Origin of the sequence: Pseudomonas sp. NFPP07, assembly GCF_900115645.1 — a bacterium.
In the GTDB taxonomy this organism is placed as follows: Bacteria; Pseudomonadota; Gammaproteobacteria; order Pseudomonadales; family Pseudomonadaceae; genus Aquipseudomonas; species Aquipseudomonas chlororaphis.
In genome coordinates this window covers 395,560-493,532 of sequence record NZ_FOXG01000007.1, presented here as the reverse complement: position 1 = coordinate 493,532, position 97,973 = coordinate 395,560, and the positions used below count along the sequence as shown (strand labels likewise).

Here is a 97,973-nt window from a genome sequence, read left to right as displayed (position 1 = left end):
CAATCGTTGGTTACATCTTTGATTTCTCGCGGAGTAACTTGTGATGCTGATAATCTTTCTGACTATCAGTCTGACTCCACAAGCACCCACACGAATTGCTTGATTCAGTTGTTAAAGAGCGGTTGGTTAAGTCTTTCGTCTCAACCGAGGCGCGCATTCTACAGCAGCCTCTGTATCTGTCAAGCGGTTATTTTAAGAAGTTTTCAAAGTTTCCTTTGCAACTTCAACCACTTGCGCTTCCGATCTCTCGTCAGCGGGAGGCGAATTCTACAGCGTTACACGCTGCTGTCAACACCTCTTTTTCTCCGCTTTCGACCGAGAAGATCGAATCGTTAATCCGGCGAAAACATACTGCCGAACCAACTCCTTCGGGCTTCGATGAACTGAAGCGTAGCCGCTGTCGAAAACCGTATAACTCATTGAATATCAAGGAGTTTTCCGTTTCGACTGCGCCGGAAGTGGGGCGAATTATAGAGAGATATAATTCGCCGTCAACACCTATTTTCAGTTTTATTCGGATTTAAGCGTAATACGTGCAAAAGCCTTCTTTCCGGCCTGGCAAACATGAGTCGAACCGACAGCCCATATAAAGGAACGCTCAACAACCTCACCATCTATACGCACACCACCCGAACCGAGCAGGTCACGCGCCATTGCCGAGTTCTTTACCAAGCCTGCCTTATTAAGGACAGCCGCGATCGGCATGTCTTCAGCAGCAGCCAGCTCGATCTCAGGCAGATCATCCGGCAGCTCACCATCCTTCATGCGGTTGCCCGCAGCACGATGAGCATTCGCTGCAGCCTCCTCACCATGGAAACGCGCAACGATTTCTTCAGCCAGCTTGATCTTGATATCCCGCGGATTCGCACCCGCCTCGACATCAGCCTTAAAGGAAAGAATCTCATCCATGGAGCGGAAGCTCAGCAGCTCGAAGTAACGCCACATCAACGCATCCGGAATGGAGACCAGCTTGCTATACATGACACCCGGTGCTTCCTGGATACCTACATAGTTACCCAGCGACTTGGACATCTTCTTGACGCCGTCCAACCCCTCGAGCAACGGCATCGTCAGAATGCACTGGGCCTCCTGACCATAACCGCGCTGCAGCTCACGCCCCATCAACAGATTGAACTTCTGATCGGTACCGCCCAACTCCACATCGGCACGCAGCGCCACCGAGTCATAACCCTGAACCAGCGGATAGAGGAACTCATGAATGGCAATGGGTTGATTGGTGGAATAGCGCTTGTCGAAGTCGTCACGCTCGAGCATGCGAGCAACGGTGTACTGGGAAGTCAGGCGAATGAAGTCCGCAGGTCCCATCTCGTCCATCCAGGTGGAGTTGAAGGCCACCTCGGTTTTCGCCGGATCAAGAATCTTGAACACCTGGCTCTTGTAGGTCTCGGCATTTTCGAGGACTTGCTCGCGAGTCAGCGGCGGACGGGTTGCACTCTTGCCACTCGGATCACCGATCATCCCAGTGAAGTCGCCGATCAGGAAGATCACCTGATGACCCAGATCCTGGAACTGGCGCAGCTTATTAATAAGCACGGTATGACCCAGGTGCAAATCCGGCGCCGTTGGGTCGAAGCCAGCCTTAATACGCAGCGGCTGACCGCGCTTGAGCTTTTCGATCAGCTCGGACTCGACCAACAACTCTTCTGCACCACGTTTGATCAGCGCTAGCTGCTCTTCAACCGACTTCATAACAGACCCGCAAGGCTCAGATTCAAAGGGAACCAACCATACAAGATCAGCGCCCAATTACAAGTTTTGCCCGGCGTACGGATAGCTTTCCACGAACAGGACGTCCGCAGGCTTGCTTAACAGATGATTTGGTTATATTTTATACAGTTATTTCATCTTCATCATGTCATTCATCTTTTCCAATTCATCTTTTCCAAAGTCAAAATTACTTATGATCACAGAACCGCCTAAAGCCCCGCCGCTTTATCCGAAGACCCACCTGCTCGCCGCAAGTGGTATCGCCGCCCTCCTCAGCCTGGCGCTCCTGGTATTCCCTTCCAGCGATGTAGAAGCCAAAAGAACAACTCTGAGCCTCGACCTGGAAAGCCCGGCCGAGCAACTGACACAAGATCAAGACGCCGCAGACGCCGTACAAGCCACAAATGAAGCCGTAGCGTCCCCGTTCGCACAAATCGAAAACAGCCCCGAAGACACTGCGAAAACCACTGAAACCGCTCAAGAACAGCCTGCTCCGGCCGTGGCGGAAGAAAAGAAGGCAGCGAATCACAGGGAAGTCATTGTTGCCAAGGGCGACACCCTTTCCACACTATTCGAGAAGGTCGGCCTACCTGCCACTTCGGTGCATGACGTGTTGGCCAGCGACAAGCAAGCCAAGCAGTTCACCCAGTTGAAGCGCGGCCAGAAACTTGAGTTCGAACTGGGTCCGGACGGCCAGCTGAACAATCTGCACAGCAAGGTCAATGACCTGGAAAGCATCACCCTGACCAAAGGGCCAAAAGGCTTCGCCTTCAGCCGTATCACCGCCAAGCCCATGGTGCGCACGGCCTACGTTCATGGCGTGATCAACAGCTCGCTGTCGCAATCCGCAGCACGTGCCGGCCTCTCTCACAGTCTGACGATGGACATGGCCAACGTCTTTGGCTACGACATCGACTTCGCTCAGGATATTCGCCCAGGCGACGAGTTCGACGTGATCTACGAACAGACCGTCGTCAATGGTAAAGCCGTGGGTACCCGCAACATTCTCTCTGCGCGCTTCACCAATCGTGGCAAGACCTACACCGCGGTGCGCTACACCAACAAACAAGGCATGAGCAGTTATTACACCGCTGATGGCAATAGCATGCGCAAGGCCTTTATTCGTACTCCGGTGGACTTCGCACGTATCAGTTCGCGCTTCTCCATGGGCCGCAAACACCCGATCCTGAACAAGATCCGCGCTCACAAAGGCGTCGACTACGCAGCCCCTCGCGGTACGCCAATCAAGGCAGCCGGCGATGGCAAGGTGCTCCTGGCCGGGCGTCGTGGCGGATACGGCAACACCGTGATCATCCAGCACGGCAATGCTTACCGCACGCTGTACGGCCATATGCAAGGCTTCGCCAAAGGCGTCAAGACCGGCGGAACCGTCAAGCAGGGCCAGGTGATCGGCTACATCGGCACCACCGGGCTTTCCACGGGCCCGCATTTGCATTACGAGTTCCAGGTCAACGGCGTTCACGTCGATCCACTGGGCCAGAAGCTGCCAATGGCCGATCCGATCGCCAAAGCGGAACGCGCACGCTTCCTGCAACAAAGCCAGCCGCTGATGGCGCGGATGGATCAGGAAAAAGCCACCCTGCTCGCTTCGAACAAGCGTTAAGCATGGCGCTCTATATAGGTGTGATGTCCGGAACCAGTCTTGATGGCCTGGATATCGCACTCATCGAGCAAACACCGGCGATCAGGCTGATCGCCACGCATTACATTCCCATGCCTGAATCCCTGCGCGCCGAGCTGCTTGGCTTGTGCGCCAGCGGTCCCGATGAAATCGCCCGCTCCGCCATCGCCCAGCAAAACTGGGTAAAACTGGTCGCCCAGGGTATTCATAGCCTGCTTGCCCAACAGAAACTGAAACCCGCAGACATCCGCGCCATTGGCAGTCATGGCCAGACCATCCGCCACGAGCCCACCCGCGGCTTCACGGTCCAGATCGGCAACCCGGCATTACTGACAGAGCTGACCGGAATCACGGTTGTCAGCGACTTCCGCAGCCGCGACGTCGCCGCCGGCGGCCAGGGCGCTCCACTGGTACCGGCCTTTCATGAAGCGCTCTTTGATCAAAGCTGCGGCAAGCGCGCGGTCCTCAATGTTGGCGGCTTCAGCAACCTGAGCCTGATCGAGAGCGACAAGCCGGTTGCCGGCTTCGACTGCGGCCCGGGTAACGTCCTGCTGGATGCCTGGATCAATGCCCAGCGTGGAGAAAACTACGATCGCGATGGCCAATGGGCTGCCAGCGGTCAGGTTGAGCCGCTGCTGCTGAACGCGCTGCTCAGCGACCCATTCTTTGCCACTCAAGGCCCGAAGAGTACGGGTCGCGAGGTATTCAACCTGGAGTGGCTACAGGAACATCTGGCTCGCCTGCCAGCCTTGCCCCCAGAAAACGTACAGGCAACGCTCCTGGAGCTGACCGCGCTGACCATCGTCAAGTCGCTGCAAGCCGCGCAGACCGATACCCAGGAGCTGCTGGTCTGCGGTGGCGGCGCTCACAACTCGGCCTTGATGAATCGCCTGTCAAGCCTGCTGCCTAACACCGCGGTCAGCAGTACCGCCACCCATGGCGTCGATCCGGACTGGGTTGAAGCCATGGCATTCGCCTGGCTGGCCCACTGCTGCCTGGAAGGCATAGCCGCCAACCGCCCAAGTGTCACCGGCGCCCGCGGCTTGCGCATCCTGGGCGCGATCTACCCCGCCTGATCGCCAGACAGCAAAACGCCGCAGACCCCGAAAGCCCTGCGGCGCTTGGTAAAACCTTATTCAGCGATCAGATCGAGAACGAAGACCCGCAACCGCAAGTGGTCGTAGCATTCGGATTCTTGATCACGAAACGCGAACCTTCCAGACCTTCCTGATAATCCACCTCGGCACCCGCCAGGTACTGGAAGCTCATCGGATCGACCACCAGGCTGACGCCTTCGCGCTCGACGATGGTGTCGTCATCCGCGACTTCTTCATCGAAAGTGAAGCCGTACTGAAACCCTGAACAACCGCCGCCCGTAACGAATACGCGCAGCTTCAAGCGATCATTACCCTCTTCATCGACCAGGCTCTTCACCTTGTGCGCGGCACCGTGGGTAAATTGCAAAGCCGTGGGGGTGAAGGATTCGACGCTCATGCTGACTATCTCCCGGCGTTACGCCGCCATAATGCGTGATGACGCGCATTATCCGCTTCTCCCAGAAAAGCGGTCAACTATTGTTACGGTATATCAATAAGCCCAGGGCTCACCGCAAAATGCAAAAAGGCCCATAACGGGCCTTTTGCTGAAGCAGGCAGACGCCTTAAGGCAGCATGCCGGCGTGGGACAGGCCCAGACGCTCGTCCAGACCGAACAGGATGTTCAGGTTCTGTACGGCCTGGCCCGACGCGCCTTTGACCAGGTTGTCGATCACCGACAACACGACCACCAGATCGCCATCCTGCGGACGGTGCACGGCAATCCGGCATACGTTGGCGCCCCGCACGCTGCGGGTTTCCGGATGGCTGCCCGCCGGCATCACATCCACGAACGGCTCGTTGGCATAACGTTTCTCGAACAGCGCCTGCAGGTCCACCGACTTGTCCACGACAGTGGAATAGAGCGTCGAGTGAATGCCACGGATCATCGGCGTCAGGTGCGGCACGAACGTCAGGCCGACATCCTTGCCCGCCGCACGACGCAGGCCCTGGCGAATCTCCGGCAGGTGACGATGACCTTTGACCGCATAGGCCTTCATGCTCTCCGAAGTCTCGGAGTACAAGGAGCCGACGCTGACACCCCGACCCGCCCCGCTGACACCCGACTTGCAGTCGGCGATCAGCCGCGAAGTGTCAGCCAGCCCAGCTTCCAGCAATGGCAGGAAGCCGAGTTGGGTAGCGGTCGGGTAGCAACCCGGAACAGCGATCAGGCGTGCCGTCTTGATCTGCTCGCGATTGACTTCCGGCAGGCCATAGACGGCTTCGTCGAGCAACTCAGGGGCCCCATGGGGTTGGCCGTACCACTTGGCCCACTCATCGGCGTCCTGCAGACGGAAATCCGCCGACAGGTCGATGACCTTGGTACCGGCAGCCAGCAGCTCACCCGCCAGGGCATGGGCAACGCCGTGCGGAGTCGCGAAGAACACCACATCGCAGGCACCAAGGGTCTTGATGTCCGGAACGCTGAATGCCAGGCCGTCATAGTGGCCTCGCAGGTTCGGGTACATATCGGCAACGGCAAGGTCTGCCTCGGATCGGGAAGTGATGACCACCACTTCTGCTTGCGGATGCTGTGCCAACAGACGCAGCAGTTCGACCCCGGTGTAACCCGTGCCGCCGACGATACCGACCTTGACCATAAACCTGCCCTCAACGAACCCACTGGAAAGCCGTCGATAATAGGGGCCGCGCGCCCCTGCGACAACCGTCAAGGTGACGTGCGGACGCTCCTGCCACTACTATCTTCGCTACCGTGAACCTGGGAATAACCGAAATGCTCTATCTGTGGCTCAAAGCCTTTCACATCGTCAGTCTGGTCTGCTGGTTTGCCGGTCTGTTCTACCTGCCGCGCCTGTTCGTTTATCACGCTCAAAGCGAAGACACGATCAGCAAGGAACGCTTCAGCATCATGGAGCGCAAGCTGTACCGCGGAATCATGGGCCCAGCGATGATTGCCACGCTGATTTTCGGTATCTGGCTGCTGAGCCTGAACCCCAGCGCCTACTTCGGCCAGGGCGGCTGGATGCATGCCAAGCTGACCCTGGTGGTCATCCTGATTGGCTACCACCATATGTGCGGCGCCCAGGTAAAACGTTTTGCCCGTGGCGAAAACACCCGCAGCCATGTCTTTTACCGCTGGTTCAATGAAGTGCCAGTTCTGGTATTGCTGGCTATCGTAATTCTGGTCGTCGTCCGGCCGTTCTAACTTCTACTAGCCGTCATTATTCGGGGTACTTCCAATGTCGCTGCCCGCTCTGCTCGAACAACGCTTGCGCCTGCCTGTCGTGGCTGCGCCGATGTTCCTGATTTCCAACCCACAACTGGTTCTGGCGTGCTGCCGCAATGGGGTGGTCGGCAGTTTCCCTGCCCTCAACCAGCGTGAAAGCAGTGGCTTCAAGGCCTGGCTGGAAGAAATCGAAGCAGGCCTTGCGACCCTGGAAAACCCCGCGCCCTATGCCGTCAACCTGATCGTGCATCACAGCAACCCACGCTTGAATGCCGACCTGGCGATCTGTATCGAACACAAGGTGCCTATCGTCATCACCAGCCTGGGAGCGGTGAAGGAACTGGTCGATGCAGTGCATGCCTATGGAGGCCTGGTCTTCCATGACGTCACCACCCGGCGCCACGCGGAAAAAGCCGCCGACGCCGGGGTCGATGGCCTGATCGCCGTAGCCGCCGGCGCCGGTGGCCACGCCGGGACCTGGAGCCCGTTCTCCCTGATCGCCGAAATCCGCCAGTTCTTCGACAAGACGCTGCTGCTGGCTGGCTGCCTGAACCACGGCCACGAGATCCTCGCCGCACAGTTGCTCGGCGCCGACCTCACCTACTTCGGCACGCGTTTTATCGGCACCACGGAAAGCCATGCGCCGGAGGCCTACAAGGAGATGCTGCTGAGCGCCAAGGCCGCCGACATTGTGCATACCGCGGCAGTCTCCGGGGTTCCGGCAAGCTTCATGCGCCAAAGCCTGGAAAACGCCGGCTTCGACCTTGCCGCCCTGCAGGGCAAAGGCGAAGTCAACTTCGGCTCGAAACTCAAGCCGCTCAGCGATGAAGCCAAAGCCTGGAAAACCGTGTGGTCCGCCGGACAAGGCGTCGGTGAAATCGATGACTTGCCGAGCGTCGATCAACTGATCGCCCGCCTGGACGCCGAATACCGTGCCGCGCAGGAACTGGCCGCCCGGCTACCGCAACGCTGGCCGCGCTGAATCGCTGATGTTTTTTGGCCAGCAACGGACGGCTGGCCTTAAACTGTCGCCCTGCGAAAGCCCTCTCTATATAGCCATATAGCCGACAAGGAAGCCCTGCATGAGCGAAGACCGTTTCAAGATCGTATTTGACGGGGCTCTGCTTCCGGGTGTCGACATCGAACATGCCAAGCAGAAAATCGCCAAACTGTTCAAAAGCGATATCGCCGCGATCGAGCCTCTGTTCAAGGGGCAAAACATCACCCTCAAGCGCGACCTCTCCCAGCAGGACGCGGACATTTATCTCGCCGCGCTGAACCAGGCCGGGATCGCCCCACGCGTCGAACCGGATCTTGCCCCAGGCGCCAGCCAACCGGCACCTCAGCCTGCCCCCCCAGCGCCAGCGCCTTCGGTGGACTTGCCCCAGGCAGAACCCACCGCAACAAGTGACTGGCAACGCCCGGTCCCTACGCCGACGCCAGAACCCATGGCCGGCGCGGGTACTTCGCCCTACACCCCGCCTCAAGCCACAGTGGGCGATCCCCTTCCCGAGTTTGGCGAACTGAAGTTCTACACCGTTGAAGGACGCATCGGGCGCCTGCGTTATCTCGCCTGGACCCTGGTGCTGATCCTTCTGACCACCCTGGCCGGCGGCTTCCTGACCGCGGCTCTGGTCGGCAACGGCCTGCAGGTGACGGGAATGATCTTCCTCGGCGTCGTAGCACTGGCCTTCGCCTATCTGAACATCACCATTTCCGTTCAGCGCCTGCATGACCTGGGCTGGTCGGGCTGGCTCTGGCTGTTGAACTTGCTGCCATTTGTGTACGCGGTGTTTCCGCTGCTGCTGGCGATCCTGCCGGGCAACACCGGCGCCAATCGTTACGGCGCGCCGCCTCCGCCAAACAGTGGAGCTGTCAAGGGGCTTGCCGCGCTGTGGATAATCGTCTTGCTGCTGTCCTTCATCGGTGGCCTCAGCTCGGTCTAGGGCGCCCAGAAACAGGAACAGCGAAAGCAGCGAGCCCGCCCCGGCCCCCTGTAGACTATCGAATTGAATTAACGCGCCGCTGCCTGGGACTTTTCCCTACAGGCAACCGGCCGTTGCAATGGAGAACCGCATGACCCGTTACGCTCTGATCACCGGCGCCTCCAGCGGCATAGGCCTGGCCCTGGCCGAAGCGCTGGCCCGGCGCGGCCGCAGCCTGATCCTGGTGGCCCGTCAGCGTGATCAGCTGGAAAGCATCGCCATCGAGTTGACCCAACGCTTTGGTGTGGAGGTGCTGTTCCGTGCCTGCGACCTGTCCGAGCCTTTGCGGCTTTCGGGTTTCCTGCTGGAGCTGGAGGAAGGCGACCGGCAGATCGATCTATTGGTGAACTGCGCCGGCATCGGCACCTGCGGCCCCTTCCTCGCCCAGGACTGGATGACCGAGCAGGACCTGATCGAAGTGAACATTCTGGCCCTCACCCGGCTGTGCCATGCCCTGGGCAACAGCATGGCCTTGCAGGGCGGCGGGCAAATTCTCAACGTCGCTTCGATCGCCGGCTTCTATCCCGGCCCCTGGATGAGCACCTACTACGCCAGCAAGGCCTATGTACTGCACTTCTCTGAAGGCCTGCGCGAAGAGCTGAAAAACAATGCTGTGAAGGTTTCCGTGCTCTGCCCTGGCCCGACCCGCACCGGTTTCTTTGATACCGCCCAGCTGAACACCAGCAAGCTTAACGACAGCAAACTGCTGATGAGCCCGGAAGAAGTCGCGCTGTACACCGTGCGCGCCCTGGACAAGAATCGCGCCATTATCATCCCCGGCCGCCGCAACCGCTGGTTTGCGTTCAGCCCGCGCCTGGGTTCGCGCTGGCTGACCCGCAAGATTTCCGGCGCCGTCAACAAAGCCTATTGCCCGCGCTGACCTGGCAACCATCTAAGGCTGGGCGCACTCGGCTTGCCTGAGTACACTCAGCCCGGACCAACACAACGGAGAAACAGCTGTGGATACTCTGTTCACCAAGATCATCAACCGGGAAATACCGGCGAAGATCATCTATGAGGACGACCAGGTTCTGGCCTTCCACGATATCGCCCCACAGGCCCCCGTGCATTTCCTGGTAGTTCCGAAAAAGCCGGTACGCACCCTCAATGACCTGACCGAAGACGACAAGCTGCTGGCCGGACATATCCTGTTCACCGCCCAGCGTCTGGCCAGGGAGCTGGGCTGCGAAGAAGGCTTCCGGGTCGTCATGAACTGCAATGAACTCGGTGGCCAGACCGTGTATCACATTCACATGCACGTTCTGGGTCAGCGCCAGATGCACTGGCCGCCGGGCTGATCCCCATCCAAGGTGCGCGACAGCACATTCCTCGCCCGCTTTTGCCGAGAGTGTGCTGATCCAGCGCAGGCCTCTGCCCATCGATTGGGGTAAACTGGCCGCCGTGATTCTTCCCGGAGGTAAGCATGACTACCCAACGTCACTACTCGCCGATTGACCGTCTACTGCTGCAGGCAGATGCGGCAATGCGGACCTTGCTGCCCTTCAGCGGCCAGCCTTATCGCCCTTCCCCTGCCATCGTGCAGCCGGACGTGCAGATGAGCGAAGAGGACACCAAGCATGTCGCCGGCCTGATGCGCATCAATCATACCGGCGAAGTCTGCGCCCAGGCGCTGTACCAGGGCCAGGCACTGACCGCCAAGCTGCCGCAAGTGCGCGCCGCCATGGAGCATGCCGCGGAAGAAGAAATCGATCACCTGGTCTGGTGCGAGCAACGCATTCACCAACTGGGTAGCCACACCAGCGTGCTCAACCCACTGTTTTATGGCATGTCGTTCGGCATCGGCGCAGTGGCCGGGCTGATCAGCGACAAGGTCAGCCTGGGCTTCGTGGCCGCCACCGAAGATCAGGTGTGCAAACACCTCAACGAACACCTTGAGCAATTGCCGGCCGAGGACGAAAAATCCCGGGCGATCCTCGAGCAGATGCGTATCGACGAAGAACAACACGCCGAAAGCGCCCTGGACGCGGGCGGATTCCGCTTCCCGGCACCGGTAAAATTCGGCATGAGCCTACTGGCCAAGGTCATGACCAAAAGCACTTACCGGATCTGAGCGATATAAATCGCAGGCAAAAAAAGGGCGCTTTTTCAGCGCCCTTTCTTTTGCCGCGAATTCGGGAGGGTTGAATGGCGACTCAACCGAGCTCGACGATTTCGTAATCGTGAGTGATGGCAACCCCGGCCGCACCGAGCATGATCGATGCCGAGCAGTATTTTTCCGCCGACAGCTCGATGGCGCGCTTGACCTGGGCTTCTTTCAACCCGCGGCCCTTGACCACAAAGTGCATGTGGATCTTGGTGAAGACCTTGGGATCCTCTGTCGCACGCTCGGCGTCGAGGAAGGCTTCGCAACTTTCGACAGCCTGGCGGGATTTCTTCAGGATGCTGACCACATCGAAGTTGCTGCAACCGCCTACGCCGAGCAGGAGCATTTCCATCGGGCGCACGCCCAAGTTACGACCACCGGCTTCCGGCGGGCCATCCATTACCACCACATGACCGCTGCCCGATTCCCCGAGGAACATGGCTTCGCCAGCCCATTGGATGCGTGCCTTCATCGCCAAGACTCCACTGCTAAAAAAGGGTCGCCAGCTTAGCACAGGGGCCCGGGATGGCAGCGCTTTGCCTGTTCGGGTGCCACACTCAGTTCTGATAGGAAAATTCTTAATTACCCAAAGGAAGCGTCTGTTAAGCTGGCGCCAAATCACTGGCGCATTGCCAGCTATCGGCGATCAGCTTGACCGCCCCATAAAAAAACCAAATCACACCGTGCTGTCTTTTCGGGATACAACCATGGTTGCTCTTGCCCCTACACCCAAGATCAAGAACCTCGACAAGCTGTTGATGCATTGCCAGCGCCGCCGCTATCAGGCCAAGAGCAACATCATCTGCGCCGGCGATCAGTCGGACACGCTGTTCTTCATCGTCAAAGGCTCGGTCACCATCCTGATCGAAGATGACGACGGTCGGGAAATGATCATCGCCTATCTCAATGCCGGAGATTTTTTCGGCGAGCTGGGCCTGTTCGAACAGGCCGGGCATGAGCAGCAACGCAGCGCCTGGGTACGGGCCAAGGTCGAATGTGAAGTCGCGGAGATCAGCTATGCAAAATTCCGTGAGCTGCCCCAACAGGACCCGGACATTCTGTACGTGCTCAGCGGCCAGATCGCCCAGCGCCTGCGCAACACCACCCGAAAGGTCGGCGACCTGGCGTTCTTCGATGTCACCGGGCGCGTGGCCCGCTGCCTGCTCGAACTGTGCAAGCAGCCAGATGCCATGACCCATCCGGATGGAATGCAGATCAAGGTGACCCGCCAGGAAATCGGGCGGATCGTCGGCTGCTCAAGGGAGATGGTTGGCCGGGTGCTCAAGGACCTCGAAGAACGCAACCTGGTCCATGTCAAAGGCAAGACCATGGTGGTGTTCGGCACCCGTTAGAGCGGCAGGAACTGCGCCAGCATCTGCCGGTACAGGGTATCCAGGCGCTCGATGGCATTCGGCGCGGCGAATGCCTCATGCAAGGCGATATGGCTCTCGGCGCGGCAACGCTGCTCCAGGCCACAGGCCTGATTGAAACGATTGACCGCCGCCACCATGGTTTCCCGCTCGTCATCCAGCAACAGCGCGCCATGCACCAACCCAACCGGACGCGTCCCACCCTTGCTCTGGCGCCAACGCTGGGCGGTGCCAACCATCTTGCGTCCGTTGAGATTGACGTTGAACCGGCCATCGCAGAAAGCGCCCTCGACTTCACCCAGAGAGGGCTCGCCTCCCAGCTCGGAAAGCAGGTCGCAGATCGGCTGGCACAAACGGCGATAACCGGTTTCGATCCGATTCTGATCACCCTCGCTGCGAGGCGGCGCATAAACCAGCGCGATATTGACCGTCGCCGCCGATTGCGGCACCGGCTCCCCACCGGTTTCTCGCAGCAACACCGGCCAGCCACTGGCGGCCAGCGCGTCGCAGGCCTGCTCGAACCCCGGCAAACGGCTCAAGCGTCGCGGCATCACCAGCGCTCTGTCGCTCGGCTGCCAGAACAACAGGCCGTACTCCTGGTCACCGCTGCATACCTGGGCGAGCAGATCCTGTTCGGCCTGCAGGCCGGCTTCGACGGTCAGGGAAAGGGGCTGGATCATGGCAGTAAAGGTCCTTTGCGATAGGTATAAAAAAGCCGGCGGCGCCGGCTTCTTCATCAACTCAGGTTCAGTCCAGGGTCGAACCGCTCACCGGCACGCCACGTTCCGGGAAGAACAGGCGTTGCAGTTCCAGGCCTGGGCTCTCGGCCCGCATAAAGGCCTCGCCCACCAGGAAGGAGTAAACGTCGCTGATTTCCATCAGCTCGACATCGGCCCGGTTGAGGATACCGCTCTCGGTGATCACCAGACGATCGCGCGGAATCTGCGGCAACAGATCGAGGGTGGTCTCCAGATTGACCTCGAAGGTGTGCAGGTTACGGTTGTTGATGCCCACCAGCGGCGTGTCGAGGGTTTTCAGGGCACGCTCCAGCTCGTCGCCATCATGCACTTCGACCAGCACATCGAGACCCACGCCTTTGGCCACGGCAGCCAGTTCAGCCATCCTGGCATCATCCAGCGCGGCCACGATCAACAGCACGCAGTCGGCCCCCAATGCGCGGGCTTCGACGATCTGGTACGGATCGATCATGAAGTCCTTGCGAATCACCGGCAACGAACAGGCGGCACGCGCCTGTTGCAGATAGGCATCGGCGCCCTGGAAATAATCGATATCGGTGAGTACCGACAGGCAGGTCGCGCCGCCCTTCTCATAGCTCTTGGCGATCTCTGCCGGCACGAAATGCTCGCGAATCACGCCTTTGCTCGGCGAGGCTTTCTTGATTTCGGCGATCACCGCCGGCTGCTTGAGCTTGGCCTGGTCGAGCAGCGCCTTGGCAAAGCCGCGCGGCGCATCCGCGGCACGGGCCTGGCCTTCAAGTTCGGCCAGGCTTACCCGTGCGCTACGCTCAGCCACTTCCTCGACCTTGCGGGCGAGGATTTTTTCCAGAACCGTCGGCACACTCATCCTTCATTCTCCTGCTTGAATACCGCGGTAAAGGCACCCAACTCCTCAAGCTTCTCGCGAGCCAGCCCAGTGTGCAAAGCGTCATGGGCCAGGGCCACGCCCTCTTTCAGGCTGCTGGCATGGTCCGCCGCATAGAGCGCGGCACCGGCATTGAGCACGATCATCTCCGCCGCCTTCTGCCCGTGCTCGGTCTTGCGCCGCCCCAGGGCATCACGAATCAACTCGAGCGATGCCGCCGGGCTTTCGACCACCAGGCCGAACAAGCTCTGGCTCTTTATGCCGAGGTCTTCGGGCTGAACCCAATATTCAGTGATCTGGTCGTCCTTCAGCTCGGCGACGAAGGTCGGCGCGGCGAGGCTGAATTCATCCAGGCCATCCTGAGAGTGCACCACCAGCACGTGCTTGCTGCCCAGGCGTTGCAAAACCTCGGCCAACGGCCGGCACAACGCCTGAGTGAACACACCCACCACCTGATGTTTCACGCCGGCCGGATTCGTAAGCGGGCCGAGCATGTTGAACAGGGTGCGCAGGCCGAGATCGCGACGCGGGCCAGCGGCGTACTTCATGGCACCGTGATGGGACTGGGCGAACATGAAGCCGATGCCGACGTTGTCGATACAGCGGGCGACCTGTACCGGCGTCAGGTTCAGGTAGATACCGGCGGATTCGAGCAGGTCGGCACTGCCGCTTTTCCCGGACACCGCGCGGTTGCCGTGCTTGGCCACCGTGCAACCGGCTGCGGCGACTACAAAGGAAGAAGCCGTGGACACGTTGAAAATGTTCGCACCATCACCGCCGGTGCCGACCACATCGACCACACCGTCGAGGGTTTTCAGCTCGACCTTGTCCGCCAGCTCGCGCATGACCGAAACAGCGCCGACGATTTCGTCGATGCTTTCGCTTTTCATGCGCATGGCCATCATGAAGGCGCCAATTTGTGCATCGGTGCACTGGCCGGTCATGATTTCACGCATGACCTGGCGCATTTCATCGGTGCTCAGATCGAGATGGCCGACGATACGGCTCAGGGCAGTCTTGATATCCATGGAAAGTCCTTAGCGCGTGCCGCCGCTCTGTTTGAGGAAGTTGGCGAACAGCTCGTGGCCCTGCTCGGTGAGAATAGACTCGGGATGAAACTGCACACCCTCGATGTTCAGCGTCTTGTGGCGCAGCCCCATGATCTCGTCGACGGAGCCGTCTTCCAGTTGGGTCCAGGCGGTCAGTTCGAGGCAGTCCGGCAACGTATCGTGCTTGACCACCAGGGAATGGTAACGGGTCACGGTCAGCGGATGGTTCAGACCGGCGAATACGCCCTTGTCCTGGTGAAATACCGGGCTAGTCTTACCGTGCATCACCTGCCGCGCGCGCACCACGTCGCCGCCAAAAGCCTGGCCAATCGACTGGTGGCCCAGGCAGACGCCCAGGATCGGCAGCTTGCCGGCGAAATGCTTGATCGCTTCGATGGACACACCGGCTTCGGTCGGCGTGCAAGGACCGGGCGACACGACGATCCGCTCAGGGTTGAGCGCTTCGATTTCAGCCACGGTCAGTTCGTCGTTGCGCACCACCTTGACCTCGGCACCCAGCTCGCCAAGGTATTGCACAACGTTATAGGTAAAGGAGTCGTAGTTATCGATCATCAGCAACATGGGGATTACAACCTCTTGAATTCACTGACTTTTAATACAGCCTTCAGTGGATTGCCCGCTGGCAGGCCCGCCGGAGGTTGCAATCACTCAACCAGCACAAGCGGAGTCGAACAGGGATAAAGAAGGCAAAACGGTACAGGTCCGGCCGGGCCGGCAGAGAAAAGTTAGGCGCGCCAACGCCAACGGGCGTGTGCCTTAACAACTCGCATCAAGAGTTTGCTGACGATCAACACGGGGAAGGTCTCATTCATACGTTCAGGCACAGTAACTTAGCTGAGCAGAGGGTGCAATATGGCGGGGCCCGCGCCCGGATAAACAAGCGATATGGCTTATCGCCATAGCTGAAACGCAAAAGTTTTTGGTACTGTCGTTTCGTTCTCTACAACAATAAATAAAACGGACTTGCTCATGATCAAAAAGACGTTGTTCGTACCACTCGCCGGCAGTCTTTTGTCCCTGGCCTGCGCTCAAGCGATCGCAGCCCCTTCCCCCTATTCCAGCTTTATCGTGTTCGGCGACAGCCTCAGCGATGCCGGGCAATTCGCCGATCCCGGCGGTCCCGCGGGCGCGACCCAGCGCTTTACCAACCGTACCGGGCCGGTTTACCTGGATGGTAGCGGGGAAGTCCGCTCCGCCAACTCGACGCAACTGCTGGGGGCCAAACTGGGCTTCTCGGACGCCCAGCTCGCCGCGTCGACCTCGGCCGCCCGCGCCAGGGAAGGCCTGCCTGATGGCAACAACTGGGCAGTCGGCGGTTATCGCACCGACCAGATCCTCGATTCGATTACCACCACCTCGACCGCCGGCAGCCGTAGCCGCCCCGGCTATCTGCTGGCCAACGATTTCCGCGCCGACCCGAATGCCCTCTATTACCTGTCAGGGGGCGGCAACGACTTCCTCCAGGGCCGCGTCACCAGCCTTGACCAGGCCAACGCCGCGGCCGGCCGCCTGGTCGACAGCGTGCAAACCCTGCAACAGGCCGGCGCCCGCTACATCATGATCTGGCTGCTGCCGGACATCGGCCTGACCCCGGCAATCAACGGCAGCCCGTTGCAAGGGTTCACTTCCCAGCTCAGTGCCCAATTCAATACCGAACTGGTCCGACAGCTGCAGACGGTCGATGCCGAAGTCATTCCCCTCAATATTCCCGTGCTGTTGAAGGAAAGCTTCGCCAACCCGGCACAGTTCGGCCTGGCCACCGACCAGAACCTCACCGCCACCTGCTTCAGTGGCAATGGCTGCACGGAAAACGCTCGCTATGGCATTCACAGCGCCACGCCGGACCCAAGCAAGCTGATCTACAACGACGCGGTCCACCCCACCGAAGCCGGCCAGCGGCTGATCGCCGATTACGCTTACTCATTGCTGGCGGCGCCCTGGGAAATAACCCTGCTCCCGGAAATGGCCCAGGGCACCCTGCGCGCGCACCAGGATGAACTGCGCAACCAATGGCAGGCCGACTGGGAAAACTGGCAGGGCGTGGGGCAATGGCGGGCGATTGTCGCCGCGGGCGGCCAGCACCAGGACTTCGACAGCCAGCGCAGCGGCGCCAGTGCCGACGGTAACGGTTTGAACCTGAACATCGGCGGCAGCTACCGGCTCGATGAGGCCTGGCGAGTGGGTGTGCTGGCCGGCGCCTATCGGCAGAAGCTCGAGGCCGGCAGCAACGACTCGGACTACAAACTCAACACCTACCTGGGCACCGCCTTCGTCCAGTACCAGCAAAACCGCTGGTGGGCCGACGCGGCAGCCACCGCCGGGCACCTGGACTACGACAACCTCAAGCGCAAATTCGCCCTGGGGCCCAACGAGCGCGGGGAAAAAGGCGACACCAGCGGCGACGTCCTGGCCTTCAGCGCTCGCCTGGGCTACGACATCGCGCAGCAGGCCAGCAGCCCGTGGCACCTGTCGCCGTTCATCAGCGCCGACTACGCGCGGGTCAAGGTCGACGGTTACTCCGAGGACGGCAACGACTCCACCGCACTGACCTTCGACGACCAGAAACGCACCTCGCGGCGCCTGGGCATCGGCCTGCAGGGCAAGTACCAGATCACCCGGCAAACCCAGGTGTTCGGCGAAGTCGCCCACGAAAAGGAATACGAGGACGATACCCAGAAGCTGACCATGGCCCTCAACAGCCTGCCGGATAACCGCTACACCCTCGAAGGCTATACCCCGCAGACCAACCTGAATCGCCTGAACCTCGGGGTCAGCCACAAGCTCACCCAGGACCTGGCCCTGCGCGCCAGCTACAACATCCGCAAGGACGATGACTTCACCCAACAGGGCATCAACGTTGGCGTCAGCCTCGACTTCTAGTAGAGAGCAGGCAATAAAAAACGCTGCCCCCCGCAAGGAGGCAGCGTTTTTTATAGCTCGTTGTCCGACTCAGCTATCGGGCGTCTGTTCAGCCAAGGCCACCGCGCGGAACATCGCGCGACGCTTGTTCAGGGTTTCTTCCCATTCCAGCGCAGGCACCGAGTCGGCGACGATACCGCCACCGGCCTGCACATGCAGCTCGCCGTCCTTGATCACCGCCGTACGAATGGCGATGGCGGTGTCCATGTTGCCGTTCCAGGCGAAATAACCTACCGCCCCGCCATACACACCACGCTTGACCGGCTCCAGCTCGTCGATGATTTCCATCGCGCGAATCTTCGGCGCACCGGACAAGGTACCCGCCGGCAGAATCGCCCGCAGCGCGTCCATCGCGGTCAGTCCGGCCTTCAACTGGCCAGTGACGTTGGAAACGATGTGCATCACGTTGGAATAACGCTCGATCACCATCTTCTCGGTGAGCTTCACCGAACCGATCTCGGAAACCCGCCCGGTGTCGTTGCGCCCCAGGTCGATCAGCATCAGGTGTTCGGCGATTTCCTTGTCGTCGGACAACAGGTCCTTCTCCAGCGCCAGATCCGCCTCTTCGTTGGCGCCGCGTGGGCGGGTGCCGGCGATCGGGCGAACGGTGATCAGGTTGTCTTCGACCCGCACCAGCACTTCCGGCGAACTGCCGACCACATGGAAGTCGCCGAAGTTGAAGAAGTACATGTAAGGCGTCGGATTGAAGCAACGCAGGGCGCGATACAGGTCGATCGGCGCCGCCTTGAAATCGATGGACATGCGCTGCGACGGCACCACCTGCATGCAGTCGCCCGCCAGGATGTACTCCTTGATGGTATCGACGGCACGCTCGTAGTCACCCTGGGTGAAGCTGGAGCGGAACACCAGGTCGGCCGCCTGCTGCTTGCTGAAGTCCAGGCCAGGACGCGGGGTCATGGGCTGGCGCAGCTTCTCCAGCAACGCTTGCAGGCGTGCCTGGCCTTGCTCGAAGGCATCGTCCCGGGACGGGTCGGCGAGGACGATGGCGTGCATCTTGCCGGCGAGGTTATCGAACACCACCACGGCGTCGGAGACCATCAACAGAATGTCCGGCACACCGATCGGATCCGGGTTCGGACATTTGCCCAGGCGTTTCTCCACATAACGCACACAGTCGTAACCGAAGTAGCCGACCAGGCCACCATTGAAGCGCGGCAGGCCAGCGATGGTCGGCACCTGGTAGCGCGCCTTGAACTCTTCGACGAACGCCAGCGGGTCGGCCACGTCATGGCTTTCGGTCTCGACGCCATCGACGGTGATGCTGACATGGTGGTCATGCACCCGCAGCACGGTGCGGCAGGGCAAGCCGATGATCGAATAACGGCCCCATTTCTCGCCGCCCTGCACCGACTCCAGCAGGTAGGAGTTGGGCTGGTCGGCCAGTTTCAGGTAGATCGACAGCGGCGTGTCGAAGTCGGCCAGGGTTTCGCAGGCAAGCGGGATGCGGTTGTAGCCGGCAGCGGCCAAACGCAGGAATTCTTCGCGGATCATGGGGTGCCTCGTGGCTTGAGGTTCTAACAGTCAGGTATGCAAACGCGCCGGAAGACCGGCCAGGAACAAGTCAGGCGCGCCAACGCCAACGGGCCAGGGCCTTGATGACTTTCATCCAGAGTTTGCGAGTGACCACCACGATGGCGTTTCCAGGAGGGGATTGAACAGCGTCGGGCAACGTTATCTCAGCGGCCGGATCCAGGCAACCGGGAATTAACTGGCGCAGATCGTCGATCACCAGGGCTGGCATTTCCTCGGCAATCGGCCGTCCGTGGTTGTAGCCATAGCTCAATGCCACGCACTTTACGCCCGCGGCTTTTGCTGCCTGCACATCGCTGCGAGAGTCACCGACGAACAACGATTGCGAGGCCGGGATACTGGCCATTTTCATGACGAAGAACAGCGCTGCCGGGTCGGGTTTCTTCTGCGGCAGGGTATCGCCACCGATGATCCAGCGGAAATAACGGCCGATCTTCATCTGATCCAGCAAGGGCGCGACGAAACGCTCCGGCTTGTTGGTGATCAGCGCCATTTCCACGCCCTGCTTGTGCAGCCATTTGAGGGTGTCGCGCACACCGGGGTAGACCACAGTCAGTTCGTGGCCATCCTCATAGGCATTGTTGAACAGCTCCAGCCCGCGCTCAGCCTCGACATCGTCGACGCCCTGCGCCGCGATGTCGTTGGCCAGGGCCCGGCGCACCAGCATCTGCACGCCGTTGCCGACCCACTCGCGCACCGCCTCGATACCGGCGGGCGGACGCCCCAGTTTGAGCAGCATGTCGTCCACGGCCGCCGCGAGGTCGGGAACCGAATCGACCAGGGTGCCATCCAGGTCGAACATCACCAGCCGCGGCAGACGCCCCGGGAACAGCTGCTCGAAACCGCTCATGGACGGGCCAGCGCCAGTTCGGCGCGCATCTTCTCGATCACGTCCCGGTAGTTCGGCGCATTGAAGATCGCCGAGCCCGCGACGAAAGTATCGGCGCCCGCGGCAGCGATTTCGCGAATGTTGTGCACATTCACCCCGCCGTCGATTTCCAGGCGGATATCGCGACCGGAAGCATCGATCAGGGCACGGGCCTCACGCAGCTTGTCGAGGGTGCCCGGAATGAACTTCTGGCCGCCGAAACCCGGGTTGACGCTCATCAGCAGGACCATGTCGACCTTGTCCATGACGTACTTGAGCACGTCCAGCGGGGTGGCCGGGTTGAACACCAGGCCAGCCTTGCAGCCGCCTTCGCGGATCATCTGCAGGGAACGGTCGACGTGCAGCGTGGCTTCCGGGTGAAAGGTGATGTAAGTCGCACCGGCCTCGATGAAGTCGCCGATGATGCGATCCACCGGGCTCACCATCAGGTGGGCGTCGATCGGCGCGGTGATGCCGTACTTACGCAGGGCAGCGCAGACCATCGGACCGATGGTCAGGTTGGGCACGTAATGGTTGTCCATGACATCGAAGTGCACGATATCGGCGCCAGCGGCGAGAACATTGTCCACTTCCTCGCCCAGGCGGGCGAAATCGGCGGAGAGGATCGACGGAGCAATTGCGAAGGGCTGCATGACGCACCTTTTTGAGCAGAATCACGGTGGCGCGCATTGTATACCTCATGCTTTGGCGCGCGCACCGTGACCGCGATGATCAGTAAGCCGCGCGATAGATCTTCTCTATATCGCCCGGGCTCAGTTTGCGCGGGTTGTTGCGCATCAGGCGCTCGATCCCCGCGGCCTCCACCGCCATGGACGGAATGGCCTCCTCCGGCACCCCGAAGCTGCGCAGCCCCGAGGGAATCTCCACCGCGGCGCAGAGCTGGGTCATGGCCTCGACGGCCTTGTCGGCCGCCTCGGCCGCACTCAGATGAGCGGTCTTCACCCCCATGGCCTCGGCGATATCCTGCATGCGCTCGACACAGGCCATCTTGTTCCAGGTCATGACGTACGGCAGCAGCAAGGCATTGCTGACGCCATGGGCGATATTGAAGCGCCCGCCCAGTGGATAAGCCAGCGCGTGCACCGCGCCGACCCCGGCGTTGCCGAAGGCCATGCCGGCCATCAGGCTGGCGGTGGCCATGTCTTCGCGGGCCTGCAGGTGGGCAGGATTGGCGTACGCCTTGGGCAGCGCCTGGGCGATCAGCTTGATGGCGCCAAGGGCCAGGGAGTCGGTGATGGGCGAGGCGTTGAGCGACAGGTAGGACTCGATGGCATGCACCAGGGCATCGACACCGCTGGCGGCAGTCACACTGCGCGGGCAGGTCAGGGTCATCTGCGGGCTGACCAGCGCCACATCCGGCAACAGGTAATCGCTGACAATGCCCTTTTTCAGCTGTGCGACCTTGTCCGAGAGAATCGCCACATTGGTGACTTCGGAGCCGGTGCCCGCCGTGGTGGGAATGGCAATCAGCGGCGGCCCCTTGCGCGGCACCTGGTCGATCCCGAACAGATCCTCCAGCGCCCCGTGATAACCGGCGTAGGCCGCAACGCTTTTGGCGATATCGATGGCGCTGCCACCGCCCAGGCCGATCAGCCCGTCGTGCCCGCCCTCGCGGTAAACCTGCATGCAGTCTTCGACGATGGCGATTTCCGGGTCGGGCAGCACCCGGTCGAAAATCTCGTAGTCCCGCCCCCCCAGTTGCGCCAGCGCCAGCGCCACGGTACCGGACTTGACCAGCGCGGCATCAGTGACGATCAGCGGGTTATCGACATCCAGGCGGCTCAGTTCGGTGGACAGTTGCTCGATCGCGGCGGAGCCGGTGAGCAGTTTGTGGGCGATTTTGAAAGAGGAAAGACTCATGTGCGCGGCCTCTTATATAGGGGGGAGCTGGCACAAGAGTAGCTGGGGATTCGGTGTTGTCTGCTATTTGCGCGGTGAATGCCGCAACAGAGCGCTCCCACGGCCGGCACGGGAGCGATCTGTCAGTGGCGATCAGACCGATGCGGTACGCAGTTTTTCGCTGCGGCCACGCAGCCACTCCAGGGTCAGCAGCAGAATCACCGAGAAGGCGATCAGCAGCGTCGCCGCGGCGGCGATGGTCGGGCTGAGGTTTTCGCGGATACCGCTGAACATCTGCCGGGGCAAGGTGGCTTGCTCGGGGCCGGCGAGGAACAGCGTGACCACCACTTCATCGAACGAGGTAGCAAAGGCGAACAGCGCGCCGCTGATCACCCCCGGCGCGATCAACGGCAGGGTCACCCGGCGGAACGCCGTCAGCGGCGAAGCGCCAAGGCTGGCCGCGGCCCGCACCAGGTTCTGGTTGAAGCCCTGCAAGGTGGCCGAGACCGTGATGATCACGAACGGCACGCCCAGCACGGCATGGACGATGATCAGCGAGAAGAAGCTGTTACCCATGCCCAGGGGCGCGAAGAACAGGTAGCTGGCCACGCCGATGATCACCACCGGCACCACCATCGGCGAAATCACCAGCGCCATCACCAGTGCCTTGCCGGGGAAGTCGCCGCGGGTCAGGCCGATGGCCGCCAGCGTGCCGAAGACCATCGCCAGCACCGTGGCCGCCGGGGCGACGATGATGCTGTTCTTCAGGGCGCGCATCCATTCCGCCGAGCCAAAGAAGTCGTGATACCACTGCAGCGAGAAGCCTTGCAGCGGGTACACCAGGAAGCTGCCCGAGTTGAACGACAGCGGAATGATCACCAGCACCGGCAGGATCAGGAACAACAGGATCACGCCGCAGAGAATCCGCAAGCTGTAGAACCAGACCCGCTCGACGGGCGACATGTAAGGGCTCAGCATTTCGATTCTCTCCTTAGCTCAGGCGCAGGCGACTGGCGCCCACCAGCCAGCTGTAAATCAGATACAGCACGATGGTCGCCAACAGCAACAGGCCGCCCAGCGCGGTCGCCATGCCCCAGTTGATGCTGGTGTTGGTGTAGAAGGCGACGAAATAGCTGACCATCTGGTCGTTCGGGCTGCCCAGCAACGCCGGGGTGATGTAGTAGCCGATGGCGAGGATGAACACCAGCAGGCAACCGGCGCCGACGCCGGCATAGGTCTGCGGGAAATACACCCGCCAGAAGCTGGCGAACGGATGGCAGCCGAGGGAAATCGCCGCGCGCATATAGGTCGGCGAGATGCCTTTCATCACGCTGTAGATCGGCAGGATCATGAACGGCAGCAGGATGTGCACCATGGAGATGTAGACCCCGGTGCGGTTGAACACCAGCTCCAGCGGCTTGTCGATCACGCCCATGGCCATCAGCGCGCTGTTGATCAGGCCGCCCGATTGCAGCAGCACGATCCACGCCGCCACACGCACCAGGATCGAAGTCCAGAACGGCAGCAGCACCAGAATCATCAGCAGGTTGCTCTGGCGCGCCGGCAGGTTGGCCAGCAGATAAGCCAGGGGATAGGCCAGCACCAGGCAGATGCCGGTAATCACCAGGCCCATCCAGAAAGTCCGGGCGAAGATATCCAGGTAGATGGCCTGGTCAGGGGTCGCCGGGGCGATCTCCCCCAGGTCGTCGATCCGATGGTCGACGGCGGCCAGCAGGTAGAACGGCGTCAGGCTGCTGGTGTTGCGGCGTACCGCCTGCCAGTAGGCCGGGTCGCCCCAACGCTCGTCGATGGCCTCCAGCGCTTCTTTATAGGAAGCCGGTTCCTCCTTGAACGGCAGGGCCCGGGCGGTTTTGGTCAGCAGGCTGCGATAGCCGGCCAACTCCATGTTCAGTCGCTTGGACAGATCGCCCAAGGTTTGCTGCTTGCGCGCTTCGGCCAGGTCCTCGCTCAGCGCCTTGTACACCGGCTCGGCCGGCAGGCCGCGTCCGTCCCAACCGGCCACGGCGACCACGGTGCGCGGCATGCCTTCGACCACTTCCGGGTTACCGACGCTCTTGTACAGCAGCGCGGCGATAGGCACGAGAAACACCAGCAGCAGGAACAGCACCAGCGGCGCGATCAACGCTTGCGCTTTCCAGCGGTTGACCCGCTCGGCACGCGCCAGGCGCTGCTTGAGGCTGGGGCTGGTGACCTCGTTCAGGGGAACGCTAATGGCCATGACGAACTCCGCAAATCTTTAAACGGTAACGGCGTCACCCGCGGGTGACGCCGCCCATGCATGACGCCTTACTTGGCCGCCCACGAGTTGAAACGCTGTTCCAGTTGCTCACCGTTGTCAGCCCAGAAGCTGACGTCGATCTGCACCTGGTTGGCGATGTTTTCCGGGGTGGTCGGCATGTCTTTCAGGATGTCCTTGGCCAGCAGCGGTACCGCCTGGGTGTTGGCCGGACCGTAGGCGATGTTTTCCGAGTAGGTCTTCTGCTGCTGCGGCTGCACCGAGAAGGCGATGAATTTCTTCGCCGCTTCGGCGCGGGTCTTGTCCAGGCCCTTCGGAATGGCCCAGGCGTCGAAGTCGTAGATACCGCCGTTCCATACGACTTTCAGGTTGCTTTCCTTCTGTACCGCGGCGATCCGGCCGTTGTAGGCCGAGCTCATGACCACGTCACCGGAAGCCAGGTACTGAGGCGGCTGGGCGCCGGCTTCCCACCACTGGATGCTCGGCTTGAGTTCATCGAGCTTCTTGAAGGCACGATCCTGGCCGTCCTTGCCGGCCAGCACCTTGTACACATCCTTGGGCGCGACGCCGTCGGCCATCAGGGCGAATTCCAGGGTGTACTTGGCGCCCTTGCGCAGGCCGCGCTTGCCCGGGAATTTCTGGGTGTCCCAGAAATCCGCCCAGCTGGTCGGCGCGGTCTTCAGCTTGTCGGCGTTATAGGCCAGGACGGTCGACCAGACGAAGAAACCCACGCCACAAGGCTGGATCGCGCCCTTGACGTAGTCCTCGGGCTTGCCGAACAGCTCGGGGTCGAGCTGCTCGAACATGTCTTCGTCGCAACCGCGGGACAGCTCCGGCGACTCGACTTCCACCAGGTCCCAGGACACGCTCTTGGTGTCGACCATGGCTTTGACCTTGGCCATCTCACCGTTGTATTCGCCAGCGACGATCTTGCCGTTGCCCGCGGCTTCCCACGGGGCATAGAAGGCCTTGACCTGGGCCGCCTTGTTCGCCCCGCCAAAGGACACCACGGTCAGGTCCGGGCCCGCCGCCATCGCGTGCGATGCGCCCATCAGGCCCAATGTCAAAGCGGTGAATTTCAGGGATCTCAACATTTATTGTTCTCTCCACGTGCAGGGTTGGTGAAGCAAGGGGGGCGATCAATGCGCCTCTAGAAGTGGGTCGAGCGCGCGAACGTGCTCGACCTGCCAGCCAAGCGGAACCACATCGCCCACCGCCAGCTCCGGATCGAGCTCGGCAATCGGCTGTTTCACGAAGAAGTCGGTCTTGCCACAGACTTCCAGGCGAACCCGGACGTGGTCGCCCAGATAGATGAATTCCGCCACCCTCCCTGAGAAGCGGTTGACACAGCTTTCGCTGGAGCCGTTGAGGCTCACGCGCTCCGGACGAATCGACAGGGTCACCGGCTCGCCGGCCTTGCCGACGTTGACCGCCAGCGCCTCGACCTTCTCGCCGCGCCCCAGCTCGACCACGCAGCGGTCACCGCTGTGGCTGTGCAGGCGGCCGTTGAGGCGGTTGTTCTCGCCGATGAAGTTGGCGACGAAGGTGTTCTTCGGCTCTTCGTAAAGGGTCCGAGGCGGGGCGATCTGCTGGATTTCGCCCTGGTGGAACACCGCGACCCGGTCGGACATGGTCAGGGCTTCGCCCTGGTCGTGGGTCACGTAGACCACGGTCACGCCGAGGCGCTGGTGCAGGTGCTTGATTTCCATCTGCATGTGTTCGCGCAGCTGTTTGTCCAGCGCGCCGAGGGGTTCGTCCATCAGTACCAGCTGCGGCTCGAACACCAGCGCCCGGGCCAGAGCCACCCGCTGCTGCTGGCCACCGGACAGTTGCGCCGGATAACGCTGGGCGAAGGACTCGAGCTGGACCATGCTCAGCACGCGTTTGACCCGCTCGCTGATATCGGTCTTGCTCAGGCCACGCACCGACAGCGGGAACGCCAGGTTCTCGGCCACGGTCATGTGCGGGAACAGCGCATAGTTCTGGAACACCATGCCGATATCGCGCTTGTGCGGCGGCACGTTGTTGATCGCCCGCCCGGCCAGCTGGATCTCCCCGGAGGTCGGGGTCTCGAAGCCGGCCAGCATCATCAGGCTGGTGGTCTTGCCGGAGCCGGATGGCCCGAGCAGGGTAAGGAACTCGCCTTTGCGAATGTCCAGGTTGAGGTCTTTGACGATCAGGTTTTCGCCGTCGTAGCTCTTTTGCACACCACGGAAACTGACCAGTACATCACTCGTCCCAGCGCTTGAATCGACCTCGCTCATACCCACACCTTTTGTTTTTTGACGGCTGTGGACTAAGCCTAGTGGAGGCCACAAGCCGCGCAAATCGGGGGGTATGAGAGATTGGCCTCAGCCGGATGGAAGGTTCCTTGTAGGAATCCCCCTACAAGAATGGCGCGATTGGACAAGTTCCGGCGCACGCCCGGCGCAGATCATGGCCAGAAGCCTGTTTGCATGTCGCAAATGGGTACGTGTAGCCGCTGCCGCAGGCTGCAATCGAGGGCGAAGCACTCGTGATCCAGGCACCGCGATTAAGCTGAAAATCCCCTGGGCCAGGCTTAGCGACAGCTGCGCTGTCGATCGCAGCCTGGGGCAGCGGCTACAGATCCACTCAGAGCAGCTTGTGCTCCATCGCGTACTTCACCAGCTCGGCCAGGGAGGTGATGTTGAGTTTCTGCATCAATCGCGCCTTGTGGGTGCTGATGGTCTTGCTGCTCAAGGCCAGCTGTTGGGCGATATCGTTGACGTTGGCGCCCTGAGCCAGCCGTTCGAACACGGAAAACTCGCGCTCCGACAGCAGGGAATGCAGGGGCCGGGTGTCCGTCAGGCCGACTTCGAAGACCATCCGGTCGGCCAGTTCCGGGTCGATGTAACGCCCGCCCGCCGCCACCTTGCGGATCGCCGTCAGCAGCAGCGCCGGGTCGCTGTCCTTGGTGGCATAACCGGCCGCCCCCACCTTCAGCGCCCGGGCCGCCATCTGCGCCTCGTCGTGCATCGACAGCACCAGGATCGCCGGCGGATTGTTCAGCGCGCGGATCCGCGGGATCGCCTCCAGGCCGTTGACGCCAGGCATGGAAATATCCAACAGCACCACCTCGCAAGGCACATGGCGCAGGGCTTCCAATAGCTGCTCGCCATTGCTCGCCTCCCCCACCACCGTCAGGTCCTTGGCCAGGCCAATCAACTGCTTGATGCCTTCGCGAACGATGGTGTGGTCTTCGGCTACCAGTACACGGATCACAGCTCGTACCTCTTCTTATTAGTGATGATTTCTGCAGCGGCGAGCTTGCTCGCGCCTACAAGTCCAACGGCACAGTCACGCTCAGGGTGGTGCCTTCGCCCAGCTGACTGTCCAGGCTCAGGCTGCCGCCCATGATCAGTACCCGCTCGCGCATGCCCACCAGACCGAAGGACGTCGGCCGCCCGGCCTCGACCACGAAACCCTGGCCGTCATCGCTGATGGTCATGCACAGTTGGTTCTGCTCGAGGCTCAGGGTCAGTTCGACAGTATGCGCCTGTGCATGGCGCATCACGTTGGTCAGCGCCTCCTGGAGGATACGGAACAGACCGATGGCCTTGGCATCGCTGAGCACCGGCAGATTGTCGGGCACCTGCACCAGGCAAGGAATCTGTGTGCGCGCCTCGAAACGCCGCGCCTGCCACTCGATGGCCGACGCGATGCCGGCATCGAGAATCGGCGGGCGCAGGGCCGTGGCCACATCGCGTACCAACTGGAACAGCTGGGCGATCAGGCGCTTCATGCTGTTCAAGCGTTCGTGCAGCCCCGGATCGAGCTGCGCGTAGGCCAGCTCGCACATCGAGGTCTCCAGCTTGAGCACCGTGAGCATCTGCCCCAACTCGTCATGCACTTCCCGGGCGATACGGGCCTTTTCCTCTTCGCGCACGCTTTCCAGGTGCGCCGACAGCTCGCGCAGTTGCTCCCGCGAGCTGGCCAGCTCCAGTTCGATGCGCTTGCTTTCGCTGATGTCCCAGACGATGCCGTCCCAGACATAGGCGCCGTCCTCGAGCTGGCGGGTGATGGCCTTGATTTCCGCCCAGCGCTGTTCGCCCTGGCGGGTCAGGATCCGTCCCTGCCAGGACCAGTCGCTGTCGGTGTCCAGGGCATGGTCCTGGGTCTGGTGATAGCTGGCCCGGTCCCCAGGGTGCACCAGGCTGCGCAGCCCTATGTCGCGGTGGCTGAGGGTCGCCGGGGAATAACCCACCAGGCTCTCGCTGCCTTCGCTGATGTAGGCGAAATCGATCTGCCCGGTCACCGGTGCCCGTTCCAGGCGGAACACCAGCCCCGGCACATTGGCGGCGATCCCCTGCAACCGCGCCTCGCTTTCCTGCAGGGCGGCCAGGGCGCGACGACGCTCGGTGACGTCTGTGAGGTAAACCACCAGGTACTCGCCATCGCGAAAGCGCAGAAAGCTCAGCGACACATCGGCCGGCAGGATGCTGCCGTCGGCGCGGACACATTGGGTCTCGAAGCTGGGCGGCGCGTCCTCGCTGGCCCGGGCGCGCTTCCACAGGCCAAGCCAGCGGTCCATGTGCAGGTTGGGTTCGAAGTCGCTCAACGGCCGGTCGACCACCGCCCCCGACGCATAGCCCAGCATGCTTTCGGCCGCGCGATTGGCGTAGCGCACATGGCTGTCCCAGTTGACCCACAGAATGCCCACCGTGCTCTGGTCGATGGAGAACTGGGTCAGGCGCAAGGCTTCTTCACTGGCCTCGCGCCGGGCCAGGTCCTCGCGGGTGGTCAGCAGCCGCTGCTCGAGCGTCTGTTGCTGGCGGCGCTGCCAGATAACGATGGCCATGCTCGCCAACAGCAGCACGGCCAGCAGCAGGCTGAGGTTCTGCCAGAAACCGCGGGACTCGCTCAGCCGCGGATACTTGGGTTGCAGCCAGCGATTGTGCAACTGCTCCAGGTCCTTGGCGGCGATACCGTGCAAGGCGCGTTGCACGATGTCCGCCAGCTCGGGCCAGTCGCGCCGGGTAGCCACCCGCAGCAGTTGCGGCAATCCGATATCGCCTACCACCGCCAGGCCGGCGAACTCCGGTTCCGCCGACAAGCGACTGAGCTGTGCTTCATCGATCACCGCATAACGCGCCTGTTGGCTGAGCAGCAATTGCAGGGCCTGGCGCTCCAGGGGCACGCCCTGCAGATTGAGGTTGGAATAGGTCGCCCGCAGGTAGTCCGCCACCGCGCTGGGCATGCGCACCGCCACGCGGGTCTGGCTGTCGAGCTTTTCCAGCTCCACCGCGCCGGCGCCCTTCTGCTCGCCGACCACCAGTTGCGGCACGCGCATATAGGGATCGGAAAACTGCCAGAGCCGCAGGCCGGCCGGGGTCTGGCTCAGGCCCGGGGCCATATCCACTTCACCGGCGCGCACCGCCGCTTCCAGCTGCGCCTGATCGGCAAAGTTGCGCCAGCTCAGCTCGACCTTCATCGCCTGGGCCAGCCACTGCATCAGTTCGATATTGGCGCCGGACAAGCGTTGCAGCCGTCGGTCGTACTGGGCGTAGGGGGCCTGGAGCACCACGCCAACCCGCAATTCCCGATGCTGCTCCAACCACTGCTGTTGTGCGGGGCTCCACTGCGCCTGGGCGATATGTGGCGCAGGCACCGCCCGGGCCATCAAGGGAAGGCAGATACAGCCGATAACCAACAGGCAGCGAAAACGCATCATCTGAAGTCTCACACACTGACAAATACTGACCAACCCATTAGGCTGCCGGGATTACTTCTGGCCTGGAATAACCGATGTCCCTTGTCCACCGCACGGCACTGCCCGCATTGTGCCTGTCGCTGATCCTGCCTTGTGCCTTTTCGGTCGAGGCCGCCGATCCTCAACCCGCCCCGGCAGAACAGGCTGCCGCGGAAAAACCGGCCGAACGCCAGCCGCTCCTTGAGCGTAGCCAGGAAGATGCCGCAGCCCTCGAACGGGTCCTGCCATCCAGCGAACAACAGTCACTGCAAGCCGGCAGCGAGAGCTTTCTGGCCCTATGGAAACCAGCCAACACCAGCGACCCCAAGGGCGCGGTGATTATCATCCCGGGCGCTGGCGAAACCGCTGACTGGCCTCAGGCAATCGGCCCTTTGCGCAACAGATTGCCGGATGCCGACTGGAGCAGCCTGAGTCTGACCCTGCCCGACCTGCAGAGCGATGCGGCGCAACCCCGCATCGTCGAGGCCGAACCTGCGCCCGCGACCGCCGACACTAGCAGCAAAGATGCCGCCACGGCAGCGCCCAAGCCAATCGAACAGGCCGCCGGTGGCGAAGCCGAGATGGCCGATCGCGCGGTGGTGGAGAGTAGCGAAGAACAGGCCAAGGCCGACGCCGAGCGGATTTTTGCCCGTATCGACGCCGCGGTGACCTACGCCCAGCAGCAGAACGCCCGCAGCATTGTGTTGCTGGGTCATGGCAGCGGCGCCTACTGGGCCACGCGCTACCTGAGCGAAAAACAGCCGCCGGAGATTCAAAAACTGGTGCTGGTGGCTGCCCAGACCCCGTCCATCGGCAAACCCGGACTGGCGGAACTGACACCGACCCTGAAGCTGGCGACCGCCGATTTTTTCTACAAGGACAACGCGCAGGCTCGCAAGAACGCCCTGGAACGCCTGCAGGCGAGCAAGCGCCTGAAGAACGCCAACTTCACCCAGGTCTCGCTCAACGCCCTGCCGGGCAACAGCACGGCTGAAAACGAGCAGCTGTTCAGACGCGTACGCGGCTGGCTGAGCCCACAACCCGTGCAAGACTGAATCCCGCCGCGCCCGGCCCCGCTCCTGTTTTTGGCAAGGTGCGGGGCCGGGCGCGGGGGCATTTCCCTCTAACGAGTCTCTCTAACGAAAGTCTCGACGCTCGCGGATCAGTGCGTAAGCGCTGTGCAGCTCGCGGGTTTTCTCCGTGGCTTCACGCACCTGCAGGGGGGTTGCGCCGCTGCCGGCAATCTTGTCCGGGTGATGGCGACTGAGCAGACGCCGGTAGGCGCGCTTGATCTGCGACGGCTCGCTGGTCGCCGAGACACCCAGCAGGCGCAACGCGTCCTGATAGGTGCCACTGCTGTTGGCCAACGGTTTTTTACCCGGCTCGTAGTCCGCCGCCAACGCCTGCACCTGCTGCACAGTCCAGCCCAGCCACTTGCCCCAGAGCTGGATCAGCTCGCGCTCGGCGACGCTGGCCCGGCCATCGGCCCAGACCATCCGCCAGCAAGCGCGCAACACACCCTCGGCGGCATGAGGCTGCGTCGCCAGGCGCCGCAGGTAGCCTCGTAGCTGATCGTTACCCGACTTGCCCCGATTGAACGCGGCAATGGCGCGGCGCTGCGCGGCTTCGCTCATATCCAGCGAACGCATTTCCAGACGCGCCTGCTGGATATGCCCATCGACCACCCGGCCATCGCTTTTCGCCAACCGCCCCAAGAGCACGAACAGCAGTTCATCGTTGCGCAGCGCCGGTCGACCGCCCAGACGCTCACGCACCTGGGCCCAGCTATGCAATTGCAAACGCCGGTCCAGCGCCTGTCCCAGCAACGCTCCCAGCATGGCCCCCGGGATACTGGCTATGGCAAAGCCAGCCCCGGCTCCGATCAGAGTCCCTGGCCACAACATATCAACGACTCGCTTCTAACAAGGTTTCGACTTCCGCCAGGCGCTCATGGGTGCCGACATCGACCCAGTGTCCCTGCAAACGCTCGCCGCTGACCTGTCCATCGGCCATGGCCTTGCGCAACAGGGGCGCCAGTTTGAACGCACCCGGCGTGCAGCCCTGGAACAGGTCCGGGTGCAACACCGCGATACCGCTGTAGGTCAGGGTCTGCGCACCCGGCTCGGCGTCCCGCACCCGGGCATCGCTGAGGATGAAATCCCCGGCGGTGTGGTGAGCCGGGTTATCCACCAGCACCAGATGCGCCAACGCATCCAGCGGACGGTTCAACGAGCGGAAATCGTAATCGGTCCAGACATCGCCATTGACCACCACAAAGGGTTCGTCACCCAGCAAGGGCAAGGCGCGGAAAATACCGCCGCCGGTCTCCAGCGGCTCGCCCTCCGGCGAATAGCGGATGCTCAAGCCAAAGCGCGAGCCATCGCCCAGATGATCTTCGATCTGCTGCCCCAGCCAGGCGTGGTTGATGACGATTTCGGTAAAGCCCGCCCGGGCCAGTGCCCGCAGGTGGTACTCGATCAGCGGCACACCGGCGGCGCGGATCAATGGCTTGGGCGTGGTCAGGGTCAAGGGGCGCATCCGTTCGCCCTTGCCTGCGGCCAGAATCATTGCCTTCATACACAGGCTCCGACCGGTTGACGCAGGCTGGCCAACAGCTCACCCAACTCCGCCAGCTCCGGCCGACGGGCCAAGACGGCCTCTATATAAGCGAAGAACCGCGGCACGTCGCCCAGGTAACGGGGCTTGCCGTCGCGGTGGCAGATCCGCGCGAAGATCCCGATCACCTTGAGATGGCGCTGTACGCCCATCAGGTCGCTGGCGCGCAGGAAATCCTCGAAGTCGGGCTGTACCGCGATCCCGAGCCGGGACGCTTGCTGCCAGTAGTCTTCCAGCCAGCCGCGCACCCGTGCTTCGGGCCAGCTGAGAAAGGCATCCTTGAACAGGCAGGTGACGTCATAGGTCACCGGGCCATAGACCGCGTCCTGGAAATCCAGCACGCCCGGATTGGGTTCGCTGAGCATCAGGTTGCGCGGCATATAGTCACGATGCACCAGCACCTTGGGCTGGGCCAGGGCGCTTTCGATCAACAGCTCGCTGACCCGCTGCCATTGGCCACGCTGGCGCTCATTCAGCTCGACGCCCAGCTCGCGCCCCACGTACCACTCGGGGAACAGTTCCAGTTCACGGCGCAGCAAAGCGACGTCATAACTGGGCAACGGCGCATCCATCGGCAACTGCTGGAAAGCCAGCAAGGTTTGCAGCGCATCCTTGAACAGGGCGTCGGCATTTTCGCTGTCGATCACGTCCAGATAGGTTTTGTTGCCCAGGTCATTGAGCAAAAGAAAGCCGCGCGGCAAATCTTCTGCATAAATTTTCGGCACATTGGTTGCGGATTTTGCCAACAGATGGGCGATATCCACGAAGGGTTTGCAGTTTTCCTGGGGCGGTGGAGCATCCATCACGACAAAGCTGCGGCCTTCGCCTTCCCAGCGGAAATACCGCCGGAAACTCGCGTCGCTGCTGGCCGCGGTCAATGTGGCCGGGGGCACGGCCCCCCAACCGTTGGAAGCATAAACAATCGACAACTGCTCATCGAGCCAAACTTTCAGGTGTTGCAAGCGTACATCTTGGTCAGGCATTGCAAGGGTCTCCGACGGCGCTAGCCGTCAAGCGGGTCATGCTTTATTATCCAGCATCTTTTTCAGACCATCGAGAGGCGTGCGGCCCACACCGCGGGCAGATGGCACGCAGGAAGCCCGGACTAATAAGATGGCATTGAAATCCCCCGCGTTTCGTAAAAAATTTCCGTTGTTGGTTACTGGCAGTCTGCTGGCCCTGCAACCCCTAGCCACTTCGTTCGTGGTCGCCGCAGAACAGTATGACTGCTCAGTCTCTGCTTCGGGTGGCTGGGACTGCGCGCCGAAAACCAGCGCCGCTCAACTGCCTCCGCGCCCCGTGCATGACGCGAGTGCGGTCAGCTCGAGCACCGCTGCATCGGCCGAAGGCGGCGAAACCAGCGAAGACACCGGCGCCAAGCCGATGCTGGTTACCGAGTCCAAGGGCCGCGGCCTGAAGTCCCGCAGCGAAGACTACAGTCACCTCGACTGGGTTCCGCGCGAGAAGCTCACCGCCGCCCAGTTGGCCGAGACCGGTCCTTACTGTGCTGGTGCTTATATCGAACCGATTCGTCCTGGCATGAATGACAAGACGAATAAAAGTGACGCCCCGACCTTTATCGGCGCCAAGGCTTCGCGTTATCAGCAGGAGCAGCAGATCGCCACCCTGGCCGGTGATGTGGTCATGCGCCAAGGCAGCATGCAGGTCGAGGCCGACGAGGCCAACCTGTACCAGGCCGAGAACCGTGGCGAGCTGAGCGGCAACGTCCGCCTGCGCGACAACGGCGCCCTGCTGGTCGGCGATCACGCCGACGTGCAGCTGGACACCGGCGAGGCCAAGGTCGACAACGCCGAATACGTGATGCACAAATCGCGCATCCGCGGTAACGCGCTGTACGCCAAGCGTGCCGAGAACGCGATCATCCGCCTCAAGGATGGTACCTACACCACGTGCGAACCGAGCAGCAACGCCTGGCAGCTCAAGGGCAACAACATCACCCTGAACCCGGCGACCGGCTTCGGCACCGCGACCAACGTGACGTTGCGCGTCAAGGACATTCCGGTCCTGTACACGCCGTACATCTATTTCCCGATCGACGACCGTCGCCAGTCCGGCTTCCTGCCGCCGACCATCGGCAGCGGCAGCGATACCGGCTTCATGCTGGTCACCCCGTACTACTTCAACCTGGCGCCGAACTACGACGCCACGTTGTACCCGCGCTACATGAGCAAGCGTGGCCTGTTGATGGAAGGCGAATTCCGCTACCTGACCAAGTCCAGCGAAGGTCAGTTCGGCGCGGCGTACCTCAACGACGACAACGACGACCGCAAGCTGCAGACGGACTACGAAAAGACCCGCTACATGTACAACTGGCAGCACAAGGGCGGACTCGATTCGCGGGTAATGACCGAGGTCGACTACACCAAGATCAGCGATCCGTACTACTTCCAGGATCTGCAGAGCGACCAGATCGGTGTGGAAAGCCGTGACTTCGTGAACCAGCAAGGTGCAGTGAGTTATCGCGGTGATACCTATACCGCGCGGCTCAATGCTCAGGCCTACCAATTGGCCACGGTTTCCAATGTCACGCCTTACAACCGTCTACCGCAGATCACCTTGAATGGCTTCCTGCCACAGCATCCGGGCGGGTTGGACTTCACTTACAACACCGAAATTGTTCGGTTTGAGCGTGACCTGAGAACGGGCGACTTTACCGACGAAAACGGTGTTTCTTCACCATTTCTGGATACGTATACCCGAGGCCTGACACGCGCTAATGGTAATCGCCTCAATCTCGCACCATCCGTAAGCCTTCCGCTCAACTGGACTTATGGTTTCATCAAACCAACCCTCAAGTATCAATACACCCAGTACGACCTTGATCTTGATGGCACTGGCAAAGATCAAATCATCGCTGACAAAAGGGCGGCAGCCATCAATGGCACGGATTACGTCGGAGGCGACTTCAGCAGTTCGCAAAGCCGTGGTGTACCGATAGCAAGCATTGATAGCGGCCTGTACTTCGACCGCAACACCCAATGGTTCGGTAAGAACTATCGTCAGACTCTGGAACCGCGCTTGTACTATCTCTATGTTCCGGAGAAAAATCAGGAAGACATTCCGGTATTCGATACTGGCGAATCCACCTTCAACTACTCGTCGCTGTTCCGCGATAACCGGTTCTCCGGCTCCGATCGCGTAGGCGATGAAAACAAACTGTCGCTCGGCGTGACCAACCGCTGGATCGAAGAAAACGGCTTCGAACGTCAACGCATCAGTATCGGCCAGGCTTTCTACTTCAAGGATCGCGAAGTCCAGCTGCCAGGCATCGATGCCAAGACCCGCGACGACGCGCACTCCAACGTTTCGCCTTATGCGCTGGAATACGAATACCGCTGGAACCGCGACTGGCGTACCACTGCCGACTACAACTGGGACCCGGACAGCCGTAGCCCACGCTCCGGCAGCGCGATGTTCCACTACCAGCCGGAAGACAACCCGAACAAGGTCATCAACGCCGGTTATCGCTATCGCAACGACCAAGTGATCTACAACCAGAACACTGGTAAATGGCAGTTTGGCGGTGATTATGGCACCCCTGGCAGTGCGAACTATGTGAAGGACTACTACAAGATCCAGCAGCACGACTTCTCTGTTATCTGGCCGATCGTGCCGCAATTGAATCTGATCAGCCGCTGGCAGTACGACTACAACCGCAACCGTACCCTCGATGCCTTCGGTGGTTTCGAATACGACAACTGCTGCTGGAAACTGCGCCTGATCAACCGTTACTGGGTCAAGTATGACGAGTTCAGCCAGGACGCCCCTTCGAACGAGAAAGGCGACCATGGCATCTTCCTCCAAATTGTTCTGAAGGGACTCGGCGGCCTCACCGGCTCCAAGGTAGAGAGCTTCCTCGACAAAGGCATTCAAGGTTACCGTGAACGTGAAGACCAAGCTTTCTGATTGTCTGCGCCCGCTGATGCTGGGCGCGCTGTTCCTGGGTACCGCGGCGAGCGCCGCGGTACAACCCATCGACAAAGTGGTGGCCATCGTCGATAACGACGTGGTCATGCAGAGCCAGCTGGACCAACGGGTTCACGAAGTTCAGCAAACCATCGCCAAGCGCGGCGGCGGCATGCCTCCCGCCGAGGTCCTGAACCAGCAGGTACTGGAACGCCTGATCGTCGAAAACCTGCAACTGCAGATCGGCGAACGCTCCGGCATCCGCATTACCGATGAAGAGCTGAACCAGGCCGTCGGCACCATCGCCCAACGCAACAACATGACGCCCGATCAGTTCCGCGCCGCCCTGGCTCGTGATGGCCTGTCCTATCAGGACGCCCGTGAGCAGATTCGCCGCGAGATGATCATCAGCCGCGTGCGCCAGCGCCGTGTTGCCGAACGCATTCAGGTCTCCGAGCAGGAAGTGAAAAACTTCCTCGCCTCCGACCTGGGCAAGATGCAATTGTCCGAAGAGCTGCACCTGGCCAATATCCTGATTCCAACCCCGGAAAGCGCCAACTCCGAAGCGATTCAGAGCGCCGCGCGCCAGGCCATGGACATCTACCAGCAGCTCAAGCAAGGCGCCGACTTCGCTCAGCTGGCCATCGCCCGTTCCGGCAGCGACAACGCCCTGGAAGGTGGTGACATGGGCTGGCGTAAAGCCGCTCAACTGCCCCCTCCGTTCGACCGCGAACTGAGCGCCATGGCAGTGGGCGATATCACGCAGCCAGCTCGTACTCCAGGCGGCTTCATCATCCTGAAGCTGTTGGAAAAACGCGGCGGCAGCAATCAGATGCGGGACGAAGTGCATGTCCGTCATATCCTGATCAAGCCAAGTGAAATTCGCAGCGAAGAAGAAACCAAGCGCCTGGCCCAGAAGCTCTACGAGCGCATCGAAGCCGGCGAAGACTTTGCCGAACTGGCGAAAAGCTACTCGGAAGACCCGGGTTCCGCCCTCAATGGCGGCGACCTCAGCTGGATCGACCCGAACGCCCTGGTTCCCGAGTTCCGCGACGTGATGGCCAAGACCCCGCAAGGTCAGCTGTCCAAGCCGTTCCAGAGCCCATATGGCTGGCACGTATTGGAAGTCCTTGGCCGCCGCGCCACTGACAGCACCAGCCAGGCCCGCGAACAGCAAGCGATGACCGTGCTGCGCAACCGTAAATACGACGAAGAGCTGCAAACCTGGCTGCGCCAGATTCGCGATGAAGCCTACGTCGAGATCAAACTTCCTGGCGCTGACCAGGCGGCACAGTGAAACCCAAGCGTTTCGCGCTTACCCCCGGCGAGCCAGCCGGCATAGGTCCCGACCTGTGCCTGTTGCTCGCTTCGCAACAACAGCCATACCCCCTGATCGCCATTACCAGCTGCGACCTGCTTACCGAGCGGGCCGCGCAGCTGGGTGTGGCCGTCAGCCTGATTGCGGTCGGTCCCGACAATTGGCCAAACCAGCCGGCCGCCGCCGGTAGCCTCTATGTCTGGGATACCCCGCTGTCGGCCAAGGTCGTTACTGGTCAGCTCGACAAGGCCAACGCCGCGTTCGTTCTGGAAACCCTGACCCGGGCCGGCCAAGGCTGCCTGGACGGACATTTCGACGGCATGATTACCGCCCCGGTCCACAAGGGTGTGATCAACGAAGCCGGCATTGCCTTTTCCGGCCATACCGAGTTTCTCGCCGACCTGACGCACACCGAACAAGTGGTGATGATGCTGGCCACCCATGGCCTGCGCGTGGCACTGGTGACCACTCACCTGCCACTACGGGACATCGCCGACGCCATTACCCCGGAGCGCCTGGAGCGGGTTACGCGCATTCTGCATGCGGACCTGCACAACAAATTCGGCATCGCCCAGCCACGCATCCTGGTCTGCGGGCTCAACCCGCATGCCGGCGAAGGCGGACATCTGGGCCATGAAGAAATCGATATCATCGAACCCACCCTGGAGCGTCTGCGCAACGAAGGCATGGACCTGCGTGGCCCCCTGCCCGCCGACACTCTGTTTACCCCAAAATATCTGGAGCACTGCGACGCAGTGCTAGCGATGTACCACGACCAGGGGCTGCCCGTGCTGAAATACAAAGGCTTCGGCGCCGCGGTCAACGTGACGTTGGGCTTGCCGATCATCCGCACCTCGGTCGACCACGGCACTGCCCTGGATCTGGCCGGAAGCGGCAAGATCGATACCGGCAGCCTGAAAGTCGCCCTGGAAACCGCCTACCAGATGGCCGAGACCCGTTTATGACCGAGCAATACCAACACCGGGCGCGCAAGCGCTTCGGCCAGAACTTCCTGCATGACGCCGGCGTGATCGACCGCATCCTGCGCTCCATCAATGCCAAATCCGGCGACCGCATGCTGGAAATCGGCCCGGGCCAGGGCGCCTTGACCGAGGGCCTGCTCAACAGCGGCGCCCAGCTGGATGTGGTCGAACTGGACAAAGACCTGGTGCCGATCCTCAACCAGCAGTTTGCTGGCCGGGATAATTTCAGCCTGCACCAGGGCGATGCCCTGAAGTTCGACTTCAACAGCCTGAATGCCGCGCCCGGCAGCCTGCGGGTGGTTGGCAACCTGCCCTACAACATCTCCACCCCACTGATCTTTCACCTGCTGCAGAACGCCGGACTGATCCGCGACATGCACTTCATGCTGCAGAAAGAAGTGGTCGAGCGCCTCGCCGCGGGCCCGGGCGGTGGTGACTGGGGTCGCCTGTCGATCATGGTCCAGTACCACTGCCGCGTGGAGCATCTGTTCAACGTCGGCCCTGGCGCGTTCAATCCGCCACCAAAAGTCGACTCGGCAATCGTCCGCCTGGTGCCACACGCCGTGCTGCCGCATCCGGCCAAGGATCATCGCCTGTTGGAGCGCATCGTCCGCGAAGCCTTCAACCAGCGTCGCAAGACCCTGCGCAATACCCTCAAGGCCCTGCTCACAAGCGCCGAGATCGAAGCCGCCGGCGTCGATGGCAGCCTGCGTCCGGAGCAACTGGACCTGGCAGCCTTCGTTCGCCTGGCCGACAAGCTCAGCGAACAAGCCGCGGATACCGCCAGCGCCAGCTGACACGCCACGAGCGTTATCGGGTAAGACGCCAGGCTCCATGTCTGGTTTACTACCCGATACTTGGCCTAGACTGACCTCCATCAGCTTTGTCCCGCGTCCCGCTTCGTTTTAAGGCCCCTTGCATGTCCGATCCCCGCTATCAGATCGACGTCAGCGTCGTCACCCGCTTTCTCGCAGAACAGTCGCAACCCGAGCAGAACCGCTTTGCCTTCGCCTACACCATCACCGTACAGAACAATGGCCTGCTGCCTGCCAAACTGCTCTCGCGGCACTGGGTGATCACCGATGGCGACGGGCACGTCGAGGAAGTTCGCGGCGCCGGCGTCGTCGGCCAGCAACCGCTGATCGCCGTGGGCAAAAGCCACACCTACAGCAGTGGCACGGTCATGACCACACGCGTCGGCAATATGCAGGGCAGCTATCAGATGCTCGCCGAAGACGGCAAACACTTCGACGCCATCATCGCCCCCTTCCGCCTGGCCGTGCCCGGAGCCCTGCACTGATGACGACTTACGCCGTCGGTGACCTGCAAGGCTGCCTGAGGCCTTTGCAGTGCCTGCTTGAAAAGGTCGCTTTCGACCCGACCAAGGATCGCCTGTGGCTGGTCGGCGACCTGATCAACCGCGGCCCGCAGTCGCTGGAAACCCTGCGCTTTCTTTATGCCATGCGCGACTCCCTGGTCTGCGTGCTGGGCAATCACGACCTGCACCTGCTGGCCGTCTGGCGCAATATCGAGCGTCTGAAGAAAGCCGACACCCTGCGCGAGATCCTCAACGCGCCGGATTGCGAGGAGTTGCTCCAGTGGCTGCGCCAGCAAAAGCTGATGCACTATGACGAACAGCGCAACGTCGCCCTGGTGCACGCGGGGATACCGCCACAGTGGTCGCTGAAAAAAGCCCTCAAGTGCGCCACCGAAGTCGAAGAGGCGCTGCGGGACGACAACCGCTTCGAGCCCTATCTGGACGGTATGTACGGCAACGACCCGACAAAATGGGACAGCGAACTCAAAGGCGTGACCCGTCTGCGGGTGATCACCAACTATTTCACCCGCATGCGTTTCTGCACCAGCGATGGCAAGCTCGACCTCAAGGGCAAGGAAGGGCCGGACACCGCCCCACCGGGGTACGCGCCGTGGTTCGAGCACAAGGAACGCAAGACCCGGGACGTGAAAATCATCTTCGGTCACTGGGCCGCCCTCGAAGGCAATTGCAACCAGCCCGGCGTTGTCGCCCTGGACACCGGCTGCGTCTGGGGCGGAGCCCTGACCTTGCTGAACGTCGATACCGGCCAACGCCTCGAGTGTGAGTGCGACGCCCACGGCCACATCAAGCCCCAGGCCAATCAACCCTCCCCTGAACCCACACCAATCACCGCCAAGCGCTAGACGGCGCTTGCCACCAGGCCCAGGAGCCCGCCATGAGCGAATTCAAACGCATCCCCCCAGAACAGGCCCAGGCACTGCGCGAGCAAGGCGCCGTGGTGGTCGATATCCGCGACCCGCAGACCTTTGCCCTGAACCACATCAGCGGCTCCCTGCACCTGGATAACCATTCCATCTCCGACTTCATCCGCAACGCCGATCTCGACGCCCCGCTGGTGGTCGTCTGCTATCACGGCAACTCCAGCCAAAGCGCAGCGGCCTACCTGATCAGCCAGGGCTTCTCCGACGTCTACAGCCTGGACGGTGGTTTCGAATTGTGGCGGACCACCTACCCTGCGGAAATTGCTCAGGGCAGCGCCGAATAATTTTTCTGCGCGCCAGCCCGCGTCATTCGCGGGCTGGCGCCATGACCGACGAACGGTCACTTGAACAAATTGCGTATTCCACCTTTACCTCCCCGATTCCGAACTATCCTTAGCCTCAGGCCATCCAATCAGGGGAGAGCCGGTACACCGGCGTGCGGGTCATCGGTACTAGCTTTCAAGGTCGATAGCTTTGAAAGTGTTCTGGGGGGTAAACATCAGCCGGATTCCCGGCTGCATGCCAGCACTTGACTGACTGATCCGGCGTCGGCTCCACGTATCGAGCGAGGTGACGTCATGAGTATTTTTAGCCACTTCCAACAACGCTTCGAATCCACACGCCAGGAAGAGTTCTCGCTACAGGAGTACCTGGAGCTCTGCAAAAAGGACCGTAGCGCCTACGCGTCGGCCGCTGAACGCCTGCTTCTGGCTATCGGCGAACCGGAGCTGCTGGACACGTCGACCAATTCGAGACTGTCACGGATCTTCTCCAACAAAGTGATCCGTCGCTATCCGGCCTTTGAAGACTTCCATGGAATGGAAGAATGCATCGACCAGATCGTCTCCTACTTCCGCCATGCCGCCCAGGGCCTGGAAGAGAAGAAACAGATCCTTTACCTCCTCGGCCCCGTCGGTGGCGGTAAATCATCCCTGGCCGAAAAACTCAAACAACTGATCGAAAAGGTGCCCTTCTACGCCATCAAGGGCTCTCCGGTATTCGAGTCGCCTCTTGGGTTGTTCAACGCCACGGAAGATGGCGCGATCCTCGAAGAAGACTTCGGTATCCCACGGCGCTACCTGAACACCATCATGTCGCCCTGGGCCACCAAGCGCCTGTCCGAGTTCGGTGGCGACATCAGCCAGTTCCGGGTGGTCAAGCTCTATCCTTCGATCCTCAACCAGATCGCCGTCGCCAAGACTGAACCTGGAGACGAGAACAACCAGGACATTTCCGCACTGGTGGGCAAGGTCGATATTCGCAAGCTGGAGGAATTCCCGCAGAACGACGCCGACGCCTACAGCTATTCGGGCGCACTGTGCCGGGCCAACCAGGGCCTGATGGAGTTCGTCGAAATGTTCAAGGCACCGATCAAGGTGCTGCACCCATTGCTGACGGCCACCCAGGAAGGCAACTACAACAGTACCGAGGGGCTGGGCGCGATCCCCTTCACCGGCATTCTGCTGGCCCACTCCAACGAATCGGAATGGCACACCTTCCGTAACAACAAGAACAACGAAGCCTTCATCGACCGGATCTATATCGTCAAAGTCCCGTACTGCCTGCGGGTCAGCGACGAAGTCAAAATCTACGACAAGCTGCTGTTCAACAGCTCCCTGTCCAAGGCGCATTGCGCTCCCGACACCCTGAAAATGCTCGCTCAGTTCACCGTGCTCTCGCGTCTCAAGGAGCCGGAGAACTCGAACATCTACTCGAAAATGCGCGTCTACGACGGCGAGAACCTCAAGGACACCGATCCGAAAGCCAAGTCGATCCAGGAATACCGCGACGCCGCCGGCGTGGATGAAGGCATGAACGGTCTGTCGACCCGCTTCGCCTTCAAGATTCTGTCGAAAGTCTTCAACTTCGATCCCCACGAGATCGCGGCGAACCCGGTGCACCTGCTTTATGTGCTCGAACAACAGATCGAACAGGAACAGTTCCAGGCGGAAACCCGCGAACGCTACCTGCGCTTCCTGAAGGAATACCTGGCTCCGCGGTATATCGAGTTCATCGGCAAGGAAATCCAGACGGCGTACCTGGAGTCCTACAGCGAATACGGCCAGAACATCTTCGACCGCTATGTGCTGTATGCGGACTTCTGGATTCAGGATCAGGAATACCGCGATCCGGAAACCGGCGAGATCCTCAATCGGGTCGCGCTCAACGAAGAGCTGGAAAAAATCGAGAAACCGGCCGGCATCAGCAATCCGAAGGATTTCCGCAACGAAATCGTCAATTTCGTATTGCGGGCCCGAGCCAACAACAACGGCAAGAACCCGACCTGGCTCAGCTACGAAAAACTGCGGGTGGTCATCGAGAAGAAAATGTTCTCCAACACCGAGGACCTGCTCCCGGTCATCAGCTTCAATGCCAAGGCCAGCAAAGAGGATCAACAGAAACACAACGACTTTGTTACCCGAATGGTCGAGCGCGGCTACACCGACAAACAGGTACGACTGCTGTCCGAGTGGTATCTGCGGGTCAGAAAATCGCAGTAACCCGCCGGATGCACCGGTTGTCGTTAGCCAGGAGCCTGTCTTAGCGATTTCTGCTACACAGGCTTCAGGAAGCGCGTTTGAACGTTCGCAGCGAGGCTCGGGCAGAGGACCGGCGGCAAAAAGACACCTTGCCGCCCCCTCCCCCCGTCCGGGCCGCTTGCGAGCTTCAAGACCGCTTCTAAGGAGCAGTCATGAGTTATGTGATCGACCGACGTCTCAATGGCAAGAACAAAAGCACGGTAAACCGTCAGCGGTTTCTGCGGCGTTATCGTGACCACATCAAGAAGGCCGTCGAAGAGGCGGTCAGCCGCCGTTCCATCACTGACATGGAGCATGGCGAACAAATCAGCATTCCAGGCCGGGATATCGATGAACCGGTGCTCCATCATGGGCGCGGCGGTAAACAGACCGTGGTGCACCCGGGAAACAAGGAGTTCACGGCCGGCGAGCACATCGCACGCCCTCAAGGCGGTGGTGGCGGAGGTGGCCGGGGCAAGGCTGGCAATTCCGGCGAAGGCATGGACGAGTTCGTTTTCCAGATTACCCAGGAAGAATTCCTCGAGTTCATGTTCGAGGACCTGGAACTGCCGAACCTGGTCAAACGCAACCTGAGCGGGACCGACACCTTCAAGACCGTCCGGGCCGGGATCAGCAACGAAGGCAATCCCTCGCGCATCAACATCATTCGAACCCTGCGCTCGGCCCATGCCCGGCGCATCGCCCTGTCCGGCAGCAGCCGGGCAAAACTGCGCGAAGTCAAAGAGGAACTTGAACGCCTGAAACGCGAAGAACCGGACAACTTCGGCGATATTCAGGAAATGGAAGCGGAAATCGAGCGTCTCAGCGCCCGTATCCATCGGGTGCCGTTCCTCGACACCTTCGACCTCAAGTACAACCTGCTGGTCAAACAGCCCAACCCCAGCTCCAAGGCCGTGATGTTTTGCCTGATGGACGTTTCCGGCTCCATGACCCAGGCCACCAAGGACATCGCCAAGCGCTTCTTCATCCTTCTGTACCTGTTTCTCAAGCGTAACTACGACAAGATCGACGTAGTGTTCATTCGCCATCACACCAGTGCGCGTGAAGTGGACGAGGAGGAGTTCTTCTACTCCCGGGAAACCGGCGGCACCATCGTCTCCAGCGCCTTGAAACTGATGCAGGAGATCATGGCCGAGCGTTATCCGAGCAACGAGTGGAACATCTACGCCGCCCAGGCTTCCGACGGCGACAACTGGAACGACGACTCGCCGATCTGCCGCGACATCCTGATCAACCAGATCATGCCTTTCGTGCAGTACTACACTTACGTGGAGATTACCCCGCGCGAACATCAGGCCCTGTGGTTCGAATACGAGCGCATCGCCGAAGCCTTTTCCGATACTTTCGCCCAGCAACAACTGGTCTCGGCCGGAGATATCTATCCGGTCTTCCGTGAACTCTTCCAGCGCAGGTTAGTGACATGACCGCCAGAGAGCAGAAACGCCAGCCTATCTCCACCGGTTCGGAATGGACGTTCGAGCTGATCCAGGCCTACGACCGCGAAATCAGCCGTATCGCGGCGCGCTACGCCCTGGATACCTATCCCAACCAGATCGAAGTGATCACCGCCGAACAGATGATGGACGCCTACGCCTCTGTCGGCATGCCCCTGGGTTATCACCACTGGTCCTATGGCAAACACTTCCTTAGCACCGAAAAGTCCTACAGCCGCGGCCAGATGGGGCTGGCCTACGAGATCGTGATCAACTCGGACCCATGCATTGCCTACCTGATGGAAGAAAACACCATCTGTATGCAGGCACTGGTGGTGGCTCATGCCTGCTATGGCCATAACAGCTTCTTCAAGGGCAACTATCTGTTCCGCACCTGGACGGATGCCAGTTCGATCATCGATTACCTGGTGTTCGCCAAGCAGTACATCATGCAGTGCGAAGAGCGCCACGGCATCGATGCCGTGGAGGACCTGCTGGACTCCTGCCATGCCCTGATGAACTACGGGGTGGACCGCTACAAACGTCCTTATCCGATTTCCGCGGAAGAAGAGCGACGTCGGCAAAAGGACCGGGAAGAACACCTGCAGAAACAGATCAACGACCTGTGGCGCACCATTCCCAAAGGCACGGACAAGTTCAGCGACAAGGACAACGCGCGCTTCCCCGCCGAGCCGCAGGAAAACATCCTGTACTTCATCGAGAAACACGCGCCGCTGCTGGAACCGTGGCAGCGGGAAATCGTGCGGATCGTGCGCAAGATCGCCCAGTACTTCTACCCGCAACGCCAGACCCAGGTGATGAACGAAGGCTGGGCAACGTTCTGGCACTACACCCTGATGAACGACCTGTATGACGAAGGCCTGGTGACCGACGGCTTCATGATGGAGTTCCTCGCCTCCCACACCAGCGTGGTCTTCCAGCCTGGCTTCGACAGCCCTTACTACAACGGCATCAACCCCTACACCCTCGGTTTCGCCATGTACCGCGATATCCGGCGCATCTGCGAAGAACCGACCGAGGAAGACCGTCGCTGGTTCCCGGAACTGGCCGGGACCGACTGGCTTTCCAGCATCAAGTTCGCCATGAGCAGCTTCAAGGACGAGAGTTTCATCCTGCAGTACCTGTCGCCCAAGGTGATCCGCGATCTCAAGCTGTTCAGCATCCTGGACGATGACCAGAAAGACGACTTGCTGGTACCGGCCATTCATGACGAAAGCGGCTATCGAGTCATCCGCGAAACCCTTGCGGCCCAGTACAACCTGGGTAACCGCGAGCCCAACGTGCAGATCTGGAGCATCGATAGACGGGGCGACCGCTCGCTGACCCTGCGCCACCAACAGCACGACCGCAAACCATTGGGTGACTCCACCGACGAAGTCCTCAAGCACCTGCACCGGCTATGGGGATTCGACATCCATCTGGAAACCCTGCAGGGCGACCAGGTGATGAAAACCCATCACGTACCGCCAAGAAGCGATCACAACGAAGGGGACTATGGCCGCCTGGACCTGGCTGTCATCCACCTCTGAGCGCATGACAAACCTCCGAAAGCTCGGCGCAAGGGTTATTCTGTCGGGCTAACGGAGGTTTTTTATGCAGATTTACAAGGTCGGCGGTGCGGTACGCGATCGCCTGCTGGGCAAACCGGTAACCGACATCGACTGGGTGGTAGTCGGTGCCACGGCCGAAGAAATGCTCGCCAACGGCTTTCGGCCGGTAGGCTCGGACTTTCCGGTCTTTCTTCACCCCAAGAGCGGCGAGGAATACGCCCTGGCCCGCACCGAACGCAAAAGCGGTCGTGGTTATGGCGGTTTCACCTTTCACGCCAGCCCCGAGGTCACCCTCGAAGAAGACCTGATTCGCCGCGACCTGACAATCAACGCCATGGCGGAAGACGACCATGGCGTGCTGACGGATCCATATCACGGCCAGCAGGATCTGGAAAACCGCCTGCTTCGCCACGTTTCCCCCGCATTCGCCGAAGATCCGCTGCGTGTCCTGCGCGTTGCCCGCTTTGCTGCTCGCTACGCTGGGCTCGGCTTCCGGGTGGCGCCTGACACCCTCGAATTGATGCGCCAGCTCAGCGAATCAGGCGAACTGGAAGCCCTGACGCCGGAGCGCAGCTGGAAGGAAATCTCCCGCGCACTGATGGAAGATCACCCCCAAGTGTTCATCCGGGTGCTGCGCGACTGTGGAGCGCTCAAGGTCCTGCTGCCCGAAGTGGAGGCGCTGTTTGGCGTTCCGCAACCCGCCGCCCATCACCCGGAGATCGACAGCGGTGTGCACACACTGAGCGTTCTCGAGCAGGCGGCACTGCACAAGCAGCCATTGAGTGTGCGCTGGGCGTGCCTGTTGCACGACCTGGGCAAGGGCCTGACACCGCAAAGTGAATGGCCACAGCACATCGCACACGAGCACAAGGGCCTGAAGCTGATCAAGTGCGTCAACGAACGCTTCAAGGCGCCGCGCGACTGCCAGGAACTGGCGCTGCTGGTGGGTCAGTACCACACCCATGGCCATCGCGCCCTCGAACTGAAACCTTCGACATTGGCGCAGCTGCTGCAAAGCTTTGACGTGTACCGTCGGCCGCAGCGTTTCGAGGAGTTTATCGCCGCCTGTGAAATGGATGCTCGCGGTCGTCTCGGACTGGAGGAGCGCGCCTATCCCCAGGCGGACTATTTGCGCGGCGCGGCCACCGCAGCACGAACGGTAGCGGTGCAGCCGCTGCTGGAGCAGGGATTCAAGGGGCCGGAGTTGGGAGAGGCGCTGAAACGGGAGCGACTGAAGGCGCTGAAGGCCTACAAGGAACAGCACCCGCGGTAAGAAACATCACGAGCTAGCTCCACTGTAGGAGCTAGCTTGCTCGCAAGCCGATAGCAATCAGCCAGAGCTATCCCAGCTCCGGTGGCGTCAGCTGCCTGCCCCGCCACTCAAAGGCCACGGGCGCCAGCACCTGGTCGATTTGGGCTTCGCGCCAGAGGGTGGCGAAGTCCTGTCCGGCCAGCGGATGAACCCTTTTGGGTGCCATCAGCGACAAAGGCCAGAGCACAAAGGCATTCTTCAGAATCTCGGCGCGCGGCAGGATCAAACCGTCGAAGTTGCCCACCAGATCGCCGTACAGCAGCACATCGATATCCAGCGGCAGGCCCTTGCGGTCCGGGGCATAACGACCGTTGTCCGCTTCGATGAACTTCAACCGACGATCCAGTTCCATCAGTGGCAGATCGGTAAAGGCCGAAACCACCAGATTGAAAAAAGGCCCGCTCTTGATCCCGACCGGCTGGCTTTCGAACACTGCCGAGCAGCGCATGTCCTGCAGGAAGCCCGCCAGGGCATCGAGCCCGGCCAGCAGATGGGTTTCGCGCTCGATATTGCTGCCGAGCCCAAGAAATACCTGAGTTAGCGACATCCGCGCTCGATCTCCACGCCCACACCTTTGGCGGCCGCAACAGCACCGGGTTTGGTCAGCTTGAGGTGCAACCAGGGAATATGGAACTCGCTCATCAGGACTTCAGCCAGACGCTCGGCAAACGTTTCCACCAGCTGGAATTGCGCCTGTTCAGCAAACGCCTGGATCCGCGAAGACACGCTGGCGTAGTCGAGCGCCAGGGTCAGGTCGTCACCAGCCGCGGCCGGGCGGTTGTCCCAGGCGAAGCTCAGGTCAAGGCGCAGGCACTGTCGGATGCCTCGCTCCCAGTCGTAGGCACCGATCACCGTGTCGACTTCCAGACCCTCGATAAACACTCTGTCCAAGCACTCTTCTCCGCAGCACGACAAGGGCGCAATGCGCCGTTAGAATCAGGGCGTCCTCGCCCGGAATAGTTAGCATGTTTTGGTTACTGGCGATCTTCGCCTACCTGCTCGGCTCGCTGTCCTTCGCTATCTTGCTCAGCCGCCTGACCGGTAAACCCGATCCGCGAATGAGTGGCTCGGGCAATGCCGGCGCCACCAACATGTTGCGCCTGGCCGGCAAGAAACTTGCGGTACTGACCTTGCTCGGCGATCTGCTCAAAGGGCTGTTGCCCGTGCTGATCGCCAGTCTCGCAGGCCTTTCGCTCCAACAACAGGCCTGGATCGGGCTCTACGCCGTACTGGGCCATCTGTTCCCGGTGTACTTTCGCTTTCGCGGCGGCAAGGGTGTCGCCACCGCCGCCGGGATGCTGCTGGGGCTTTATCCGCCAGCGGCGCTCCTGGCCATTGCCGCCTGGCTCCTGACCTTCTACCTGACCCGCACCAGCTCGCTGGCGGCCTTGATCGCCACGCCCCTGACCCTGCCATTGCTGGCCTGGCAGGCGCCGGCGGCGCTACTGCCGATGAGCGTGCTCACACTGCTCATCGTCTGGCGCCACCGCGGCAATCTACGCGACCTGTTTGCCGGGCGCGAACGGCATTTCTGAATCCTGAAGATGAACCGGGCTCAGGTCGGGAAATTACCGACTCACAACGGCGACAACTGCTCCATCGGCCAACGCGCCTGCACACTGATCGCCAGGCTCTCCTGCTGACCGGCCTGCAAACGCTGGCAACCGGCAAACGCGATCATCGCGCCGTTATCGGTACAGAACTCAGGACGGGCGTAAAACACATTTCCCTTCATCTCGCCGAGCATTTTTTCCAGCGACGCGCGCAGAGCCTTGTTGGCGCTCACGCCACCAGCAATGACCAGACGCTTGAGTCCGGCCTGCTTCAAGGCTCGCTTGCATTTGATGGTCAGAGTTTCCACCACCGCCTGCTGGAAGGCGAGCGAGATGTCGCAACGGGTTTGTTCGCCGTCGTCTCCAGCGCTGACACATTGCTGCCAGGTATTCAGGGCAAAGGTTTTCAAGCCACTGAAGCTGAAATCCAGCCCTGGACGATCGGTCATCGGCCGCGGGAAAACAAAGCGCCCGGCCACGCCTTGTGCGGCCAGGCGAGCGATTTCCGGACCGCCCGGATAATTCAGGCCGATCATCTTCGCCGTCTTGTCGAAGGCTTCACCGGCAGCATCATCCAGGGTTTCGCCCATCAGCTCGTATTGGCCGATGCCATCGACCCGCACCAGCTGCGTATGTCCACCGGAAACCAACAAAGCGACGAACGGAAATTCCGGCGGTTGTTCTTCCAGCATCGGGGCCAGCAGGTGGCCTTCCATATGGTGCACACCCAGTGCCGGGATACCCCAGGCGAAGGCCAGCGCCTGCGCACAGGAGGCGCCCACCAGAAGGGCTCCGACCAGACCCGGGCCAGCGGTATAGGCAATGGCGTCGATTTCGGTCGGCACACAGTCCGCCTCGGCCAGAACTTGGCGAATCAGCGGTAGCATGCGCTTGACATGGTCGCGAGAGGCCAGCTCCGGCACCACGCCACCATAGGCCCGATGCAGGTCGATCTGACTGAACAGCGCATCGGCCAGCAGGCCCCGCTCGCTGTCGTAAAGCGCGACGCCGGTTTCGTCGCAGGAAGTTTCTAATCCCAGTACTAGCATGGGTTTGCGCCTTGTAGAGGCTAAATTCGAAGGCGCGCATAATAGTCGCCACTCCCTCAGCCGACCAGCGGTTTTCGATCAGAGGCTTTGCATTCCGAGCGATGAAGGGTTAACATCCGCAACCCTTAAAAACCGACGACCTCAGCCGCGATTTTTGCGACGAGAACGTTGACCCCGGTAATGAATGAAGGTAGCTCTGGATGCCAGCCGTCAAAGTTAAAGAGAACGAACCCTTCGACGTAGCTCTGCGTCGTTTCAAGCGCTCCTGCGAAAAAGCCGGTGTTCTGGCTGAAGTTCGTAGCCGCGAATTTTACGAGAAGCCGACTTCCGAGCGTAAGCGCAAAGCAGCTGCTGCTGTTAAGCGTCACGCCAAGAAAGTTCAGCGCGAACAGCGCCGCGCCGTACGTCTGTACTAATACACAGACGTTCGCTGCAAGCTTCTGCCAAGCCCGGCCCTCAGCCGGGCTAATGGCATTTGCGGACAACGCTTGATGCTTCACCGTCAACGCCGCGCATGCGACCGAGACGATCCGCTTCACCACGTCAGACCTGGCTTCCTGCCAGCGGTGCACGTCTCTTCTGACGAGCCTTCCAAGGCTACTGACGAGCACATTTTTATTCTGATTCCTCAACAGACTCAGCCCAAGGCGCCCTTCTCCAGCGCCCGCTTATGAGCCATCCGAGACCTGTCGGACTCAGAGCAATATCTTCAAATAGTCGAAGACTGATTGAAACTAACGTCAGTGGACTTTCGGCAGATACACTTCCCGATAGCGATCAAGCCGACGACAGATGGTCGAACGCGCAGCCGTTGCGTCTCGAGCAGCCCACTTTCGAAGCCTTCGCATTGGTCCAATTCTTTCGCGCAGTGATGACGAGAACGCCATGGCCGGGCTGATTCCCCAGAGCTTTATTGACGACCTTCTGAACCGCACCGACATCGTCGATGTTGTCAGCTCGCGCCTGCAGATGAAAAAGGCCGGCAAGAACTACACCGCCTGCTGCCCGTTCCACAAGGAAAAGACCCCCTCCTTCAGTGTCAGCCCCGACAAGCAGTTCTACTACTGCTTCGGCTGTGGCGCGGGCGGCAACGCCCTCGGCTTCATCATGGACCACGACAACCTGGACTTCCCCCAGGCAGTCGAGGAACTGGCCAAAGCCGCCGGCATGGAGATCCCGCGCGAGGAAAGCGGTCGCTCGCACAAGCCCCGGCAGCCGACCGACTCGCCGCTCTATCCGCTGCTGACCGCCGCCGCCGATTACTATCGCCAGGCCCTGAAAAGCCATCCGGCCCGCAAGGCCGCGGTCGATTACCTCAAGGGGCGCGGCCTGACCGGCGAGATCGCCCGCGACTTCGGCCTCGGTTTTGCACCGCCCGGCTGGGACAACCTGTTCAAGCACCTGAGCAGCGATACCCTGCAGCAAAAAGCCATGATCGACGCCGGCCTGCTGATCGAAAATGCCGAAACCGGCAAACGCTACGATCGCTTTCGCGACCGGGTGATGTTTCCGATCCGCGACAGCCGCGGCCGGATCATCGCCTTTGGTGGCCGGGTACTGGGCGACGACAAACCGAAGTACCTGAACTCGCCGGAAACGCCGGTTTTTCACAAGGGCCAGGAGCTTTACGGCCTGTTCGAAGCCCGCAAGAACAACCGCAACCTCGACGAAATCATTGTCGTCGAAGGCTACATGGACGTGATTGCCCTCGCCCAACAAGGCCTGCGTAACGCCGTTGCGACCCTGGGTACCGCCACCAGCGAAGAACATCTCAAGCGCCTGTTCCGTATCGTGCCCAGCGTCCTGTTCTGTTTCGACGGCGACCAGGCCGGGCGCAAGGCCGCCTGGCGCGCGCTGGAGGCGACCCTGTCCAGCCTGCAGGACGGTCGCCGGGCGCGTTTTCTGTTTCTTCCCGAAGGGGAAGATCCGGATACCCTGGTCCGCTCCGAAGGCACCGACGCCTTTCGCGCACGCATCAATCAACACGCTCAACCGCTGGCCGATTACTTCTTCCAGCAACTGACGGACGAAGCCGATCCACGTTCGCTCGAGGGCAAGGCCCACCTGGCCACTCTGGCTGCACCGTTGATCGACAAGGTCCCCGGAGCCAACCTGCGGACCCTGATGCGCCAGCGCCTCAGTGAAATTACCGGGCTCAACAACGAGACCGTCAACCAGTTGGTGCACAGCACCCCACAAGAAGCGCCACCGGCGTACGACGCCGGCATCGATTACGACGCCATGCCGGACTATGCCGACTACCACGAGCCGCAAGAGGCCTATGTGCCGCAGCAGGAGTGGACGCCGAAGAAAAGCGGTGCCGGCGGCAAGAAGTGGGAGAACAAGCCTTGGGACAAAAAGGGCAAGCGTAATGGCGATCGTGATCAACCACGTGCCCCGCGCGTTCCGGCCGCCGTCGAACCTCCTACACTGTCAGCCCTTCGAACATTGCTGCATCACCCGCAACTGGCCGAGAAAGTTGAAGACGCCGGGCATTTCGCCGCCGACGACAACACCAATACCCAGTTGCTGGTCGCCCTGATCGAAGCCGTGCAGAAAAATCCTAAGCTACGCTCTATTCATCAACTGATGGCGCGTTGGCACGGCACGGAGCAGGGCCGCCTGATCAAGGCGTTGGCAGAAAAGGAATGGTTGATTGAGGGCGATAACCTTGAACAACAGTTTTTCGACACCATTAAAAGCTTGTCCGCTCGCCAAAGTGAGCGTGCTTTGGAACAACTTCTCAGGAAATCGCGTCAAAGCGAATTGAGTGGCGAAGAAAAAATTCAGCTACTTGAGCTTTTAAAACGCAATGTTCCCGCATCAAACCCGACCTCAACTGGCGCGTGAGGTCATAGCTCGGGTATAATCCTCGGCTTGTTTTTTGCCCGCCAAGACCTTCAGTGGATAGGGTGTTATGTCCGGAAAAGCGCAACAGCAGTCTCGCCTCAAAGAGTTGATCAGCCGTGGTCGTGAGCAGGGTTACCTGACTTACGCGGAGGTCAACGACCACCTGCCGGAGGATATTTCAGATCCGGAACAGGTGGAAGACATCATCCGCATGATCAACGACATGGGGATCAACGTATTCGAGAGTGCTCCGGATGCGGATGCCCTTTTGTTGGCCGAAGCCGATACCGACGAAGCAGCAGCTGAAGAAGCCGCCGCAGCGTTGGCGGCTGTGGAAACCGACATTGGTCGCACTACCGACCCAGTGCGTATGTACATGCGCGAAATGGGTACGGTAGAGCTGCTCACACGTGAAGGCGAAATCGAAATCGCCAAGCGTATCGAAGAGGGCATCCGTGAAGTGATGGGCGCGATCGCGCACTTCCCTGGCACGGTTGAGCACATCCTCTCCGAATACACTCGCGTCACCACCGAAGGTGGTCGCCTGTCCGACGTCCTGAGCGGTTACATCGACCCGGACGACGGCATCGCGCCGCCTGCCGCCGAAGTACCACCGCCTGTCGATGCCAAGGCCGCGAAAGCGGACGACGACACCGACGACGATGACGCCGAAGCCAGTGACGATGAAGAAGAAGCCGAAAGCGGTCCGGATCCGGTCATCGCAGCCCAGCGCTTTGGCGCCGTTGCCGACCAGATGGAAATCACCCGCAAGGCGCTGAAAAAGCACGGTCGTGAACACAAGCAAGCCCTGGCTGAAATGCTGGCCCTGGCTGAACTGTTCATGCCGATCAAACTGGTTCCGAAGCAATTCGAAGGCCTGGTTGAACGCGTTCGTAGCGCCCTGGATCGCCTGCGTCAGCAAGAGCGCGCGATCATGCAACTCTGTGTTCGTGATGCTCGCATGCCACGCGCCGACTTCCTGCGCCAGTTCCCTGGCAATGAAGTGGACGAAAGCTGGTCCGACGCACTGGCCAAAGGCAAGGCCAAGTACGCCGAAGCCATCGGTCGCCTGCAACCGGACATCATCCGTTGCCAGCAGAAGCTGACCGCGCTCGAGACCGAGACCGGCCTGACGATCGCCGAGATCAAGGACATCAACCGTCGCATGTCGATCGGCGAGGCCAAGGCCCGTCGCGCTAAGAAAGAGATGGTCGAAGCCAACTTGCGTCTGGTGATCTCCATCGCCAAGAAGTACACCAACCGTGGCCTGCAATTCCTGGACCTGATCCAGGAAGGCAACATCGGCTTGATGAAAGCGGTAGACAAGTTCGAATACCGTCGCGGCTACAAGTTCTCGACTTATGCCACCTGGTGGATCCGTCAGGCGATCACTCGCTCGATCGCCGACCAGGCCCGCACCATCCGTATTCCGGTGCACATGATCGAGACGATCAACAAGCTCAACCGTATTTCCCGGCAGATGCTGCAGGAAATGGGTCGCGAACCGACCCCGGAAGAGCTGGGCGAACGCATGGAAATGCCTGAGGACAAGATCCGCAAGGTATTGAAGATCGCTAAAGAGCCGATCTCCATGGAAACCCCGATCGGTGATGACGAAGACTCCCATCTGGGCGACTTTATCGAAGACTCGACCATGCAGTCGCCAATCGATGTCGCCACCGTTGAGAGCCTCAAGGAAGCGACTCGCGAAGTACTCTCCGGCCTCACTGCCCGTGAAGCCAAGGTGCTGCGCATGCGCTTCGGCATCGACATGAATACCGACCACACCCTCGAGGAAGTCGGTAAGCAGTTCGACGTTACCCGTGAGCGGATTCGCCAGATCGAAGCCAAGGCACTGCGCAAGCTGCGCCACCCGACGAGAAGCGAGCACCTGCGCTCCTTCCTCGACGAGTAATACCAAGACCCCCAGCCCTGCTGGGGGTCTTGTTTTGTGCAGTTTAAAACTCCCCGCGCCTCACTCCCTCCGGATTGCCCGTCTACACTCGAAACATTCCCCCGTGTCATAACGAGACCGTTATGCCCAGACTGCCGACCGTGCTGGTGCTGTCGCTGCTCGCCTGGACCGCAACGGCCGGCGCGCTGACACTCACCGATGAAGAACGTGGCTGGCTTTCCGCCCATCCGGAATTGCGCCTGGGCGTCGACGCTTCGTGGCCGCCCTTCGAATATCGCGATGAGGAAGGGCGCTACCAGGGCCTTGCGGCGGACTATATCCATCTGATCCAGGATCGCCTGGCGATCACGCTCAAGCCGATAGAACCCGCCAGCTGGAGCGAAGTGCTCGAAGCCGCGAAAAAGGGCAAGCTGGACCTGCTGCCGGGCATCATGTCGACCCCAGAACGGCAAAACTATCTGGCTTTCACCCGCCCGTACCTCGATTTCCCCATTGTGATCCTGGCCCATAAAGGCGGCGCGCAACCTCGCAAGCTCCAGGACCTGTACGGCCTGAAGATCGCCGTCGTGGAGAATTACGCCCCCCATGAACTGCTGCGCACCCACCATCCCGACCTGAACCTGGTCGCCCTGCCCAATGTGAGTTCGGCCTTGCAGGCACTGGCCCTCAATCAGGTCGATGCCGTGGTCGGCGACCTGGCTTCCAGTGTCTGGAGCTTGCGGCAGTTGAAGCTCGACGGGCTCTATGTCAGTGGCGAGACGCCCTACCGCTATCAGCTGGCCATGGGCGTCCCCCGTGACAGCAAGATACTGGTAAGCATTCTCGACAAGGTGCTGGCTGACATAAGCCCGGCGGAGGTCAACGAGATCCAGCAGCGCTGGGTGGGCAATGTGCTCGACCACCGTTCGTTCTGGTCGGACCTGCTGTTCTATGGCCTGCCAGGGCTGCTCCTGCTGTTTGCCATTCTGGCGGCAGTGATCCGCATCAATCGCCGGCTGAGCTCCGAGATCGCAAGGCGCGTGGCCCTGGAACAGGAACTGCGCAGCAGCGAATACCATTACCGCGGCCTGGTCGAAAGCCTGTCGGCGATCGCCTGGGAAGCGCGCATCAGCGACTTCACCTACAGCTACGTGTCGCCCCATGCCGAGCAATTGCTGGGCTATCCCCTTTCGCACTGGCTGATTCCCGGGTTCTGGAGAAACATCATCCACCCCGCCGACCTGACGCGCGCCCAGCACTTTTGCGACCACGAAGTCCTGGCCGGGCGCGATCACAGCCTGGACTACCGAGTAATCACCGCCGATGGCCGCTGCCTGTGGGTTCGCGACATCGTCAGCCTGATCGAGCATGGGCATGAACCGATCATGCGCGGCCTGATGATCGACATCAGCGAGACAAAACGCACTGAAGAGGCCCTGCAGCTCTCGGAACAGAAATTCGCCTCGGTCTTCCAACAGTGCCCGGACATCCTGGTCATTGCCCGCCTGTCGGATGGCTGCCTGCTGGAGGTCAACGAGGCGTTCGAAGAACAGATCGGCCTGAGTGCCTCGCAAGTCGTGGGCCAGACGGCCACCGAGCTGAATATCTGGGGTATTCAGGGCGTCGGCCCCGGGCTGCTGCAACGCTTGCAGGCCGGCAGTATCCGTAACCTGGAAATGCCCTTTCGGCGCAGCAACGGCCAGCTGTTCACCGGGCTGATCTCCGCCGAACCCTTCGACCTCGACACTACGCCCGCCCTGGTCGTGGTGGTTCGCGACATCAGCCAGTTGAAGGAAACCCAACAGCAGCTGCAAACCTCAGAAGAGAAGTTCGCCAAGGCTTTTCACGCCTCGCCGGACGGCCTGCTGCTAAGCCGCCAGCGCGACGGCTTGCTGATAGAGGTCAACGAAGGTTTCAGTCGTATCACCGGCTTCAATAGCGCCATGTCCGTCGACCGTTCCACGCTGGAGCTGGGCATCTGGGTCAACCTCAACGAGCGCCGGCAGATGCTCGACCTGATGCAGCGGGATGGCTTCGTACGCGACTTCAGCTGCCATATTCGCCGCAATGACGGTCAGATCCGCCTCTGCGAGCTCTCGAGCCGGCCGCTACCGATCGGCGACGAAGACTGCATGCTGACCATCGCCCGCGACATCACCGAGCGCCATCTGATGCAGGAGAAGCTGCAACAGGCCGCCACCGTGTTCGAGAGCACCGCTGAAGGCGTACTGATCACCGATACCCAGCAGCACATCAGCGCGGTCAATCGGGCGTTCACCGAAATCACCGGCTACAGCGAAACCGAAGCCCTGGGCCACACCCCTCGCCTGTTGGCTTCCGGCCTGCATGACAGCGCCTTTTACGCCGCCATGTGGCACCAACTGACCGCCGAAGGTCATTGGCAAGGGGAAATCTGCAATCGACGCAAAAATGGCGAGCTGTATCCCAGCTGGCTGACCATCAGCGCGGTGCGCAACAAAGACCGGTTCATCACCCACTTCGTCGCGGTATTCGCCGATATTTCCAGCCTCAAGCACGCCCAGGCCAAGCTCGATTACCAGGCGCACCATGATCCGCTGACCGGCCTGCCGAACCGCACCCTGTTCGAAAACCGCCTGCTGACCGCCCTCAACAACCAGCAGGAGAACGGTGGCCAGGGCGCCGTGCTGTTTCTCGACCTGGACCGCTTCAAGCACATCAATGACAGCCTCGGCCACCCGGTCGGCGACCTGCTGCTCAAGGGCATTGCCGTGCGCCTGAAAGAACAACTGCGGGATATCGACACCGTGGCCCGCCTGGGTGGCGACGAGTTCATCATCCTGCTACCCGGGCTGCAGCAGCCCAGCGATGCCGACCACATCGCCAACAAGCTGCTGAACTGCTTCACCGCGCCGTTCCAGGCCGGCGAGCACGAGTTTTTCATCAGCGCCAGCATCGGTACCAGCCTCTATCCCAAGGACGGTTGCGACGTGGCCACCCTGGTCAAGAACGCCGACGCCGCCATGTACCGCTCCAAGGCCAAAGGCCGCAACCGGGTCGAAAGCTACACCCGCGACCTGACCGCCCAGGCCAGCGAGCGCGTGGCCCTGGAATATGAACTGCGGCGAGCCATCGAGCGCAACGAGCTGTATCTCTACTACCAACCCAAGATCAGGCTGGGCGACCACGAGCTGGTAGGCGCCGAAGCCCTGATCCGCTGGCATCACCCGACCTTTGGCGATGTCCCGCCCGAACACTTCATCCCCCTGGCCGAAGAGAACGGCATGATCCTGCAGATCGGCGACTGGGTGCTGGAACACGCCTGCCAACAGTTGCGCAAGTGGAACGAGTGCTACGACAGCTTCGGCCCGCTTTCGGTCAATCTCGCCGGCGCCCAGTTGCGCCAGCCGAACCTGCTGGGGCGGATTGAACAGCTGCTGAAAGACAACCGCCTCAAACCCGGATTCCTGCAGCTGGAAATCACCGAGAACTTCATCATGAGCCAGGCCGAGGAAGCCCTGGAGGTCCTGCACCAGCTCAAGCGCCTGGGCGTTCAGCTGGCCATCGACGATTTCGGTACCGGCTACTCGTCCCTGAGCTACCTCAAGCGCCTACCGCTGGATTTCCTGAAAATCGATCAATCCTTCGTCCGCGGCCTGCCCGACGACCCCCATGATGTGGCTATCGTGCGGGCCATCATCGCCCTGGGCCGCAGCATGCAATTCACCGTGATCGCCGAAGGCGTGGAAACCCATGACCAGCAGGTATTCCTCGGGAACGAAGGCTGCGAACAGATCCAGGGCTACATCATCAGCCTGCCGCTGAGCGCCGACGAATTCGCCGCGACCTTTCTGCGCCTTCCCGTTTCGGATTTTTCGGATAGCACAGCCGAGAAACCGTCGCTATAATCCGCGGCCTACTGAGGGCCTATAGCTCAGTCGGTTAGAGCAGAGGACTCATAATCCTTTGGTCCACGGTTCGAGTCCGTGTGGGCCCACCACCTTGAAAGCCGCGCATTGCGCGGCTTTTGCGTATCTTCCGAGTGGTTTTACGTGGTTCTGATTACTTTCAAAACTGCAAAAACGCCCACAGAGTGTCCACTTCAAAACGCCGCCAACTTGAAACTGCCACTCCAGTCATAGTTTTCCCGACTCAGCCGCCAGGCCGGCAAAACGCCCGATCGTTTTTTCCAAGAAATCAGCCCTACCGCACAACTATTAAAAACCGCGACGGTCATAACCGTTCGGAAGTCGTGCATGGCCTTCGTTTGGTCCTAAACTGCACTTCTATGAATGGGGGAGAGCCTGTCCTTTCCCCGACGCGATGCACCACTTAAGCCACCCCATAATAATCAGAGTGGCCTGATGATTCGGACACAACACATGGAAGTAGTATCTACGGCGCCTTCGCCTGGCCGGGCAACGGGTTTTGCACGTTGCCGAAATATTCAGCAAGGCCCTGTTTTCATCATTGCATCCGGTAGTTCGGCAAAGGACTTCCCTATCGAAGCCTTCTCGAACATCCCGATGATCACCATGAACGGGGCCATCTCGATGTTCCGTGGCACCGGCATACAGCCCTTTTTTTATGTCTGCACCGACACCAGCTTCTCCCTCCAGCAACCCGAGCTCTTCACCCAGGCAATGGCTGTCAGTCAGCGTGTGGCGCTCTGGGAAGAACATGCCCGCACTGTTCCAATCCAGCCTCGCGGCGAGCTGTTTCTGCTGAAGAAGGCGCCACGACAGACCTGGACGCAGCGATTGCTCAGGAGCAACCGCGACCTGGTTCGCCCTCCCCTGTTCTGGGGCAACAGGAGCCGGACCATCGGCTTCAGCAAGAATCTCGAACTGGGTTTCTTCGACGCCCGCACGGTGGCTTATCTGGCACTGCAACTCGCCTATCACGCCGGCTTCAATACGGCGATCCTGGTGGGCGTCGACCTGAATCCTGCCCAGGGGCGTTTTTATGAAACGCCAGATACCTTCAAGTCGCCCTGCGGCCTGGACCAGCACCTGCAATCGCGGATCCTGCCGTCCTTGAAGCTGATGTCGGACAAGGTCATGGGCAAGGATTTTTCGGTCTACAACCTGTCCCCCACGTCGAGCATCCCTACTTCGATCATTCCCAAGATCAGTCTCGACGAACTCGACAAGCTGGTTAATCGCTGAGCATTCCATGCTCGGACGGATTGTATTCGCCCACAAAAAAACCGCGCCTTGCGCGGTTTTTCTGTAAGGCCAGGGTCAGCCGTTATTCGGGCAATGCATAAGCAATCACATAGTCCCCACGGTCCGGCGACTGACGCGCGCCGCCCGCGGTCAGCAGGATGTACTGCCGGCCGGTCTTGGGCGAAACATAGGTCATCGGCCCCGACTGGCTGCCCACCGGCAGGCGGGCTTTCCAGATTTCGTTGCCGTTGCCGGTATCGAAGGCGCGCAGGTAGAAGTCCTGGGTGCCGGCGAAGAACAACAGGCCGGACTGGGTTGCCAGGGACGCCCCCAGGGTCGGCATGCCGATCGGGATTGGCATGTGCATGCGAATGCCCAGGGGACCGGTGTCTTGCACGGTACCGACCGGCACCTGCCACACCAGCTTCCTGGTTTTCAGGTCGATGGCCGACATGGTGCCGAACGGTGGCTTCTGGCACGGAATACCGGCAGGCGAGAGGAAACGCTGGCGCATCGCCCCAAACGGCGTGCCGTCCTGGGGTACTACGCCCATTTCGATACCGCTGGCCCCGGCCGCGATCTGCGCCCGCGGGATCATGTAGTTGGCCAGGCCCAGGCGCATGTCGTTGACGAACATATAGTTGCTGTTCGGGTCCACCGACACGCTGCCCCAGTTCATGCCGCCCAGGGAGCCCGGGAACTGCAAGGCATGATCCAGGCCCGGCGGGGTGTAGACACCTTCATGGCGCATGCCCTTGAACTGGATACGGCACATCAACTGGTCAAATGGCGTGGCGCCCCACATGTCCGACTCGGTCAGGGTCTGGTTGCCGATCGACGGCATCTCCACCGAGAACGGCTGGGTTGGCGAGTAGCGTTCGCCCGGCATATTGCCCTGCGGCACCGGACGCTCTTCCACCCGAGCGATAGGCACGCCGGTTTCGCGGTTGAGCAGGAAGATCTCACCCTGCTTGGTGACCTGCGCCAGCGCCGGCTGCACCCCGCCCTTGTCGTCCGGCACGTCGTACAGCAGCGGCTGCGCCGGCAGGTCGAAGTCCCACAGGTCGTGGTGAGTGGTCTGGAAGTGCCAGCGCACCTGACCGGTCTTCACATCCAGGGCGACGATGGACGAACTCCACTTGTCGTCGAACTCCGTGCGCTGGCCAGCGAAGAAGTCTGGCGTGGCGTTGCCGGTCGGCAGGTAGACCAGGCCGAGCTTGGCGTCATAGGACATGGCCGACCAGACGTTCGGCGTACCGCGGGTGTAGGTCTCGCCCGCCGGTGGACGCTTGGTGGTGTTCGGGTTGCCCGGATCCCAGGCCCAGACCAGTTCGCCGCTGCGCACGTCGAAGGCGCGGACCACGCCCGGCGGCTCGCCGATGGAATAGTTGTCCGCCACCCGGCCGCCGACGATGACCACATTGCCGGCCACCAGCGGAGTCGAGGTCTGCTGGTAGTAGCCAGGCTTCACTTCACCCATGTCGGTTTTCAGGTCGACCGTGCCTTTGTCGCCGAAGTCTTCGCACGGCTTGCCGGTTTGCGCGTTGATCGCGATCAGGCGCGCATCGCCGGTCGGCAGGAACAAACGCTTGGTGCAGGCGGCCGGAGCGGCCGTTGCCTCGGCGCCAGGCTCGGCGGAGGCATCGAAGTAACCCAGGCCCCGGCACCGCTGCCAGTTAGGCGCCGAACCTTGCGGATCGAACTTCCAGCGTTCGGCGCCGGTGTCGGCGTCCAGGGCGAACACCTTGCCGTAGGCGGTGCAGGTATAGACCGTGTCACCGATCTGCAGCGGTGTGTTCTGGTCTTCGGCGCCCGCGCCGGTGCTTTGCGGAATATCGCCGGTGCGGAAAGTCCAGGCCACCTGCAACTGGTCGATGTTACCCTTGTTGATCTGGTCCAGCGCGGCAAAACGATTGCCGGCGGTGGTGTTGCCCCAGTGGGCCCAGTCTTTCTGCTCGGTATCTGGAGCCACAGGCTTGATCGCCGGCTCGCTGCTGGCCTTGACCACATGGGTCGGCACAAACATGTAGGCCAGGGTCGCCACGACGCCAATGCCCAGCACACCCGCCAGGCCATAAGCGCCACGGCCGGCGGTCGCGCCCGAAGCCCGCACCAGGGTCGGGTAGATCAGCGCCACCACCAGGCCGATCACGGCGAAGGTCAGCACCCGCGAAACCAGCGGCCAGTACTCCAGCCCGGCATCCCAGACCGCCCAGATCGCCGTCAGCACCAGCGCCACCCCATACAGCCAGGCACCGCGCGGGTTACGCCGGGCGATCAGCAGCCCGGAAACGATCATCGCCAGGCCCATCAGCAGGAAGAACCAACTGCCGCCCAGGCTGACCAGGTACCCACCCCCGCCGGCCAGCCCCAGACCGATCAGGGCGATCAGCACACCCAGCGCCCACAACAACCATTTGCCGCCGGTGGCAGCCCCAGAATTATTCATGTCGGAAATTTCTCCCATTCTTTGCGTGGCGCAAGAATGTACTAACCAGTTACTTATGACAACTTGTCGCAGCCAATTCGTGGCAAAAAATCTCATCTGTGCTACTGAGCCTAGCCGTCATAGCGCAGTCCGCAGCCAATACGCCATGCCACGAGCATCGCCCCCAGCGAGCCTGTAACATGCTCGGCCACCGTTGCCCGCGCCGGAGTCCACCTTGTCTGACAGCCGCCCTCCCGTCCTCGACGAAATCGACCGCCAACTGATCGCGGCCCTGCAGATCAATGCCCGCGAAAGCGTGGCCATGCTCGCCAGGCAGCTGGGGATCGCCCGTACCACCGTGACCTCGCGCCTGGCGCGGCTGGAAAAGGCGCGGGTGATTACCGGTTATGGCGTGCGCCTGGGTCAGCGGGTCATCGATGGCGGCTTGCAGGCCTACGTCGGGATCAAGGTGCAGCCGCGTTCCGGCAAGGAGGTCCTGCGGCGCCTGAGCGCCATGGCCCAGGTCCAGCAGCTCTGCGCGGTCAGTGGGGAATTCGACTATGTCGCCTGGCTGCGCACCGATTCGCCGGAACAGCTCGACCAGTTGCTTGACCAGATCGGCAGCGTCGACGGTGTGGAAAAGACCACCACCTCGATCATTCTCAGCAGCAAGATCGACCGTGGGCAGCCCGTCTGAAGGTTTTTCCAGGCACGGTAACCCGCTGTTTTGCGAGCACTTCCCGCTCGGTCGCAGCCTCCGGCAGCGGCTACAGAGATTTTCTCGTCAGTTAGTTAAAAAATATCGTCAGATTGAAATAAAATCATCCAAAACGACGACACTTTGCGTCTTATTAACGTAAGCAACGCTCCCTAGAATGGCTGCCATCTTTTCCTATACTCAGCGCTCTGCTCGAGTCGCCAGCAAGGTCAGCCATGAACAAGAACAATCGCCATCCTGCAGACGGTAAGAAACCCATCACCATTTTCGGCCCGGACTTCCCGTTCGCCTTCGACGACTGGATCGAGCACCCCGCCGGCCTGGGCAGCATTCCCGAAGCCAACCATGGCGCCGAAGTGGCGATTGTCGGTGCCGGTATCGCCGGGCTGGTGGCGGCCTACGAGCTGATGAAGCTGGGCCTCAAGCCCGTGGTGTACGAAGCCTCGAAAATGGGCGGCCGGCTGCGCTCCCAGGCGTTCGAAGGCGCCGAAGGGATCATTGCCGAACTGGGCGGCATGCGTTTTCCGGTGTCCTCCACGGCCTTCTATCACTACGTCGACAAGCTGGGTCTGGAGACCAAACCCTTTCCCAACCCGCTGACCCCGGCTTCCGGTAGCACGGTGATCGACCTCGAAGGCCAGACTCACTACGCGCAGAAACTCGCCGACCTGCCGGCGCTGTTCCAGGAGGTGGCCGACGCCTGGGCCGATGCCCTGGAAGACGGTTCGCGCTTCAGCGAAATCCAGCAGGCCATCCGCGAGCGCGACGTACCGCGCCTCAAGGAATTGTGGAACACCCTGGTGCCGTTGTGGGACGACCGCACCTTCTATGACTTCGTCGCCACCTCGAAGGCCTTCGCCAAGCTGTCGTTCCATCACCGCGAAGTGTTCGGCCAGGTCGGTTTCGGCACCGGCGGTTGGGATTCGGACTTCCCCAATTCGATGCTGGAAATCTTCCGTGTGGTGATGACCAACTGCGACGATCACCAGCACCTGGTGGTCGGCGGTGTCGAGCAGGTGCCACTGGGCATCTGGCGCCATGTACCGGAGCGCTGCGCCCACTGGCCACAAGGCACCAGCCTCAGCTCGCTGCACCATGGCGCGCCGCGTCCCGGGGTGAAACGTATCGCCCGGGCCACCGATGGCCGCCTCAGCGTCACCGACAACTGGGGCGATACCCGCGAATACGCAGCAGTGCTGACCACCTGCCAGAGCTGGCTGCTGACCACCCAGATCGAATGCGAAGAATCGCTGTTCTCGCAGAAGATGTGGATGGCCCTGGACCGCACCCGCTACATGCAATCGTCGAAGACCTTCGTCATGGTCGACCGGCCGTTCTGGAAAGACAAAGACCCGGAAACCGGTCGCGACCTGATGAGCATGACCCTCACCGACCGCCTGACCCGTGGCACCTACCTGTTCGATAACGGCGACGACAAGCCGGGAGTCATCTGCCTGTCCTATTCGTGGATGAGCGACGCCCTGAAGATGCTGCCGCACCCAGTGGAAAAACGGGTCAAGCTGGCCCTCGACGCCCTGAAGAAGATCTACCCGAAAGTCGACATCGCCGGACGCATCATCGGCGATCCGATCACTGTGTCCTGGGAAGCCGATCCGCACTTCCTCGGTGCGTTCAAGGGCGCACTGCCCGGCCACTACCGCTATAACCAGCGCATGTACGCGCACTTCATGCAGGACGACCTGCCCGCCGAACAGCGCGGTATCTTCATCGCCGGCGACGATGTGTCCTGGACTCCGGCCTGGGTCGAGGGCGCGGTACAGACCTCGCTCAACGCGGTCTGGGGCATCATGAAGCACTTCGGCGGGCAGACCCACGCCGAGAACCCGGGACCGGGCGACGTGTTCCACGAAATCGGCCCGATCGCCCTGGCCGACTGAAACCCTGTAGCCGCTGCCGCTGGCTGCGATCGAGCGCAACGCTCGTGGCCTTTGAGCAGCCCGCGGCAACGGCTACAGTGACAGTCCAGCGCACAGAGGAGTCATCGCCATGCGTGTAGCGCTTTATCAATGTGCCCCACAACCGCTGGATGTCGCCAGCAACCTGCAACGCCTGCAGAAGGTCGCCGTGGAAGCTTCCGGCGCCGACCTGCTGGTGCTGCCGGAGATGTTCTTGAGCGGCTACAACATCGGCGTAGAAGCGGTGGGCGCCCTGGCCGAGGCCCAGGATGGCCCGTCGGCACAATACATCGCCAATGTCGCCCAGTCGGCGCGCATCGCGATTCTATATGGCTACCCGGAACGCGCCGACGACGGCCAGATCTACAACGCCGTGCAACTGATCGACCGCAACGGCCAGCGCCTGTGCAACTACCGCAAGACCCACCTGTTCGGCGATCTCGACCGCTCGATGTTCAGCGCAGGTCCAGACGATTTCCCCCTGGTGGAACTCAACGGCTGGAAGCTCGGTTTCCTGATCTGCTACGACATCGAATTCCCGGAGAACGCCAGGCGCCTGGCGCTGGCCGGGGCCGAACTGATTCTGGTGCCCACCGCCAACATGCTGCCCTACGACTTCATCGCCGATGTCACCGTGCGTTCGCGCGCCTTCGAAAACCAATGTTATGTGGCCTACGCCAACTACTGCGGCCACGAAGACGAGATCCACTACTGTGGCCAGAGCAGCATCGCCGCCCCAGACGGCCAGCGGATTGCCCTCGCCGGGCTGGATGAAGCCCTGATAACCGGCACGCTGGACCGTCAGTTGATGCTCGATTCCCGCGCCGCCAACCGCTACTTCCATGACCGTCGCCCGGAGCTTTACGACGACCTGAACAAGCGCTGATCCGGGGTTATCCGCTAGCATGGGCGCTTCACTGTTCTGGAAGTGCTCATGCCCGCGCTGAACCACCCTCTGCCTCATCGGGAAACCCTGGCCAACGGCCTGCGGGTTTCACTGCACCATGTCCCTCAATTGAAGCGCTGCGCGGCAGCCCTGCGGGTCTCGGCCGGCAGTCACGACGTACCGCTGGCCTGGCCCGGGCTGGCGCACTTTCTCGAACACCTGCTGTTTCTCGGCACCGAGCGCTTTCCCGCGCAACAGGGCCTGATGGCCTATGTGCAACGCCACGGTGGCCAGGTGAACGCCAGCACCGGCGAACGCCACACCGACTTCTTCTTCGAACTGCCCCCCGCGGATTTCGCCGGCGGGCTGGAGCGCCTGGCCGACATGCTCGCCCACCCGCGCATGAGCCAGGAAGACCAGTTGCGCGAGCGTGAGGTGCTGCACGCGGAGTTCATCGCCTGGTCGCGGGATGCCACGGCGCAACGGCAATTCGCCTTGCTCGACGGCCTGTCCACGGAGCATCCCCTGCGGGCGTTCCACGCCGGCAATCGCTACAGCCTCAACGTGCCGCGCCCGGCGTTTCAACAGGCGTTGCAAGCCTTCTATCAGGCTCACTACCACAGCGGGCAAATGTCCCTGAGCCTGGCTGGCCCACAGTCGCTGGAAGAGCTGAAGGCCCTGGCCCAAGGTTTTGGCGCCGTCCTCGCCGTCGGTAAAGCGCAACCGCAAGCAGCCCCGGTGCCCTTGCTGACGTCTGCACAGCAGCATTATCGGCAGCTCGACGGGCGCCACCTGAACCTGCTGTTCGCCTGCGAGCAACTGCCCACGGCCGCCCGCGAAGCGCTGGATTTTCTCTGCACCTGGCTGGCCTGCGGCAAATCCGGCGGGCTGCTGGCCATGCTCAAGGAGCGCAAGCTGGCCGAAGGGTTGAAGGCCGCGCCGCTGTATCAGTTTGCCGGCCAGGCGCTGCTGCATATCCAGTTCGACTTGACCGAGCAAGGCGCCCAACAGCCGGAGCAGGTGAGTGAGTTGTTCTTCGATTGGCTGGCCTTTTTCAGCAGCCAGGACGACTGGCCGGCACTGCGCGACGAATACGCCCTGCTGCAACAGCGCCAACGCCAGGTCGCCAGCGCACTGGCGTTGGCAAGACTGAACAACGAGCAGTTGGAACCGCAGCTTTCCGACCGCGGCGTCACGGCCCTCAAAGCCCTGCTGTCGCAACTTCAAGCCCCGTCGGCAGCCAGCGGCATCAGCTGGCAACTGCCTGCGCCCAATCCGTTCCTGCGCAGCTCGGCGCCAGCCGCCCGGGCCGGCCTGATTCGCGGGCAAACCAGCGCCCACCGCGGCTTGCGCACCTTCGCCCAGGATCGCTTGCGGCAGCGTCGCGAATCCTCGGCGATGACCTTCAGCCAAGCCATCGCCGACGACGCTGGCGAGGCAGCCCTGTACTTGCGCTGGCGCCTGCCAAGCGTGTTGCCGCAGGAGCTGCGCAGCCGCTTGCAAAACCACCTGCGCAACCTGCGGGACGACGGACTTCAGGCGGGCGTCGAGCTGTCCTTCGGTGTCTCGGGTAACCAGTGTTTGCTGACGCTGAAGGGGCTTCCCGAACCGATGCCGGCCATGCTCCAGCAGGCTCTGCTGGAACTGAGCGAACCCGGCGCGGCGTTCTGGCAAATCCCCCCAACTGCTCCCGTGCCGCTGTTGCCGATCCGCCAATTGCTCCAGGAACTGCCCGAGCGCTGCCTGGACATACCCGCCAGCGAGGAGCCGCATCCACTGAATAAACAAGGCTGGCAAACGCTGTGGGAAGGCGCCCGCTGGGACGGCCTGGCCATCGGCCTGGCCCATGCCCAAAGCGCGATCGGCGCAGCATTGAGCAAAGCCCCGGGCACCGCCGACAGCCAGCTGTCAGCGCCACCCTCGATAGCCGCGCAGCAGCACTGGCATGAGGTCACAACCGGCTCTGGCGAGCAGGCCCTGCTGCTGTTTTGCCCGGCACCAGACACCACCCTTCAGCAGGAAGCCGCCTGGCGACTGCTGGGGCAGCTTGGCCAGATGCCGTTCTATCAGCGCCTGCGGGTCGAGTTGCAACTGGGCTATGCAGTGTTCAGCGGTGTGCGACAGATCAATGGCCAGACCGGCCTGCTGTTCGGCGTGCAGTCTCCCAGCGCGTCACTGAGCGAGATCCTCGAGCATATCCGGGGGTTCCTGGCGCAGTTGCCCGAGTTGATCGAGGCACTGGATGACGCCTCCCTGGACGACTTGAAAGCTAACCTGGCCGCCCAGTTCGATGCCCGTGCATTACCCGTGGCACAACTGGCCGAGCTGCTCTGGCAGGGCCGACTGGCCGGCCATCCGTCGGATTACCTGGAGCAATTGCAACAGGAAATCATGGCGGCGCCCCGGCCACAGCTGCTGCTCGCGGCCGAACAGTTGCAGCAGGCGCAAGGCGGCTGGCGCTGCCTGGCCAGCGGTGCCGGCCCGGGCGAACCCTGGCAAGCGGGAAAATGATCGTTACCCTGGCTGCAACGAGCTTTCTTCAACAATTGCAGTCATTCCCCGGGGGGAATTTAGTAAGATAGCCCCCTAAGCATCTGAACATCTCCAGTTGGAGGTGGACTATATGTATAGATCTCAACCGTCCCACCCACCTGAAGGAGCACCTCTATGTCCTGGTCCAAACCGGCTTACACCGACCTGCGTATCGGCTTTGAAGTCACCATGTACTTCGCCAGCCGTTGATTGCCCGCGCAGTGCAACGCCTCGGCTCGCCGGGGCGTTTTTATTTTCAGCCTTAACCTGATGGAGCGGCCATGTTTGTCCAGATTCTAGGTTCCGCCGCCGGTGGCGGTTTTCCGCAGTGGAACTGCAACTGCGCGAACTGCGCGGGCTTTCGCGACGGCAGCCTGCGGGCAAAGGCTCGCACCCAATCGTCGATCGCCATTTCCGATGACGGCGTGAACTGGGTCCTGTGCAACGCCTCGCCGGACATCCGCGCCCAGCTCCAGGGCTTCGCCCCGATGCAACCGGGCCGCGCCCTGCGCGACACCGGGATCAGCGCAATCATCCTGATGGACAGCCAGATCGATCACACCACCGGCCTGCTCAGCCTGCGCGAAGGCTGCCCGCATCAGGTCTGGTGCACCGACATGGTCCATGAAGACCTCAGCAGCGGTTTCCCGCTGTTCACCATGCTCACCCACTGGAACGGCGGGCTGGACTGGAACCGCATCGAGCTCGACCGGAGCTTCACCATCCCGGCCTGCCCGAACCTGCGCTTCAGTCCGCTGCCGCTGCGCAGCGCCGCGCCACCCTATTCGCCTCATCGCTTCGATCCGCACCCGGGCGATAACATCGGCCTGATCGTCGAAGACCTGCGCACCGGCGGCAAGCTGTTCTACGCCCCGGGGCTGGGCAAGGTCGACGCGGCGCTGCTGGAAATCATGAGCGGCAGCGACTGCCTGCTGGTGGACGGCACCCTGTGGGAAGACGACGAGATGCAGCGTCGCGGCGTCGGCACCCGGACCGGGCGGGAAATGGGCCACCTGGCGCAGAACGGCCCTGGCGGCATGCTGGAAGTGCTGGAGCAGTTGCCAGAGCAGCGCAAGATTCTTATCCACATCAACAACACCAACCCGATCCTCGACGAGGATTCCGCCGAACGCGCGGAGCTGGCGCGGCGTAACGTTGAAGTGGCTTACGACGGCATGAGTATCGAGCTGTAATTGCCGGGACCGCTTCGCGGTCTATCGCGAGCAAGCTCGCTCCTACAAAAGATTGCGCTGTCCTGTAGGAGCGAGCTTGCTCGCGATAAGTCCAGAATAGACACCACAGATCCAGGACCTCCCTGCGGAGAACCGCAATGACTGACACAGCAATGTCCCCCGCCGAATTCGAGCAGGCCCTGCGGGCCAAGGGCGCCTACTACCACATCCACCATCCGTACCATGTGGCGATGTACCAGGGCCGGGCGACCCGCGAGCAGATCCAGGGCTGGGTCGCCAACCGCTTCTACTACCAGGTGAACATCCCGCTCAAGGACGCGGCGATTCTCGCCAACTGCCCGGATCGGGAAATTCGTCGCGAGTGGATTCAGCGCCTGCTGGACCACGACGGCGCCCCCGGCGAAGACGGTGGCATCGAGGCCTGGTTGCGCCTGGGGCAAGCGGTCGGTCTCGACCCGGACCAGTTGCGCTCGCAAGAGCTGGTGCTGCCGGGCGTGCGTTTCGCCGTCGACGCCTACGTCAACTTCGCCCGCCGCGCCAGCTGGCAGGAGGCCGCCAGCAGCTCACTGACCGAGCTGTTCGCGCCGCAGATCCACCAGTCGCGTCTCGACAGCTGGCCCCAGCATTACCCATGGATCGACCCGGCCGGCTATGAATACTTCCGCACCCGCCTGGGCCAGGCGCGGCGCGATGTCGAGCACGGGCTGGCGATCACCCTGCAGCACTACACCACCCGCGCGGGCCAGGAGCGCATGCTGGAAATTCTCCAGTTCAAACTGGACATCCTTTGGAGCATGCTCGACGCCATGAGCATGGCCTATGAACTCAACCGCCCGCCGTATCACAGCGTCACCACAGAACGGGTCTGGCATAAAGGAATCACCCTATGAGCTTCGATCGCAGCAAGACCCCGACCTGGCGCCCCGGCTACCGCTTCCAGTACGAACCGGCGCAGAAGGGCCATGTACTGCTCTACCCTGAAGGCATGATCAAGCTCAACGAAAGCGCCGCGCTGATCGGCGGGTTGATCGACGGCGAACGGGATGTCGCGGCGATCATCCAGGCACTGCAAGTCCAGTTCCCCGACGTGCCCGAACTCGGTGACGACATCGAGCAATTCATGGAGGTCGCCCGTGCACAGCACTGGATCGAACTTGGCTGATTCGCCAGCGCCGATACCGCCCAAACCGGAAGTCGGCCTGCCGCTGTGGCTGCTGGCCGAGCTGACCTACCGCTGCCCGCTGCAATGCCCATACTGCTCCAACCCGCTGGATTTCGCCGAGCAGGGCAAGGAGCTGAGCACCGAGCAGTGGCTCAAGGTGTTTCGCGAAGCCCGGGAGATGGGCGCCGCGCAGCTGGGCTTTTCCGGTGGCGAACCGCTGGTGCGCCAGGACCTCGCCGAGCTGATCGGCGAGGCGCGCAAGCTGGGCTTCTACACCAACCTGATCACCTCCGGCATCGGTCTGACCGAGCAGAAGATCAGCGACTTCAAGAAGGCCGGGCTCGATCATATCCAGATCAGTTTCCAGGCCAGCGACGAGCAGGTGAACAACCTGCTGGCCGGCTCGAAGAAAGCCTTCGCCCAGAAGCTGGAAATGGCCCGGGCGGTGAAAGCCCACGGCTACCCGATGGTGCTGAACTTCGTCACCCATCGCCACAACATCGATCGAATCGACCGCATCATCGAACTGTGCATCGCCCTGGAAGCCGACTTTGTCGAGCTCGCCACCTGCCAGTTCTACGGCTGGGCCCAGCTCAACCGCGTCGGCCTGCTGCCGACCAAGGAACAACTGGTACGCGCTGAACGCATCACCAACGAATACCGCGCCAGGCTGGAAGCCGAAGGGCATCCGTGCAAACTGATTTTCGTCACCCCGGATTACTACGAGGAACGCCCGAAAGCCTGCATGAACGGCTGGGGCAGTATCTTCCTCACGGTCACGCCGGACGGCACCGCCCTGCCCTGCCACGGCGCCCGGCAGCTGCCCGTGCAGTTCCCCAATGTGCGCAACCACAGCATGCAACACATCTGGTATGACTCCTTCGGCTTCAACCGCTTCCGTGGTTATGACTGGATGCCCGAGCCATGCCGCTCCTGCGATGAAAAGGAAAAGGACTTCGGTGGCTGCCGCTGCCAGGCCTTCATGCTCACCGGCGACGCCAGCAACGCCGACCCGGTCTGCAGCAAGTCGCACCATCACGGCGTGATCCTCAAGGCCCGCGAAGAAGCCGAGCACGCCACCCAGACCATCGAACAACTGGCCTTCCGTAATGAACGAAACTCGCGCCTCATCGCCAAGGGCTGAATCCTTCAGCGCCGCCAAAGCCGTCGCCGCCGGCATCGATTTCGCCGAGCTGCGACTCGGTGCCAACGGCCTGTTCTGGAACGAATACCGCCCCGAAGACGCCGCCTGCCGGATCTGGCACTGGCGCGACCACCAGGCCCGCTGCCTGACGCCGCAAGGTTTCAGCGTGCGCAGCCGGGTTTATGAATACGGCGGCGGCGCCTTTTGCCTGAGCGATGACGGGCTGGTGTTCGTCAACGAGGCGGACCAGCAGCTCTACCGACAGTCCCTGCAAGGCGAAGCGCCGGTAGCCCTGACCTGCGGCGAGTGCCGTTATGGCGACCTGCAGTTCGCCGCCGGCCAGGTGCTGGCAGTGGAAGAGCACAACAACCGGCATCGCCTGGTGGCCATCGACTCCGGTAGCGGAAAACGCCAGCTGCTGGCCGAAGGGGCGGACTTCTACGCGGCGCCCACCTTGAGCCCGGACGGCCAGCGCCTGGCATGGATCGAATGGGATCGGCCGCATCAGCCCTGGACCTCGACCCGCCTGATGGTCGCCGAGCGCCTGGCCAACGGCCGCTGGGATGACCCTCGGTGCCTGGCCGGCGATGGCGAGGAAGAGTCGCTGCAACAACCATGTTTCGATGAAGCCGGGCGGCTGTACTGCCTGACCGACCGCGCCGGCTTCTGGCAACCCTGGGGTGAAACCCCAAGCGGCCTGCAAGCGCTGCCCTGCGCCGCCGCCGATCACGCCCCGGCACCCTGGCAATTGGGCTGCTGCACCTGGCTGCCGCTGGGCGGCGACAGCTGGCTGGGTACCTGGACGCAAGCCGGTTTTGGCCGCTTGGGGCTGCGCCTGGCGGAGGGTGAGCAACAGGACTTCAGCGGCGACTACAGCCGCTTCCGCAACCTGGCGCTGGATGAACGGTTTATCTACTGCATCGCGGCGTCGCCTGTGAGTCCGTCCGCGGTGATCGCCATTGACCGCCAATCGCAGCAGGTCAAGGTCCTGGCTGGCGGCGTGGCGCCCCTGCTGCCCGAGCAGATCAGCCGTCCGCAAACCCTGCGTTACCCCAGCGGCCAGGGCGAGGCCCACGGCTTTTTCTACCCGGCCATGAGCGATGACGACCGGCCGCCGCTGGTGGTGTTCATCCACGGCGGCCCCACCTCGGCCTGTTATCCGATACTCGACCCGCGTATCCAGTACTGGGCGCAACGGGGGTTCGCCGTGGCCGACCTGAACTATCGCGGCAGCACCGGCTATGGCCGCGAGTACCGGCAAGCCCTGCACTTGAGCTGGGGCGAAGTGGATGTGGAGGACGCCTGCGCAGTGGTCGCGTATCTGGCCGGACAGGGCCTGATCGATGGCGACCGGGCGTTCATCCGCGGTGGCAGCGCCGGCGGCTACACCACCCTTTGCGCCCTGGCCTTCGCCGATGTATTCCGTGCCGGCGCCAGCCTGTATGGCGTCAGCGACCCCGTGGCCCTGGCGCGAGACACCCACAAGTTCGAAGGCGACTACCTTGACTGGCTGATCGGCGACCCCGAACAGGATGCCGAACGCTACAAGGCCCGCACCCCGCTGTTGCATGCCGGCAATATCCGCGTGCCAGTGGTTTTCTTCCAGGGTGAACTCGACGCCGTGGTAGTGCCCCAGCAGACCCGGGACATGCTCAAGGCGTTACAGGACAACGGCATTACGGCCCAAGCGCACTATTACCCGGACGAGCGCCACGGTTTTCGCAAGGCCGCCAATCAGGCGCACGCCCTGGAACAGGAATGGCTGTTTTATCGGCAGGTAATGGAACAGACGGACGCACCGGAATAATCGGCGTCCAAGGGGAACCAGCCCGCTCCTCTACGGAGCGGGCGCCAGGCTCAGCGCTTGGCGATGATGTACACCGCATGCACGATGCCCGGGATGTAGCCGCACAGGGTCAGCAGGATATTCAGCCAGAACGCGCCGCCGAACCCCACTTGCAGAAACACACCCAATGGCGGTAACAGAATGGCGATGATGATGCGGATAAAGTCCATGGGGCAGCTCCTGATAGCAATCGACTCGTACGAGCCTCACCGCTAATCGACCCATGGCGTTCGGCAGGGTTCAATCGATTCTGGCCAAGGGCCAGTTTTTATCCCCAGGCTGGCCGGTGTTTCAGTGCCGGCTCACGCCAGTATTTCAAGGCCGTGCTTCTGCACGATGCTCAGCAGTTTCAACGCCATGCCGCTCGGGTGCTTCTCGCCAGACTCCCACTGCTTCACCGTGGACGCGCTGGTGTTCAGGTAGCGGGCAAAGACCGGCTGGCTGACATTACTACGCTCGCGCAGCAGCTTGATCTGCTCCGCGGGAATACTCGCCGGTACTGGCGCAATACACGCCTCATCGAACTGGCGCATGGTGGTTTTGCCGATGGCGCCGATGGCGTGCAGGGCACTGGCCGACTCGTGTATCGATTCAAGGGCTTCAGTCTTGAATGGCTTGCTCATGTCTGATCTCCACAAACGCTTTCATCTCGAGTAGCTGCTGGACCTGCCAGCCATCCAGCCCTTCGTAGGCCTTGGCCAGCGCGCGGAATGCCTGCAGTTCCTGGTGGCTGATATTGCTCTGTTCCTGCTTGGCGAACAGGAACTGGAACACCCAGTAGCGCCGGCCCCTGGCCAGGACGATCGAACGATGGCGGTTGGCGTTCAGGCGTTTTTTCCAGACCCCGCCACCCAGGTCATCAGCCTGGCCTTTGCATAACTCGCTGAATGCGGCCAGCAACTGGTCGTCATGGATCAAGGCTTTTTTAGCCGCAACAGCAAAACCTTTGGTTTTGAACAACCTGATTGTCATGGCTTCCCTTCCCAAAAACATACCACTCAGTGGTATATGTATTCAACCCAGGCTGCCCGGTGGTCTTGCGTCCCAGCAGCTCCCACCGTCCTGGTGGATGAGCCTAAGGAACCTTGCCTGGATGATGGCCTTCAAGGCCTGATGGCGGTTTTGCAAAAGCCCGAGACAAAAAAACGCCCCGTGCGAAAGATCGGACACGGGGCGATGCGTTATACCGCGAGACGGTTCGGGAATTTCTGTCAGTGCAAGATCGGGAGTGGCGGGACCAGGCCAGGCTTCAAACCACCAGCCCCTTGCGGCATTGCAGCTGCGCGGTGCGTACTCGCGAAAAGGCCCGCGCCAGGCGCAGCAGCATTTCATCGATGTTGGCCTTGCTCACCGTCAACGCCGGGGTAAAGCGCAGGCAGTCCGGTTGGGTTGCGGCCAGCAACAGACCTTCGTAGCGGGCCGCCTTGATCACGGCCTCGGCCGAGTCGTCGGCCAGGCTCAGCCCCCAGAACAATCCCTGCCCACGCAGTTCTCCCTGGGCATAACGATTCGCCAGGCGGGCCAGCCCTTCGCGCAAGTACTGGCCGTTGTCCCGTACATGCTCGAGAAAGCTGTTGTCCAGTACGCTATCGAGCACCGCCAGGCCCGCGGCGGTCATCAGTGCATTGCCATGATGGGTGCCGTTCAGCTCACCCACCTCGAAGCAACAGGCCTTGCCACGCGCCAGCAAGGCCGCCAAGGGCACGCCACCACCGAGACCTTTGCCCAGGGCCACGATGTCGGCGCGCACGCCATAGACTTGTTCGGCCAGCAAGGTGCCGCAGCGGCCGATGCCGGTTTGCACTTCATCCAGGATCAGCAGGATGCCCAGCTCGCGGCACAGGCGCTCAACCCCCTTGAGGTAATGCTCGGTCGCCGGAATCACCCCGGCCTCGCCCTGGATCGGCTCGAGCATGATCGCCACGGTCTGCGCGTCCACTGCGGCATGCAACGCCGGCAGGTCGTTGAAGGGAACATGACTGAAACCCGACAGCTGTGGCTCGAAGCGATTGGCGATATGGATGCTTGCCGACGCCGACATTGCCGCGAAGCTACGACCATGACAGCTGCCGCTGGCAGTGATGATCTTCGCGGCCCCACCGCGGTGCAGCTGGCCCCATTTGCGGGCCAGCTTGATCGCCGCCTCGCAGGCTTCGCTGCCACTGCTCAGCAGATAGGCCTGGTCGCTGCCGGTGCTGCGGCACAAACGCTCGCTGAGGTTGAGCATGCCGCGGTTGTAAAAGCCCGAGCCGGGGTTGATCAGTGACTGGGCCTGGGCCGTCAGCGCCTTGACCAGCGCCGACGGACTATGGCCAAGGCTGTTGGCGGCGTTGCCCTGGACGAAGTCGAGGTAGGCGCGGTCATCGCTGTCCCACAGCCATGAGCCCTGGCCACGTACAAACACTGGGTGGGGTCGCTGGACGCTGGGCATCAGGCACTCACTGGAAAGGTTGTCGCTCATCGGCGACGGGCAGGGCTCGGCCGCCAGATCATCAAGGCTCGGCTGAGGGCGGCGCAGGCTGAACAGGTTCATGCGCTCAACCCCTGCAGTGGCAGGCCCAGCAGGCGCGCGGACCAATCCTCGATCAGGCCGGTGCGCATGCGCTTGATCGCGATGTCGCGCCAACGCGACGCCAGTGCCGGACAGTCCACCAGTTTCTTCAAGCCCGCATGCTCCAGAGGTTCTCGATAAAAACAGCGCAAGGCCCAGGCCACGGTCAACCCCGGGTAACTGCGCTGGATCAGCTCGAAGGGCTGATCAGCACTGACGAAGCCGGGTTTGAGCACCCGGTAGAACCAGCCGCAGCGACCACTGTTTTGCGCCTGTTGCGGCAGGTCGGGGATGCCCCAGCGGTGGCTCAGGCGATAACAGGGCGAACGCGGCTGGCTGACCTGCAGCAGCGCACCGCCCCAGCGGAACATATCGCCGAGGCAGACCTGTTCCTCAGTCAGGCCGTGGGTAGACAGGTTTTCGCCAAAGGCCGGGGCACACCAGTCGATCTGTGGATAACGCTTGCGCCAGTAGCTGTAGTGTTCGGCGGGGTAATGGTGCAGCGCCCGCTCCGGGCCGGTATGAAAGCACGGGTCGCCGTGTTCGTCGCTGCCCAGGCCCTGCGGCCATAACCAGAGTCGGTTTGCAACCGGACGTTTGTCCGTATCACTGATCAAACCCTGTCCGAGGTTTTTTGCCTTGCCTATGTAAACACCATCCACGTAAACGGTATTCATCTCGCCTTCTGGCCCTGTAAGCCCTGTGAATAGGGGTTAGACTAGGCCTCTGCGGCCTATCGAGCCATTTCGATTTTCCAGCTTTTTCGATAAGCAGAACTTATGGATTTTAAACAACTGCGTTATTTCGTCGCGGTGTATGAAGAAGGTCACGTGGGACGAGCCGCCGAGCGCCTGTCGATCTCCCAACCCGCGCTCTCGCAACAGATCCGTCAGCTGGAACAGAACCTCGATGTCAGCCTGTTCGAGCGCAGCAGCAAGCGCCTGTTGCCGACCCTGGCGGCCCATACCCTGTACAACCATGCCCTGCCCTTGCTCGACGGCATGCAACGGGCTCGTGAAGCCCTGGGCAACTTCAAGGGCCAGGCCCTGCGTACGCTGGCGATCGGCGTACTGCAAACCGTGCACAGCAGCCTGGTGCCGCAAATGCTTGAGCGGGTGCGCAAGGCCCAGCCACATCTGGTGGTGCAGATCTACGAACTGACCGGCCTGGAAATCGAACGGCGCCTGCTCAATGGCTCATTGGATATCGGCATCAGTTATCTGCCGCCGCGCCAGCCAGGGCTGCATGGCGTGCAGCTCTACGAAGACGAGTTGACCCTGGTGATTCCTGCCGAACATCCCCTGCGCGAATTCAAGAAGGTCTCCATGAGCCAGGCCGCGGAGCTGCCCATGCTGTTGCTGGGCGAGGAGTTCCAGATACGCCAGATCTGGCAGGCGCAACTGGCCAACCTCGGACGCCGGCCGCAAGTGCAGGCGGAGCTGAACAATATGGCGGGGATTCTCGACAGCTTGCCCAACACCCGCCTGGCGACGGTCTTGCCGGGGCGATCGCGACAGACCCACAGCCATACGGACCTATTATGGAAACCGCTGAGCGAACCAAGGGTGCCGTTGAAAGTGGGGCTGGTATGTCGTGATGTGCAGCGTCAGCAGGCAACCCTGGAATTGCTGCGAACCTTGCTGGAAGAAGAGATGAGCGGCCCGGATGGGCGGATGACAGGCCCGGCGACGCTGGAAGGGCTGGGTTGAAGCAGCGCAGGTAAAAAACGCGGACAAAAGAAAACCCCGCCGAAGCGGGGCTTTGCAGACTGTTTCCCTGACATCCTTTTCACTCCACCATCCTGGCGGAATCCTACGTGTCCGTGTTATTGCTTTGCGCTTCCTGCGCGACGTCCATGTGAAGTAGATTAGCTCTGGATCCAATCTGCCGATATGGGTGATTAGCAGCACGTCATGTAAGAGAATGCTTACATGACGTAGCCATGCTCAGAACTGCGCCGCATCCAGCAGGAACAGTGACTCACTACCCGCCTTCACCGATGCGCTCAGCGAGTGAATACGCGGCAGCAGACGGGCGAAGTAGAAGCGCGCGGTACCCAGCTTGCTGGCGTAGAAATCGTCTTGCGACTCCTTGCCTAGGGCGGCTTTTGCCATCAACGCCCACATGTAGGCGTACGCCGTGTATCCGAATGCTTGCAGGTATTCGACCGAGGCCGCGCCGATTTCGTTCGGATTGGTCTTGGCCCGATCCAGCAGCCAGGCAGTCAGTTCGTCCAGATTATCCAGTGCGTCGTTCAACGGCTTGGTGAACTCGGCCAGATCGGCGCTGGCGGTCGCGGTGAAATGGCGAATCTCGTCAGCAAACAGCTTGTAGAACGCCCCGCCGCTGCCAACGATCTTGCGCCCGACCAGGTCCAGCGCCTGGATGCCGTTGGTGCCTTCATAGATCTGGGTAATGCGCACATCGCGCACCAGTTGCTCCTGGCCCCATTCACGGATGTAGCCGTGGCCGCCGAAAACCTGCTGGCCGTGAACCGTGGTTTCCAACCCCAGGTCGGTGAGGAAGGCCTTGGCCACCGGCGTCAGCAGCGCCACCAGATCTTCCGCGCGCTTACGCACCAGCGCATCTTCGCTGAACTTGGCGGTATCCAGCTGCATCGCCACATAGGTGGAGAACGCGCGGCCGCCTTCATTCGCGGCTTTCATGGTCAGCAACATGCGGCGCACGTCGGGATGCACGATGATCGGGTCAGCGACCTTGTCCTTGGCTTGCGGGCCGGTCGGCGAACGGCTTTGCAGGCGATCGCGGGCGTATTCCACGGCGTTCTGATAGGAACGCTCGCCCGAGGCCAGACCTTGGATACCAACGCCCAGACGCTCGTAGTTCATCATGGTGAACATTGCCGCCAGGCCCTTGTTCGGCTCGCCGACGATGTAACCGACGGCTTCGTCGAAGTTCATCACGCAGGTGGCCGAGGCCTGGATGCCCATCTTGTGTTCGATCGAACCACAGTTGGCCGGGTTGCGCGCGCCCAGGCTGCCGTCGGCGTTGACCAGGAACTTCGGCACCAGGAACAACGAAATGCCCTTCGGCCCTGCCGGTGCGTCCGGTAGCTTGGCCAGCACCAGGTGGATGATGTTCTCGGTCAGGTCGTGCTCACCGCCGGTAATGAAGATCTTGGTGCCGCTGACCTTGTAGGAGCCGTCGGCCTGCGGCTCGGCCTTGGTGCGAATGATGCCCAGGTCGGTGCCGGCATGCGGCTCGGTGAGGCACATGGAGCCGGCCCAGACGCCTGCATACATGTTCGGCAGGTAGGCCGCCTTCAATTCTTCGCTGGCGTGGGCATTGATCGACAGGCAGGCGCCCGCGGTCAACATCGGGTACAGACCAAACGACAGGCTGGCCGAGTTGACCATTTCCTCGACCTGGGCCGATACCGCCTTGGGCATGCCCATGCCGCCGTAGGCCGGATCACCGCCGACGCCGACCCAGCCGCCTTCGGCGTAAGTCTGATAGGCCTGTGGAAAACCTGCTGGCGTGGTCACCGCGCCGTCGCTCCAGTGACAGCCCTCTTCATCGGCACTGCGGCTCAGCGGGGCGATACTTTTGCCGGTGACTTTGCCGGCTTCCTCAAGAATCGCTTCGACGGTTTCAGCGTCGACGGTGTCGGCCAGAGCAGGCAGTTCGGCCCAGAGTTTGGCGACCTCGAAAACTTCATTGAGGACGAAGCGCATATCGCGCAGGGGCGCTTTGTAGTCAGCCATGGCAAACCTCGCAAGATCTAAACAAGTGGACCCGAACGGCCCCAGTTACGAAAGTTCGAGTGTACCCGAACAACTTTTGCGACACATAGGGTCAACTCATGACTTTAATGTAATTTTTAGTCACTAAAGGTCGCGAGCAAACTCACTCCCGCAAATATCGGCAGGAGCAGGCTTGCCCGCGATGGACGATTACATGAAAACCTAGAGCGCAAACAGCTCCGCCGGCAACTTCATCAGGCAGTCACTGCCCGCCTCGATCGCCGCCAGATGGGCCGCGGTACGCGGCAGCAAGCGCTTGAAGTAGAACTCGCAGGTCGCCAGCTTGGCCTGGCAATAATCGGCATCCTCTTCACCGGCATCGAGCCGGGCCTGGGCCACCAGCGCCATGCGCAGCCACAGGTAGGCGAGGATGATGTAACCGCTGTACATCAGGTAATCCAGCGCCGCGGCGCCGACTTCGTCGGGGTTCTTCATCGCCGCCATCCCGACCTTGGTGGTCAGCACGCCCCACTGCCGGTTGAGCCCGTCGAGTTGCGTCACATAACCCTTGAGTTGTGGATGCTCGGCATTGGCCACGCAGAATTTGTGGACGATCTTGGTGAAGCCCGTCAACAACTTGCCCTGGCTGCCGAGCACCTTGCGTCCCAGCAGGTCCAGGGCCTGGATGCCGTTGGTACCTTCATAGATCGGGGCGATGCGGCAGTCGCGCACCAGTTGCTCCATGCCCCATTCGCGAATGAAGCCATGTCCGCCAAACACCTGCATGCCGTGGTTGGTCACCTCCAGCCCGGTTTCAGTCATGAAGGCCTTGCAGATCGGGGTGAGGAAAGCCAACAGGTTCTCGGCATCCTGGCGCTGGGTTTCATCGGCAGCGAGGTGCGCCACATCCAGCAACTGCGCGGTGAAATAGGCCAGGGCGCGATTACCTTCGTTGAAGGCCTTCATGGTCAGCAGCATGCGCCGCACATCGGGGTGGACAATGATCGGGTCGGCGGCTTTGTCCGGCGCCTTCGGCCCGGTCAGGGAGCGCATTTGCAGACGGTCGTTGGCGTATTTGATTGCGCCCTGGAAGCTTGCCTCGCCCAGGCACAGCCCCTGCATCCCGGTACCGAGGCGCGCGTGGTTCATCATGGTGAACATGCAGTTCAGGCCCTTGTTGGCCTCACCGATCAGGAATCCCTTGGCGCCATCGAAGTTGAGCACGCAGGTGGCCGAAGCCTTGATGCCCATCTTGTGTTCGATGGAGCCGCAGCTCACCCCATTGCGCTCACCCGCCTCGCCATCGGCGTTGGGCAGGAACTTGGGCACGATGAACAACGAAATACCCTTGGTGCCCGCCGGCGCATCCGGCAGCTTGGCCAGCACCAGGTGGATGATGTTTTCACTCATGTCGTGCTCGCCGGCCGAGATGAAGATCTTGCTGCCGGAGACCGCATAGCTGCCGTCGGCCTGGGGCACGGCGCGGGTCTTGATGATGCCCAGGTCGGTGCCGCAATGAGCTTCGGTCAGGCACATGGTGCCGGTCCATTGGCCGGCGGTGAGCTTGCTCAGGTAGGTCTGCTTCTGCTCTTCGCTGCCGTGGGCGTGAATCGCCGACATGGCGCCGTGGGTCAGGCCCGGGTACATGCCCCAGGAAGTGTTGCTGGAGCCGACCATCTCGCTGATCACCAGCCCCAGCGAATGCGGCAGGCCCTGGCCTCCGTAGTTCGGGTCCGCCGCCAGGCCGTGCCAGCCGCCTTCTACATACTGGGCGAAAGCCTGCTTGAAGCCTTTGGGCGTGGTGACCACGCCATTGTCGAAATGGCAGCCCTCTTCATCGCCGGAGCGGTTCAACGGCGCCAGCACGTTTTCACAGAACTTCGCCCCTTCTTCGAGGATCGCGGCCACCATGTCCGGGCTGGCATCGCTGGCCCCCAGGGCGGCGTAGCTGGTGTGAAAGTCGAAGACGTGATCGATCAAAAAGCGCATGTCGCGCAGGGGAGCTTTGTACTCGGGCATGGTCGTTTCTCCGGCAGCAGATCGATCCAACCTACTGCCGCTCATCCGACCTGCCAATCACCGTCCAGACGCTGAATGCGCCGTTATCACTCAACCCGCAGCAGTGTCCATGCGCACCGCGCCACGGCGGCTCTGACCAAAGGCCATGACGCAGTTACGCCCCGCGCCCTTGGCGCTGTACAGCGCCTGGTCGGCAGACTTGAGTACTTCTTCGGGCGAGCGGTGCTCCATCTGCCGCTCGGCGACGCCGATACTGACGGTCACCGATACGCTGGACGCCGCGGCCGCACCCCGGCGCTGGCGACCCTGCTGGTCGTCCTGGGGGCGGTTCTCCTGATTGCGCAACTGGATGTTGTAGTTGGCGATGGTCTCGCGAATGACCTCCAGGTGCGGCATGCATTCCTCGAGGGTCTTGCCGGCGAACACCACCGCAAACTCCTCGCCGCCATAACGGTAGGCACGACCGCCGCCGCTGACTTTCGACAGTTTGCTGGCCACCAGGCGCAGCACCTGGTCGCCCACATCGTGGCCGTGGGTGTCGTTGAATTTCTTGAAGTGATCGACATCGCTCATCGCCAGCACGTAGTTGCGACCCAGGCGCTGCATGCGCTCGTTCAAGGCGCGACGCCCCGGCAAGCCGGTCAGTTCGTCGCGGAAGGCCATCTGATAGGCCTCGTGGGCAACGGCCGCGGCGATCATCAGCATCACCTGGCTGCACATGATGTTCAGGGTGAACGGCAGGATGAAGGTCTTGGGCAGCATCCAGAACAGGCCCAGCAGCCCCACCAGCTGCGCCGCATGCAGCGGGCGTGGATTGCGCCAGTACTGGATCGCCAGCAACAGGAAGGCGGCGATAAACACCGGGTACGACAACTGGATCAGGCTCATCCAGGCGCCATGCAGGGCCGGCCAACGGATTTCCGCCAGCCAGGCCAGCAGCGCCTGGGGATAACTCTGCTCCAGGCCCAGCGCCACGCTGCCAAAGGCGAGTAATACGGCAAAGCGCGCCACCATGTCCTGGAACAGGTGGGTACGTTCCTGCCAGGCCGCAAACAGGCCGAACAGCAGCGGCAGCAGCAAGCAGACCAAGTGGAACACCACGGCCGCATCCTCGCGCACCTTGCCGTTGTCGCGGTAATAGTCGGTCTGGGTATCGAGCAGGAAATAGGCGATGTACACCGTGACCATCAGGAACAGTTCACGCTGGCGCCGGTACACCGCGCAATAAGCACCGCCGAGCAGTAGCACCAGGGTCGGCAAGACGTTGAACAGCGAGGTGAAGAAGACGTTGAGATCCTTGACGTAGGCAGCCGCGAGCCCCGCAAGCAAAAGTAACAATGACGGTAGAAAATGGCTGAAACGTACAGCAGAAGAACGCGGCAAGGTAAAGCTCCGACGCGGTTAAACAGTAGATGGCACTATGCCTTCACCTGGCATGGTTAAACAGCACAAATGTGATGCATGTCACATTGCCACTTCTGTAACGGCAGGGATCGGCTTCTTCTTAACGTTTTAGTCGGATTATTTTCAGATTCATCCCGCGCACAAAAAAGCCGCTTCTCCCGAAGGAGAAGCGGCCTCTGAAGAGATGCCGGTAGGGCTTAGTAAGCCAGGCCGAAATCTTCCTCTTTCATGTCCATCAGGTTGTTGGCACCCGACAGCATGGCCACAACGTGAGTGCGGGTGCGCGGCAGGATGCGCTGGAAGTAGAAGCGCGCGGTCTGCAGCTTGGCGGTGTAGAACGCCTCTTCGGTGGTGCCGGCAGCCAGCTTCTCGGCAGCCAGGCGTGCCATGTCGGCCCAGAAGTAAGCCAGGCAGGCATAACCGGAATACATCAGGTAATCCACGGACGCGGCACCGACTTCTTCACGATCTTTCATGGCCGCCATACCGACCTTCATGGTCAGCTCGCCCCATTCCTTGTTCAGTGCAGCCAGCGGTGCGACGAACTCTTTGACCGACTCGTTGCCTTCGTTGTTCTGGCAGAACTTGTGGACGATCTTGGTGAAGCCTTTCAGGGCTTCGCCTTGAGTCATCAGCACTTTACGGCCCAGCAAGTCCAGCGCCTGGATGCCGGTGGTGCCTTCGTACAGCATGGAAATGCGGCTGTCGCGAACGTTCTGCTCCATGCCCCACTCGGCGATGAAACCGTGGCCACCGTAGATCTGCACGCCGTGGTTGGCGGATTCGAAACCGACTTCGGTCATGAAGGCCTTGGCGATCGGAGTCATGAAGGCCAGCAGTGCGTCGGCTTTCTTCTTCTCTTCTTCGTCCACGCCGTACTTGACGATGTCGACCTGCTTGGCGGTGAAGTAGACCATGGCCCGGTTGCCTTCGGCGAAAGCCTTCATGGTCAACAGCATGCGACGTACGTCAGGGTGCACGATGATCGGATCGGCGGCCTTGTCCGGCGCTTTCGGGCCAGTCAGGGAACGCATTTGCAGACGATCGCGAGCGTATTTCAGGCCGCCCTGGAAACCGATCTCGGCGTGGGCCAGGCCTTGCAGCGCGGTACCCAGTCGAGCGGTGTTCATGAAGGTGAACATGCAGTTCAGGCCTTTGTTCGCCGGGCCGATCAGGAAACCGGTGGCCGCGTCGAAGTTCATCACGCAGGTGGCGTTACCGTGGATCCCCATCTTGTGTTCCAGGGAACCGCAGCTCACGGCATTGCGCTGGCCGACAGTGCCATCGGCGTTCGGCAGGAACTTCGGCACGATGAACAGCGAGATGCCTTTGGTGCCAGCCGGTGCATCCGGCAGGCGGGCCAGAACGATATGGACGATGTTGTCGGCCATGTCGTGTTCACCGGCCGAGATGAAGATCTTGGTGCCGGTGACTTTGTAGGAACCGTCGGCCTGAGGTTCGGCCTTGGTGCGCAGCATGCCCAGGTCGGTGCCGCAGTGCGGTTCGGTCAGGCACATGGTGCCGGTCCACTCGCCGGATACCAGCTTGGTCAGGTAAGCCTCTTGCTGCTCAGGCGTGCCGTGTTCGGAGATGGTGTTCATCGCGCCATGGGACAGGCCTGGGTACATGCCCCACGACCAGTTGGCTTCGCCGACCATTTCGCTGACAGCCAGGCCCAGGGACTCCGGCAGGCCTTGACCGCCATGCTCGACATCGTGAGCCAGGCTTGGCCAGCCGCCTTCGACGAATTGCTTGTAGGCCTCTTTGAAGCCAGTCGGGGTCTTAACGCCAGACTCGCTCCAGGTGCAGCCTTCCAGGTCACCCACACGGTTCAGAGGGGCCAGTACCTGCTCACAAAACTTCGCGCCTTCCTCGAGGATGGCGTCAACCATGTCTGGAGTAGCGTCCTGGCAAGCCGGCAGGCTCTGATAGTGCGCTTCATAGCCGAGCAGTTCGTCACGAACGAAGCGAATATCACGCAAGGGGGCCTTGTAGTCAGGCATAGCGATAAACCTCTGCTGATGTAACCGGGAATGAACGACCGCGTTGATTTATTGTGGCGGTCAAACAGTTGTTTGAAACATACGTTTACGCCCAAACCTTGTCAAGCGCCACGCAAACACCGTTCGTCATCGATCCTCTGCAGGCCTTGCACGCAAAGGCCCACAGCGGATGCCGTGAAATATTCGGAAGCTGAATAGAGTGTAGGAGCTGGCAGGCCAGCAAGACGGAAGATGGGGCTGTGCAGGGTGTTCTTGCGCGAGTCACCCTGCCCGCAAAAATAGGCAGGGCTACCGAAGGAGGGTCAAGCGTAGGTGTCGATCAGCGTACCGAGCACTTCATCGGCGGCCTTGGCGACTTTCACACCCAGCTCCGCCTGAACCTTGCCCATGGCCATCTCGACCATATTGCTGGCCAGGTCCGATTGCTGGCTGCGATCGACGGATCGCAGGCGCTCGACTTGTACCTCAGAGGATTGGCTGGCGACAGAACGTTCGATGGTCGTATTGGCGATCTGGCTGGCAGCCTGATCGACACGATTCTGCCCGGTCTGCACGGTACTCAGGCCGGCGTAGAAAGCGGTATTCCCGGAAATTTCCATGGGAGAATTCGACCCTGCAAGGAATGAACAGCGGCTATTGAACCAGACGCGTCAGAAAAAGACCCGTCAAAAACACTAATGGCACAGTGCCTTACCATAGGCAAAATCTAGTCAAGCAGGTCCAGTTGCAGATACTCGGCCACCGCTTCGGCGCTGATCGCCTTCAATCTCGGGACCCGCCCCAGACAAGGTGCGGGCAGGCGCTCCGCCAGCGTGGCGAGGTTCTCCTCGAGCCGCGAAGTCTTCGGCTCGATGATATTGGCCACCCAACCGGCCAGCTGTAATCCGTCCTGGGCAATCGCCTCGGCCGTCAGCAGCGCATGGTTGATACAGCCCAGGCGCACGCCCACCACCAGGATCACCGGCAGATCCAGGGCCATGGCCAGGTCGGACAGGTTGTCCTGATCGGCCAGCGGCACACGCCAGCCGCCGGCCCCTTCGATCAGGGTGAAATCGGCGCCCTTGGCCAGCACCTGGCGCATGGGCGCCAGCAAGGCCTGCACCGTCAACGCCACGCCAGCCTCGCGGGCTGCCAGATGGGGAGCGATGGCTGGTTCAAAGGCCAGTGGATTGACCTCGTCGTAGGTCAGCGGCAACGAGCATTCAGCCAACAGAGCCAAGGCATCGGCGTTACGCAACCCCTTGGGGGTCAGCTCACAGCCCGAAGCCACCGGCTTCCCGGCCGCGGTGCTCAACCCCGAGAGTCGCGCGGCATGTAGCAAGCCAGCAGCGACGGTAGTCTTGCCAACATCAGTGTCTGTTCCGGTAACGAAATAGGCTTGGCTCATAGCGGCTTCTCCAATACGGCGTAGACCACCTGGTAGGTCGCGGGCAATCCCTGCGCTTGACGGAACTGTTCGTAGGCGTCGATCAGGCCCTTGATCCGCGCCCGCCCTGTCAGCCCGCCGGGCCGTCCAGGGTTGAGGTTGTGCGCCCCCAGGGCCTTCAACTCATGGGTCAGACTGCGCACATCCGGGTAGTGCAGCACATGAGGACAGGTTTCCAGGCTCAGCACTCGCAAGCCGCTCGCCGCACACAGCTGTTGATACGTGCTGAACTCACGAAAGCGATTGACATGCACCATGCCGTCGACCTGACGCCAACTGTCGCGCAACTCGTACAGCGTACCGACGCACAGGCTGGCAAAGGCCAGCACGCCGCCCGGCTTCAGCACCCGATGCGCCTCGCTGAGAACCGAACGGAAATCCGCGCACCACTGCACCGCCAGGCTGGAGAAAATCAGTTCGCAACTCTGCCCTTGCAACGGCAAACGCTCGGCATCGCCGGCAATGAAATACCGCGCCCCGCCCAACGGCCGGGCGTGCTCGAGCATGCCTTCGGCGATGTCCAGCGCCAGCCCTTCGCTGGCCTGGAAACGCTCGCCCAACAGGCGGCTGAAATAACCGGTGCCGCAGCCCATGTCCAGCCAGCGACCAGGCTCGCGCTCTTGCGGCAGGCGGCCCAGCAACTCGTTACCGACGTCGCGCTGCAGTTGCGCCACGCTGTCATAACTGGACGCCGCGCGGGAAAAGGAAGCCGCCACCTGGCGCTTGTCGGGCAAGCTGCCGGGGGGCTTGGGAAGGGACAGATCAGTCATCACCGGACTCATGCAAAAAAGCCTGGATCGCCCCCGCCACACCGTGGGGATCCTCCAGAAGAAACGCGTGGCTGGCCTGCTCAATCAGGCCAACTTCGACATCGGGCAACAACGCCAGCAGCTCGCCCGCGGCTTCGGCCGGCACCAGGCCGTCGAGCCCGGCGAACAGATGCAACTGCGGTCCACGAAACGCCTGCAAGGCATGGCGGGTATCCAACTGCGCCAACAGCTCCAGGCCGGCCATCAACACCGTGCCCGAGGTATGCGGCGCACCGCCCGACAGCAGGCGCGACAGGCCGCGCGGATCTTCGGCGCCCTGGGCACACAACAGGCTGAAGCGCTTGAGGGTGGTGCGTGGGTCGGCGTTACAGCCGGCCAGAAACCCGTCGAAGGTCTCCCCCGGCATCGCGCTTGCCCACTCGGCATGCGCCACGAAACTGGGGTTGCTGGCCAACGTCAGCAGACCGCAGCAGCGCTCGCCACGACGCGCCGCCAGCTCGGAAGCCAGCATGCCGCCCAGCGACCAGCCACCGAGCCAGGCGTTGTCCGGCACGCTGGCATCCAGTTCGTCGAGCCACTCATTCAGGTCGCTGGACTCCAGCTCCGGCAACGGCTCGATCTCGACCCGCAGGTGTTCGTCCAACCCCTGCAGCGCCGCCGCCAAGGGTTCGAGCGGCGATACGCCGAGGCCCCAACCGGGCAGCAGAATCAGTCGATCACGCATGGCTTGGCTCCGGTCCTGGTTCGCTAAAACAATCCGCCAGTGCATTCAACAATAGCTGGACCTGAGCTTCACTGTGGGCGGCGGACAGGGTCACCCGCAGGCGGGCGCTCCCCGCGGGCACGGTAGGCGGACGAATCGCGGTGACCATCAGGCCACGCTCGCGCAACATCTGCGACAGGCGAATCGCCCGCGCGCTGTCGCCGATCAGGATCGGCTGGATCGGCGTGAAGCTGTCCATCAGGGTCAGCCCGATCTGCTCGGCGCCCTGGCGGAACTGACGGATCAGGGTATTCAGGTGCTCACGCCGCCAGTGTTCGCTGCGCAGCAACTCCAGGCTTTTCAGGGTGGCGCAGGCCAGGGCCGGCGGCTGGCTGGTGGTGTAGATGTAGGGGCGGGCGAACTGGATCAGGCTTTCGATCAGTTCCTCGCTGCCGGCGACAAAGGCGCCGGCGGTGCCAAACGCCTTGCCGAGGGTGCCTACCAGGACCGGCACCTCTTCCTGGCTCAAGCCAAAGTGCTCGACGATCCCTGCGCCGTTGGCCCCCAGCGGCCCGAACCCATGGGCGTCGTCGACCATCAGCCAGGCGCCCCTGGCCCGGGTTTCGCGAACCAACGCCGGCAGGTCGGCCAGGTCGCCGTCCATGCTGAACACACCATCGATGACCACCAGGGTATTGCCGGTGGCTTTCTCCAGGCGCTTGGCCAGGCTCTCGGCATCGTTGTGCAGGTAACGGTTGAAGCGCGCGCCAGAGAGCAGGCCGGCATCCAGCAATGACGCGTGGTTGAGGCGGTCTTCCAGCACCGTGTCGCCCTGCCCCACCAGCGCGGTGACCGCGCCGAGATTGGCCATGTAACCGGTGGTGAACAGCAGTGCCCGCGGGCGACCGGTGAACTCGGCCAGGGCTTCTTCCAACTGGTGGTGGGGCGTGCTGTGGCCGATCACCAGGTGCGAAGCGCCACCGCCCACGCCCCAGCGGGACGCTCCGGCGCGCCAGGCTTCGATCACTTGCGGGTGATTGGCCAGGCCCAGGTAATCGTTGTTGCAGAACGCCAGCAACGGCTGGCCGTCGACCACCACTTGCGGCCCTTGCGGGCTTTCCAGCAGTGGGCGCTGACGATAGAGATTTTCGGCACGGCGGGCAGCGAGACGCGCGCGGAGATCGAAAGACATGCAGGCCTCGATGATCGGACGATGATTGCCGTAACCACTGCCGCAGGCTGCGATCGCCCCGAAGGGGCGCGAGGACCTTGAGTCCGTCGAGGTCCGGCGACCAGCGTGGCCCGGACTATCGCAGCCTGCGGCAGCGGCTACACAGGAGAGATGCTTAAACCGCGGCGTTGTAGAACTGCTCGCTGCTCTTCTGCTCCACCAGCGCCTGCTCGATGGCGGCCTGGTGCACCTCGTCGGCGTGCTCTTCGCGGGCTTCCGGCTGGATGCCCAGGCGCGCGAACAGTTGCATGTCCTTGTCGGCCTGCGGGTTGGCAGTGGTCAGCAGTTTCTCGCCGTAGAAAATCGAGTTGGCGCCGGCGAAGAACGCCAGGGCCTGCATCTGCTCGTTCATCGCTTCGCGGCCGGCGGACAGGCGCACATGGGATTTCGGCATCAGGATACGGGCCACGGCGAGCATGCGGATGAAGTCGAACGGGTCGACGTCCTCGGAGTTTTCCAGAGGCGTGCCGGCCACTTTCACCAGCATGTTGATCGGCACCGACTCCGGGTGCTCCGGCAGGTTGGCCAGTTGGATCAGCAGGCCGGCGCGGTCATCGAGGGATTCGCCCATGCCGAGGATGCCGCCGGAGCAGATCTTCATCCCGGCATCGCGCACATAGGCCAGGGTCTGCAGGCGCTCGCTGTAGGTGCGGGTGGTGATGATGCTGCCGTAGAACTCCGGCGAGGTATCGAGGTTGTGGTTGTAGTAGTCCAGGCCGGCCTTGGCCAGCGCTTCGGTCTGGTCCTGGTCCAGGCGACCGAGGGTCATGCAGGTTTCCAGGCCCATGGCCTTCACGCCCTTGACCATTTCCAGCACGTACGGCATGTCTTTGGCCGACGGGTGTTTCCAGGCCGCGCCCATGCAGAAACGGGTCGAACCTATGGCCTTGGCGCGCGCGGCCTCTTCGAGGACCTTTTGCACTTCCATCAGTTTTTCTTTTTCCAGGCCGGTGTTGTAGTGACCGGACTGCGGACAATATTTGCAATCTTCCGGGCAGGCGCCGGTCTTGATCGACAACAGGGTGGAAACCTGGACGCGGTTGGCGTCGAAATGCGCGCGGTGCACCGTCTGCGCCTGGAACAGCAAGTCATTGAACGGCTGGACGAAGAGGGCTTTGACTTCAGCCAAAGTCCAGTCATGACGCAGATTGGCGGTGGTGCTGGCGCTCATGGGCGATTCCTTGATTATGCTTGGCAAGCGGCTGCGGGAAGGCAATACCCACAGCCGCGACACGGATGTTGGGCATATTTAAGGAAGCGCCATGCAGTGTCAACCACATTACCAAGGACAGGTTTACATCTGGTTAAAAAACAAACAAACCTGTTTACTCTGCGACGAACCGACCGACACACCCCAAGCCATTTGCACCGCCTGCGAAACCGAACTGCCGTGGCTCGGCGATCATTGCCAGGTCTGCGCCCTGCCCCTGCCCGCAGCCGGCCTGACCTGCGGCCAGTGCCTCAAGCGACCGCCCGCCTTCGCCCAGGTGGTGGCGCCCTGGCGTTATGGCTTTCCGGTCGACAGCCTGGTCAGCCGTTTCAAGCACAACGGCAAATGGCCCTTTGGCCGTCTTTTGGCCGAACTTCTCGCGCAATCGCTGCAACATCGCTTTGCCGAGGACCTGGCGCAACCCGACGCCCTGCTGCCGGTGCCCCTGGCCCGCAAGCGCCTGCGCCAGCGCGGCTATAACCAGGCGGCGATGCTCGCGCGCTGGCTCGGCGAGATCCTGCAAATCCCCTGTGACGAAACCTCGTTGCAGCGCACCCAGGACACGCCATCGCAGCAGGGTCTGGATGCCAGGGCGCGGCACCGCAACCTGCACCACGCCTTCGCCCTGCTGCCCGAGGCGGCGGTCCATGGCCGGCACCTGGCGCTGGTGGACGATGTGCTCACCACCGGCGCGACCGCCCACGCCCTGGCGCGGCTGCTGCTCAAGGCCGGGGCGCGGCGGGTAGACGTCTATTGCCTGGCACGCACGCCAAAACCCGGCGAGCCCGACTGAACTTGACTCTCGCCCCTCAAGCCGCAAACTCCCTTTCCATTCCCAGCGTTCAAAGCGTTCAGCCATGCCCTTGCCCACCTTGTTGACCCAGCACATCGCCCGTCGCCCGCAGCGCATTGCCCTGCTGCAGCACATCGCCGAACAGGGCTCGATCACCCGTGCCGCGAAAAGCGCCGGCCTGAGTTACAAGGCGGCCTGGGACGCCATCGACGAGTTGAACAACCTGGCGCAAAAGCCCCTGGTCGAACGCAGTGTCGGCGGCAAAGGCGGCGGTGGCGCCAGGCTCTCCGTCGAAGGCGAACGGGTGCTGCGCCTCTACCAGCGCTTGCAGGCCTTGCAGGCCCAAGTGCTGGAAGCCGCCGAAGACGCCGCCGACCTCGATCTGCTGGGACGCCTGATGCTCCGCACCAGCGCCCGCAACCAGTTGCACGGCACGGTGCTGGCGATCGAAGCGCAGGGGCGCAACGATCTGATACGACTGGCGCTCGCAGAAGACCTGGCGATCCAGGCGCAGATCACCCATGACAGCACCCTGCACCTGGAACTGGAGCCCGGCACAGGCGTCGTGGCGTTGATCAAGGCCGGCTGGCTGGAATTACTGGCCATCGATCAACCCGCAACACCCGGACACAATTGCCTGCAGGGCACCCTGGAAGCGATCCTCGACGCCGAAGACGGCCCCAGCGAAATCAGAATCGCCCTGCCCAGCGGCCAGACGCTGTGCGCCCTGGCCGAACCGCTGCACCTGCGACACCTTGGCTTGAGCGCCGGCCAGCCGGTACGGGTGCAGTTCTCGCCATCCAATGTGCTGCTCGGCACGCCGCTGTAACCAGACTTATCACGGCTCTATAGCCGCTGCCGCAGGCTGCGATAAGGTCGCAGGACCTTGATTGACTCAAGCTCCCTGCGAGCCTTCGGCTCGATCGCAGCCTTCGGCAGCGGCTACACAAGCAGCGCAATGCTTGCGGCGCTGCAATATGTTCGTCATCGACGCTGATTAAGGTGGCTGCAAAATCCCGCAGGAGCCTGTGATGAGCCTATTAGAAGAAGACCAACCTACCGACCTCGAAAAGATGGTCGGCCTCAGCCGCCGTGGTTTTATCAGCGCCGGAGCCCTGTGCGGCGCGGCCATGTTCCTCGGTGGCAACCTGCTGAGCCGCAGCGTACTGGCCGCCAGCGTCAGCGCCGGTTCCAGCAAGCTGCTGGGCTTTGAAGGCATTGCCGCCGCCACCAGCGACACCATCACCCTCCCGCCGGGCTACAAGTCTTCGGTGCTGATCAGCTGGGGCCAGCCCCTGCAGAAGAACGGCCCGGCGTTCGACCCGAGCGGCAATGGCACCGCCGCGGCCCAGGAGGTCCAGTTCGGTGACAACAACGACGGCATGAGCCTGTTCGCCTTCCCGGACGACAAGAATCGCGCACTGATGGCGATCAACAACGAATACACCAACTACCGCTACCTCTACCCCCACGGCGGCATGCCGCAGTCGGCGGAAGACGTGCGCAAGGCCCTGGCCAGCGAAGGCGTGTCGGTGATCGAAGTGCAGCGCCGCAGCGGCCAATGGCAGTTCGTCCAGGGCTCGCGCTACAACCGGCGCATCCATGGCAACGCGCCGATTCGCCTGAGCGGCCCGGCCGCCGGTCACGCGCTGATGAAAACCAGCGCCGACAAGAGCGGCCGCAAAGTACTCGGCACCTTCCAGAACTGCGCCAACGGCAAGACGCCATGGGGCACCTACCTGACCTGTGAAGAGAACTTCACCGACTGCTTCGGCAGCAGCAACGCCCAGCAGACGTTCGATGCCGCGCAGAAACGCTATGGCGCCTCGGCGAGCAGCCGCGACATCAACTGGCATCAGTTCGACCCGCGCTTCGACCTGGCGAAGAACCCCAACGAGCTCAACCGTCACGGCTGGGTCGTGGAGATCGACCCGTTCGATCCGCAGTCCAAGCCGATCAAGCGCACCGCCCTGGGCCGCTTCAAGCATGAAAACGCCGCCCTGGCCGAAACCCGCGACGGACGCGCCGTGGTCTACATGGGCGACGACGAGCGTGGCGAGTTCATCTACAAGTTCGTCAGCCGCGACCGCATCAACCACCGCAACCCCAAGGCCAACCGCGACCTGCTGGACCACGGCACCCTGTACGTGGCGATCTTCGACAATGGCGACGGCAACCCGGACCACCCGAAAGGCCAGGGCAAATGGGTCGAGCTGAGCCATGGCAAGAACGGCATCGACGCCAGCAGCGGTTTCGCCGACCAGGCCGAAGTGCTGATCCACGCCCGCCTCGCGGCCAGCGTGGTCAAGGCCACCCGCATGGACCGCCCGGAATGGATCGTGGTCAGCCCGAAAGACGGCCAGGTCTACTGCACCCTGACCAACAACTCCAAACGTGGCGAAGACGGCCAGCCTGTGGGCGGCCCGAACCCGCGGGAGAAAAACGTCTACGGGCAGATCCTGCGCTGGCAGACCGCCCGTGGCGACCACGGCTCGATGGACTTCACCTGGGACCTGTTCGTGGTCGCCGGCAACCCGGCCGTGCATGCCGGCCAGCCCAAAGGCGGCTCGTCGAACATCACGCCGCAGAACATGTTCAACAGCCCCGACGGCCTGGGTTTCGACAAGGCCGGCCGGTTGTGGATCCTCACCGACGGCGACTCCAGCAACACCGGCGACTTCGCCGGCATGGGCAACAACCAGATGCTCTGCGCCGACCCGGACACCGGTGAAATCCGTCGCTTCATGGTCGGGCCGGTGGGCTGCGAAGTCACCGGCATCACCTTCTCGCCGGATCAGCGGAGCCTGTTCGTGGGCATCCAGCACCCGGGCGAGAACGGCGGTTCGACCTTCCCCGAGCACCTGCCCAACGGCAAGCCGCGTTCCTCGGTAATGGTGATCACCCGGGAAGACGGCGGCATCGTCGGCGCCTGATCCATCGCTTCGCGAGCAAGCCTCGCTCCTACAAGACCGGTGTAGGAGCGAGCTTGCTCGCGATAGCGTCCGCCCAGCCACCACCTGTCACCCCGTCTGCGCTACCATGCTTGGCCGGACGCAGCAGCCTGCTGCGCGCAGGAGTCAGCATGTCTCACCCGTTCGAAACCCTTACCCCTGATCTAGTCCTCGATGCCGTCGAAAGCATCGGTTTTCTCAGCGACGCCCGTGTCCTGGCACTCAACAGTTACGAAAACCGTGTCTACCAGGTCGGCATCGAAGACAGCGAGCCGCTGATCGCCAAGTTCTACCGCCCGCAGCGCTGGACCAACGAGGCGATCCTCGAAGAGCACCGCTTCACCTTCGAACTCGCCGAGTGCGAAGTGCCGGTGGTGGCGCCGCTGATTCACCAGGGCGAAAGCCTGTTCGAACATCAAGGCTTCCGCTTTACCCTGTTCCCACGCCGTGGCGGCCGGGCGCCGGAACCCGGCAACCTCGACCAGCTGTATCGCCTGGGGCAATTGCTCGGCCGCCTGCATGCGGTCGGCGCCACCCGCCCGTTCGAGCATCGCGAAGCGCTGGGAGTGAAGAACTTCGGCCACGATTCGCTGACCACCCTGCTGGAAGGCGATTTCGTGCCCAAGAGCCTGCTGCCGGCCTACGAGTCGGTGGCCCGCGACCTGCTCAAGCGGGTGGAAGAGGTCTACCAGGCCACGCCGCACCAGAACATCCGCATGCACGGCGACTGCCATCCCGGCAACATGATGTGCCGCGACGAGGTGTTCCATATCGTCGACCTCGACGACTGCCGCATGGGCCCGGCGGTGCAGGACCTGTGGATGATGCTCGCCGGCGATCGCCAGGAATGCCTGGGGCAGCTGTCGGAACTGATGGATGGCTACAGCGAGTTCCACGACTTCGACCCGCGCGAACTGGCATTGATCGAACCGCTGCGCGCCCTGCGCCTGATGCACTACAGCGCCTGGCTGGCCCGGCGCTGGGACGACCCGGCCTTCCCACGCAGCTTCCCCTGGTTCGGCAGCGAGCGTTATTGGGGCGACCAGGTGCTGGCGTTGCGCGAGCAACTCTCGGCGCTCAACGAAGAACCGCTGAAGCTGTTCTGACCCCAAGCCCTGATCCGACCTGTAGGAGCGAGGCTGGCCCGCAATCAACACACCGCGCTGCACCAGACCTGCCGTGGCGAGCTATCGCGGGCAAGCCTCGCTCCTACAGAACCCGGATCGATCATAAAAGCCGGCAACCAGGATGACGCCGACAAAGACACGGCCTGACAAACCTCCTTACAATCCCCTCTTTGTTAGCTGCCTAAGCAAGGATTCTGCATGCAAGCCGCCAACCCGCGTCGCGGGTACATCCTGGGCCTGAGTGCCTACATCATCTGGGGCCTGTTCCCGATCTACTTCAAAGCCATCGCCAACGTGCCCGCCGTGGAAATCATCATCCACCGGGTGCTCTGGTCCGCGCTGTTCGGCGCGCTGCTGCTGATGGTCTGGAAGCATCCCGGCTGGTGGCGCGAGTTGCGGGACAACCCCAGGCGCCTGGCGATCCTGGCCCTGAGCGGCACCCTGATCGCGGCCAACTGGCTGACCTATGTCTGGTCGGTGAACAACGGGCGCATGCTCGAAGCCAGCCTGGGTTACTACATCAACCCGCTGGTGAACGTGCTGCTGGGTATGCTGATCCTCGGTGAGCGGCTGCGGCGCATGCAGTGGCTCGCAGTGGGCCTGGCGGCGGTGGGCGTGGCGCAGCAGGTGTGGCAGGTCGGCAGCCTGCCCTGGGTTTCCCTGGTGCTGGCGCTGACCTTCGGTTTCTACGGGCTGATCCGCAAGCAGGCACCGGTCAAGGCGCTACCGGGGCTGGTGGTGGAAACCTGGATGCTGGTGCCGATCGCCCTCGCCTGGCTCTTGTTCAACCCCACCGCCACCAGTGCCCAGGCGGCCTTCTGGACCAGCTCCGAGGCCTGGTGGCTGGTGGCGGCGGGCCCGGTCACCCTGGTGCCGCTGGTGTGCTTCAACGCCGCCGCCCGTCACCTGCCCTACACCACCCTGGGCTTTTTGCAGTACCTGGCGCCGACTCTGGTGCTGCTGCAGGCAATACTGCTGTTCGACGAGCACCTGTCGTCGAGCACCCTGGTGGCGTTCATGTTTATCTGGGCCGGCCTGGCGGTGTACAGCGTGGATGCCTGGTTGAGCCTGCGCAAACGCAGCTGATCAATAAACGTACAAACCTCTGCAGGCCACGGTTGGCGTGGCCTGCATCTATCCTTCCCAAGGTTATCCACAGCGTGATCCCCGCCGTTTGTGCACAAGCCCTTGAAACTGCTGGTTTTTTGATCAGTTTCCGCAAAGCCTTGGCCGGCTTGGGCTGGCGCTGGGTCTCTACAGGTTATCCACAGGCGCATGCACGCTAAAACTGGATAACCTGCCCCTTCGGTTCACACCTCGCTGCGCAGCACCAACTCCACCATCAGGTCATCCGCCAGGGTTTCCAGGCGCGACTGCAAAACGTCGAGGGACAAGGTCAGCGGCACCGCCAGGATCGCTTCCGCGTGGAACAGCGGCTCGCTGCTCATGGGCGCCGGGCGCACTTCGGTCACCAGTCGCTCCAGGTTCACCCCCTGCTCGCTCAGCAGGCGGGTGATGTCGCGCACGATGCCCGGCCGGTCGTTGCCCACCAGTTCCATGGCGATCGGCTTCCAGGTGCAGGATTGTTCGATACCGCTTTCGGCGATCAGCACCCGAATGCCCTGGGCCGCCAGGCCTTGCAGGGCGTCCACCAGCTCGTCATAGGCTTCCGCCGGCACGCCGACCCGCAGGATGCCGGCGAACTGCCCGGCCATGCGCGACATGCGGCTCTCCAGCCAGTTGCCGCCGTGCGCGGCGATGCATTGGGCGATGCGCTCGACCTGTCCGGGCTTGTCCGGGGCGAATACGGTGAGTACGAGGTGGTCCATGGCGCAACCCTCTGTCAGAACGTTTGT

85 protein-coding genes and 1 tRNA gene are annotated in these 97,973 nt (G+C 61.8%); 45 read left to right on the top strand and 41 right to left on the bottom strand.

Annotation, left to right across the window (positions count from 1 at the left end):
* Positions 1-510: 510 nt before the first annotated feature.
* Positions 511-1,710 carry a tyrosine--tRNA ligase gene (tyrS, locus tag BM019_RS20620; protein WP_092419705.1) on the bottom strand — a complete coding sequence of 400 codons (1,200 nt, stop codon included), beginning with the start codon at positions 1,708-1,710 and terminating at the stop codon, positions 511-513.
* Between the two features lie 211 nt (positions 1,711-1,921).
* Between tyrS and BM019_RS20615 the strand changes: the two genes are divergently transcribed.
* Entirely contained in the window at positions 1,922-3,352 is a 1,431-nt protein-coding gene (locus BM019_RS20615; protein WP_009045858.1) for a peptidoglycan DD-metalloendopeptidase family protein, read from the top strand.
* A gap of 2 nt (positions 3,353-3,354) precedes the next feature.
* Entirely contained in the window at positions 3,355-4,446 is a 1,092-nt protein-coding gene (locus tag BM019_RS20610) for an anhydro-N-acetylmuramic acid kinase (RefSeq protein WP_092419702.1), read from the top strand.
* 67 nt (positions 4,447-4,513) lie between these two features.
* Here BM019_RS20610 and erpA read toward each other — a convergent pair whose 3' ends face one another.
* Both erpA and argC read right to left on the bottom strand, forming a co-directional pair.
* A complete protein-coding gene (gene erpA / locus BM019_RS20605; protein ID WP_007906865.1) occupies positions 4,514-4,864 on the bottom strand; it encodes an iron-sulfur cluster insertion protein ErpA in 351 nt (116 codons plus the stop codon).
* A 166-nt stretch (positions 4,865-5,030) separates the two neighbouring features.
* The gene (argC, locus tag BM019_RS20600) at positions 5,031-6,065 is read right to left on the bottom strand and encodes an N-acetyl-gamma-glutamyl-phosphate reductase (protein ID WP_092419699.1); all 1,035 of its coding nucleotides are present in this window, start codon (positions 6,063-6,065) and stop codon (positions 5,031-5,033) included.
* Positions 6,066-6,199: 134 nt separating this feature from the next.
* Here argC and hemJ point away from each other — a divergent pair, with 134 nt between their 5' ends.
* From hemJ to coq7, 6 genes are all read left to right on the top strand, one after another.
* A complete protein-coding gene (gene hemJ, locus BM019_RS20595) occupies positions 6,200-6,631 on the top strand; it encodes a protoporphyrinogen oxidase HemJ (protein WP_007930191.1) in 432 nt (143 codons plus the stop codon).
* 34 nt (positions 6,632-6,665) lie between these two features.
* Entirely contained in the window at positions 6,666-7,634 is a 969-nt protein-coding gene (locus tag BM019_RS20590; RefSeq protein WP_092419696.1) for an NAD(P)H-dependent flavin oxidoreductase, read from the top strand.
* 100 nt (positions 7,635-7,734) lie between these two features.
* The gene (locus BM019_RS20585) at positions 7,735-8,598 is read left to right on the top strand and encodes a DUF805 domain-containing protein (protein ID WP_092419693.1); all 864 of its coding nucleotides are present in this window, start codon (positions 7,735-7,737) and stop codon (positions 8,596-8,598) included.
* Positions 8,599-8,728: 130 nt separating this feature from the next.
* Positions 8,729-9,517 (top strand): SDR family NAD(P)-dependent oxidoreductase, encoded by a 789-nt coding sequence (locus BM019_RS20580; protein ID WP_007930181.1) that lies wholly within the window; start codon positions 8,729-8,731, stop codon positions 9,515-9,517.
* A gap of 79 nt (positions 9,518-9,596) precedes the next feature.
* Positions 9,597-9,935, top strand: a complete 339-nt coding sequence (locus tag BM019_RS20575) for a histidine triad nucleotide-binding protein (protein ID WP_007930180.1) — start codon at positions 9,597-9,599, stop codon at positions 9,933-9,935.
* Between the two features lie 125 nt (positions 9,936-10,060).
* Positions 10,061-10,708: a 2-polyprenyl-3-methyl-6-methoxy-1,4-benzoquinone monooxygenase gene (gene coq7 / locus BM019_RS20570; RefSeq protein ID WP_007930179.1), complete on the top strand. Its 648-nt coding sequence runs from the start codon at positions 10,061-10,063 to the stop codon at positions 10,706-10,708.
* Between the two features lie 82 nt (positions 10,709-10,790).
* Here coq7 and BM019_RS20565 read toward each other — a convergent pair whose 3' ends face one another.
* The gene (locus tag BM019_RS20565) at positions 10,791-11,213 is read right to left on the bottom strand and encodes an OsmC family protein (RefSeq protein ID WP_009045862.1); all 423 of its coding nucleotides are present in this window, start codon (positions 11,211-11,213) and stop codon (positions 10,791-10,793) included.
* Between the two features lie 235 nt (positions 11,214-11,448).
* Between BM019_RS20565 and crp the strand changes: the two genes are divergently transcribed.
* On the top strand, positions 11,449-12,093 hold the full coding sequence (gene crp, locus BM019_RS20560) for a cAMP-activated global transcriptional regulator CRP (RefSeq protein WP_092419690.1): 645 nt from the start codon (positions 11,449-11,451) through the stop codon (positions 12,091-12,093).
* Here the strand turns inward: crp and BM019_RS20555 are convergent.
* From BM019_RS20555 to BM019_RS20540, 4 genes are all read right to left on the bottom strand, one after another.
* Positions 12,090-12,791 carry a lipoate--protein ligase family protein gene (locus BM019_RS20555; RefSeq protein ID WP_009045863.1) on the bottom strand — a complete coding sequence of 234 codons (702 nt, stop codon included), beginning with the start codon at positions 12,789-12,791 and terminating at the stop codon, positions 12,090-12,092. The genes crp and BM019_RS20555 overlap by 4 nt on opposite strands.
* A gap of 67 nt (positions 12,792-12,858) precedes the next feature.
* The gene (gene trpC, locus BM019_RS20550; protein WP_092419687.1) at positions 12,859-13,695 is read right to left on the bottom strand and encodes an indole-3-glycerol phosphate synthase TrpC; all 837 of its coding nucleotides are present in this window, start codon (positions 13,693-13,695) and stop codon (positions 12,859-12,861) included.
* On the bottom strand, positions 13,692-14,741 hold the full coding sequence (trpD, locus tag BM019_RS20545) for an anthranilate phosphoribosyltransferase (protein WP_009045865.1): 1,050 nt from the start codon (positions 14,739-14,741) through the stop codon (positions 13,692-13,694). The genes trpC and trpD overlap by 4 nt, the downstream gene beginning before the upstream one ends.
* A gap of 9 nt (positions 14,742-14,750) precedes the next feature.
* On the bottom strand, positions 14,751-15,344 hold the full coding sequence (locus BM019_RS20540) for an aminodeoxychorismate/anthranilate synthase component II (protein WP_007930170.1): 594 nt from the start codon (positions 15,342-15,344) through the stop codon (positions 14,751-14,753).
* Between the two features lie 408 nt (positions 15,345-15,752).
* Here BM019_RS20540 and estP point away from each other — a divergent pair, with 408 nt between their 5' ends.
* On the top strand, positions 15,753-17,663 hold the full coding sequence (gene estP, locus BM019_RS20535; protein ID WP_092419684.1) for an esterase EstP: 1,911 nt from the start codon (positions 15,753-15,755) through the stop codon (positions 17,661-17,663).
* Between the two features lie 69 nt (positions 17,664-17,732).
* Here estP and trpE read toward each other — a convergent pair whose 3' ends face one another.
* From trpE to BM019_RS20485, 10 genes are all read right to left on the bottom strand, one after another.
* Positions 17,733-19,214 carry an anthranilate synthase component I gene (gene trpE / locus BM019_RS20530; RefSeq protein WP_092419681.1) on the bottom strand — a complete coding sequence of 494 codons (1,482 nt, stop codon included), beginning with the start codon at positions 19,212-19,214 and terminating at the stop codon, positions 17,733-17,735.
* Between the two features lie 70 nt (positions 19,215-19,284).
* Complete coding sequence (locus BM019_RS20525) at positions 19,285-20,103, bottom strand: phosphoglycolate phosphatase (protein WP_007926157.1); 819 nt, start codon at positions 20,101-20,103, stop codon at positions 19,285-19,287.
* Positions 20,100-20,774 (bottom strand): ribulose-phosphate 3-epimerase, encoded by a 675-nt coding sequence (gene rpe / locus BM019_RS20520; protein WP_007926156.1) that lies wholly within the window; start codon positions 20,772-20,774, stop codon positions 20,100-20,102. The genes BM019_RS20525 and rpe overlap by 4 nt, the downstream gene beginning before the upstream one ends.
* Before the next feature lie 79 nt (positions 20,775-20,853).
* Positions 20,854-22,002, bottom strand: coding sequence for an iron-containing alcohol dehydrogenase (locus BM019_RS20515; RefSeq protein WP_092419678.1), 1,149 nt, complete (start codon positions 22,000-22,002; stop codon positions 20,854-20,856).
* Positions 22,003-22,134: 132 nt separating this feature from the next.
* Positions 22,135-22,959, bottom strand: coding sequence for an ABC transporter permease (locus BM019_RS20510; protein ID WP_009045871.1), 825 nt, complete (start codon positions 22,957-22,959; stop codon positions 22,135-22,137).
* A 13-nt stretch (positions 22,960-22,972) separates the two neighbouring features.
* Positions 22,973-24,220 (bottom strand): ABC transporter permease, encoded by a 1,248-nt coding sequence (locus tag BM019_RS20505; RefSeq protein WP_009045872.1) that lies wholly within the window; start codon positions 24,218-24,220, stop codon positions 22,973-22,975.
* 68 nt (positions 24,221-24,288) lie between these two features.
* On the bottom strand, positions 24,289-25,332 hold the full coding sequence (locus BM019_RS20500; RefSeq protein ID WP_007926152.1) for an ABC transporter substrate-binding protein: 1,044 nt from the start codon (positions 25,330-25,332) through the stop codon (positions 24,289-24,291).
* Positions 25,333-25,377: 45 nt separating this feature from the next.
* Positions 25,378-26,502 carry an ABC transporter ATP-binding protein gene (locus BM019_RS20495; protein WP_092419675.1) on the bottom strand — a complete coding sequence of 375 codons (1,125 nt, stop codon included), beginning with the start codon at positions 26,500-26,502 and terminating at the stop codon, positions 25,378-25,380.
* A 349-nt stretch (positions 26,503-26,851) separates the two neighbouring features.
* A complete protein-coding gene (locus BM019_RS20490; RefSeq protein ID WP_092419673.1) occupies positions 26,852-27,481 on the bottom strand; it encodes a response regulator in 630 nt (209 codons plus the stop codon).
* A gap of 55 nt (positions 27,482-27,536) precedes the next feature.
* Positions 27,537-29,930 carry a PAS domain-containing sensor histidine kinase gene (locus BM019_RS20485; protein ID WP_037005029.1) on the bottom strand — a complete coding sequence of 798 codons (2,394 nt, stop codon included), beginning with the start codon at positions 29,928-29,930 and terminating at the stop codon, positions 27,537-27,539.
* Positions 29,931-30,004: 74 nt separating this feature from the next.
* Here BM019_RS20485 and BM019_RS20480 point away from each other — a divergent pair, with 74 nt between their 5' ends.
* Positions 30,005-31,003 carry an alpha/beta hydrolase family protein gene (locus BM019_RS20480; RefSeq protein WP_092419670.1) on the top strand — a complete coding sequence of 333 codons (999 nt, stop codon included), beginning with the start codon at positions 30,005-30,007 and terminating at the stop codon, positions 31,001-31,003.
* Positions 31,004-31,084: 81 nt separating this feature from the next.
* Here BM019_RS20480 and BM019_RS20475 read toward each other — a convergent pair whose 3' ends face one another.
* The 3 genes from BM019_RS20475 to BM019_RS20465 are packed head-to-tail and all read right to left on the bottom strand — an operon-like array spanning position 31,085 to position 33,547.
* Positions 31,085-31,852, bottom strand: a complete 768-nt coding sequence (locus tag BM019_RS20475) for a TerB family tellurite resistance protein (protein ID WP_092419667.1) — start codon at positions 31,850-31,852, stop codon at positions 31,085-31,087.
* Between the two features lies 1 nt (position 31,853).
* A complete protein-coding gene (gene murU / locus BM019_RS20470) occupies positions 31,854-32,525 on the bottom strand; it encodes an N-acetylmuramate alpha-1-phosphate uridylyltransferase MurU (protein WP_062824430.1) in 672 nt (223 codons plus the stop codon).
* Entirely contained in the window at positions 32,522-33,547 is a 1,026-nt protein-coding gene (locus tag BM019_RS20465; protein WP_092419664.1) for an aminoglycoside phosphotransferase family protein, read from the bottom strand. The genes murU and BM019_RS20465 overlap by 4 nt, the downstream gene beginning before the upstream one ends.
* Positions 33,548-33,677: 130 nt before the next feature.
* Here BM019_RS20465 and BM019_RS20460 point away from each other — a divergent pair, with 130 nt between their 5' ends.
* From BM019_RS20460 to BM019_RS20410, 11 genes are all read left to right on the top strand, one after another.
* Entirely contained in the window at positions 33,678-36,491 is a 2,814-nt protein-coding gene (locus tag BM019_RS20460) for an LPS-assembly protein LptD (protein ID WP_092419661.1), read from the top strand.
* Positions 36,472-37,788, top strand: coding sequence for a peptidylprolyl isomerase SurA (gene surA / locus BM019_RS20455; protein WP_139217381.1), 1,317 nt, complete (start codon positions 36,472-36,474; stop codon positions 37,786-37,788). The genes BM019_RS20460 and surA overlap by 20 nt, the downstream gene beginning before the upstream one ends.
* Positions 37,785-38,774 (top strand): 4-hydroxythreonine-4-phosphate dehydrogenase PdxA, encoded by a 990-nt coding sequence (gene pdxA / locus BM019_RS20450; RefSeq protein ID WP_092419655.1) that lies wholly within the window; start codon positions 37,785-37,787, stop codon positions 38,772-38,774. Before surA ends, pdxA begins: the two co-directional genes overlap by 4 nt.
* A complete protein-coding gene (rsmA, locus tag BM019_RS20445; protein WP_007926129.1) occupies positions 38,771-39,589 on the top strand; it encodes a 16S rRNA (adenine(1518)-N(6)/adenine(1519)-N(6))-dimethyltransferase RsmA in 819 nt (272 codons plus the stop codon). Before pdxA ends, rsmA begins: the two co-directional genes overlap by 4 nt.
* Positions 39,590-39,711: 122 nt before the next feature.
* Positions 39,712-40,092 carry a Co2+/Mg2+ efflux protein ApaG gene (gene apaG, locus BM019_RS20440; RefSeq protein WP_007926128.1) on the top strand — a complete coding sequence of 127 codons (381 nt, stop codon included), beginning with the start codon at positions 39,712-39,714 and terminating at the stop codon, positions 40,090-40,092.
* Positions 40,092-40,973, top strand: a complete 882-nt coding sequence (locus BM019_RS20435) for a symmetrical bis(5'-nucleosyl)-tetraphosphatase (protein ID WP_092419652.1) — start codon at positions 40,092-40,094, stop codon at positions 40,971-40,973. The genes apaG and BM019_RS20435 overlap by 1 nt, the downstream gene beginning before the upstream one ends.
* Before the next feature lie 32 nt (positions 40,974-41,005).
* Positions 41,006-41,335, top strand: a complete 330-nt coding sequence (glpE, locus tag BM019_RS20430; protein ID WP_009045885.1) for a thiosulfate sulfurtransferase GlpE — start codon at positions 41,006-41,008, stop codon at positions 41,333-41,335.
* 294 nt (positions 41,336-41,629) lie between these two features.
* Positions 41,630-43,552 carry a PrkA family serine protein kinase gene (locus tag BM019_RS20425; RefSeq protein ID WP_007926124.1) on the top strand — a complete coding sequence of 641 codons (1,923 nt, stop codon included), beginning with the start codon at positions 41,630-41,632 and terminating at the stop codon, positions 43,550-43,552.
* Between the two features lie 191 nt (positions 43,553-43,743).
* On the top strand, positions 43,744-45,015 hold the full coding sequence (locus BM019_RS20420; protein ID WP_007926123.1) for a YeaH/YhbH family protein: 1,272 nt from the start codon (positions 43,744-43,746) through the stop codon (positions 45,013-45,015).
* A complete protein-coding gene (locus BM019_RS20415; RefSeq protein WP_007926122.1) occupies positions 45,012-46,574 on the top strand; it encodes a SpoVR family protein in 1,563 nt (520 codons plus the stop codon). The genes BM019_RS20420 and BM019_RS20415 overlap by 4 nt, the downstream gene beginning before the upstream one ends.
* 64 nt (positions 46,575-46,638) lie before the next feature.
* Positions 46,639-47,868 carry a multifunctional CCA addition/repair protein gene (locus tag BM019_RS20410; protein WP_092419649.1) on the top strand — a complete coding sequence of 410 codons (1,230 nt, stop codon included), beginning with the start codon at positions 46,639-46,641 and terminating at the stop codon, positions 47,866-47,868.
* A gap of 67 nt (positions 47,869-47,935) precedes the next feature.
* On the opposite strand, the gene folK is transcribed toward BM019_RS20410, so the two are convergent.
* Positions 47,936-48,454 carry a 2-amino-4-hydroxy-6-hydroxymethyldihydropteridine diphosphokinase gene (gene folK, locus BM019_RS20405; protein ID WP_092419646.1) on the bottom strand — a complete coding sequence of 173 codons (519 nt, stop codon included), beginning with the start codon at positions 48,452-48,454 and terminating at the stop codon, positions 47,936-47,938.
* A complete protein-coding gene (folB, locus tag BM019_RS20400; RefSeq protein WP_007926118.1) occupies positions 48,445-48,798 on the bottom strand; it encodes a dihydroneopterin aldolase in 354 nt (117 codons plus the stop codon). The genes folK and folB overlap by 10 nt, the downstream gene beginning before the upstream one ends.
* Positions 48,799-48,872: 74 nt before the next feature.
* Between folB and plsY the strand changes: the two genes are divergently transcribed.
* Positions 48,873-49,442: a glycerol-3-phosphate 1-O-acyltransferase PlsY gene (gene plsY, locus BM019_RS20395; RefSeq protein ID WP_007926112.1), complete on the top strand. Its 570-nt coding sequence runs from the start codon at positions 48,873-48,875 to the stop codon at positions 49,440-49,442.
* Positions 49,443-49,483: 41 nt separating this feature from the next.
* Here plsY and tsaD read toward each other — a convergent pair whose 3' ends face one another.
* Positions 49,484-50,509 carry a tRNA (adenosine(37)-N6)-threonylcarbamoyltransferase complex transferase subunit TsaD gene (gene tsaD / locus BM019_RS20390; RefSeq protein WP_009045890.1) on the bottom strand — a complete coding sequence of 342 codons (1,026 nt, stop codon included), beginning with the start codon at positions 50,507-50,509 and terminating at the stop codon, positions 49,484-49,486.
* A gap of 200 nt (positions 50,510-50,709) precedes the next feature.
* On the opposite strand from tsaD, the gene rpsU reads away from it, so the two are divergent.
* The 6 genes from rpsU (at position 50,710) to BM019_RS20360 (ending at position 60,400) form a co-directional block, all read left to right on the top strand.
* On the top strand, positions 50,710-50,925 hold the full coding sequence (rpsU, locus tag BM019_RS20385) for a 30S ribosomal protein S21 (protein ID WP_002551877.1): 216 nt from the start codon (positions 50,710-50,712) through the stop codon (positions 50,923-50,925).
* Between the two features lie 469 nt (positions 50,926-51,394).
* Positions 51,395-53,359 (top strand): DNA primase, encoded by a 1,965-nt coding sequence (gene dnaG / locus BM019_RS20380; protein WP_092419643.1) that lies wholly within the window; start codon positions 51,395-51,397, stop codon positions 53,357-53,359.
* Positions 53,360-53,426: 67 nt separating this feature from the next.
* Entirely contained in the window at positions 53,427-55,274 is a 1,848-nt protein-coding gene (gene rpoD / locus BM019_RS20375) for an RNA polymerase sigma factor RpoD (protein ID WP_007926106.1), read from the top strand.
* 122 nt (positions 55,275-55,396) lie between these two features.
* Positions 55,397-59,140 (top strand): bifunctional diguanylate cyclase/phosphodiesterase, encoded by a 3,744-nt coding sequence (locus tag BM019_RS20370; RefSeq protein ID WP_009045892.1) that lies wholly within the window; start codon positions 55,397-55,399, stop codon positions 59,138-59,140.
* Between the two features lie 15 nt (positions 59,141-59,155).
* Positions 59,156-59,232: transfer RNA gene (locus tag BM019_RS20365), tRNA-Ile, on the top strand.
* Between the two features lie 382 nt (positions 59,233-59,614).
* Positions 59,615-60,400 carry a lipopolysaccharide biosynthesis protein gene (locus BM019_RS20360; RefSeq protein ID WP_239691090.1) on the top strand — a complete coding sequence of 262 codons (786 nt, stop codon included), beginning with the start codon at positions 59,615-59,617 and terminating at the stop codon, positions 60,398-60,400.
* 82 nt (positions 60,401-60,482) lie between these two features.
* Here BM019_RS20360 and BM019_RS20355 read toward each other — a convergent pair whose 3' ends face one another.
* Positions 60,483-62,849 carry a glucose/quinate/shikimate family membrane-bound PQQ-dependent dehydrogenase gene (locus tag BM019_RS20355; RefSeq protein ID WP_092419637.1) on the bottom strand — a complete coding sequence of 789 codons (2,367 nt, stop codon included), beginning with the start codon at positions 62,847-62,849 and terminating at the stop codon, positions 60,483-60,485.
* 214 nt (positions 62,850-63,063) lie between these two features.
* Between BM019_RS20355 and BM019_RS20350 the strand changes: the two genes are divergently transcribed.
* The 10 genes from BM019_RS20350 to BM019_RS20305 all read left to right on the top strand — a co-directional run bounded on the left by BM019_RS20350 (position 63,064) and on the right by BM019_RS20305 (position 74,186).
* Positions 63,064-63,525, top strand: coding sequence for an Lrp/AsnC family transcriptional regulator (locus BM019_RS20350; protein ID WP_007926099.1), 462 nt, complete (start codon positions 63,064-63,066; stop codon positions 63,523-63,525).
* Between the two features lie 236 nt (positions 63,526-63,761).
* Positions 63,762-65,444: a flavin monoamine oxidase family protein gene (locus BM019_RS20345; protein ID WP_092419634.1), complete on the top strand. Its 1,683-nt coding sequence runs from the start codon at positions 63,762-63,764 to the stop codon at positions 65,442-65,444.
* A gap of 109 nt (positions 65,445-65,553) precedes the next feature.
* Positions 65,554-66,348, top strand: coding sequence for a carbon-nitrogen hydrolase family protein (locus tag BM019_RS20340; protein WP_092419631.1), 795 nt, complete (start codon positions 65,554-65,556; stop codon positions 66,346-66,348).
* 48 nt (positions 66,349-66,396) lie between these two features.
* Positions 66,397-68,859 (top strand): pyrroloquinoline quinone biosynthesis protein PqqF, encoded by a 2,463-nt coding sequence (gene pqqF / locus BM019_RS20335; protein ID WP_092419628.1) that lies wholly within the window; start codon positions 66,397-66,399, stop codon positions 68,857-68,859.
* 156 nt (positions 68,860-69,015) lie between these two features.
* On the top strand, positions 69,016-69,090 hold the full coding sequence (gene pqqA, locus BM019_RS20330; protein WP_009045898.1) for a pyrroloquinoline quinone precursor peptide PqqA: 75 nt from the start codon (positions 69,016-69,018) through the stop codon (positions 69,088-69,090).
* Between the two features lie 71 nt (positions 69,091-69,161).
* Positions 69,162-70,073 carry a pyrroloquinoline quinone biosynthesis protein PqqB gene (pqqB, locus tag BM019_RS20325; RefSeq protein WP_053262888.1) on the top strand — a complete coding sequence of 304 codons (912 nt, stop codon included), beginning with the start codon at positions 69,162-69,164 and terminating at the stop codon, positions 70,071-70,073.
* A 137-nt stretch (positions 70,074-70,210) separates the two neighbouring features.
* A complete protein-coding gene (pqqC, locus tag BM019_RS20320; protein ID WP_007926092.1) occupies positions 70,211-70,963 on the top strand; it encodes a pyrroloquinoline-quinone synthase PqqC in 753 nt (250 codons plus the stop codon).
* Positions 70,960-71,235: a pyrroloquinoline quinone biosynthesis peptide chaperone PqqD gene (pqqD, locus tag BM019_RS20315; protein WP_009045900.1), complete on the top strand. Its 276-nt coding sequence runs from the start codon at positions 70,960-70,962 to the stop codon at positions 71,233-71,235. Before pqqC ends, pqqD begins: the two co-directional genes overlap by 4 nt.
* Positions 71,207-72,379, top strand: a complete 1,173-nt coding sequence (pqqE, locus tag BM019_RS20310) for a pyrroloquinoline quinone biosynthesis protein PqqE (protein ID WP_092419625.1) — start codon at positions 71,207-71,209, stop codon at positions 72,377-72,379. Before pqqD ends, pqqE begins: the two co-directional genes overlap by 29 nt.
* Complete coding sequence (locus BM019_RS20305) at positions 72,345-74,186, top strand: S9 family peptidase (RefSeq protein ID WP_092419623.1); 1,842 nt, start codon at positions 72,345-72,347, stop codon at positions 74,184-74,186. Before pqqE ends, BM019_RS20305 begins: the two co-directional genes overlap by 35 nt.
* A gap of 50 nt (positions 74,187-74,236) precedes the next feature.
* Here the strand turns inward: BM019_RS20305 and BM019_RS20300 are convergent, their stop codons facing one another.
* The 5 genes from BM019_RS20300 to BM019_RS20280 all read right to left on the bottom strand — a co-directional run bounded on the left by BM019_RS20300 (position 74,237) and on the right by BM019_RS20280 (position 77,453).
* The gene (locus BM019_RS20300; protein ID WP_003228885.1) at positions 74,237-74,395 is read right to left on the bottom strand and encodes a YqaE/Pmp3 family membrane protein; all 159 of its coding nucleotides are present in this window, start codon (positions 74,393-74,395) and stop codon (positions 74,237-74,239) included.
* Between the two features lie 132 nt (positions 74,396-74,527).
* The gene (locus BM019_RS20295; protein ID WP_016704074.1) at positions 74,528-74,848 is read right to left on the bottom strand and encodes a helix-turn-helix domain-containing protein; all 321 of its coding nucleotides are present in this window, start codon (positions 74,846-74,848) and stop codon (positions 74,528-74,530) included.
* Positions 74,826-75,197, bottom strand: a complete 372-nt coding sequence (locus tag BM019_RS20290) for a type II toxin-antitoxin system RelE/ParE family toxin (RefSeq protein WP_092419620.1) — start codon at positions 75,195-75,197, stop codon at positions 74,826-74,828. The genes BM019_RS20295 and BM019_RS20290 overlap by 23 nt, the downstream gene beginning before the upstream one ends.
* Before the next feature lie 277 nt (positions 75,198-75,474).
* Complete coding sequence (locus BM019_RS20285) at positions 75,475-76,758, bottom strand: aspartate aminotransferase family protein (protein ID WP_092419617.1); 1,284 nt, start codon at positions 76,756-76,758, stop codon at positions 75,475-75,477.
* On the bottom strand, positions 76,755-77,453 hold the full coding sequence (locus BM019_RS20280; protein ID WP_092419614.1) for an MOSC domain-containing protein: 699 nt from the start codon (positions 77,451-77,453) through the stop codon (positions 76,755-76,757). Before BM019_RS20280 ends, BM019_RS20285 begins: the two co-directional genes overlap by 4 nt.
* Before the next feature lie 102 nt (positions 77,454-77,555).
* On the opposite strand from BM019_RS20280, the gene BM019_RS20275 reads away from it, so the two are divergent.
* Positions 77,556-78,485: a LysR family transcriptional regulator gene (locus BM019_RS20275; RefSeq protein WP_009045905.1), complete on the top strand. Its 930-nt coding sequence runs from the start codon at positions 77,556-77,558 to the stop codon at positions 78,483-78,485.
* Between the two features lie 237 nt (positions 78,486-78,722).
* Here BM019_RS20275 and BM019_RS20270 read toward each other — a convergent pair whose 3' ends face one another.
* The 10 genes from BM019_RS20270 to bioB all read right to left on the bottom strand — a co-directional run bounded on the left by BM019_RS20270 (position 78,723) and on the right by bioB (position 91,207).
* Complete coding sequence (locus BM019_RS20270) at positions 78,723-80,501, bottom strand: acyl-CoA dehydrogenase C-terminal domain-containing protein (protein ID WP_092419611.1); 1,779 nt, start codon at positions 80,499-80,501, stop codon at positions 78,723-78,725.
* A 201-nt stretch (positions 80,502-80,702) separates the two neighbouring features.
* On the bottom strand, positions 80,703-82,499 hold the full coding sequence (locus BM019_RS20265; RefSeq protein WP_092419608.1) for an acyl-CoA dehydrogenase C-terminal domain-containing protein: 1,797 nt from the start codon (positions 82,497-82,499) through the stop codon (positions 80,703-80,705).
* Positions 82,500-82,589: 90 nt separating this feature from the next.
* The gene (locus tag BM019_RS20260) at positions 82,590-83,882 is read right to left on the bottom strand and encodes a GGDEF domain-containing protein (RefSeq protein WP_062824414.1); all 1,293 of its coding nucleotides are present in this window, start codon (positions 83,880-83,882) and stop codon (positions 82,590-82,592) included.
* A gap of 218 nt (positions 83,883-84,100) precedes the next feature.
* The gene (locus BM019_RS20255) at positions 84,101-85,906 is read right to left on the bottom strand and encodes a phenylacyl-CoA dehydrogenase (RefSeq protein ID WP_092419605.1); all 1,806 of its coding nucleotides are present in this window, start codon (positions 85,904-85,906) and stop codon (positions 84,101-84,103) included.
* A 302-nt stretch (positions 85,907-86,208) separates the two neighbouring features.
* Positions 86,209-86,505 carry a hypothetical protein gene (locus tag BM019_RS20250; RefSeq protein WP_007926068.1) on the bottom strand — a complete coding sequence of 99 codons (297 nt, stop codon included), beginning with the start codon at positions 86,503-86,505 and terminating at the stop codon, positions 86,209-86,211.
* A 107-nt stretch (positions 86,506-86,612) separates the two neighbouring features.
* Positions 86,613-87,293: a dethiobiotin synthase gene (bioD, locus tag BM019_RS20245; RefSeq protein ID WP_009045911.1), complete on the bottom strand. Its 681-nt coding sequence runs from the start codon at positions 87,291-87,293 to the stop codon at positions 86,613-86,615.
* Positions 87,290-88,102 carry a malonyl-ACP O-methyltransferase BioC gene (gene bioC, locus BM019_RS20240; RefSeq protein ID WP_092419602.1) on the bottom strand — a complete coding sequence of 271 codons (813 nt, stop codon included), beginning with the start codon at positions 88,100-88,102 and terminating at the stop codon, positions 87,290-87,292. The genes bioD and bioC overlap by 4 nt, the downstream gene beginning before the upstream one ends.
* Positions 88,095-88,826 carry an alpha/beta fold hydrolase gene (locus BM019_RS20235; RefSeq protein WP_062824411.1) on the bottom strand — a complete coding sequence of 244 codons (732 nt, stop codon included), beginning with the start codon at positions 88,824-88,826 and terminating at the stop codon, positions 88,095-88,097. The genes bioC and BM019_RS20235 overlap by 8 nt, the downstream gene beginning before the upstream one ends.
* Positions 88,819-89,997 carry an 8-amino-7-oxononanoate synthase gene (gene bioF, locus BM019_RS20230; protein WP_092419599.1) on the bottom strand — a complete coding sequence of 393 codons (1,179 nt, stop codon included), beginning with the start codon at positions 89,995-89,997 and terminating at the stop codon, positions 88,819-88,821. Before bioF ends, BM019_RS20235 begins: the two co-directional genes overlap by 8 nt.
* A gap of 154 nt (positions 89,998-90,151) precedes the next feature.
* Positions 90,152-91,207 (bottom strand): biotin synthase BioB, encoded by a 1,056-nt coding sequence (bioB, locus tag BM019_RS20225; RefSeq protein ID WP_007926062.1) that lies wholly within the window; start codon positions 91,205-91,207, stop codon positions 90,152-90,154.
* A gap of 91 nt (positions 91,208-91,298) precedes the next feature.
* On the opposite strand from bioB, the gene BM019_RS20220 reads away from it, so the two are divergent.
* The 5 genes from BM019_RS20220 to rarD all read left to right on the top strand — a co-directional run bounded on the left by BM019_RS20220 (position 91,299) and on the right by rarD (position 97,203).
* Complete coding sequence (locus BM019_RS20220) at positions 91,299-92,039, top strand: ComF family protein (RefSeq protein WP_092419596.1); 741 nt, start codon at positions 91,299-91,301, stop codon at positions 92,037-92,039.
* 64 nt (positions 92,040-92,103) lie between these two features.
* Positions 92,104-92,868 carry a TOBE domain-containing protein gene (locus BM019_RS20215; RefSeq protein WP_053262902.1) on the top strand — a complete coding sequence of 255 codons (765 nt, stop codon included), beginning with the start codon at positions 92,104-92,106 and terminating at the stop codon, positions 92,866-92,868.
* A gap of 202 nt (positions 92,869-93,070) precedes the next feature.
* The gene (locus BM019_RS20210; protein ID WP_092419593.1) at positions 93,071-94,972 is read left to right on the top strand and encodes a PhoX family protein; all 1,902 of its coding nucleotides are present in this window, start codon (positions 93,071-93,073) and stop codon (positions 94,970-94,972) included.
* 149 nt (positions 94,973-95,121) lie between these two features.
* Positions 95,122-96,096: a serine/threonine protein kinase gene (locus BM019_RS20205; protein WP_062824406.1), complete on the top strand. Its 975-nt coding sequence runs from the start codon at positions 95,122-95,124 to the stop codon at positions 96,094-96,096.
* 219 nt (positions 96,097-96,315) lie between these two features.
* A complete protein-coding gene (gene rarD, locus BM019_RS20200; protein WP_009045920.1) occupies positions 96,316-97,203 on the top strand; it encodes an EamA family transporter RarD in 888 nt (295 codons plus the stop codon).
* Positions 97,204-97,427: 224 nt separating this feature from the next.
* Here the strand turns inward: rarD and BM019_RS20195 are convergent, their stop codons facing one another.
* Positions 97,428-97,946 carry a glycine cleavage system transcriptional repressor gene (locus BM019_RS20195; protein ID WP_007926052.1) on the bottom strand — a complete coding sequence of 173 codons (519 nt, stop codon included), beginning with the start codon at positions 97,944-97,946 and terminating at the stop codon, positions 97,428-97,430.
* Between the last annotated feature and the right edge of the window lie 27 nt (positions 97,947-97,973).

Bases quoted from the DNA above. Each gene is read 5' to 3' on its own strand.
- tyrS (WP_092419705.1), bottom strand. From the start codon at position 1,710: ATGAAGTCGGTTGAAGAGCAGCTAGCGCTGATCAAACGTGGTGCAGAA.
- BM019_RS20615 (WP_009045858.1), top strand. From the start codon at position 1,922: ATGATCACAGAACCGCCTAAAGCCCCGCCGCTTTATCCGAAGACCCAC.
- BM019_RS20610 (WP_092419702.1), top strand. From the start codon at position 3,355: ATGGCGCTCTATATAGGTGTGATGTCCGGAACCAGTCTTGATGGCCTG.
- erpA (WP_007906865.1), bottom strand. From the start codon at position 4,864: ATGAGCGTCGAATCCTTCACCCCCACGGCTTTGCAATTTACCCACGGT.
- argC (WP_092419699.1), bottom strand. From the start codon at position 6,065: ATGGTCAAGGTCGGTATCGTCGGCGGCACGGGTTACACCGGGGTCGAA.
- hemJ (WP_007930191.1), top strand. From the start codon at position 6,200: ATGCTCTATCTGTGGCTCAAAGCCTTTCACATCGTCAGTCTGGTCTGC.
- BM019_RS20590 (WP_092419696.1), top strand. From the start codon at position 6,666: ATGTCGCTGCCCGCTCTGCTCGAACAACGCTTGCGCCTGCCTGTCGTG.
- BM019_RS20585 (WP_092419693.1), top strand. From the start codon at position 7,735: ATGAGCGAAGACCGTTTCAAGATCGTATTTGACGGGGCTCTGCTTCCG.
- BM019_RS20580 (WP_007930181.1), top strand. From the start codon at position 8,729: ATGACCCGTTACGCTCTGATCACCGGCGCCTCCAGCGGCATAGGCCTG.
- coq7 (WP_007930179.1), top strand. From the start codon at position 10,061: ATGACTACCCAACGTCACTACTCGCCGATTGACCGTCTACTGCTGCAG.
- BM019_RS20565 (WP_009045862.1), bottom strand. From the start codon at position 11,213: ATGAAGGCACGCATCCAATGGGCTGGCGAAGCCATGTTCCTCGGGGAA.
- crp (WP_092419690.1), top strand. From the start codon at position 11,449: ATGGTTGCTCTTGCCCCTACACCCAAGATCAAGAACCTCGACAAGCTG.
- BM019_RS20555 (WP_009045863.1), bottom strand. From the start codon at position 12,791: ATGATCCAGCCCCTTTCCCTGACCGTCGAAGCCGGCCTGCAGGCCGAA.
- trpC (WP_092419687.1), bottom strand. From the start codon at position 13,695: ATGAGTGTGCCGACGGTTCTGGAAAAAATCCTCGCCCGCAAGGTCGAG.
- trpD (WP_009045865.1), bottom strand. From the start codon at position 14,741: ATGGATATCAAGACTGCCCTGAGCCGTATCGTCGGCCATCTCGATCTG.
- BM019_RS20540 (WP_007930170.1), bottom strand. From the start codon at position 15,344: ATGTTGCTGATGATCGATAACTACGACTCCTTTACCTATAACGTTGTG.
- estP (WP_092419684.1), top strand. From the start codon at position 15,753: ATGATCAAAAAGACGTTGTTCGTACCACTCGCCGGCAGTCTTTTGTCC.
- trpE (WP_092419681.1), bottom strand. From the start codon at position 19,214: ATGATCCGCGAAGAATTCCTGCGTTTGGCCGCTGCCGGCTACAACCGC.
- BM019_RS20525 (WP_007926157.1), bottom strand. From the start codon at position 20,103: ATGAGCGGTTTCGAGCAGCTGTTCCCGGGGCGTCTGCCGCGGCTGGTG.
- rpe (WP_007926156.1), bottom strand. From the start codon at position 20,774: ATGCAGCCCTTCGCAATTGCTCCGTCGATCCTCTCCGCCGATTTCGCC.
- BM019_RS20515 (WP_092419678.1), bottom strand. From the start codon at position 22,002: ATGAGTCTTTCCTCTTTCAAAATCGCCCACAAACTGCTCACCGGCTCC.
- BM019_RS20510 (WP_009045871.1), bottom strand. From the start codon at position 22,959: ATGCTGAGCCCTTACATGTCGCCCGTCGAGCGGGTCTGGTTCTACAGC.
- BM019_RS20505 (WP_009045872.1), bottom strand. From the start codon at position 24,220: ATGGCCATTAGCGTTCCCCTGAACGAGGTCACCAGCCCCAGCCTCAAG.
- BM019_RS20500 (WP_007926152.1), bottom strand. From the start codon at position 25,332: ATGTTGAGATCCCTGAAATTCACCGCTTTGACATTGGGCCTGATGGGC.
- BM019_RS20495 (WP_092419675.1), bottom strand. From the start codon at position 26,502: ATGAGCGAGGTCGATTCAAGCGCTGGGACGAGTGATGTACTGGTCAGT.
- BM019_RS20485 (WP_037005029.1), bottom strand. From the start codon at position 29,930: ATGATGCGTTTTCGCTGCCTGTTGGTTATCGGCTGTATCTGCCTTCCC.
- BM019_RS20480 (WP_092419670.1), top strand. From the start codon at position 30,005: ATGTCCCTTGTCCACCGCACGGCACTGCCCGCATTGTGCCTGTCGCTG.
- BM019_RS20475 (WP_092419667.1), bottom strand. From the start codon at position 31,852: ATGTTGTGGCCAGGGACTCTGATCGGAGCCGGGGCTGGCTTTGCCATA.
- murU (WP_062824430.1), bottom strand. From the start codon at position 32,525: ATGAAGGCAATGATTCTGGCCGCAGGCAAGGGCGAACGGATGCGCCCC.
- BM019_RS20465 (WP_092419664.1), bottom strand. From the start codon at position 33,547: ATGCCTGACCAAGATGTACGCTTGCAACACCTGAAAGTTTGGCTCGAT.
- BM019_RS20460 (WP_092419661.1), top strand. From the start codon at position 33,678: ATGGCATTGAAATCCCCCGCGTTTCGTAAAAAATTTCCGTTGTTGGTT.
- rsmA (WP_007926129.1), top strand. From the start codon at position 38,771: ATGACCGAGCAATACCAACACCGGGCGCGCAAGCGCTTCGGCCAGAAC.
- apaG (WP_007926128.1), top strand. From the start codon at position 39,712: ATGTCCGATCCCCGCTATCAGATCGACGTCAGCGTCGTCACCCGCTTT.
- BM019_RS20435 (WP_092419652.1), top strand. From the start codon at position 40,092: ATGACGACTTACGCCGTCGGTGACCTGCAAGGCTGCCTGAGGCCTTTG.
- glpE (WP_009045885.1), top strand. From the start codon at position 41,006: ATGAGCGAATTCAAACGCATCCCCCCAGAACAGGCCCAGGCACTGCGC.
- BM019_RS20425 (WP_007926124.1), top strand. From the start codon at position 41,630: ATGAGTATTTTTAGCCACTTCCAACAACGCTTCGAATCCACACGCCAG.
- BM019_RS20420 (WP_007926123.1), top strand. From the start codon at position 43,744: ATGAGTTATGTGATCGACCGACGTCTCAATGGCAAGAACAAAAGCACG.
- BM019_RS20415 (WP_007926122.1), top strand. From the start codon at position 45,012: ATGACCGCCAGAGAGCAGAAACGCCAGCCTATCTCCACCGGTTCGGAA.
- BM019_RS20410 (WP_092419649.1), top strand. From the start codon at position 46,639: ATGCAGATTTACAAGGTCGGCGGTGCGGTACGCGATCGCCTGCTGGGC.
- folK (WP_092419646.1), bottom strand. From the start codon at position 48,454: ATGTCGCTAACTCAGGTATTTCTTGGGCTCGGCAGCAATATCGAGCGC.
- plsY (WP_007926112.1), top strand. From the start codon at position 48,873: ATGTTTTGGTTACTGGCGATCTTCGCCTACCTGCTCGGCTCGCTGTCC.
- tsaD (WP_009045890.1), bottom strand. From the start codon at position 50,509: ATGCTAGTACTGGGATTAGAAACTTCCTGCGACGAAACCGGCGTCGCG.
- rpsU (WP_002551877.1), top strand. From the start codon at position 50,710: ATGCCAGCCGTCAAAGTTAAAGAGAACGAACCCTTCGACGTAGCTCTG.
- dnaG (WP_092419643.1), top strand. From the start codon at position 51,395: ATGGCCGGGCTGATTCCCCAGAGCTTTATTGACGACCTTCTGAACCGC.
- rpoD (WP_007926106.1), top strand. From the start codon at position 53,427: ATGTCCGGAAAAGCGCAACAGCAGTCTCGCCTCAAAGAGTTGATCAGC.
- BM019_RS20370 (WP_009045892.1), top strand. From the start codon at position 55,397: ATGCCCAGACTGCCGACCGTGCTGGTGCTGTCGCTGCTCGCCTGGACC.
- BM019_RS20360 (WP_239691090.1), top strand. From the start codon at position 59,615: ATGGAAGTAGTATCTACGGCGCCTTCGCCTGGCCGGGCAACGGGTTTT.
- BM019_RS20355 (WP_092419637.1), bottom strand. From the start codon at position 62,849: ATGAATAATTCTGGGGCTGCCACCGGCGGCAAATGGTTGTTGTGGGCG.
- BM019_RS20345 (WP_092419634.1), top strand. From the start codon at position 63,762: ATGAACAAGAACAATCGCCATCCTGCAGACGGTAAGAAACCCATCACC.
- BM019_RS20340 (WP_092419631.1), top strand. From the start codon at position 65,554: ATGCGTGTAGCGCTTTATCAATGTGCCCCACAACCGCTGGATGTCGCC.
- pqqF (WP_092419628.1), top strand. From the start codon at position 66,397: ATGCCCGCGCTGAACCACCCTCTGCCTCATCGGGAAACCCTGGCCAAC.
- pqqB (WP_053262888.1), top strand. From the start codon at position 69,162: ATGTTTGTCCAGATTCTAGGTTCCGCCGCCGGTGGCGGTTTTCCGCAG.
- pqqC (WP_007926092.1), top strand. From the start codon at position 70,211: ATGACTGACACAGCAATGTCCCCCGCCGAATTCGAGCAGGCCCTGCGG.
- pqqD (WP_009045900.1), top strand. From the start codon at position 70,960: ATGAGCTTCGATCGCAGCAAGACCCCGACCTGGCGCCCCGGCTACCGC.
- BM019_RS20305 (WP_092419623.1), top strand. From the start codon at position 72,345: ATGAACGAAACTCGCGCCTCATCGCCAAGGGCTGAATCCTTCAGCGCC.
- BM019_RS20300 (WP_003228885.1), bottom strand. From the start codon at position 74,395: ATGGACTTTATCCGCATCATCATCGCCATTCTGTTACCGCCATTGGGT.
- BM019_RS20295 (WP_016704074.1), bottom strand. From the start codon at position 74,848: ATGAGCAAGCCATTCAAGACTGAAGCCCTTGAATCGATACACGAGTCG.
- BM019_RS20290 (WP_092419620.1), bottom strand. From the start codon at position 75,197: ATGACAATCAGGTTGTTCAAAACCAAAGGTTTTGCTGTTGCGGCTAAA.
- BM019_RS20285 (WP_092419617.1), bottom strand. From the start codon at position 76,758: ATGAACCTGTTCAGCCTGCGCCGCCCTCAGCCGAGCCTTGATGATCTG.
- BM019_RS20280 (WP_092419614.1), bottom strand. From the start codon at position 77,453: ATGAATACCGTTTACGTGGATGGTGTTTACATAGGCAAGGCAAAAAAC.
- BM019_RS20275 (WP_009045905.1), top strand. From the start codon at position 77,556: ATGGATTTTAAACAACTGCGTTATTTCGTCGCGGTGTATGAAGAAGGT.
- BM019_RS20270 (WP_092419611.1), bottom strand. From the start codon at position 80,501: ATGGCTGACTACAAAGCGCCCCTGCGCGATATGCGCTTCGTCCTCAAT.
- BM019_RS20265 (WP_092419608.1), bottom strand. From the start codon at position 82,499: ATGCCCGAGTACAAAGCTCCCCTGCGCGACATGCGCTTTTTGATCGAT.
- BM019_RS20255 (WP_092419605.1), bottom strand. From the start codon at position 85,906: ATGCCTGACTACAAGGCCCCCTTGCGTGATATTCGCTTCGTTCGTGAC.
- BM019_RS20250 (WP_007926068.1), bottom strand. From the start codon at position 86,505: ATGGAAATTTCCGGGAATACCGCTTTCTACGCCGGCCTGAGTACCGTG.
- bioD (WP_009045911.1), bottom strand. From the start codon at position 87,293: ATGAGCCAAGCCTATTTCGTTACCGGAACAGACACTGATGTTGGCAAG.
- bioC (WP_092419602.1), bottom strand. From the start codon at position 88,102: ATGACTGATCTGTCCCTTCCCAAGCCCCCCGGCAGCTTGCCCGACAAG.
- BM019_RS20235 (WP_062824411.1), bottom strand. From the start codon at position 88,826: ATGCGTGATCGACTGATTCTGCTGCCCGGTTGGGGCCTCGGCGTATCG.
- bioF (WP_092419599.1), bottom strand. From the start codon at position 89,997: ATGTCTTTCGATCTCCGCGCGCGTCTCGCTGCCCGCCGTGCCGAAAAT.
- bioB (WP_007926062.1), bottom strand. From the start codon at position 91,207: ATGAGCGCCAGCACCACCGCCAATCTGCGTCATGACTGGACTTTGGCT.
- BM019_RS20220 (WP_092419596.1), top strand. From the start codon at position 91,299: ATGCAGTGTCAACCACATTACCAAGGACAGGTTTACATCTGGTTAAAA.
- BM019_RS20215 (WP_053262902.1), top strand. From the start codon at position 92,104: ATGCCCTTGCCCACCTTGTTGACCCAGCACATCGCCCGTCGCCCGCAG.
- BM019_RS20210 (WP_092419593.1), top strand. From the start codon at position 93,071: ATGAGCCTATTAGAAGAAGACCAACCTACCGACCTCGAAAAGATGGTC.
- BM019_RS20205 (WP_062824406.1), top strand. From the start codon at position 95,122: ATGTCTCACCCGTTCGAAACCCTTACCCCTGATCTAGTCCTCGATGCC.
- rarD (WP_009045920.1), top strand. From the start codon at position 96,316: ATGCAAGCCGCCAACCCGCGTCGCGGGTACATCCTGGGCCTGAGTGCC.
- BM019_RS20195 (WP_007926052.1), bottom strand. From the start codon at position 97,946: ATGGACCACCTCGTACTCACCGTATTCGCCCCGGACAAGCCCGGACAG.